Below are 110,293 nucleotides of genomic sequence, written 5' to 3'. Positions count from 1 at the left end.
CTGGGAAAACTGGCAAAAAGAGCAACAATAAATGCCCGAGGGCCAACCAAACGGCCCAACTGTGCGTTAGCTCGTATTTTTTTACCATAGTTTCACGCTAACTTTATGATCTGGCAGACAACATGGGAGAGCGATCATGTGGCAGGCTATCAGTCATCTTTTGAGTGAACAGTTGGGCGAAGGTGAAATTGAACTGCGTAATGAGCTGCCAGGAGGCGAAATCCACGCCGCGTGGCATCTGCGCTATGCAGGCCTCGATCTCTTCGTAAAATGTGACGAACGTGAACTGTTACCGATATTCACAGCAGAAGCCGATCAGCTGGAACTGCTCTCCCGCAGCAAAACCGTATCTGTTCCTACAGTCCGGGCCGTCGGTAGCGATCGTGACTACAGTTTCCTGGTGATGGACTATCTCCCTCCCCGCCCGCTCGACGCGCATAATGCCTTTATTCTGGGGCAGCAAATCGCCCGCCTGCATCAGTGGAGCGAGCAACCACAGTTTGGCCTCGATTTTGACAATGACCTCTCCACCACGCCTCAACCCAACGCCTGGCAGCGACGCTGGTCAACCTTCTTTGCCGAACAGCGCATCGGCTGGCAGCTGGAGCTGGCAGCGGAAAAAGGGCTGGCGTTCGGCAATATTGACGCCATTGTCGATCATATTCAGCAGCGCCTGGCCTCGCACCAGCCGCAGCCTTCGCTGCTGCATGGCGATTTATGGTCGGACAACTGCGCGCTGGGGCCGAACGGCCCCTACATCTTCGACCCGGCCTGTTACTGGGGAGACAGAGAGTGCGATCTCGCCATGCTGCCGCTCCATCCTGAACAGCCGCCGCAAATTTACGACGGCTACCAGTCGATATCACCCCTGCCGGCAGATTTTCTGGAAAGGCAACCGGTGTATCAGCTCTATACGCTGATGAACCGCGCCATTCTGTTTGGTGGGGAGCATATGGTGAATGCGCAGCGAGCGCTGGAGCGGGTACTGGCGGCATAACGCGCAGGCTGCCGGGCTTCAGCGCCCGGCAGCGAACGCTTAGATCAGGCCGAGCAGCGAAAACAGGAAATACCCGGCGACGATCATCAGCACGGGCAGCACGTAGAGCGTGAATATTTGCAGGAAAATAGTGTTATTCGGTACCACAATACGTGATTCGATCTGCTCACGGGTCAAGCCCTCCTCCCCTCTCGCTTTCTCCAGAATCAGCTGCGCCTCCAAACCTTCGCGGATCATGCGCGTCTGGCGGCGCATCCGCGCTCCCGAGGCCTGCAGCGCGAGGGCAATAAAGATCAGGGCAAAAATAATCCAGAACGCGATGTTCATCCCCTGCCGAAAATCAGGCGTCGGCGAGTTGTACCAGAAAAAGTTCAGGAATGGGGTATTGAACCGCATCATCTCAATCATGACATGGGCAAAATCAAGCATCACGGCATTAATCCCGGCCTGCTTCTCGCTGTGGTCATAGATAAATTTCAGAACAGAAATAATGGTCGAGATAACTGATGGGATAAAAATCACCCATCCGGCGATCTGTTTCAGTATCGCAACGCGACCAGCTTGTTGATATGTCATGGGTTCCTCATTATGAAATTACATCCTTTGTGGCTAAGTTTACCTGCTGGATCTCATTTTCGCCCGCTCTTTACTGGCGATATGCTAAATTGCCAGGGTGAGGTAGCGCTTACCGCTGCTAAAACCAACGAAAGGAGAGGTTGCATGTCGACGCCACGTCAAATTGTTGCTGCCATTTTTGATATGGATGGATTACTGATTGATTCTGAGCCGCTGTGGGATCGGGCTGAACTGGATGTAATGGCGAGCCTGGGTGTGGATATCAGCCGCCGTCACGAGCTGCCGGATACCCTCGGCCTGCGCATCGATATGGTGGTTGATCTCTGGTACGCCCACCAGCCGTGGGTAGGTCCAGGCCGGGATGAAGTGACCGATCGCATTATCAACCGCGCCATTACGCTGGTGGAAGAGACCCGTCCCTTACTCAAAGGCGCGCGTGAGGCCGTATTACTCTGTAAAGAGCAGGGACTGAAGGTCGGTCTGGCCTCCGCCTCGCCGCTGCATATGCTGGAGAAGGTGCTGATCATGTTCGATCTGCGCGACAGCTTCGACGCGCTGGCCTCGGCAGAAAAGCTCCCGTACAGCAAGCCGCATCCGCAGGTCTATATGGATTGCGCTGCGAAACTGGGCGTCGACCCGACCGCCTGCGTGGCGCTGGAAGACTCGGTAAATGGCATGATTGCCAGTAAAGCGGCCCGGATGCGCTCAATTGTTGTTCCTGCGGAAGAGAACCAGCACGATGCGCGTTACGCACTGGCCGATGTCAAACTGACCTCCCTGCAGGCACTTACCGTGGCGCATCTGCGCGGGTAATGGTCACTGGCGGGCAGCACCCTGTTGCCCGCAAACATGACCGCCTTAAAAATTTTTGAAACACCATTTCATTTTAATTTGATCTTCCTGATAACTGATTCTATGCTTACCTCAGAACAACTATATCCCCCTACACACTGAGGTCTGTATGATACTGGATGCCTTTAATCTTTCAGGAAAAGTTGCCATCGTTACCGGCTGTGATACCGGCCTCGGCCAGGGCATGGCGCTGGGTCTGGCCCAGGCTGGATGCGATATTGTCAGCGTCAATCGCCGCGTTCCGGAAGAGACAGCCGCAGGCGTGAAGGCGCTGGGGCGCCGGTTTCTGGCTATTCAGGCCGACCTCAGCAAGCAGGATGCCATTGAAAGTCTGGTTGAACAGGCGGTGACCGGCATGGGGCGGGTCGATATCCTGGTGAATAACGCCGGAACCATTCGCCGGGAAGATGCGTTGACCTTCAGTGAGAAAGACTGGGATGAGGTGATGAACCTCAACCTGAAGTCGGTCTTTTTCCTCTCTCAGGCCGTGGCCCGCCAGTTTATTGCCCAGGGGCAAGGGGGCAAAATTATCAATATCGCTTCCATGCTCTCCTTCCAGGGGGGGATCCGCGTTCCCTCTTATACCGCGTCAAAAAGCGGCGTGCTGGGGCTCACCCGGCTGCTAGCCAACGAGTGGGCACAACATGGTATTAACGTAAATGCCATCGCCCCGGGGTACATGGCGACCAACAACACCCAGCAGCTACGCGACGACGAACAGCGCAGCAAAGAGATCCTCGACCGTATTCCGGCGGGTCGCTGGGGCAAGCCGGACGATCTCCAGGGCCCGGCGGTGTTTCTGGCCTCTTCCGCCTCGGACTATGTGAACGGTTATACCCTTGCCGTCGATGGTGGCTGGCTGGCGCGTTAACAGCTTTGTGACAAAGAGTTACACCGTCACTACTTCCGTATACTGTATAAAATCCCTATACTGGATGCATCGACAGTTTAGTGGGTTTTATCATGACGGCGGAAGGTCATCTGCTTTTTTCTCTCGCCTGCGCAGTGTTTGCCAAGAACGCTGAGCTTACACCGGTGCTGGCGCAGGGTGACTGGTGGCATATTGTGCCATCGGCGGTTTTGACCTGCCTGTTACCGGATATCGATCATCCTAAGTCGCTGCTCGGGCAGCGGCTGAAGTGGATCTCCAAACCCATTGCCCGCGCCTGCGGCCATCGTGGGTTTACCCACAGCCTGCTGGCGGTGTTCGCCGCCCTGACCCTCTTCTATTTAAAAGTGCCCGACAGCTGGCTTATCCCCGCAGACGCCATTCAGGGAATGGTGCTGGGTTACCTGAGCCATATCCTGGCCGACATGCTCACCCCGGCAGGGGTTCCCCTCCTCTGGCCCTGCCGCTGGCGTTTTCGTTTGCCTATCCTCCGCCCGCAAAAAGGTAACCAGCTGGAGCGTGCGCTGTGCATGGCCCTGTTTGCCTGGGCCGTCTGGATGCCTCAGACGCTGCCTGAAAACGGTGCCGTGCGCTGGTCTTCGCACATGATCAATTCGCTGCAATTTCAGTTCAACCGCTTTATTCATCTGCAAAGTGAGCAGTAACTGGACAAACTTAACCGTTTTGGCATAACCCATTCCATTTGGATATAAGCGACTGGATCACACTTCTGCTAACCTTGCGCCAACAAGGTCGGACTGATACCGATCTGATATTAAATCAGGAGAACGGGGATGAATTTTCCATTAATCGCGAACATTGTGGTGTTCGTCGGCCTACTGCTGTTGCTGGCGCAGGCGCGTCATAAACAGTGGAGCCTGGCTAAAAAAGTGCTGGTCGGTCTGGTCATGGGCGTGGTCTTTGGCCTGGCGCTGCAGGCCATTTACGGTTCCAGCAATCCGGTACTGAAAGAGTCTATTCAGTGGTTTAACATTGTCGGCAACGGCTACGTCCAGCTGCTGCAGATGATCGTCATGCCGCTGGTCTTCGCCTCTATTCTGAGCGCGGTTGCCCGTCTGCATAACGCCTCCCAGCTGGGGAAAATCAGCTTTCTGACCATCGGTACGCTGCTGTTTACTACGCTTATCGCGGCGCTGGTCGGTGTGCTGGTCACCAACCTGTTTGGCCTGACGGCAGAAGGCCTGGTGCAGGGCACCGCGGAGACCGCGCGCCTGACCGCCATCGAGACCAACTATGCGGGTAAAGTGGCGGATCTCACCGTTCCGCAGATGCTGCTCTCCTTTATCCCGAAAAACCCGTTTGCCGATCTGACCGGGGCCAACCCGACGTCTATCATCAGCGTGGTAATTTTTGCCGCCTTCCTGGGCGTAGCTGCCCTGAAGCTGCTGAAAGATGATGCGCCGAAAGGCCAGCGCGTACTGACCGCCATCGATACCCTGCAGAGCTGGGTGATGAAGCTGGTGCGTCTGGTGATGCAGCTGACCCCGTATGGCGTTCTGGCGCTGATGACCAAAGTGGTTGCGGGCTCGAACCTCCAGGACATCATCAAGCTGGGTAGTTTCGTGGTGGCCTCGTATCTCGGTCTGGGCATTATGTTTGTGGTTCACGCCATTCTGCTCAGCGTAAACGGCGTCAGCCCGCTGAAATACTTCCGCAAAGTGTGGCCGGTACTGACCTTCGCCTTTACCAGCCGCTCCAGCGCCGCCTCCATTCCACTGAACGTGGAAGCGCAGACCCGTCGTCTGGGCGTGCCGGAATCGATTGCCAGCTTCTCTGCCTCCTTCGGTGCAACGATTGGCCAGAACGGTTGTGCGGGTCTCTACCCTGCCATGCTGGCGGTGATGGTTGCCCCAACGGTTGGGATTAACCCGCTGGATCCGGTATGGATTGCGACCCTGGTGGGGATTGTCACCGTGAGCTCTGCCGGTGTGGCCGGTGTGGGCGGCGGCGCAACCTTCGCGGCACTGATTGTTCTGCCTGCGATGGGTCTCCCGGTAACGCTGGTGGCTCTGCTGATCTCCGTTGAACCATTGATCGACATGGGGCGTACCGCACTGAACGTCAGCGGCTCCATGACCGCCGGGACGCTGACCAGCCAGTGGCTGAAGCAGACCGACAAAACTATCCTGGCAAGTGAAGATGACGCGGAGCTCGCGCACCGTTAATCGCCTTCTGAGTTAAAAAAAACCGCCTTCAGTAATGACGGCGGTTTTTTTATCTCTGTTAATCCTCAACCTCTTCATCCTGACGGACCTGTAGCGCCCAGCGCTGGGCTGATTCCGGTACGGTAAAAGCTGGAGAACGACAAAAACGCTCCCCGATCAGCACAAAGGCCACATATTTGCCGCGTAACAGCCAGACGTCACGAAAGCCATCCATTTTGGTGGCATGTTCTGGCGGCGCAGGTTCAACGCGAGGCTGGTAACTGATCACAGGGCGGTTTTGTTGGCGAAGAGGTTTCATAAGCAGCAGTTTCACTAAACAAGCATAAAAATCAGCAAATTCTTATCATAGCCGATTGCCCCTCCTGCGTCGCGCCTCACGTGTCTTATGCAACATAAGCTCTGACCTTAGATCGGCCTTTCACCCGGTTTATAACCCGTAATGTTCTATAGTTATTGAGTTTTGACGCAAAAACGGCCGCATTTCAGCAATGAAAAGGAGACGAGTGCAATGTCGCAAAATGATAAGACCCATAAACCTGAACAATCCCCGCTTCACGATGCCAGCGAAGCGAAACCCGGAATGGACTCGCTGGCCCCGGCAGACGGTTCTCACCGCGCAAGTCCAGTCCCTACTCCGCCAGGCCAGGAGCCGACGGCTCCCGGCAGCATGAAGGCACCTGATACCGGCAACCAGAAACTGAATGCGCTGGAGGGGGTTCGCAAAGGGGGGGAAAACTTCCCGTTGACCACCAACCAGGGTGTGCGTATCAGTGACGATCAGAACTCCCTTCGTGCCGGTACGCGCGGTCCCACCCTGCTGGAAGACTTTATCCTGCGGGAGAAGATCACCCACTTTGACCATGAACGTATCCCGGAGCGCATCGTACACGCCCGCGGCTCCGCCGCACATGGCTATTTCCAGCCTTACAAAAGCCTGAAAGAGATTACTAAAGCCGATTTCCTGTCGGATCCGGATAAAATCACGCCGGTTTTTGTACGCTTTTCCACGGTACAGGGCGGCGCAGGTTCCGCCGACACGGTGCGCGATATTCGCGGTTTCGCCACCAAGTTTTACACTGATGAAGGCGTTTTTGATCTGGTGGGCAACAACACACCGATCTTCTTTATTCAGGACGCACACAAGTTCCCCGATTTTGTTCACGCCGTAAAACCGGAACCTCACTGGGCTATTCCCCAGGGCCAGAGCGCACACGATACCTTCTGGGATTACGTGTCGCTGCAGCCGGAAACCCTGCACAACGTGATGTGGGCGATGTCCGACCGCGGCATTCCGCGCAGCTACCGCACCATGGAGGGCTTTGGCATTCATACCTTCCGGCTGATTAACGCCGAAGGCAAAGCCACCTTTGTGCGCTTCCACTGGAAACCGGTCGCCGGTAAAGCCTCGCTGGTATGGGATGAGGCGCAAAAGCTCACCGGGCGCGATCCAGACTTCCATCGCCGCGATCTGTGGGAATCCATTGAAGCGGGCGACTTCCCGGAATTTGAGCTCGGTTTCCAGCTGATCCCGGAAGAGGACGAGTTCAAGTTTGATTTTGATATCCTCGATCCGACCAAGCTCATTCCCGAAGAGCTGGTGCCGGTTCAGCTGGTGGGCAAAATGGTGCTCAATCGTAACCCGGACAACTTCTTTGCCGAAAACGAGCAGGCCGCGTTCCACCCAGGGCATATTGTCCCCGGGATGGACTTCACCAACGACCCATTACTGCAGGGGCGTCTGTTCTCCTATACCGATACGCAAATCAGTCGTCTGGGCGGGCCTAACTTCCACGAGATCCCAATCAACCGACCAACCTGCCCGTACCATAATTTCCAGCGGGACGGGATGCACCGCATGGAGATCGACACCAACCCGGCGAACTACGAGCCAAACTCGATCAACGACAACTGGCCGCGCGAAACGCCGCCGGGGCCAAAACGGGGCGGATTCGAGTCCTATCAGGAGCGCGTGGAGGGATCGAAGATCCGCGAGCGTAGCCCCTCTTTCGGTGAATACTATGCCCATCCGCGCCTGTTCTGGCAGAGCCAGACGCCCGTTGAGCAGGATCATATTGTGGGCGCCTTCAGCTTTGAGCTGAGCAAAGTGGTGCGGGCCTATATCCGCGAGCGGGTGGTCGATCAGCTGGCCCATATCGATATCACGCTGGCCCAGAAGGTGGCGGACAATCTGGGCATCACCCTTACCGACGAGCAGCGTAACCTGGCTCCGCCGCAGGATGTGAACGGCGTACAAAAGGATCCCTCCCTCAGCCTGTATGCAGTTCCTGGCGGCGATATCAAAGGCCGTGTGGTGGCGGTATTGCTGAACGATACTCCACGGGCCAGCGACGTGCTGGCGGTGCTCCAGGCGCTCAAGGCCAAAGGCGTCCATGCCAAACTGCTCTATTCGCGCATGGGTGAAGTCACCGCCGATGACGGCTCGGTACTGCCAGTGGCGGCCACCTTCGCCGGTTCACCGTCGTTGACCGTCGATGCGGTCGTCGTGCCGTGCGGCGATATTCAGAGCCTGCTGAATAACGGCGACGCGGCTTACTATCTGCTGGAAGCGTACAAGCATCTCAAGCCGATTGCGCTGGCTGGCGATGCCCGTCAGTTTAAGCCGCTGCTGAAGGTGGCAGATCAGGGCGAAGAGGGTATCGTCGAAGGCGATACGGCTGCGGGTGCATTTATGGATGAACTGACGTTGCTGATGGCGGCGCACCGGGTATGGTCGCGCAGCAGTAAGATTGACCAAATACCTGCGTAAAAAAAGCCGGGTGGCGCTTGCGCTTACCCGGCCTACGGTTCCGTGTAATTTGCTAACCGGATAAAACCCGGCGCAAGGTTCCATTGAATTTGTAGGCCGGGTAAGGCGAATCCGCCACCCGGCATTTCCTCACAGATCCCCGAACGTTCCCAGACGATACCCGCGCTCGGCAATCGCATACTTCAGCGACGTCGAGGTCAGCACCTCCATCTCCGTCAGTCGTGGCCAGCAGTAAGCGCTTTTACGGATCGTATTGTCGATAAAGGCCGGATGCGCCATCACCTCCAGCGACCGCTCTCCCTGCTGTACGGACCTGTCCAGTACGCTTAAAAACAGCGCTTCACTGATTTCATCGCCATAAAATGCGCTACTGAAACCGTCCGTCGTGGGCGGCAGATCGCCCCCCATTTCGCCGGGCATGTCGACCTGACGATCCACACGCAGCGCCACCCCTTTGCGGCGGGCAAACTCGGTCAACAGCGGGAAGATGGCCGGGATCATATGCACGTGATGATGGCTGTCGATATGGGTCGGTTCGCGCCCGAAGAGATCGACGAAGCGATTGAACTGACAGTCCAGTTCGCGGGCGATCTCCTCCAGGGGTAACGTCCCCTCCTCTGCCCTCTCCCAGATCCATTTGCCCAACACCCCCTCCCGGGTCAGCCCTGGCATAGCGGTTAGCGGCATACCAAGGGTCAGAACAAAGTGCATGCCCACGCCCAGATCGGGCAGATCCCGGCTGAGCGCCGCGGCGTGCTCAATGGCTTCACCGTTCACCATCGCGGTGGTGGAGGTCACCACGCCGTGCCGACAGGCTTCCACGATGCCGTAGTTCTGCCCTTTTGAGAGGCCAAAATCATCGGCATTGACGATCAGCAGATATTCCATAGCGATCCCTCTTAGTGCTGCTCGCTTTTCAGTTTATCGATCGTGGCGGCGAAATTCGGCAGCCATTTTTCATGGGCCAGGATCAGATCCCGCGCCAGCTTCTCGGCATCACGATCGGAGTGCACCAGCGGGCTCAGGTTCAGCGCCAGCAGCACGTCGTTCAGCTCGCCGCTGATGGCCGCCTGGCTTGCCGCCACTTCAAAGCCCTTGATGGTGTGGATGAGGCCCATCACTTTATCATCGAAATGGGTCAGTCGCGGATGTGGCTTCGCCCCGTAACGGCCCAGGATGCAGGTCATCTCCACCGCCCAGTCCGCCGGGATGTTATCGATGTGGCCGTGGTGCGGCACGTTGACGTAGTGTTCCGCCTGCTTGTCGTTGTAGATAGCGTTGATTACTTCGCAGGCCGCATCGGAGTAGTATGCTCCGCCGCGCTGCTCCAGCTCTTTCGGCTTCACGTCCAGATCCGGGTTCTTATAGAGCTCGAACAGCTGTTTTTCCACCTTCTGCACCACCTGCGCGCGGGCACCGCCTTTGTAGTATTCGCCCATCTCGATCGCCAGCATCTCTTTCAGCTTGAAGTAGTAGAGCAGATAGGAGCATGGCAGCAGATTCAGGGAGCGGATCAGCCCTTCGCTAAACGGCAGGTCAAAGATGTTCTTCACCGAACTTGCTTTCAGAGTGCCGCTGGCAACGCCATCCAGCAGCTCCGGGAAACGTGATTTGCCGTTGACCAGGACATCCTTGATAAAGACCATGTGGTTCAGGCCAAACAGGTCGATAGAGAGGTCGTCGTTGTCGGTCAGGGCCAGCACGTCGTGAATAAACATCTTCATGCCGATAGGGATATTGCAGACCCCAATGAAGCGTTTGAACCCGGTATGGCGATAGACCGCTTCGGTGACCATCCCGGCCGGGTTGGTGAAGTTAATCACCCATGCCTGGGGGCAGATCTCCTGTACATCTTTAATGATGTCGAACACCACCGGAATGGTGCGCAGCCCTTTGAACAGGCCGCCTGCACCGTTGGTCTCCTGGCCCAGATAGCCGTAGCTCAGCGGGATACGCTCATCCAGCTCGCGCGCTTTCAGCTGGCCGACACGCAGCTGCGTCGTCACGAAATCGGCATCTTTCAGCGCCTGACGACGGTCGAGGGTTTTATGCACGGTCATCGGCACACCCGCTTTTTTCACCATACGCTGGCACAGGTCGAAAATAATATCGAGCTTCTCCTGGCCCTCGGCCACGTCAACCAGCCACAATTCACTGACCGGCAGTTCATGATAACGCTTAAGGAAGCCTTCCAGTAATTCCGGGGTGTAGCTGCTTCCGCCGCCGATGGTCACTACTTTAAGTTTCTTTTGCATAATATTCTCCCTGGAGATCCGCTTTTTAAGTATAGCGATCCCGTCCCATTTATATTGGGCAAGCCTGTTAATCGATATTCCCGGCGGTAAACCCGCCGGACGTTAATTAATAACTGTGAGGTTTTTCCGGTAGCTGTTAGGGGTAAATGAGGTCAATTTCTTAAAGGTTTTAATAAACAGACTCGGACTGCTATAACCGGATTCGTAAGCAATATCCGTCACCGAATAATTGGTGATTTCCAGCTGTTTTCTGGCGAAATTGATCCGTATTTCATTAATAATCTGCATCGGTGTTTTCTGGTAATAACGCTGGGTGGCACGGGTCAGGTATTCCTGGGATTTTCCCGATAGCGCCACCATATTTTCCAGCGCGTTTTCACCAAAACGCAGCTTGTCATGCATCATTTCAACGGTCGTGCGCAGCCATTGCGGAATATCGTCGGTTGCCTGCTGCTCTTCGCGATAATGGCGTAGCCGATTGACGACGTAAAAGGTCACCGTTTCAATAAATTCATCGAATTCATTGTCGCGGAAGTTGAGTGAGGCAATAACAGTGTCGATCCAGTTCAGGAATTCACTTTTAACGTGATAAACCTGCGATGCAACAAAGCAGAACGGCAGCAGCGGCGAGTAGTGGGTTTCGAAGAAGCGTTTACTGATGCCGACGTTGAGAATGCGCGTGGCACCAAAATCGTAAAAGCTCTGATGGTGAGAACCCATCGGGATAAAAACAAAATCCCCACGCTCCAGCAGCACCCGCTTGCCGTTGATCTCCTGGAAATAGCGGCCGGTCAGCACGATGGTGAACTCATAGTAGTCATGCTGATGCAGACCGCTGATGCTCTCCACCTTGTTGTAGATAAAGACATGAAAATTTTTACCATTAAACAGCTGTTGTTCCCGGGCGGTAGTGATTTCCATGGCGCTGACCTCCTGCTATCAGTCTGACCTACTGCATTTTCTCATGAAGTTCGATGAGTTCCGCCACCAGCTCACGCGCCAGCATGGAGGTCATCAGATGGTCCTGAGCATGTACCAGCACCAGGCTGACCTTCATTTTACCTTCACCCTGATCGCTTTCGATCAGTTTTGTTTGCACCAGGTGCGCTTCATTGAGCGCGGTGCGCGACTGGGCCATCATCTCTTTCGCGGTGTCGAAATCGCCCTGCTTGGCTTTTTTCAGCGCAGCGTACGCCAGGCTGCGCGCCTGACCGGAGTTGATGATAAGCCCCATCACCACTTCTTCAAGATCGTTCTCTGCGACCTCTTCCGCTTCTGCAACTACATTCTCTAAATCAAACATGTTTTCTCTCCTGTAGTGACGCGGGTCGCCCCGCGTCATACGACATCAGAATTTCAGTGCGAGGGCGATATCCTCTTCGCTCTCTTCTTCATCAATGGTGGTCTGGGCTTTATTGGCGATGGCAACGAATGGCATATAGAGCAGGGTTGCCACACCCAGGTTAAATATCGCCAACAGGAAGGCCGCTACGCTGCCGTTGGTGTTGAAGAAGGCGCCCAGACCGGCTGGCATGGTCCACGGTGCAATGTTAGTGACCGGCGGGATGATGCCCAGGTAGTAAGCCGTCAGGGTAATGGCCGCCAGCAGCGGCTGCACCAGGACGAACGGAATAAACATCACCGGGTTCATGATAATCGGCAGACCGAACAGGATGGGCTCGTTAATCTGGAAGATGCCTGACGGCAGGGCCAGCTTCGCCACCTGACGATGATCCGCACGACGGGAGGTGATAAATACCGCGATGATCAGGCCCAGCGTTGCCCCGGTACCGCCCAGGAAGATGTAGGAGTCCAGCATCGGTTTCGCCCACACGTGGAAGGTTTTACCGGCCGCCAGCGCTGCGTCAACGGAGCCGTACTGCTGATAGAGCGCCACGTTTTCCAGCGCCCATGGGGTCATGATGCCGCTGTCCAGCGCAGCCAGCGCCAGAGAGCCGTGAACACCGAAGAACCAAAGCAGGGAGGTGAAAATCACGTAAGCCCAGCCTACCACGCCTCCCATGGATGCCAGCGGTGTGGAGATGGTGTCCATGATGATCTGGTGGAAGTTGGTGCCCCAGTGTGAGAGCGCCCAGGCGATAGTCCCCATGATGGAGAGAATAATGAAGCCGGGGATCAGCGCCGAGAACGAGCGCGATACCGATGCCGGAACGCTGTCCGGTAAGCGAATCACCCAGTTGCGTCGAATAATAAAGGTGAACATCTCCGCCACCACCAGACCGATCACAATGCCGGAGATGATGTTTGCCCCGCCCAGCCAGTTGGCGCCCACTGCGTAGGCTTCGCCCACGCTGTAAGGGGTGACGGTCATAAACGCAGCGACAGATAATAAACCGGCGGCCAGTGAGTCGACTTTACGCTCTTCTGCCAGCGCCATCCCGATAAAGAAAGGTGCCATCAGCGACATAATACCCAGCGTACCGTTGTACACATTGCCGCCGATGGCCTTGAAACCATTCAATGTTTCAATAGTTGAGGGATCTAAACGCACGCCTAATGAATAGAAAAATGAACCATCACCGAAGCTAAGAAAAACGTTGTTAATTAAAACGAACATGGCCCCGGCCAGTGTTAACGGCATTACTTTAATAAAACCGTTTTTAATGGCGTTGACATGCGGTTGCTTTCCTATTTTAACTGCAAAAGGAAGGAGTACCTTTTCAAGCGCAGCAATAAATCTACTCATAGAAAATACCCTTAAATGCCGCAATAATATTGCGGCGTAAATGTGTGAAATTGCTCTTTGACGGGAAAAATAAAAATTAAATTAATTAGCAGCTTTTTTAATCGCCGCTACTGCAGCTTTAAGAACACCCAAACCATCCACTTTGCCGTACAGGGCAGAGTCGATCACTTCAACCGGTTTATTCGGTAACAGACGCTGAATTTCTGGCAACATATAGGCAATTTGCGGCCCCAGCAGTACCACATCGGCACTGGTGCCTTTTTCGCCTGCCAGCGTTTCCGGGAAGGCTTCAATGATAACCGGAACTTCGTACTTCTCGGCCTGCGCGCGCATCTTTGACACCAGCAGTGACGTTGACATGCCTGCTGAGCAAAACAGATAGATATGTTTCTTTTCCATAATGACTTCCCTCTTATATAGCCACCGCGTTAGCTGCGACTTCAGCACCGTTACCGGGCGTTCTTCTCGCAGGCTGGTCTGATGGGATGAGTATACGGCAAGCGAAAAGGCTGTGGTAATCCAGGATGTTTTGGAATTGTCTCTCATTGACCTGCGGTTATGACAACCTTCACATTTCAGGCAAATAATTCGCGATAAGAAATAAGATTATAGGGGGGAAAAAGAAAAACCGGCCAGTTGGCCGGTTTGGATCTGCTCAGGCAAAAGGGTTATCAGGCTTTAGGTGCCTGCGGATCGGTGTCATATTCCGCGCAGGTCTGGTAGCCAGAGTTCATAACGTGACCTGTGTCATCTAATGCAACAAAATAGGTTTCGGTTTTACCATCCCGTTGACCCAGGATATAGGTCTGGCAGGTACCGCGAGCGTGGATCATCGTCACTTCAGAGGATGGCTTACCGGCCAGCTGCTCGACCTGAGCGCGGCTCATCCCTTTCTTAACATCTTTGACCACAGGCTCTTTAAACTGATCGGTTGTGCGGTCATAAGCGGTACAGCCCGCCAGTAAAGTCAGTACAGCCGCTGCGCCTAACATTCCTGCTACGTTCTTGTTCATATTCCGTCCTCTTGTTTATCAGCGTGTTAAGTAAGCCTGGAATAGAAAACCACATTTTTCAACCTCAAGCGTGACGGCAAAGTTTTTTCGGAAAATTCCGGCAAAACAAAAATAACCTGCTAAATCGCTCTATTTCGCTCCATTCAAATTTGTGATCCTTGTCGTTTTACCCATCACAGGTTAGCTTTAACAGTACATTCATCAGGCAAATTTGTGTAACGGAGGGGCTAGATGGCTCTGCAACAAGAGATTATCCAGGCACTGGGTGCAAAACCCACTATCAACGCGGAAGAAGAGATTCGCCGTAGCGTCGATTTTTTGAAATCCTACTTAACCCGCTTCCCGTTTCTGAAAACGCTGGTGCTGGGCATCAGCGGCGGTCAGGACTCTACGCTCGCCGGGAAGCTCGCCCAGATGGCGATCAACGAACTGCGTGCCGAAACGGGGAATAACGACCTGCAGTTTATCGCGGTGCGCCTGCCCTACGGTGTGCAGTTTGACGAGCAGGATTGTCAGGATGCCATCGCGTTCATCCAGCCCGATCGCGTGCTGACCGTCAATATTAAAGAAGCGGTGCTGGCCAGCGAAAAAGCGCTGCGCGAGGCGGGCATTGAGCTGAGCGATTTCGTCCGCGGTAACGAAAAAGCCCGCGAGCGCATGAAGGCGCAGTACAGCATCGCCGGGATGACCAGCGGCGTAGTGGTGGGGACAGACCATGCGGCAGAAGCCCTGACCGGCTTCTTCACCAAATATGGCGATGGCGGTACCGACATTAATCCGCTGTTTCGTCTCAACAAGCGCCAGGGCAAACAGCTGCTGGCCGCGCTGGGCTGTCCGGAGCATCTGTATAAAAAAGCCCCTACCGCAGATCTGGAAGACGATCGCCCTTCCCTGCCTGACGAAGCTGCGCTGGGCGTGACCTATGAAAATATTGATGATTATCTGGAAGGTAAGACGCTGGACGAAGGCACCGCCCGCATTATCGAAGGCTGGTACCTGAAGACCGAGCACAAACGTCGCCCGCCGATCACGGTGTTTGACGACTTCTGGAAAGCGTAATCTGACGGGGCGGCTTATGCCGCCTCTTTTTTAACCGCACCACTGCTGCTACACTGTATGCCTGAACAGTATCAGGAGTATGTTGTGAGCAGGCGTCAATCGGCACCGCGGCTTGAATTTGAAGCGGCAGCAATCTATGAATATCCCGAACATCTGCGCCCGTGGCTTGAGGCACTTCCCAGGCAGCCAGGCGTCTACTTCTTTCATGGCGAAAGCGATGCCATGCCGCTTTATATCGGCAAGAGCGTCAATATCCGCAGCCGGGTGCTGTCGCATCTGCGCACGCCGGACGAAGCCGCTATGCTGCGCCAGTCCCGGCGCATCACCTGGACGCAAACCGCGGGCGAGCTGGGCGCCCTGCTGCTGGAAGCGCGTTTAATCAAGGAGCAGCAGCCGCTGTTCAATAAACGATTACGTCGCAACCGCCAGCTCTGCTCGCTGCAAATCACCGAGGGTAAACCGCAGATCGTCTATGCCCGCGAGGTCGATTTTTCGCATACCCCGAACCTGTATGGCCTGTTCGCTAACCGCCGGGCGGCGCTGCAAACCTTACAGACGCTGGCCGACGAGCGACAGCTCTGTTACGGCCTGCTGGGGCTGGAGTCGTTAAGCCGCGGGCGGGCCTGTTTCCGCTCCGCCCTGAAGCGTTGTGCAGGGGCGTGCTGCGGGAAAGAGAGCGTGGAGGAGCATCAGCAGCGGCTGGTTGAAGGGTTGCAGGCGATAGGCGTCACCTGCTGGCCGTGGGACTGCGCCGTGGCGCTGAAAGAGTCGCGCCCGGAGATGACCCACTACCACATTATCCATAACTGGCTCTGGCTGGGCGCGGTCGAAAGCCTGGACGAGGCGGCGGAACTGCTGCGCACGCCCGCCGGTTTTGATCAGGATGGGTATAAAATACTCTGCAAGCCGCTGCTGGCGGGCAAGTATGAGATCATTCCGCTCAGTGGCCCGGAAGCCAGAAAATCTCGCTGAACAGCAGGGTGCCCTCGTCCTTAAGCAATCGCAGGGTATGGTCGCCCTCATGCCAGTACGCCCCCTGATCGGCGGTCAGCAGTTTATCACCCAGCTGCCAGGCGCCGCTCAGCACAAACACCACGCCGCCGCGTGACGCGAATGTCGTGAAGGTGCGATCCGCCACCCGCACCTTAGCCCGGCAGCAATCCCGGCGGGTCATAATGTTAAAGTCCATCGACATCTGCCCTTCCAGCAGCTGCGCCTTGACCGGCAGTTCTCCGGCAAAGCTGAAGGGTTGATGACGCCGCAGCGTGTGATTAAACGCCTTTCCACCATCCAGATGCACTTCTCCCCCTTCCAGCAGGGTGATCACCCGATCAACACCGGGGGAAACAGAAAAATCACCGTTGCTGGCAAGGGAGGCAATACTGGCGCGCCAGTTAAAGTCCCGGGTTGCAGGAGGGAAACAACATATTTCGCGCGTCTCTCCCGCGCCGTTGCGCCAGAGGTTAACCGGCATTTTGCGGATATCGAAGAATTCCATCACCACTCCAAATGGCGCAATACACGCCAAAGCACCCCGCCCAGGGCGGTCGCTTTTTGTTTGTTATCGTTAGGTCGCTGCAGAACAGTATCGGCAGATGTGCGAGTGGGCCTTAGTCTGACGACAAAAAAAGTAACGTCAGAAATTTCAAACACATTCTGCAAATCGATAACAGGAGAATACCGGGATGGCGGCGGCTGGCAAGAGGCTGGAAAAGAAAAAACCGCCGGACCTGCCCACAGCAAATCTGCTTGAGTGGACAAGACTCCGGCGGTCTTGAATAGCTGAACCGATTATTCGGCTGAGGTGGTCATTTTACCTTTCGCCGCGGAACGTTCTGTCAGACGCTTCTCAAAATTGGCATTAAACTGCTTTTTCTGTTCCGGGGTAAGGATGTTGTAAATCTTGTTCTGGGTTTCCATGTGCGCCAGCATGCGGGCTTTATGCTGCTCAGCCATCTTATCAACCTGCGCTTCGGCCTTCGCTTTATCGAAGGCGTCGCTGGCGATGATGTCATGCATTGCGCGGCGCTCTTCTACCGGCGGACGCTTCATCTGGTCACGCTGGCTTTTCATGATGTCGCGGATCTGCTCTTTCTGCGCATCCGTCAGGTTCAGGTCTTTAAACATCATGTCGTGATGCATGCCCGGCTTACCTTTGTGATGCATCATTTTGCCTTCGGTCGGTGCAGCCGTGGTGGTGGTGGCGGTATCAGCGGCGAACGCCGCGCTGGTAGCGCCCAGAGCCAGGGTAGAGGCAACAAACAGTGCAGTTAATTTACGCATAATTTTGTCCTTCCTTTCAGTTATTCTTCGGCGCTATGCCGTGTTGACGAGATTAACTTTACGGGGTTTATCGTCAATTAGTCAGAGCAACGGTAAAACAGTGAAAGTGTAAAAAACAAATTATCGTCAAATATGGAGAAAATAAGGATAAAGCGTGGAGAGTTGAAACAAAAATATGCATGCAGATGATTTTAAAGAGATTGTGGAGAAGTATACCGACAAACAGATTAATAATAAAGCAAACAACCAGGAATAATCCGTAATAAAACGGCAGTCGAGTGAAATGGCTGAGAAAATAAACAACCCCACCGCGTTACGCAGATGGGGTCAGGTAATTTTCAGGCAACTTTTTCCAGCATCAGCCCGGCGCGCAAACCAAAGGCCACGGCGGGGTTCGGGAAAAGAACATACTCGGTTGGCTTTTGTACTTCATAGCGTTCTTCGCCATCCTCTGCCAACAATACCCCCTGGCGGAACGGCGTAAAGTTCAGGGTATGACTCGCCATGTGCAGCACAAAGGCCTCGCTGCGGCGGGTGATCTGTTGCACCACCCGATACTGCGCCACGGGCCCGGCATGGGACGTCGATACCTCACCACACAGCAACGCGCGCAGCGCCTGATGGGTGGTGGCAAAACGCGTTAAATCGTTATGCCCGAACGGCAGCGCTTTTCCCAGCTCCAGGGTGCAGGCCAGCGCCCCAAAGCGTTCGCAGGTGAAATGGGTGAAGGTACCGCCGGGTGCCTGATGAAAGACCAGCGCCTCCAGCCCGGCATCCGCCAGCCACTGAATAAACGCCTCATCCCAGGGCTGATTGCGCTGGGGCAGCACGCCAAAGCGCTCATGATACGAGGCGCGGATGGCGGTATGCAGATCCAGATGCCAGCGATCGGAACCCGCCTGCCGGTAAAAGGCCGCTAACAGATCCTCCAGCAGCGCCGCCCGTTCGGTCTCCTCGCAGGCCGGGAACTGCGTCCCGCGCCCGCTGAACAGGCGATTGATATCGCAGGTCAGGTAGCGCTTGCCGGCTCGCAGCGCCTGAGGATTCCCGTAGATAATCAGCAGACGGCAGCGCAGCGAGAGTTCGCCGCGAAAGAGCGCCCTGACCAGCAGGTCGACAATCTCCACCGGCGCCGTTTCGTTGCCGTGTATCCCGGCAGAGAGCACCAGGGCTCGCTCGCTGTCTGCCTCCGGGATGAGCTCCAGCACGCCGCGTGCCAGCCAGCGCCAGTGAAACGAAGCCCCTTTGCCCTCCCGTCGGGCGGGCGTTTCATTCGCCATGGTCAGCGCCAGAAAATTTTCCATAACGCCTCCTTTATTGCTGGAACGGGTAGACGGAGCCCAGTTGCAGAATGCGGGTCAGGGCATCCAGCGCTTCGCGTCCTTCCCGTAAAAGCTGCGGATCGACCAGGTCGGCCTGGGTCAACCGATCGCGATAGTAGCGATCCACCCAGTCATTAAGGGTGTTGAACAGGGTATCGTTCATCATCACCGCCGGGTTAACCGCCCGCTGCTCCTCAGGGGTGAGCACCACGCGCAGGCGCAGACAGGCCGGACCGCCGCCGTTGGCCATGCTTTCGCGCAGATCGAACACCCGCAGCTCGCTGATGGGGTTATCCTCGGCCACCAGCTGATTCAGATAGCGCCAGACGCCAGGATGGTTCTGCGACTCCTGGGGTAGCACCAGCATCATGCTGCCGTCGTCACGGCTCAGCAGCTGGCTGTTAAAGAGATAGGTTGCCACCGCATCCTGCACCGAAACGGCTTCCGTCGGCACCTCAATCGGCATAAATCCGGGCACGCGATCGCCCAGGGCGTGCAGCAGCGCTGACTGGTGAACAAACGCCTGCTCGTGGCAGAACAGCACCTGGCGGTTCGAGACCGCAATCACGTCGTTATGGAACACCCCCTGGTCGATCACCAGCGGGTTTTGCTGGGCAAACATCAGTTGGCCCGGATTGACCTGATTCAGGCGGGCAACGGCCTGGCTTGCGGCCAGAGTCTGACGGGCCGGGTAACGGGCAGGCGCGGGACCTGTTCCCTCATCACGACCATAGACAAACAGTTGCAAACCCGGCTCGCCATAATCGCCGCCAAGACGGTTATGGTTGGCCGCCCCTTCGTCGCCGAACATCGCCACTTGCGGCAGCGCTGTATGGACACTGAACCGGGACTCATCGCGAAAAATAGCCCGCAGCACCTGTTCCGTGGTACCAGCTTCACTGGCGCGGTGGAACTTGTTGTTCAGGTTCGCCACCGTCAGATGCACTTTTCCGTCGAGGGTATCTGCGGAGGGGGCCACCGTCGCGGCGTTGGCAACCCACATGGAGGAGGCCGAACTGGCGGCAGAGAGCAGCTGCGGCATTTGGGTGCCCGCTTTCTCCACCACCTGCTCGTCGCTGCCGGTAAACCCGAGCTGGCGCAGGACGGCGACGTTAGGCCGCTCCTGCGGCGGGATCACCGCCTGAGGAAAACCCGCATCCGCCAGCGCCTTCATTTTTAACAACCCCTGCTTTGCCGCCAGCCGCGGGTTGGAGATCTGAAAGCGGTGTTTTGTGGAGGCCTCATTGCCGAACGACAGCCCGGCATAGTGGTGGGTTAACCCCACCAGCCCGTCGAAGTTAACTTCACGCGCTTTCATGACGCTTCTCCCGTGTAAAATCGAGGCCCGGATTCAGCTGCTCCGGCAGGACGATGGCCGGCGTCTCCAGGCTCGCCATCGGCCAGGCGCAGTAATCCGCCGCATACCAGGCGCTGGCACGATGGTTACCGGAGGCGCCCACCCCGCCAAACGGGGCGGTACTGGCCGCGCCGGTGAGCGGTTTATTCCAGTTCACAATCCCGGCGCGCGCCTCCAGCAGCAGCTGGTCAAATTTCTCACGATCCGGGGAGATCAGCCCGCACGACAGGCCGTAGCGTGTGGCATTTGCCATCGCGATGGCCTGGTCAAAATCGTCATAGCGCCAGACGCAGAGCAGCGGACCAAAGACCTCTTCGTCCGGCACACCGCTCACGCCAGTCATCTCGACGATTGCCGGGGTTAATAAAGAGGTTCCCGCCTTCACCAGCCGTGGCTCCAGCAGCGACTGGCCGCCGCGGGCGACATGTTCCCGCCAGGCGTGATAGACATTTTTTGCCGCCTGTTCGGAAATCAGCCCGCCGATAAACGGCTGCTCGCTGGCATCCCACTCGCCAGGCAGCAGCCGCCCGCTCACCTCAACCAGACGGGCCAGGAATGCATCCCCTTCAGCGCCGCGTTTCACCAGCAGACGGCGGGCGCAGGTGCAACGCTGCCCGGCGGTAATAAATGCTGACTGGATGGTCAGGTGGACCGCGGCATCGATATCTGCCGGATCGTCAACGATCAGCGCATTATTGCCGCCCATCTCAAGGGCGAGAATTTTCTCCGGTTGCCCGGCCAGCTGGCGGTGCAGCTGATAGCCAGTTCCGGCGCTGCCGGTAAAGAGCAGCCCGTCAATATCGCTCAGCGCACTCAGCGCCTGACCGGTTTCGCGCCCGCCCTGGACCAGGTTGAGCACCCCCGGCGGCAGCCCGGCCTGCTCCCACAGTTTGACCACCGCTTCGCCGCTCCAGGGCGTTAGCTCGCTCGGCTTGAAGATCACCGTGTTACCCGCCAGCAGGGCGGGCACGATGTGGCCATTCGGCAGATGGCCGGGGAAGTTATAGGGGCCAAACACCGCCAGCACGCCGTGCGGACGATGGCGCAGCGTAGCGGCCCCGTCCGCCATCTCGGTACGCTGCTCGCCGGTGCGGGTGTGGTACGCCTTAATTGAAATGGCGACCTTGTTGATCATGGCGGTAATTTCGGTCGCCGCCTCCCAGCGCGGTTTTCCGGTTTCGCTGGCAATAACGCGGGTCAGCTCCTGCTTATTTGCCTCCAGCAGGGTGGCAAATTTCTCCACGATCGCCTGACGAGCGCTGAACGGCAGCTTCGCCCAGCCGGGGAACGCGGCGCGCGCGGCGCGGCACGCCTGCTCAACCTGCCTGGGGCTGGCATCCGCCCCTTGCCATAATCTCTCCTGCCCCACCGGGTTATGTTTGCTGCGAAGTTCAGCTTCGCCGGTTACCCAGTCACCGTTAATCCATAAGTTCATACCGTTTTCTCCTCGGGGCACAGACGCACCATGCGAATACGATCGCCAGCGCAACATTTCAGGGCATCCAGTTGCGCTGCGGTCAGCACCAGACGTTCACATTCGGGGTCCACGCGGATCAGCGTGGCGCGATAGCTGTCATATTGTTCGTTCGCCACCAGGCAGGCCGGAAACTCACCCGGCGCGGGCTGCCCCTCGGCCACCTCCACCAGACGGCTTTTGCGGATCGCCCGCACCCGGTCGATATCACACTCCAGCGTCGGGCCGCCGTCGAAGATGTCGACATAGTTACGGTAGCGGAAGCCCTCTTTTTCCAGCACCGCGCGGGCCGGCGCGGTATGCGGATGGACCTCGCCAATTACCGCCTGCGCCTCGGGACTGAGGAAATGGGTATAGATAGGATGTTTTGGCATCAGCTCGGCGATAAAAGCTTTCTGCCCGGTGCCGCACAGGTAGTCCGCCTTGCTGAACTCCATGGAGAAGAAGCGCTCGCCCAGGCTTTTCCAGAACGGCGAGAAGCCTGTTTCGTCGATGACGCCGCGCATCTCGGCAACCACTTTTTCGTTAAAGCGATCGCGGAAGGCGGCCATAAACAGAAAGCGCGATTTGGAGAGCAGATAGCCGTTGCCCTCTTTGCGCCACTCCGGGTCGAGAAACAGCGAGCAGAGCTCGCTGCTGCCGGTGTGATCGTTACTGAGAAACAGCGTGGGCAGTGCGTTGTAGACGTTCAGCTCTTTCGAGGCATGCACCAGGGTGCCCACACGGTAGTTATACCAGGGATCGTTCAGGCCTACCGCCACCTCAATGGCGCAGATCCCCGCCACGGTGCCGGTAACGGTATCTTCCAGCACAAACACGTAGCCCTGTTCGCCTTTCGGCAGCGTCCCTTGCCAGGTCTCGATGGAGCGCTCAATGCGCGCCGAGAGCGTGTTTTCATCAACGGGAAGCGAGGTCAGCCCGCCTCCCGTCTTACCGGCAAGCTGCATGAGGGCGGAGAGATCCCCGCGCTCAATGGGACGGATGACCATCATGATGACACCCCGGACTTCACCTGTTCGCAGGCCAGCGCAAAGCGATCTAACCCGGTCCGCACCTCTTCTTCGCTGACAACCAGCGCAGGCGCGAAGCGCACTACGTTAGCCCCGGCGATCAACACCATCACGCCCGCTTTTGCCGCTTCCTGTGAAATGAGTTTAGCTTTTCCGGCGCATTCATCCGTGAGCACGCAGCCAATCAGCAGCCCCAGGCCGCGAATCTCTTTAAACAGGCCGGTTTTGCTGTTGATGGCCTGAAGACGCTCAACAAACCAGTCGTGACGCTGCTTCACGCCGTTCAGTACTTCCGGCGTGTTGATGATATCCAGCACCTGACCGGCCACCGCCGATGCCAGCGGGTTGCCGCCGTAGGTGGTGCCGTGAGTGCCGACGGTCATCACCCGGGCAAATTTATCGGTGGTGAGCATTGCCCCGACCGGGAAGCCGCCGCCCAGCGCTTTGGCGGTGGAGAGCACATCCGGCGTCACGCCGTAGTGCATATAGGCATAGAGCTCACCGGTGCGGCCGACGCCGGTCTGGACTTCATCGAAAATCAGCACCGCGTTGTGGCGATCGCACAGCTCGCGCAGCCCCTGCAGGAACGCTTTGTCGGCAGGCACAACGCCGCCTTCGCCCTGCATCGGCTCGACGATCACCGCGCAGGTGGACTCATCTATCAGCTCGCTGGCGGACTGCAGATCGTTATAGACCGCGTGGCGGATATCCGGTGGCAGCGGCGCGAAGTCCTGGGAGTAAGAGGGTTGCCCGCCCGCGCTGACGGTAAACAGGGTGCGGCCGTGGAAGGCATTTTTGAAGGCGACGATGCCGCTTTTGTGGCTGCCAAAATTGTCGTGGGCATATTTACGCGCCAGCTTCAGCGCGGCTTCGTTGGCCTCAGCGCCTGAGTTACAGAAGAACACTTTTTCCGCAAAGGTGGCGTCGATCAGTTTTTTCGCCAGGCGCAGCGCGGGCTCGTTGGTGTAGCCATTCCCGGTATGCCAGAACTTTGCCGCCTGGTCGTTCAGCGCCTGACGCAGCGCCGGATGGGCATGTCCCAGGGCGTTAACCGCAATGCCCCCAGCAAAGTCGATATACTCTTTGCCCTGCTGATCCCACAGGCGCGAGCCCTCTCCCCGTACCGGAATAAAAGCCGCCGGGGCGTAAACCGGCATCATCCATTCATCAAAGTTTTCACGCGTAATTGACAGAGACATAGCGACCTCATCCGGTAAATAAAAGGTTGATAAAATGTTAAATATTTATGTGTTTGCCCTGTGAATGTAGATTGCAGCGTTCGTGCCAGCCAGCGATAAAAATGCATAAACGGGAGGGGGTAACGAAATATCAACAGGTTACAACATGGAGTTATTCACTGTTATTGCATAAAAAGTGAATATTTTTACAACAAGCGCAGCTTTACCGAAGGAAAAACAGAAATATTATGCATAGGCCAAATATAATTCTGGAATTGTGATCGCTCGCGAAATTTGTGTAGCTTTTGTGCGCCATCGGAGGGCGTAAGGCGCCAGAACGGTGCAGAAATTGCACTATCGGCAGGATCTGTTGCAGTAATGGGTGGAACATACGCAGCGGCGGCAGTCAGCGGGAGGAAATTCTGCTACCATCCTTGCACTATTCACCTTGCACTGGCAGCGACTATGAAATTTGTCTCTTTTAATATCAACGGCCTGCGCGCCCGCCCTCATCAACTCCAGGCCATCGTCGAAAAACATCAGCCTGACGTCATTGGCCTGCAGGAGACAAAAGTTCACGACGATATGTTCCCTCTCGAAGAGGTGGCAAAACTGGGTTACAACGTCTTTTATCACGGCCAGAAAGGTCACTACGGCGTGGCCCTGCTGACCAAAGCGGCGCCTGTCTCGGTACGTCGCGGTTTCCCGGGGGATAACGAAGAGTCCCAGCGCCGCATCATCATGGCGGAAGTGCCCTCCCCGCTGGGTAATGTCACCGTGATCAACGGTTACTTCCCCCAGGGCGAGAGCCGCGACCATCCGCTGAAATTCCCGGCCAAAGAGAAGTTCTACCAGGATCTGCAGTCATTGCTGGAAACGGAGCTGCAAAAAGATCATCCGGTGCTGATCATGGGCGATATGAACATCAGCCCGACCGATCTGGATATCGGCATCGGCGAGGACAGCCGCAAGCGCTGGCTGCGCACCGGGAAATGCTCCTTCCTGCCGGAAGAGCGCGAGTGGATGGGGCGTCTGCTGGGCTGGGGTCTGGTGGATACCTTCCGCAACGCCAACCCGGAAACCCACGATCGCTTCTCGTGGTTTGACTACCGCTCTAAAGGTTTTGATGATAACCGCGGCCTGCGCATTGACCTGCTGCTGGCAAGCAGCCCGCTGGCGGAGCGCTGCATCGAAACCGGGATCGACTATGAGATCCGCAGCATGGAAAAACCGTCCGACCACGCCCCAGTCTGGGCGACCTTCGACGTGAAATAAATGGCTGTACGTCCCGGTAAAGTTCTGCTTATTTGCGCCCTTCTGGGCGCTTTTACCCTTCTTTTTAGGCTACTGCCGCCCGGCACGCTGACGCTGGAAAACCTTCAGGCGCAGCATCAGGCCCTGCAGCTATACTGCCAGCAGGCGCCGCTGAAAAGCGCCATACTCTTTTTCCTTCTCTATGTGCTGGTCACTACCCTGTCGCTGCCGGGCGCCGCGGTGTTAACCCTGCTCGGCGGGGCGCTGTTTGGCCTGTGGCCGGGGATCCTGCTGGTGTCGTTCGCCTCGACGCTGGGGGCCACGCTGGCGATGCTGAGCAGCCGCTACCTGCTGCGGGACTGGGTGCAGCGCCGTTTTGCCGGGCCAATGCGCACGGTTAACGAAGGTGTCTCGCGGGACGGGGCGTTCTACCTCTTTGCCCTGCGCCTGATGCCGCTGTTCCCGTTCTTTATGGTCAACCTGCTGGCCGGGATCGCCCCGATCGGATTGTGGCGCTACTGGTGGGTCAGTCAGCTCGGCATGCTGCCAGGGGCAATCGTCTATCTTAATGCCGGACACCAGCTGGGGCAGATCGCCGCGCTGCGTGATATCCTTTCATCCGGCGTGGTCATTGCCTTTACGCTACTGGGGCTGCTGCCGCTTATCACCCGCTGGCTGTTCGCCCGCTTTTCCCGCACTTCTTCATAACAGAGAGGCACTATGCGCCGTGTGCGTTTTTGCATGTTGTTAACGGGCCTGCTGATGGCAGGACACGCGCTGGCCGATGACGGCTGGCAGAAAATCAAAGAGGAGGCCCAGGGCCAGACCGTCTGGTTTAACGCCTGGGGCGGCGATGAGGCGGTGAACCGCTACCTGGACTGGGTGAGCGGGGAGATGAAAAGCCACTACGCCATAAACCTGAAGATTGTCCGTCTGGCGGATGCCGCCGACGCGGTGAAGCGCATCCAGACCGAGGCCAGCGCCGGGCGCAAAACCAACGGTTCGGTAGATCTACTGTGGGTCAACGGCGAGAACTTCCGCACCCTCAAAACCGCCGGGCTGTTGCAGACCGGCTGGGCGCAAATGCTGCCTGACTGGCGCTATGTGGATACCGCGAAACCAGTGACGGAAGATTTTGCCATCCCGACCGAGGGAGCCGAGTCTCCGTGGGGCAGCGCCCAGCTGACCTTTATCGCCAGCCGCAAGAGCCTGCCGCAGCCGCTGGCTGACCCGCAGGCGCTGCTGGCGTACGCCACGCAACATCCCGGCACCATCACCTATCCGCGCCCGCCCGACTTTACCGGCACCGCGTTTCTGGAACAGCTTCTGCTGACGCAAACCCCCCAGCCGGAGGCGCTGAAACAGCCGCCGGACAGCGCCACCTTTGCCCGGGTGACCGCGCCGCTCTGGACTTATCTCGATAAACTACATCCGTACCTGTGGCGCGAGGGTAAAGACTTCCCGCCTTCACCGGCGCGGATGGATGCCCTGCTGGCCAGCGGCAATTTAAACCTGTCGATCACCTTTAACCCGGCCCACGCCCGGCAGAAAGTGGCCAGCAAAGCGCTGCCCGCAGACAGCTACAGCTTTGGTTTTCAACAGGGGATGATCGGCAACGTACATTTTGTGGCGATCCCGGCCAACGCCTCCGCCAGCGCGGGGGCGAAAGTCGTCGCGAATTTCCTGCTCTCGCCGCAGGCACAGATCCGCAAGGCGGACCCGGCTAACTGGGGCGATCCCACTGTGCTGGATCCTCAAAAACTCCCGGCGGCAGCGGCGGATAAATTGCGCCAGTTTATGCCGGCTGAGCTTCCGCCAACGCTCGCTGAACCACATGCCGCCTGGGTGAACGCGCTGGAGCAGGAATGGCTGCGTCGTTACGGCACCCACTAAGCGGGCTTGCCTGGCTGCTGATGGCGGCGGTGTACCTGCCGCTGCTGCCCGCCTTCGGCCTGCTGCTGCCCCCGATCATCTCCCTTGAGAACTGGCGGGCGCTGGCCGCCGATCCGCAGATCCCGCAGGCGCTGGCCGCCACGCTGGTTTCCACTCTGATTGCCGCCGCCGGGGCGCTAATGCTGGCCCTGGCGGTGGTGGCCGCGCTGTGGCCCGGCAGCCGCTGGCGACGCCTGTGCAACCATCTGCCGTGGCTGCTGGCGATCCCCCACGTGGCGTTTGCCGTCAGCGTGCTGCTGATATTTGCCGAAGGGGGAGAACTCTACCGCCTCTGTTCTCTCTGTTCACCGATAGTGGATCGCTACGGGATCGGGCTGGGGCTGACCCTCGCCGTCAAGGAGAGCGCCTTTGTGGTCTGGGCGATTTACGCCTCGCTGCCGGAAAAAGAGCTGGCGCAAAAGGTGACGATCCTGCGATCGCTGGGTTACGGACGCTGGCAGGCGCTGCGCTGGCTGATCCTGCCCGCCATTGCGCCTGCGCTGGGGGCGGTGATGCTGGCGGTGATCGCCTGGTCGCTGTCGGTGGTGGATGTGGCCCTGATCCTCGGGCCGGGTAATCCCCCCACCCTGGCGGTGCTGGCGTGGCAGTGGCTGACGCAGGGGGACAACGTCCAGCAGGCGAAGGGAATGCTGGTGTGCGTGATCCTGCTTCTGCTGCTGGAGCTGATTGCCATCGCGATATTTATCAGCTGGCGGCGCTGGCGAACCACCATTCCGGCCATCTCCGGGGAGCGCCCGATGCCGCGTCCGCTGCTAACAGGGCGAGCCTGCGGCCTGCTGCTCCCCCTGGCCGGGATCGCCAGCATCGCGGTGCTGGTTCTGGTGGCGGGCAATGCCAGCGTTTCGCGGGAGACGGCCGGGGTGAGTCTGACGCTGGGGCTGCTCTCAGCGGGGATAGCGCTGGGGATGATCCTGCTCTGGCTCGAATGGGGCCCGCAGCGCGGGGGATTTTGGGTCTGGCTGCCGCTGACCCTTCCCGCCCTGCCGCTGGTGGCCGGGCAGTACCGGCTGGCGCTGCTGTTGCAGCTGGACGGGCAGTTTGTCGCCGTGCTGTGGGGACATTTACTGTGGGTGCTGCCGTGGATGCTGCTGGTGATGCAACCGGCGTGGCGCAGGCTCGATCCGCGCCTGATCCTGACAGCTCGCACCCTCGGCTGGGGATCGCTTAAAATTTTCTGGCTGATCAAATGCCCGCAGATGATCCGCCCGGCACTGACGGCGTTTGCCGTCGGCTTTTCCGTCAGCGTGGCGCAGTATCTGCCCACCCTGTGGCTGGGTAGCGGACGGTTTGCCACCCTCACCACCGACGCGGTGGCGCTTAGCAGCGGCGGCATTAGCGCGGTGCTGGCAGCCCAGGCGCTCTGGCAACTGCTGCTGCCGATGCTGATTTTCGCCGCCTGCATTTTGCTTTCCCGGCTGGTTGGCCGTTTTCGACAGGGGTTACGTTAATGCTTGTGGTCAAGGATGTTTCGCTCTCTCTGCGTCAGACGGCGCTGCTGCACAACGTCAGTTTTTCGGTGGTGCCCGGCGAAATTCTCACCCTGATGGGCCCTTCCGGCAGCGGCAAATCGTCGCTGTTTGCCTGGATGGTAGGTGCCCTGCCCGCTGATTTTCGCGCCGAAGGGGAGCTGTGGATCAACGCCCGTCGCTGCGACACGCTGCCCACCGAACAGCGCGGCCTGGGTCTGCTGTTTCAGGATGCACTGCTTTTTGATCATTTCAGCGTCGGACAGAATTTGCTGCTGGCGCTTCCGGCGTCCATCAAAGGGGAGCAGCGTAAACAGCAGGTAATCGCGGCGCTGGATGCCGCCGATTTGCCCGGTTTTTTTCAGCGCGATCCCGCCACGCTGTCCGGCGGGCAGCGCGCCCGGGTCAGCCTGCTGCGCGCCCTGCTGGCCCGGCCCCAGGCGCTGCTGCTTGATGAACCCTTTAGCCGACTGGATAAAACGCTGCGCGACCAGTTTCGCCGCTGGGTATTTGCCGAAGTGCGCGCCCGGCGCATTCCCGTCGTTCAGGTGACCCACGATGAAGAGGATATCCCTGCTGCGGGTCGGGTGCTGGCGATGGAGAAGTGGCAATGAATCCCATGGCAACCTGCGCAAACGCAACGTTTTTTGTCGGGAGGATTGCCACAATCACCGCTCTTTTTTCTTACGACGGGCATTTCGATGAAACGTGTTTCTCAACTGACCGCGCTGACCGCCGCGTTAGGTCTCGCCTCTTTCTTCTCTTTTGCCGCTGATATGGCGCCTTCCCTCACGCTCAAAGAGCTTCAGCAGCAGAAAGGCGCGGTGATCGATACCCGCATCAGCGCCTTTTACAACGGCTGGCCCCAGAGGCTGAACGGCCCATCCGGACATGAGCCTTCGGCTCTTAACCTCTCTGCCAGCTGGCTGGGTGCCATGTCTGAGGCGCAGCTGAAAGCCTGGGCCATGCGGCATCAACTGACGCTGACCACCCCCATCGCATTATATGGCAGCGAGAGCGATAACCAGGCCGTGAAGGCGCGGCTGACTGAGGCAGGCTTCAGCCACATCACCCTGCTCGGTGATGCCCTGCAAACCTCGTCTCGCCTGCAGCGTCTCGCCCATTTCGAACAGCTGGTCTATCCCCAGTGGCTGCATCAGCTCCAGCAGGGAAAAACGGTCCCTGCCGCCCCTGCCGGCGAGTGGAAAGTGATTGAGGCCGCCTGGGGTGCGCCGAAATTTTATCTGTTGAGCCACATTCCCGGCGCGGACTATATCGACACCAACGAAGTGGAAAGCGAGCCGCTGTGGAACAAGGTCTCTGATGCCGATCTGAAGGCGATGCTGGCGAAACACGGCATCCGCCATGACACCACAGTGATCCTCTACGGACGCGATGTCTACGCCGCCGCGCGCGTGGCGCAGATCATGCTGTATGCCGGCGTGAAAGATGTACGCCTGCTGGACGGCGGCTGGAAAGCGTGGGATGACGCGAAGCTGCCGGTCGAGCGCGGCACGCCCGACGATGTCAAACCCGCCGCCGACTTTGGCGCGCCGATCCCCGGTCAGCCGCAGCTGATGCTGAGCACCGAACAGGCCCGCGGCCTGCTGCATCGTCAGGACGCTTCGCTGGTGAGCGTTCGCTCGTGGCCGGAGTTTACCGGTGTCACCAGCGGCTACAGCTACATCAAACCTAAAGGGGAGATCCAGGGCGCCCGCTGGGGCCACGCCGGAAGCGACTCGACCCATATGGAGGATTTCCATAACCCGGACGGCACCATGCGCAGCGCGGATGATATCGCCAGGATGTGGAAGCAGTGGAACATTCTGCCGGATCAGCAGGTGGCCTTCTACTGCGGCACCGGCTGGCGGGCATCAGAAACCTTTATGTATGCCCGGGCGATGGGCTGGAAACATATCGGCGTCTATGACGGCGGCTGGTATGAGTGGAGCAGCAACCCGCAGAACCCGGTAGTGGCTGGGGAACGCGGGCCAGACAGCTCGCGGTGATCACGGCTGGCGCTGAACCTCCTTCAGCGTCAGATACCCGCTCCAGATGCGCGTTGTGGTGGTGAGCCAGCACAACGCGCCAAACACCCACGCCAGCCACCCGAAATGCGCCGGGAACAGGCAAAAGAGCACGAACAGCAGCAGCGTTTCCGTCCCCTCCGTCAGGCCACCCAGATAGTAAAACGACTTGTGGGCATAGCCTGGATTGTCTATCTCATGCTTCGCGGCCAGGGCAGCAAACGCCAGAAAACTGCTCCCGGTGCCGATAAAGGCAAACAGCAGCCAGGCGGCAGGCAGCGCATTGTTAACCGGATCCGCCAGGGCAAAGCCAAAGGGCACCAGGGCATAGAAGAGGAAATCAAGGGAGATATCGAGAAAGCCTCCGGCATCGCTCAGCCCGCGCCGCCGGGCCAGCGCGCCGTCCAGCCCATCGAGCAAGCGGTTCAGCGCAATGGCCACCAGCGCCGCCAGGTACCAGCCCAGCGCCAGAAACGGCAGCGCCAGTACCCCGATGGCAAAGCCCATCAGCGTAATACCGTCCGGGGTGATGCCCGGTTTATCCAGGGTTGCGACCAGCCGGTTGAGCAGCGGCTTGATGCGCGGATGAAGGTGGCGGTCAAGCATCCTGTTTTTCTCCTCTTATCGCGCACAACCCCTGGGAGGAGATATCCAGCGCCGCGTTAAAGCGGGCGGATAAATTCTGAAAACCAATCAGCGCCGTCATCTCGGTAATCGCCTCGTCATTGAAGTACTGGCGCAGCGCCGCTTTGGTGGCCTCATCCACCACCGGCGGCGTGGCGGTAACGGCTTCCGCATAGGCCAGCGCGGCGCGCTCCTTATCGCTGAACAGGCTGCTGTCGCGCCATGTCGCGACGGCCTGCACCTTATCCAGCCCGCCGCTGCGTTCCGCCAGGCGCAGCGCGTTGGCATCGATGCAAAAGGCGCAGTGGCAGATCTGCGAGACGCGGGTCATCAGCAGCGAACGCAGTACCGGCTCAAGGGGCGATTTTTTGCGTTCCAGAAAGCCTACAAACAGCGCTACCAGCCAGAACAGCCGGGGCATTCTTCCCCACCAGCGCAGCGGATTAAGCACTGCGCCATAATGTTTTTTCTGCATTGCCGCGACAGGCGTTAGAATGGTGGGAATGGATTCGATGGGTTTAACCCAGACGGGTGGTCTCTCGTTCACAGGATGCTCCTGGCGTGTTAAGTGCGCAGATCCTAACTCTTTTTCTTTTATTCATTATTGACGACCATGCTAAAAACACTCGATGTTGTCTGCGCTATTCTCGAACGGGATGGCAAAATTTTACTGGCGCAACGCCCGCTGCATGCGGATCAGCCCGGTCTGTGGGAGTTTGCCGGGGGAAAAGTGGAGGCGGGGGAAACCCAGCCCGCGGCATTAGTGCGTGAACTGCGCGAGGAGTTGGGCATTGAGGCCTGCCCCGCAGAGTATATCGCCAGCCATCAACGGGAAGTGTCCCAGCGACTGATTAACCTACACGCCTGGCACGTCGCGGAATTCACCGGCACGCCGGAAGCGCGCTATCACAGCCAGCTGGTATGGTGTTCACCGCACGAGGCGCTGGATTACGACCTCGCCCCGGCAGATATCCCTTTGTTACAGGCGTTTATTCTCTTACGCGACGCCACACCAGCGGATTCGTACTCAGGGCGTTAGGATCGCGCTGGCACTGCAACAATACCCCCTCGGCTTTTACCACCGCCCCTTCTGAATAGTTCTGATCCTGATAGATACAGCACTGGTTACACGGCGGTGGACGCTGACCGCTGGAGCTGAAGATCTCCGGCGGGATATTCACATCCACCCCGGTTCCAAACCGCTGATCGGCCTGACTGCCAGCCGCGAAAACCCCAAGCAAAACAGCCATCACAATACGCTTCATCGACGCTTCTTCCTGTTATGTCCTGATATTCACTATAACGGTAAAAACAGCGCGAAGCTTTAATCCCCCCTTCGGTCATCGTTTTTTATTATGACCCGGCGCGTTTAATGAATTTAACTTGAGGACGAAATTTAGCTTGCGTCACAAAGCCTGTCGGGTGGTATAGTCGAAAAACACAACATCACGAAGATATTTGTTACAAATTAAATAATCCCAATATATTAGAGGAACTTATAGTTATGGACCAGGCTTGCTCCCTTGACTCCTTTCTGAATCGTGTTCAGCAGCGTGACCCGCACCAGAGCGAATTTGCTCAGGCCGTCCGCGAAGTAATGACCACCCTCTGGCCATTCCTGGAACAAAATCCCCGCTATCGTCAGATGTCCCTGCTTGAGCGCCTGGTTGAACCTGAACGCGTGATCCAGTTCCGCGTGGTCTGGGTTGATGACCGCAACCAGGTACAGGTTAACCGTGCCTGGCGCGTACAGTTCAACTCGGCGATCGGCCCGTTCAAGGGGGGCATGCGTTTCCATCCGTCGGTAAACCTGTCGATTCTGAAGTTCCTCGGCTTTGAACAGACCTTTAAAAATGCCCTGACCACCCTGCCGATGGGCGGCGGCAAAGGCGGCAGCGATTTTGATCCGAAAGGCAAAAGCGAAGGTGAAGTGATGCGTTTCTGCCAGGCGCTGATGACGGAACTCTATCGTCACCTGGGCGCCGACACCGACGTACCGGCTGGCGATATCGGGGTTGGCGGACGCGAAGTGGGCTTTATGGCCGGGATGATGAAAAAACTCTCCAACAACAGCGCCTGCGTCTTTACCGGGAAAGGCCTCTCCTTCGGCGGCAGCCTGATCCGCCCGGAAGCCACCGGTTACGGTCTGGTCTATTTCACTGAAGCGATGCTGAAGCGTCATGGGATGAGCTTTGAGGGCATGCGTGTCGCCGTATCCGGCTCCGGCAACGTGGCTCAGTACGCTATCGAAAAAGCGATGCAGTTCGGCGCACGCGTCATCACCGCCTCCGACTCCAGCGGCACCGTGGTGGATGAAGCGGGCTTTACAACCGAAAAACTGGCGCGCCTGTGCGAAATCAAAGCCAGCCGCGACGGTCGCGTGGCCGACTATGCCCGTGAATTCGGTCTGACCTACCTTGAAGGCAAACAGCCGTGGTCAGTGCCGGTGGATATCGCCCTGCCGTGCGCCACCCAGAACGAACTGGATGTTGATGCCGCGCGCCAGCTTATCGCCAACGGCGTGAAAGCGGTAGCTGAAGGGGCCAACATGCCCACCACCATTGAAGCCACCGACCTGTTCCTGGAAGCGAACGTGCTGTTTGCCCCGGGTAAAGCGGCTAACGCAGGCGGCGTGGCCACCTCTGGCCTCGAGATGGCGCAAAACGCCGCTCGCATGGGCTGGAAGGCGGAGAAAGTGGATGCGCGTCTGCACCATATCATGCTGGATATTCACCACGCCTGCGTCGAGTACGGTGGGGAAGAGAAACAGACCAACTACGTTCGCGGCGCGAACATCGCCGGGTTTGTGAAGGTCGCCGATGCGATGATGGGTCAGGGTGTGATCTGATTCTGTGGCTGTGCCGGGTGGCGGCTACGCCTTACCCGGCCTACAAAAGTACGAACCGTAGGCCGGGTAAGCGCAGCGCCACCCGGCAATTTTTTACGCCGCACTCTTCTTCTTAAACTTTTTCTTCTTGTCGCCGCCCGGCGCCACCATGCCGCGAAAATCCCTCACCGACGTGTTTCGCGCCTGGTTGATCAGATCGAACAGCGTACCCACCAGCGGCTGCATAAAGTCCTGATAGCGACACTGCTTTTCGCTGATCTGAGTCAGCACCGACTCCCAGTGGGCGGTCATATCCGGCCTGGCGGCCATCTCCGGCAGGGAGTGGATCAGCGCCCTTCCGGCATCCGTCGAGTGGATATAACGCCCTTTCTTGTGCAGAAAACCGCGTTTGAACAGCAGCTCAATGATCCCGGCGCGGGTCGCTTCGGTTCCAAGGCCGTCAGTGGCGCGGAGGATCTTCTTCAGATCTTTATCCTGCACAAAACGGGCGATACCGGTCATCGCGGAGAGCAGCGTGGCGTCGGTAAAGTGCCGCGGCGGCTGGGTCTGTCGCTCCACCACTTCGCCCCTCTCGCACAATAACTCGTCATTTTTTGCCACCACCGGCAACGGCGTACCGTCGTTCTCCTCATCCCGCTCTTTATTACCCAGCAGCGTGCGCCACCCTGCTTCCGCCAGAAAACGCGCCTTGGCAATAAACTTGCCTTTGGCGATCTCCAGCTCAATGACGCACTTGCGGAACACCGCATCCGGGCAGAACTGCATCAGATACTGGCGGGCCACGAGGGTATAAATCTTCGATTCGTTATCCGTCAGGTTGACGGAACTGCTGCGCGCGGTGGGGATGATGGCGTGGTGGGCATCCACCTTTTTATCGTCCCAGCAGCGGTTGCGGGTATCCGGGTTGACCACCGGCTGTGGCACGAGATCGGGGGCGTGTACGGCAATGGCGTTCAGCACCGCGTGGCGCCCGGCGAAATGCTCTTCCGGCAGGTAGCGGCTGTCGGAACGCGGGTAGGTAATGAGTTTGTGCGTCTCGTACAGCTTCTGGCAGATATCGAGTACGTTTTGCGCGCTCAGGCCGTAGCGTTTTGCCGCCTCGATCTGCAAAGCAGAGAGGGAGAACGGCAGCGGCGCGGGTTCTGATTCCCGTTTATCGTTATAGCTGGTGACGACGGCGGGCTGGCCCTGGATGCGGGTCACCACGTGATCGGCCAGCGGACGATGCAGCAGGCGTCCCTCTTCATCCTGGTAGGGTTCACAGGCCTCACTCGGCTGCCAGACTGCGGTAAAGCGTTCGTCCTTCGGGGTGACGATATGGGCTTTCACCTCGAAGAAGTCTTTGGCGACAAAGTTCTCGATCTCTTCGTCGCGACGCACCACCAGCCCCAGCACCGGCGTTTGCACCCGGCCAACGGAGAGCACCCCCTGGTAACCCGCGTTGCGCCCGAGGATGGTATAGGCGCGGGTCATGTTGATGCCGTAGAGCCAGTCGGCGCGGGCGCGGGCCAGCGCCGACACGCACAGCGGAACAAACTCGCTGTTGGCGCGCAGACGGGTGATGGCCCGCTCTACCGCCTGCGGGTTGAGGTCGTTAATCAGACAGCGCTGCACCTGCTGGCGTTTTTCCGGCGCCAGACTCAGGTAATCCAGCACCTCGTCCACCAGCAGCTGCCCTTCCCTGTCCGGGTCACCGGCGTGGATCACCTCGGATGCCTCGTTCAGCAACCGCTTAATGACGTTGAGCTGTTTGGTGACCGACGGGCGCGGCTGCAGCTGCCACTTCTCCGGCACGATGGGCAGATCGTTAAGATTCCAGCGCGCATAGCGGCTGTCGTAGGCGTCCGGCTGGGCCTGCTCCAGCAGGTGGCCGATACACCAGGTGACCACCTGGCCGTTTCCGCACTCAATGTAGCCGTCACCCTTGCGATGCGGTTTGGGTAAAACGTCCGCAATCGCCCGGGCAAGGCTGGGTTTTTCGGCAATAAATAACCGCATTGAATTAACGGCTCTCAATCATCGGACGGCCACCGCGGGCGGTCACCAGCTCGCCAATGGCGGTCAGGGTAATACCGAACTCGGCGGCGGTCGCGCGCACTGCCTCTTCGGCGTCTGGCGTCACGGCCAGCAGCAGGCCGCCGGAGGTCTGCGGGTCGCACAGCAGATCGCGCCACTCGGCAGGCATCTCGCCCATCAGATGGCCGTAGCTGGCGAAGTTACGCTGCGTGCCGCCCGGGACCGCGCCTTGCGCAATGTAGGCTTCCACGCCCGGCAGCTTCGGTACCTCGTGATACCAGACCTGCGCCTGAACGCCTGCGCCCTGGCACACTTCGCTCAGGTGGCCCAGCAGGCCAAAACCGGTGACGTCGGTCATCGCCTTCACCCCCTCGATGTCGGCAAAGGCAGCACCGGCAAGGTTCATCTGGCACATCACCTCTGTTGCCAGCCCTTTGTGCTCAGGCAACAGCAGCGATTTTTTCTCGGCGGTGGTGAGCACGCCAATGCCCAGCGGCTTGGTGAGGAACAGCTTGCAGCCGGCTTCCGCGGTGCTGTTACGCTTGACGCGCTCCGTTGGCACCACGCCGGTCACCGCCAGGCCAAAAATCGGCTCCGGGGCATCAATGGAGTGGCCACCCGCCAGGGCGATCCCCGCCTGCTGGCAGGCGAAACGCCCACCCTCGATCACCTCGCGGGCGATCTCCGGGGCCAGGGTGTTAATCGGCCAGCCAAGGATCGCAATCGCCATGATCGGCTTGCCGCCCATTGCAAAAATGTCGCTGATGGCGTTCGTGGCCGCAATGCGCCCGAAATCGTAGGGATTGTCGACGATCGGCATAAAGAAATCGGTGGTGCTGATAATGCTGGTGCCGTTACCCAGATCGTAGACGGCAGCATCATCGCGGGTTTCATTGCCAACAAGCAGGTTCGGGTCGATAAACTTCGCCTGCTCGCTGTGCAGAATGGTTTCCAGCACTTTGGGGGAAATTTTACAACCGCAACCGGCTCCATGGCTGTATTGCGTTAAACGAATAGCTTGCTCGCTCATGACAATCTCCTTTCATTACAATTGCACTATGTTAGCGCTCATTCCATTAAGTGATAAGTATGACTGTCTGAATTCTGCTGCACTTGCTCAGGATCCAGACAGTTTTATGCCATTAATCAGAAACGGGTGATAAAAGGCGCGGTGTCAGGCACGGAAACGGTGGTGGAGGCTTTAAGCTGCGGGGTGCCCAGATAGAGGAAACCGACGATTTTATCATCTGCGCCGCAGTCGAGGCCTTCCCGCACGACCGGGCTGTCGGTCAGTGCGCCGCTACGCCAGATACCGTTATAGCCCTGGGCGACTGCCGCCATCTGCATCGCCATGACCGCGCAGCCCGCGGACATCTCCTGCTCCCACACCGGCACCTTGTGCTGCGGCTGGCATTTCGCGACCACGGCGATGATCATCGGGGCGCGGAACGGCGCGTTACGGGCTTTCTCAATCGCCTTTTCATCCTGCCCGGCGGCAACAGCGCCCTTCTCCAGCAGGGTGCTGAAGCGCTCGCGTCCTTCCCCTTCGATGATAAAGAAGTGCCACGGCTGCAAGGTACCGTGATCCGGGGCGCGCATTCCGGCGCGAAGAATATTCTCCAGCTGTTCGCCTGCTGGCGCGGGCTCCGCCAGACGCGCTGCGCTACGACGGTTAACAAGCAGTTCGAGTGCATCCATTGGGTTAACTCCTGTCTTGAAATTTACTCAAAATTAACACGACGGCAGATTTTGTTACAGCGTAGCAGGCGATTCCTGCTGACAAGTGACGGTCGGGTCATTACGATAGCCCGACAACGCCGTCCAGTAGCGACGGAATAGGTAATTATCTGGACAGGGAGAATACATGCGAACCCTCTGGCGACTGTTTGCCGGCTTTTTTAAATGGACGTGGCGACTGCTCAATTTCGTCCGCAACCTGGTGATGAACCTCTTTTTCATCCTGTTTGTGATAGTTTGCGTCGGTGTCTGGATGCACCTCAGCGCCTCCAGCCAGAGTCAGAGCGCCGGGCGTGGCGCGCTGCTGCTGGATATCGCCGGCGTGGTGGTGGATAAACCGTCCACCAGCAATCGCCTTGGCGTGCTGGGCCGCCAGCTGTTTGGTGCCAGCGGTGACCGTCTGCAGGAAAACTCACTGTTCGATATCGTCGACGCCATTCGTCAGGCGAAGGACGATCGCAACATTACCGGCATCGTGCTGGATCTGAAGAACTTTGCCGGGGCGGATCAGCCTTCGATGCAGTATATCGGTAAAGCGCTGCGGGAATTCCGCGACAGCGGCAAACCGGTGATTGCGGTGGGCGATAACTACAGCCAGGGGCAGTACTATCTGGCGAGCTTTGCCAATAAAGTGTGGCTCTCGCCGCAGGGCGCGGTCGATCTGCACGGTTTTGCCACTAACGGCCTCTATTACAAATCGCTGCTCGATAAGCTGAAGGTCACCACCCACGTCTTCCGCGTCGGGACCTATAAATCTGCCGTTGAGCCGTTTATCCGCGACGATATGTCCCCTGCCGCCCGTGAAGCGGACAGCCGCTGGATTGGCGAACTGTGGCAGAACTACCTCAGTACCGTGGCCGCTAACCGCCAGATCACCGCCGGGCAGGTCTTCCCGGGCGCCCAGGGCGTGCTGGATGGGCTGCGTAAGGTTGATGGCGATACCGCGAAATATGCGCTGGATAACAAGCTTGTGGATGCCCTGGGCTCAAGCGCCGAAATTGAAAAGTCCCTGACCAAACAGTTCGGCTGGAGCAAAGAGGAGAAGAACTACAGCGCCATCAGCTTCTATGATTATCAGGCGAAAAAACGTGCCGATACCGGGGACAGCATCGCCGTGGTCTTCGCGAACGGCGCGATCATGGATGGCGAAGAGACGCCGGGCAACGTCGGGGGTGATACCACTGCCGCACAAATCCGCGACGCGCGCCTCGACCCGAAAGTGAAAGCGATTGTGCTGCGGGTTAACAGCCCGGGCGGCAGCGTCAGCGCATCGGAAGTGATCCGCGCTGAGCTGGCAGCCGCGCGCGCCGCCGGGAAACCGGTGGTGGTCTCCATGGGCGGCATGGCGGCCTCCGGGGGCTACTGGATCTCCACCCCGGCGAACTACATCGTGGCGAACCCGAGCACCCTTACCGGCTCGATTGGCATCTTCGGGGTGATTAACACCGTTGAAAACAGCCTCGACTATCTGGGGGTGCATACCGATGGCGTCGCCACGTCGCCGCTGGCCGACATTGCCGTAACCAAAGCGTTACCGCCGGAAGTGTCGCAGATGATGCAGCTCAGCATTGAGAATGGCTACAAGCGCTTCATCACCCTGGTGGCCGACTCCCGTAAGCGAACCCCGGAACAGATCGACCAGATTGCCCAGGGTCACGTCTGGACAGGTCAGGATGCGAAGAGCAACGGTCTGGTGGATAACCTGGGCGACTTCGATGATGCCGTCGCCAAAGCCGCTGAACTGGCGAAGCTGAAGCAGTGGCACGTCGATTTCTATCAGGATGAGCCGACCTTCATGGATCTCGTGATGGACAGCGTCTCCGGCTCGGTAAAAGCCATGCTGCCAGACGCGCTGCAGGCTTACCTGCCCGCTCCGGTCGCCACGGCGGCGAAAGCGGTCAAAGCCGAGGGCGACAAGCTGGCCGCCTTCAACGATCCGCAAAACCGCTACGCGTTCTGCCTCACCTGCGCTAACGTACGTTAAATCCCATCCCCTCTTCTTCGAAGAGGGGATTTTTCTTTGAAGCAAACGAACCTTACATCATGCAAAAGAAATCAATTTATGTGGCCTATACCGGCGGTACCATCGGTATGCAGCGTTCGGAAAATGGCTACATCCCGGTATCTGGCCATCTGCAGCGCCAGCTGGCATTAATGCCTGAATTCCATCGCCCGGAGATGCCGGACTTCACCATTCACGAATATGATCCGCTGATGGACTCTTCCGACATGACCCCGGAAGACTGGCAGCACATCGCCGACGACATTAAAGCGCATTACGACGACTACGACGGCTTTGTGATCCTGCACGGCACCGACACCATGGCGTTTACCGCCTCGGCGCTCTCTTTTATGCTGGAAAACCTCAGTAAGCCGGTGATCGTCACCGGGTCGCAGATCCCGCTTGCGGAGTTGCGTTCCGACGGGCAGATCAACCTGCTTAACTCCCTCTACGTGGCGGCCAATTTCCCGATCAACGAAGTGAGCCTGTTCTTCAATAACCGGCTCTACCGCGGAAACCGCACCACCAAGGCCCACGCCGACGGCTTTGACGCCTTTGCCTCACCGAACCTCACGCCACTGCTGGAAGCGGGTATTCATATTCGCCGCCTCGGTACGCCTCCGGCGCCGCACACCTCCGGCGAGCTGGTGGTCCATCCGATCACCCCGCAGCCCATTGGCGTGGTGACGATCTACCCCGGTATCTCCGCCGAGGTGGTACGTAACTTCCTCCGTCAGCCGGTGAAAGCGCTTATCCTGCGCTCCTACGGCGTGGGTAACGCCCCGCAGAACGGCGAGTTCCTGAAAGAACTTCAGGAGGCGAGCAGCCGTGGGATTGTGGTGGTGAACCTGACCCAGTGTATGTCCGGTAAAGTAAATATGGGCGGCTACGCCACCGGTAACGCCCTGGCGCAAGCGGGGGTAGTGAGCGGATTCGATATGACGGTCGAGGCCACGCTGACTAAACTTCACTACTTACTCAGTCAGGATCTGGATGTGCAGGCGATCCGCACCGCGATGATGCAAAACCTGCGTGGCGAACTGACGCCAGACGAATAAGGAGTTCCTATGAAGCAACGAGCCCTGTTACTGGTCGATTTACAGAATGATTTTTGCGCGGGCGGCGCGCTGGCGGTGGCCGAAGGCGACAGTACGGTAGACGTCGCCAACGAACTGATTGCGTGGTGTAAGGCGCGCGGTGAAGCGGTGGTTGCCAGCCAGGACTGGCACCCGGCGGATCACGGCAGTTTTGCCAGCCAGCATGACGTTGAGCCCTTTACCGAGGGCGAACTGGACGGCCTGCCGCAGACCTTCTGGCCCGATCACTGCGTGCAGCATACCGAAGGCGCAGAGCTGCATCCCCTGCTTAACAGCAAAGCCATTGACGCGGTGTTCCAGAAGGGTGAAAACCCTGACATCGACAGCTACAGCGCCTTTTTCGACAATGGGCACCGGCAAAAAACGGGGCTGGATCAGTGGCTGCGCCATCACGAAATTGTGGAGCTGATTGTGATGGGGCTGGCGACGGACTACTGCGTGAAATTTACCGTGCTGGATGCTTTGCAGCTGGGTTACCGGGTGAACGTCATTACCGACGGTTGTCGCGGGGTGAATATTCAGCGCCAGGACAGCGCCCAGGCGTTTATGGATATGGCGGCGGAAGGTGCGACGCTGTATACGCTGGCGGACTGGCAGGAGACGCAGGCCTGATAGCCTTGTGCCGGGTGGCGGCTACGCCTTACCCGGCCTACAAAACCCCCAGGCCCGTGCAAGCGCAGCGCCGCCGGGCAAAACCCCGTCACCCGTAGGCCCGTGCAAGCGCAGCGCCACCGGGCATAATTCTCATTAAGTCTCATAAAGTGAACTGCCTCGCACTCTCAGCGAGACGGCAATGTTATTCTTTTTTGGCACTTTTTTCGCCACGCCCTTACGTGGCGTGCTTTTTTTACCGTCAAAATTGAAGAGGAATTGCTATGAAACGTTTGCCCTTGCTGGCAGCTTTACCCCTGCTCTGCGCATCCATTGCTTCCGCCAGTTCGCTGATGTCCGTCGGCTATTTTAACGGTGGCGGCGACGTCACTGCCGGGCCGGGCGGGGATATCAATAAACTGGACGTGCGCCAGATCACCCACCTGAACTACTCCTTTGGCCTGATCTATAACGACGAGAAAGACGAAACCAATCCGGCCTTAAAAGACCCGGCCAGACTGCATCAAATCTGGTTATCTCCTAAGGTTGAAGCCGATCTGGCTTTGCTCCCTGTCCTGCGTAAACAGAACCCTGCCCTTAAGGTGCTCCTCTCTGTCGGCGGCTGGGGGGCTCGTGGCTTCTCGGGCGCGGCATCCACCCCGGAGACCCGCGCGGTGTTTATCCGCTCAGCTCAGGCGATCGTAGAGAAATATGGCCTCGACGGGATCGATCTCGACTGGGAGTTCCCGGTTAACGGCGCATGGGGGCTGGTCGCCAGCAAGCCAGAAGACCGGGCTAACTTTACCGCCCTGCTGAAAGAACTGCGTACCGCGTTCGGACATAAAAAACTGGTGACCATCGCGGTGGGCGCCAACGCCGAGAGCCCAAAAAGCTGGGTGGACGTGAAGGCAGTGGCGCCCCTGCTCGATTACATCAACCTGATGACCTACGACATGGCGTATGGCACCCAGTATTTTAACGCCAATCTGTATGACTCCAGCGCCTGGCCGACCGTTGCCGCCGCGGATAAATATAGCGTCGACTTTGTGGTGAACAACTATCTGGCCGCCGGGCTGAAGCCGCAGCAGATGAACCTGGGTATCGGCTTCTATGGTCGCGTGCCGAAACGTGCCGTCGAGCCAGGTATCGACTGGAGCAAACCGGACGCGCAAAAAAATCCTGCGACCCAGCCCTACTTCAGCGCACAGCAGATCGCCCTGTTCAAATCACTGGGCTTCGATCTGACCAAAGACACCTACGTCAAATATAACGATATTGTGAAGACGTTTTTAAACGATCCGCAGAAACGGTTTACCGAGCAGTGGGACGATGAGGCGAAAGTGCCGTGGCTGTCGGTGAAGTCCGATAACGGCAATGCGCTGTTTGCCCTGTCGTATGAAAACCCGCGCTCGGTGGCGATCAAAGCCGAGTATATCAAAGAGAAAGGTCTGGCCGGGGCCATGTTCTGGGAGTACGGGGCGGATAATAACAACCAGCTGGCGAAGCAGCTGGCCGAGTCGCTGGGGATAAAACACCCGTAACGTTAAACAGGCCCGGTGAGCCATTCACCGGGCTGCAAAGGTTCTGCTTACTGGACCTTCAGCGTCGCAATCGGCTTCGGTGCAATACCAAAATCTTCCTTCAGCTGCTGTTTGCTTTTCATCACCATCTGGCCCTGGGTGTCGATGGTCATATGCTGCGCTTCGGTGTTATTGCGCGCCTGCCAGAGCATCACCAGTTGCAGGCAATTCTCTTTCTGCTCCGGGGTCAGGGCCACGCCATCGGCCCATTTGCCCAGCTCTACCGCCGTGACCAGACGCTGATACACTTCCGGCGTCATGCCATTGATCATCTCTTCAATATTCATGTTAAATCGGGCTCCGAAGGAATAATTTGCTGAATCGATTTTTCAACCTTTCGTCTGGTCGCCATTCTCGTCGTCGGTGAAGCTTAAGGAGGCGGAATTGACGCAAAAACGCTCGCCTGTCGGCTGTGGGCCATCCGGGAAGACGTGACCGAGATGGGCGTCACAGTTTCCGCAGCGGATCTCGATGCGCTCCATACCGTGGCTGAGGTCCTTCAGATAGTGAATAGCCTCTTCACTGACCGGTTCATAGAAGCTTGGCCAACCACAGCCAGAATCGTATTTACTTTGGGAGTTAAACAGCGCAGCGTCACAGACCAGGCAGTGGTAAACACCGTCCCTTTTGTTATGCAGCAGACGCCCGGTGAATGGCGGTTCCGTCCCGTGATTTTGCGTCACGTAGAACTGCATTTCGGTGAGGTTTTTTTTCAGTTCATCGGAGTTATGTTGATTCGACATAGGCTTACATCTCGCAGTTGAAACAGACAACTTTTACTGTCGATTCTAACAAAACATTAACACTGAAGTATGTACTTTTGATCTAAACTTACTCGTTGCGCAGAGGCGGTCAGACAAATGTGATCTACTCCACGTTTTTATGTGGGCAGCCCTTTAAAATTCCGTGCGCAGGCCCCATATGGGTGCAAGCTCCAAGGGAATGTGAGGTAGGTCAATCGAGCAAAGCTAATGCTAAGGATTGATTTGTCGCAATGATTGACACGATTCCGCTTGACGCTGCGTAAGGTTTTTGTAATTTTACACGCAACCTTTTATTCACTAACAAATAGCTGGTGGAATATATGACTATCAAAGTAGGTATCAACGGTTTTGGCCGTATCGGCCGTATTGTTTTCCGTGCTGCGCAGGAACGTTCTGACATCGAAATCGTTGGCATCAACGATCTGTTAGACGCTGAGTACATGGCATACATGCTGAAGTACGACTCAACTCACGGTCGTTTCAACGGCACCGTTGAAGTGAAAGACGGCCACCTGGTTGTTAATGGCAAAACCATCCGTGTTACTGCTGAAAAAGACCCAGCTAACCTGAAATGGAACGAAATCGGTGTTGACGTTGTTGCTGAAGCAACCGGTATCTTCCTGACCGACGAAACTGCGCGTAAGCACATCACCGCTGGCGCGAAAAAAGTTGTTCTGACTGGTCCTTCCAAAGACAATACCCCAATGTTCGTTCGTGGTGCTAACTTCGAAACTTACGCTGGCCAGGACATCGTTTCTAACGCATCCTGCACCACCAACTGCCTGGCACCGCTGGCAAAAGTTATCAACGACAACTTCGGCATCATCGAAGGTCTGATGACTACTGTTCACGCAACCACCGCGACTCAGAAAACCGTTGACGGCCCGTCTCACAAAGACTGGCGCGGCGGCCGCGGCGCAGCTCAGAACATCATCCCATCTTCTACCGGCGCAGCTAAAGCTGTAGGTAAAGTTCTGCCAGAACTGAACGGCAAACTGACTGGTATGGCGTTCCGCGTTCCAACTCCAAACGTATCTGTTGTTGACCTGACCGTTCGTCTGGAAAAAGCAGCAAGCTACGAAGAAATCAAGAAAGCAATCAAAGCGGCTTCTGAAGGCCCAATGAAAGGCGTTCTGGGTTACACCGAAGACGACGTTGTTTCTACCGATTTCAACGGCGAAGTGTGCACTTCCGTGTTCGATGCTAAAGCAGGTATCGCACTGAACGACAACTTCGTGAAACTGGTTTCCTGGTACGACAACGAAACCGGCTACTCTAACAAAGTTCTGGACCTGATCGCTCACATCTCCAAATAAGTGAGATGAGAAATTGATCCAAAAAGGCGACCCCTGGTCGCCTTTTTTTTGCTTTAAAGACAGAGGATTGCGTAATGATTAAAACAATTTTTGCACTTCCGGTAGTCGAACAGCTTACTCCTGTGCTTTCCCGCCGTCAGATTGACGATGTTGAAGTGATCGTAGTTGACCATCCGCAGGTTCAGGCTTCTGTTGCCCTGCACGGCGCGCACCTGCTCTCCTGGCAGCCGGAAGGTGAAATGGAAGCGCTGTGGCTAAGCGATAACACCTCTTTCAAAAAAGGGGCCGCTATTCGCGGCGGCGTACCAATCTGCTGGCCGTGGTTTGGCCCGGCGGCGCAGGAGGGTCTGCCGTCGCACGGTTTTGCCCGCAACCTGCCGTGGACGCTGAAAGCCCACAACGAAGATGAGTCCGGTGTGGTGTTAACCTTTGAACTGCAGAGCGATGACGAAACGCGCAAACTCTGGCCGCACGACTTCACTCTCTATGCCCGCTTTAAGCTGGGTAAAACCTGCGAGATCGAACTGGAAGCGCACGGTGAATTTGAAACCACTTCCGCCCTGCACACTTACTTCAACGTCGGCGATATCGCTGCCGTCACCGTGAACGGCCTTGGCGATACCTTTATCGACAAAGTGGATAATGCGAAAGAAGGCCGACTGACCGACGGCGCGCAAACCTTCCCGGATCGTACCGACCGCGTCTATCTGAACCCGGAAGCGTGCAGCGTTATCGAAGATACCTCCCTGAACCGCGCCATTGAAGTAATTCATCACCACCACAGCAACGTGGTTGGCTGGAACCCTGGCCCGGCGCTGTCAGTCAGCATGGGCGATATGCCGGATGACGGTTATAAAACCTTTGTCTGCGTAGAGACCGCCTGCGTCAGCGAACCGCAAAAAGCGACGGAAGAGAAACCGACCCGTCTGGGACAGACCATTCACATTGTGAAGCGTTAATGCCCTGCCCTTGCCCTCTCCATGCTGAGAGGGCATGACGCACACATCACACCACGTCTAATGCCGTTTTGTTTTTCGGCGCCGGGAAGGCGGCATCCAGCTTCTGTAACGCCTCTGCTGAGAGGGTAATGCACAGCGCGCCCGCGTTCTCTTCCACATGCATGATTGATGACGCCTTCGGGATCGCCATCACCCCAGGGTGACCGATCACCCACGCCAGCAGCACCTGGGCCGCCGTGGCGTTGTACTCTCTGGCAATCGCATTGACCACCGGGTGATTCATCAGCCCGGCGCGCAGTCGCCCGGCCTGCGCCAGCGGGCAATAGGCCATCACCGGCATCTGCTGTTGCTGGCACCAGGGCAACAGATCATATTCGATACCGCGTGAGGCCAGATGGTAGAGCACCTGATCGGTGGCACAGGCCTGCCCGCCCGGCACCTGTCCCAGCTCCTGCATATCCGCATAATCAAGGTTCGAGACGCCCCAGCGGCCAATTTTGCCCTGCTGTTGCAGCGTCTCCATCAGTTCGACAGTCTCTGCCAGAGAATAATTTCCCCGCCAGTGCAGCAGATAGAGGTCAATATGATCGGTGCCCAGACGGCGCAGGCTGGCTTCGCAGGCGGCAATCCCTTTTTTGCCACCGGCATTCCACGGGTAGACTTTGGAGACCAGAAAGACCTTATCGCGCAGGCCTTTAATCGCCTCGCCAACCACCTCTTCCGCGCCGCCCTCGGCATACATCTCCGCGGTATCGATCAGGGTCAGCCCCCGCTCAATGCCTGCCCGTAAGGCATCGCTCTCCTGGCGGCGCCGGCTTGCCTTTTCACCCATATACCAGGTGCCCTGACCGATGGCCGGAAGCACCCTGTTGTCGCCAAAGTTGACGGTTTTTTCGCTCATAATACGCTCCTGTTTGTCTGCACCACCCTAAAACAAACGGGGCCCGAGGGCCCCGTTATGATGCACAAATTGCGCAGTACAAATGCACAATCAGAAACTGTAGGTCACACCCACCGACATCAGACCGGTCCACGATTTATCAACCATCGGGCTGTCTTTCACCTCATCGCTGAGACGGGTATAGCGGCCGGTACCGTAGACGTTCCAGTCCGTGGCGAATTTATAGCTGGCCGTCAGCTCCAGGTACGGTTGCCAGCTGTCGTCTGCATCGTAGCTGCGCAGGCCGCTGCGTCGTGCTTCGTTACGGGAAACGCCATAATAGTAGTCGTTGTAGTTGTCGCTGTTGTATTCCAGACCGATGCCCGGGGTGAGCGTCAGCCCGCCGTTGGTGTAACGGTACAACCACGCCAGATCCCAGATATAACCGTTACTGTTGTCGAGCGTGTCGCCAGCCAGGGCGGTGCGCAGGAAACCGTACTGCGTGTTATGTACCCATGAAATCCCCGCCATCATGGTGCTTTTACGCTTGTCCAGCTGGCGCAGCTGACGGTTGTCACTGTCGCCAGGCTTGAAGTGCGTCGGGTCGTAATAAGCCATGATGGAGAGTTTGTCGGTCTGGTCGTTCCACAGATAGTAGCCACCGCCCAGCCCACGGAACCAGAAGTTATCGCCTTCATAGGTGATAACCGGAACCGGGTAGAAATCACGATCGTACTGTTTATAAGGGCTATTGATTACGCCGACACCAGCACCAATTGACCACTGATTCTCCGCGTATGCTGTACTTACTGAGGTGGCAACGATAATCCCCAGTGCCAGAAGTTTGAGTTTGGTCACAATCCATTCTTTCCTGTAGTCAAATAATCAGCGAGTGAAGTGTAACCGTCATCTCCCCCATTGCTCAAAATTTTTTGTCTGCTAATCAATTTGATTAACAGAATATTTTGTTTGCGGCAGATGACGAAACGCTGTCACGCGCATTACCGTTCAGTGAAATAAGTGTGTTTGACGTTTAAGATTTGGCTATTTTTTTGGATGAGTTATTGATATGTCATTGAAATTAGTTTTGGCATACATGCAAGTTTTGCAAATGCCATCTACGCTTAATTTTAAGAAGCTGAATACCTGATCACCCCGCAGTTTCAGCCGCCCGACCTGGCACACGGGTTGCTGCTCTGGCAGTGAGGTGCAACGGATCCCGCTTCCGGGAGCCTCTACTATTCATATGAACGGCTCTTTTCCTGTGCTAAAAAACGAAAGGACGGCATGCCATGAATATATTCGATCACTATCGCCAGCGTTATGAAGCTGCCAAGGACGAAGAGTTCACACTGCAGGAGTTTCTTACCATCTGCCGGCAAGATCGCAGTGCTTATGCCAATGCGGCGGAACGACTATTGATGGCTATCGGTGAGCCAAATATGGTTGATACCGCCCAGGAGCCACGGCTTTCCCGTCTGTTTTCGAATCGGGTCGTCGCCCGATATCCTGCGTTTGAAGAATTTTACGGCATGGAAGATGCCATCGAGCAGATTGTCTCTTATCTGAAACATGCTGCTCAGGGTCTGGAAGAGAAGAAGCAGATTTTGTATCTGTTGGGTCCCGTTGGCGGCGGTAAATCCTCGCTGGCCGAGAGGCTGAAATCGTTGATGCAGCGCGTACCTATCTACGTCCTGAGCGCCAACGGTGAACGCAGCCCGGTGAACGACCATCCGCTGTGCCTGTTTAACCCGCAGGAAGATGCGCAGATACTGGATAAAGAGTACGGCATCCCTCGCCGCTATCTCGGGACGATCATGTCGCCGTGGGCAGCGAAACGCCTGCACGAATTTGGCGGTGATATCACTAAATTCCGTGTGGTAAAAGTATGGCCATCCATTCTGGAGCAGATTGCGATTGCCAAAACTGAACCGGGTGATGAGAACAACCAGGATATCTCTGCTCTGGTCGGTAAAGTGGATATCCGTAAACTGGAAAACCACGCGCAAAACGATCCTGACGCATACGGCTATTCCGGTGCGCTGTGCCGCGCCAACCAGGGGATTATGGAGTTCGTCGAGATGTTTAAAGCGCCGATTAAGGTGCTGCATCCACTGTTGACGGCAACCCAGGAAGGTAACTACAACGGGACGGAAGGTATTTCCGCCCTGCCGTTTAACGGCATTATCCTGGCGCACTCCAACGAATCTGAATGGGTTCAGTTCAGAAACAATAAAAACAACGAGGCGTTCCTTGACCGTGTTTACATTGTCAAAGTGCCTTACTGCCTGCGGATCTCCGAAGAGATCAAGATTTACGAAAAACTGCTTAACCACAGTGAGCTGGTTCATGCCCCTTGCGCCCCGGGAACCCTGGAGACGCTGTCGCGCTTCTCGATCCTGTCGCGCCTGAAAGAGCCAGAAAACTCCAGCATTTACTCGAAAATGCGTGTTTACGACGGTGAAAGCCTGAAAGATACCGACCCGAAAGCGAAATCCTATCAGGAGTATCGTGACTACGCCGGTGTCGATGAAGGGATGAACGGTCTCTCCACGCGTTTCGCGTTTAAAATCCTCTCCCGTGTGTTCAACTTTGACCACACCGAAGTGGCCGCTAACCCGGTACACCTCTTCTACGTGCTGGAGCAGCAGATTGAACGTGAACAGTTCCCGCAGGAACAGGCTGAACGTTACCTGGAGTTCCTGAAAGGCTATCTGATCCCGAAATACGCCGAGTTTATTGGCAAAGAGATCCAGACCGCCTATCTGGAATCTTACTCCGAGTATGGACAGAACATTTTTGACCGCTACGTCACCTATGCCGATTTCTGGATCCAGGATCAGGAGTACCGCGACCCGGATACCGGCCAGCTGTTTGACCGCGAGTCACTGAATGCGGAACTGGAAAAAATCGAGAAGCCTGCCGGGATCAGTAACCCGAAAGACTTCCGTAACGAGATCGTCAACTTCGTGCTGCGCGCCAGAGCGAACTTCAGCGGACGGAATCCAAACTGGACCAGCTACGAAAAACTGCGCACCGTTATTGAGAAGAAAATGTTCTCCAATACCGAGGAGCTGTTGCCGGTCATTTCGTTCAATGCCAAAACCTCAACCGACGAGCAGAAAAAGCACGACGATTTTGTCGACCGCATGATGGAGAAAGGTTACACCCGCAAACAGGTTCGCCTGCTCTGCGAATGGTACCTGCGCGTGCGTAAGTCATCTTAACAGCCCAAAAAGCCCGGCGGCGTGTGGTTTGCCGGGCCTACAACAATGTTCCGTAGGCCGGATAAGCGTCAGCGCTGTCCGGCACTTACGGGCACTGAAAGTTGGCAAATGCAGTACGGGGGGCATATGACCTGGTTTATTGACCGGCGTCTTAACGGCAAAAACAAGAGCACGGTGAATCGCCAGCGCTTCTTGCGTCGTTATAAAGCGCAAATCAAACAGTCGATCTCCGAGGCCATTAACAAGCGTTCGGTGACCGACGTAGACAGTGGGGAGTCCGTCTCTATCCCGACGGATGATATTAGCGAACCGATGTTCCATCAGGGGCGCGGTGGTTTGCGCCATCGCGTTCATCCCGGTAATGACCATTTTGTCCAGAATGACCGTATTGAACGTCCACAGGGGGGCGGCGGTGGAGGCGGCAGTGGTCAGGGCCAGGCCAGCCAGGACGGTGAAGGTCAGGACGAATTTGTGTTTCAGATCTCCAAGGATGAGTACCTGGATCTGCTGTTTGAGGATTTGGCCCTGCCGAATCTGAAGAAGAACCAGCATCGTCAGTTGAACGAATACAAAACCCACCGGGCCGGTTTTACCGCCAACGGCGTGCCGGCAAATATCAGCGTGGTGCGTTCGCTGCAGAACTCACTGGCGCGCCGTACCGCCATGACCGCGGGCAAACGGCGTGAACTGCGCGAGCTGGAAGCAAGCCTGGATATTGTGGCGAAAAGCGAGCCAGCGCAGCTGCTGGAAGAGGAGCGTTTACGCAAAGAGATCGCCGAACTGCGCGCCAAAATCGAGCGCGTGCCTTTTATCGACACCTTTGACCTGCGTTACAAGAACTATGAAAAGCGTCCTGAGCCTTCAAGCCAGGCGGTGATGTTCTGCCTGATGGACGTTTCCGGCTCGATGGATCAGGCTACCAAAGATATGGCCAAGCGCTTTTATATTCTGCTCTATCTCTTCCTGAGCCGAACCTATAAGAACGTGGAAGTGGTCTATATTCGCCATCACACCCAGGCCAAGGAGGTGGATGAGCATGAGTTCTTCTACTCACAGGAGACGGGGGGGACTATCGTTTCCAGTGCCCTGAAGCTGATGGATGAGGTGGTGAAGGAGCGTTACGACCCGGCGCAGTGGAACATCTATGCTGCTCAGGCGTCGGACGGTGATAACTGGGCAGACGATTCGCCGCTGTGCCATGAAATTCTGGCGAAAAAACTGCTGCCGGTTGTGCGTTACTACAGCTATATCGAGATCACCCGCCGCGCTCACCAGACGCTGTGGCGTGAGTATGAACATCTGCAAAGCACGTTTGATAACTTCGCGATGCAGCACATTCGCGACCAGGACGATATCTATCCGGTATTCAGAGAGCTTTTCCATAAGCAATCTGCCACCAGCAACAGTTAACGCCACCGCCGGTCATTGACCGGCGGTTTTACGTTAGCTTTCTGTCAGAACGTAACGTTCATTTTTGCCCACACGGTCCGACCCGGTTCATTGACCGGCGTGTCGGAGGAGTAGCCAAAGCTGCTGTTCCCCGCCAGGTTAAGATGTTCGCTGTAGTTTTTGTCCAGCAGGTTATCGACCCCACTGCTCAGCTTCAGGTAGTTATTCACCTTCCATGCCGCGTTGGCGGAGAGAATGGCAAAGCCAGCGCTCTGATCGAAATCTTTGCCGACCACGTTACCTTCGTTCATCGCCACCCGATGCTGCGGGCTCACCATGCGCAGCAGGCCGGTTGAACTCCAGTCGCCCTGCTCCCACGTGAGGCCAAGACGAGCCTCCAGCGGCGGCATTTGCGGCAGCGGCTGGTGGTCGTCCGTGTTCTCCCCCCAGGAGTAGTTAAGGGTAGCGTCGGTTTTCCACTGATCGCTCAGCTGCCAGGAGGCGCCCATCTCCCCACCCATAATGGTGGCATCCACGTTGTCGGCCTGGCTGACGTGGGAATCGTCAGGATCGTAGCTAAACAGAATAAAGTCGTTGATGCGCCCGACATAGGCGGAGATCCACCCGGTGGTACGCTCGCCTTTATACTGGGCGCCGACGTCAAGCTGGGTGGTTTGCTCTGGTTTGAGATTATCAAAGACATCCGAGGTGCCGTCCGGGCCATAGGTGGGCGAAAACAGCTCCCAGTAATCGGGGAATCGTTCGGTATAACCGAGCCCGGCGTAGACCATCGCCGGTGCCGCGCCCAGATTATGCTCCACGCGCAGGAAGCCCGCCGGAAGGGTATCCTCGCGGCTGTCGCTGCCGATGCCGGTATAGTTATCCACTTCGACCTTATCCAGACGCGCGCCGCCAATCACTTTACTCAGATCGGTCGCATTCCACGTCAGCTCGCCGAACGCGCCATAATCGTGAAAACGTGCATCTTCCTGCCAGCCTTTGTCCTCATCATCTTCGTTGCTGCGATGGGTGTTGGTCTGCATATCCAGCCCGCTTTGCAGCTGGAAATCTGACCATAGCCAGGTCCCCAACATCCTGCCGCCGACGGTGCGACGATCGACCTGTTTTTCCATCGGCATCGACATATCCATCGATCCCATCGGCATGCCGTTCATGGAGCCGGAGTCCGGGGTGCCGGGGGAGCGCATGGAGTAGTTGTCCATGATGTGGTTGGCGTAGTTGTAATAGGCACTCATCTCCAGGGAATCGAAAATGTCGCCGATATTCTCTTTCTTAAAGCGCAGGCCCAGGCTTTCGCGCTTGAACTGGGATCCGTCCATGCCGCGCCCGGCATAGCTTGCGTCGCCATCCCCCTGACCGGCGGTGAGTTCCAGTAACGTATCCGCATCCGGTGTCCAGCCGATGGCCAGATCGGTGTTCCACTTGTCCCATTTCGAGGCCACGCGCTCGCCGTTACCGTCTTTGTAGTCGCCCGCTTTCGATTTATTGCCGTTGAGGCGTACATAGCCCGTGTCGTTACCGAAGCTGACATCGGCATTTTCATCGAAGCGGTCATTCGAAGCGGCGAGAAAGCTGGCGTCGCCCTTGATGCCGGCGCTGTCAAAACGGGGCGGTTCACGTTCGAAGCGTACCGTCCCGGCGGAGTTCCCCGGCCCCCAGAGTACGGTTTCCGGCCCTTTGGTGACCGTCAGCAGATCGTAGCTTTCCGGCGAGATGTACGAGCTTGGCGCATCCATTCGCGCCGGACAGGCGCCGAGCATTTCGCTGTCGTTGGTCAGCAGGCGCAGACGTGAGCCAAACATGCCGCGAAATACCGGATCGCCATTGCTGCCGCCATTACGGATCTGGCTAAAGCCGGGGATGGTTTTGAGGTAATCCGAGCCGTCGCTGGCCGGCACCGGCTGGCGCGGGGTTTTGGGCGACGTGACCACTTCAAGTGGAGAAAGAACCGGTGCTGTGCTGATAGTCCCCGCGGCAAGCGCTGCGCCGGAAAAGGCGGTGAGCAGTGCCAGAGCCAGAGGATGGGGGGGAAACGTAAATTTTTTCATTGCTGTGCCTGATTGAAGAGTGGCGTGGTGTACCGCTGCGAAACCGAATCCTTTCGATAACGAAAGCGCTTAACGAGCAGGCACATAAACTACATAAAGTTTGCCGAAGGGGGTAAACCGGAACAACGTTGCGTGAGGAGAATAAGAGCGGTAGAAAAAAGTTGAAAATTGTCATGTTGTTGGTTTTGCTGATACTCAACGCCAGCAGCGAATATTCAAAATAACGCCATTTTTTCCCGGCTGAACCGCCTGTCCGTGGCGTTAACCCGCACCGTCTCTCCACTTCAGGCAATCGCCCAAATCACACTCTTTTTTGCACAAAATCCTTTTTACCGGCACGCGAGCACGTAAAGTAAGCAGGCTTACTTTTCTATTTTGGCAAGGAATACCCTATGTTTGACCCTACCCTGCTCATTCTTCTGGGCCTGGCCGCGCTGGGCTTTATCAGCCATAACACCACGGTCGCAATATCAATTCTGGTTCTGATCATCGTTCGCGTGACGCCGCTTAGCGGTTTTTTCCCGTGGATTGAAAAACAGGGGCTGACGGTGGGGATCATCATCCTGACCATCGGGGTGATGGCCCCCATCGCCAGCGGCACTTTACCGGCTTCCACGCTTATCCATGCCTTTATGAACTGGAAATCGTTGATCGCCATTGCCGTGGGGGTATTTGTCTCCTGGCTTGGTGGTCGCGGCGTTACGCTGATGAGCTCCCAGCCCACGCTGGTCGCGGGCCTGCTGGTGGGTACGGTGTTAGGCGTGGCGCTCTTCCGCGGCGTCCCGGTCGGCCCGTTGATCGCCGCCGGGCTGGTGTCGTTGTTTATCGGGAAGTCGTAGCGAGGCTGGCGACATACCGGGCCGGGGTCTGGCCCAGCCCTTTTTTGAACATCGTGATAAATGCCGTGGTGGAGTCATAACCCAGGTTTTGCGCCACCTGCTGCACCGACTGCCCGCTAATGAGCCCTTGCAGGGCGACAATCAGCTGGAGCTGATGCCGCCAGCGGCGAAAGCTGAGCCCGGTTTCGCTGACCACCAGCCGGGCGAGATTGCGCTCACTCATCGCAAAATGGCGCGCCCACTGGTGCAGCGTCTGCCAGGCGGCAGGCGATTCGGCCATGGTGTCACTCATCAGGCGGATTTTGGGGTGCGTGGATACAGGGAGCTGCAGCTGCTCCTGGGGCTGTCGGGGCAGCTCATCAAACAGCACCTGCACCAGCCGCCGGGTGGCAGGCTCCTGCTCAGCGGGGCTGCGCTCCGCCAGGGTCAGGATCAACTCCCGCACCAGAGGTGAAATTTTCAGGGTGCAGCAGCGGTCCGGCATCGATACCGCGCCGGGTTCAATAAACAAAAAGCAGAGGCGGGCGCTGGGCGTGGCCTTATTGCTGTGCGGCAGCAGGCCGGGGATCCAGACGGCGAACTGCGGGGGCACCATCCACATGGCATTTTCCACCTCGCAGGTAATGGCTCCGTGCAGGGCGAGGATCAGCTGACCTTTGCGGTGCTGGTGGAACGGAATGCGCTGCTCGTCTTCCACCACGCGCACATGAAACGCCACCGCAGGATCGTGCTGGCTGTCGGGATCGTATCCCGCAAGGCCGAGTCCAGGCATCATTTTGTCCGATATTAGCGATAATCTGTCATTTTAGCTTGATTTCAACCACGGTGAAAATGCGTATCCTGTAGCCTCATTTCGACGTAAGAGATTCCCATGACCCTTGCCCTTTCTGCTACCGGCAAACAGCGAGCGCTGTTGATTGCCGGGATCCTGATGATTGCCACCTCACTGCGGGTGACCTTTACCGGTGCAGCGCCGCTGCTGGATGCTATTCGTACAGATTATGCCCTGACCACCGCCCAGACCGGACTGCTTACCACCCTTCCCCTGCTGGCCTTTGCGCTGATTTCGCCGCTGGCGGCCGGCCTCGCCCGGCGCATCGGGATGGAGCGCAGCCTGTTTATCGCCCTGCTGCTGATCATCGCCGGGATTGCCCTGCGTTCACTTCCCTCTTCGGCATTGCTGTTTGGCGGCACCGCCATCATTGGCTGCGGTATTGCGCTGGGCAACGTCCTGCTCCCGGGGCTGATCAAACGCGATTTCCCCGGCCAGGTGGCGAAACTTACCGGGGCGTACTCCCTGACCATGGGAGCTGCCGCCGCGCTGGGCTCGGCGCTGGTGGTGCCGGTTGCCCTGAGCGGCGCGGGCTGGCACGGCGCGCTGTTAATGCTGATGGTATTTCCTCTGCTGGCCCTGCTGCTGTGGCTCCCGCAATGGCGTCAGCGCCCTGCCGGCTCCCTGAGCGGCGCCCGCGCCCTGCACAGCCGGGGTATCTGGCGTTCCGCACTGGCCTGGCAGGTGACGCTGTTTCTGGGGATTAACTCGCTGATTTACTATGTGATTATTGGCTGGCTTCCGGCGATCCTGCAGAGTCACGGATACAGCGAAACCGAGGCGGGTTCCCTGCACGGGCTGTTACAGCTGGCGACCGCGGCACCGGGAATTGTCGTGCCGCTGATCCTGCTTCGCCTGAAAGATCAGCGCGGTATCGCCGGACTGGCGGCGATGATGTGTGCGGTAAGTGCTGCCGGGCTGTGGTTTATGCCAGCGATGGCGGTGATGTGGACGCTGATTTTTGGCTTTGGCTCCGGTGCGACGATGATCCTCGGCCTGACGTTTATTGGCCTGCGCGCCAGTTCGGCCCATCAGGCGGCAGCCCTTTCCGGGATGGCGCAATCGGTCGGCTATCTGCTTGCCGCCTGTGGCCCGCCGCTGATGGGTAAAATCCATGATACCAACGGCGACTGGCGGATCCCGCTGCTGGCCTGTGCGCTGGTGTCAGTCATCATGGCCGTGTGCGGGATCCTTGCCGGGCGTGACCGGGAGATCACACCCGGCTAAGCCCTTTATTCAGTAACTCTGTGCCGCGCGAAGCAGCGCCTGCACCAGCGGCGCAGGACGCCCTGCAAGGGCAGCGCGCTCGTGCTGGAACAGCGTCGCCACAAAGAATGGATGGGTGACCAACTCTACGGCACGGATCTCCCCCTGCGCGTCCCAGCCGGTGACGCGCATATCGCCCTTCTCCAGCTCCTGCGCAAATTCAGGCGAAACGCCATAATTGCAGCGATATTCTTCCTCGATCTCCTCCTGACCATAGGCTTTAGCGATCAGGGTGTTAGCGCGTAGTTCAATGGTATCGGCGACCTCCACCAGCGAGCAGGTCAGGGGGGCAATGACCATTCGCCCTGCGGTATCGGTTTCTGCGTGGGCGGCATCCTGCCAGCCAAGAACGTTACGCGCATATTCAATGAGCGCATGCTGGAATCCGCCGCAGGTGCCCAGAAACGGCACGCTGTTCTCCCGGGCATACCGCGCCGCAATGAACGCAGCGTCAGCATTTTTATAGGGACTTGCAGGAACCAGCCAGATCGCGTCGTAGCCGACCAGGTCTTCCGGGCTGGTTAATTCGGTGGTGGCCAGCCAGTCGTAGTCGGCGGTAATGTCCAGCACCGCGGCGGCATCATCAATGGCGAGAGGAATCGCCTGGTGAGCCGGCACGTCATGATTGTAGTCGCCGACCAGCGCAATTCGGAGGGTATCTTTTAGGGCAGAGAGTTCCATACAGTGATCCTTATGCCAGATAAATATCAGATAACATAAGGCGCGTCAGACTACCGATCTTTCGTTGATATCACAACACCTTAAAATAAGTGGGCAAAAGCGGAAAGCCAACCTGTGATAGCGTTACGATCGTGACCGCCAGCACCGCGTCACCCGGATTAAGGAGCAAGAGAATGATTCAGTGCAAACGACTGTATGACGAGGCAAGCCAGGACGATGGCTACCGTATCCTGGTGGATCGACTCTGGCCGCGGGGCATGAAAAAGGAGGCGTTAGCGTGCGATGAGTGGTGTAAAACGCTGGCGCCTTCCAATGCACTGCGCAAGGACTTTCACAGTGAGACCATCGATTTCGCCAGCTTCAGCAAACATTATCGTCAGGAGCTGGCCTTGCAGGAAGATGAGGGGCGGCGCATTGCCCGTCTGGCAGACAACCAGCCCGTGACGCTGCTCTACGGCGCGAAAGACCGGGAGCAAAATCACGCGCTGGTGTTAGCCGACTGGCTGCGTAAGCTGTAATTCAGTCCAGCATCAGCGCGTCGAGAGTTTCAGGCGCCTCTTCAGGAGTGAGCGGCATCAGGTGTTCCGGGCGAACAAAGGCAAAACCGTGCTGGTTATCCACCGACCAGACATCACCGGTCACCAGCCACAGGGGACGTTCTGCCCCTCGCGGCAGCTCGGTCACCACGCCGTTGACCGGGTTTAAAAAACGCTGCCCCGGCTGACAGAGGCTAAACAGCTCCACAGATTTACCAATATTGCGACGACCTGCTGGCGTGCGGGCGCCGATAACCATCGCCAGGCTGCCCGGATTTAACTGGAACATACTTCCTCGTGCTGGATACTGAGAGTTTAAGAATTATCTTAGCAAAGTTTATCCCAGCCGGTCTGCCCTGTCACCAGGGGAGGCGGTTAATCTTTCTCCATGATTTCTTCATTCTGCCGACATCTTTCCTCGCTATAGTGCCATCGTTCTCGCAAAGACCAGAGAACATCATTCCGTAATCAAGCTGTTATTTTCCCCGGCCCTGCGCCGGGGCTTTTTCCTGCCAGAATGTGCCCTTCCTCGCCTGAATATATGAAATGTTGTTAATTCATGTTTTACTATCCGCCGTCAATCTTTGAGCAAATCAGACAGGTACAGAGATCATCTGTAAGGGGAGTTGAGCAGCGTCATGTCGGATATTATTCTTGCCCGTGTTTCAGAAACGCTCAGCACTGAGCAATCACTTGAGGGCCTGGTGCGTCAGCTGCTCGAAATGCTTGAGATAGTGACGGACATGGAGTCCACCTACCTTACCAAAATTGATATCAACGCCCGTCTGCAGCATATTCTCTACGCCAGAAACAGCAAACAGATGCAAATCCCGGAAGGGCTCAGCGTTCCCTGGGGCGACACGCTGTGCAAACGGGCGATCGATTCCGACTGCTTCTATAGCGATAACGTCCCCGAACGCTTTGCAGACTGCGACGCGGCAAAAGCGCTGGGTATCACCACCTACGTGAGCATACCGGTTCATCTGACGGATGGTTCGCTCTATGGCACCCTCTGCGCCACCAGCACCCATAAACAACCGTTGAGCGAACGCGGCGAGCAGGTCTTAAAGCTCTTCGCCGGGCTCATCGCCCAGTACATTGAGAAAGAGTCGCTTGTCCGGCAGTTGCGTGAAGCTAACGCCGCCCTGATTACCTGGTCCTATACCGATGCCCTGACCGGGCTGCCTAACCGTCGCGCGATTTTTGAAAATCTCACCACCCTCTTCTCGCTGGCGCGTCATCTGAACCGCAACGCCATTATCGCCTATATCGATCTGGATAATTTCAAACTTATTAACGATCGCTTTGGCCATGAGGCTGGCGATCGGTTCCTGGTGGAAGTGGGTAAACGGTTGAATGAAGGACGCGACGAGGATGATATCGTCGGCAGGCTGGGTGGCGACGAGTTCCTGGTGGCCTGCCTGAGTCATGATAGCGAAAGCGGCGAGCAGACGTCGCTGACGGTGCTGAAGAGACAGCTGAGCGCACAGATCGCCGGGGAGTACTGGCTGGGGGATGTGCATCTGGTCTACCCGGGCGCCAGCCTGGGGGTGATTGAGGTGGATCCTGCCAGACTGGATGCAGATAGCGCACTGCGGGTAGCCGACGCCGCCATGTACAGCGATAAAAAAGGGAAACGGAAAACGCCCTTTCTCAATATCGATTAACCCCGTACACTCGACGGGTTTTGTATTTCAGGACAGGTGATAGCATGCGGCTTGGTATTCTGTTCCCGATCGTGATTTTTATCACGGCGGTGGTGTTTTTAACGTGGTTTTTTATCGGCGGCTACGCTGCGCCTGGGGGATAAATGAGAAAAACGACGATTATTATGCTGATTGTCGCCATTGTGGCGTGGCCGGAAGCCAGTTAGGCTGGTGGTGAATCGCGGAAAAAGACCGCCTATTGGCGGTCTTTTTTCTGAAGTGTGTCGGGTTAGCTTCTTACCTTACGGTAAATAAACAGCACCACCAGCGCACCAATTACTGCAACCATAAAGCTGCCGAAGTTAAAGCCATCGACTCTGCCGAATCCGAACAGGGTACTGATCCAGCCACCCACTACGGCACCGATGATGCCCAGAATGACCGTAACGATGAACCCACCGCCATCTTTGCCCGGCATGATCCACTTCGCCAGAATACCTGCAATAAGCCCAAAGATAATCCAGGATATGATTCCCATAACTGCTTTCCTCTCTGTATGGTTTTTGTCGTCAAATCAAGTACACAGAAAGCTTAGCACAGGATTCAGAAATGCAAGTTTGTGATAGCCATCACGTGAATATTTTAAGATTAAGTCCACAAACGGCGTCCCACACAAAAGATGGGGTTGTAATCGTTAATGAGAAACATTATCTTTCTCAATACTGAATAGTTGAGCAAATCACTCAGGTATTCAGTACGACATTGCTCACATTGCTTCCAGTATTACTTGCCCACGTTTCGTGGGCTTTTTTTTGCCTGTTATCCTGCGATTTGACGTTCTGGGATTTGCGATTACGCTTATTAGCACAATCCCAGTACAGCCATAATGGTATTGATAACATGAATGTTTCCAGCAGATTCGTGATTTGTATTAACCTTATTTGTGCCAGTTCCTTGTTGCTTATACTCTCGGACAAATTTAACTGGTTTTAACGTGAGCAGGCCCGGCATCCGTCGGGTTTCATCTTTTAATCATCCCCTTCGATTAAAAATCCTGCCCGACGTATCGCCTCTTTACAGTCGGTGACGCCTGCCGCGTATCCGGCCTCGATATCACACACCGGGCTGGCGCTGACATAAGGGAGCTTCACTTCGGTTGCGAGAAGCTGCTTCAGGCGGGCGTTCTCCTGACGGATAGTCAGAAGTTCGGCGGCAAGCTCTGCTGGTGTTGCCGCCAAGAGTTCACCTGCGGCAATGCGGCGAAGCGCTGTCTCATCAAGCATTATTCCTCCTGCGTAACCATAAAAAACGGGCACCCATCGGCTTCCTACCAGGTACTATTTCCAGAAAATCTCTCAATCATCCAGTCGATGAATATTCTCAATCGGCCATTTAACGGCTTTGTTGGCGGGAAAATAATAGAGACAGGAAATTGTCTGTGCGTAACCTCTTCAAGAACAGGAACAAGTTCACCCGATGCTATAAAGCGACGGCTTACGGAAGCATGTGTTTGCCCTATGCCCATGCCGTGGACAAGCATACTTATCAGCGCGGCACTATCATTCGCGGCGATATCAAATGCTGCCAACTGTTTTTCGCCTCCCCTGCTCATGAAACGCAGAGGCCAGGCCTCACCGGTTGCAGCACTGAAATAGCCGACGATTTTATGTCCATTTTCAAGGTCAGTCAGTTTTTTGGGCACGCCATACTGTTTCAGGTAGCCGGGGCTTGCACAGGTAATTAAGCGATCTTTATACAGCGTTCGCGCAATCAGAGAAGAATCCGTCAGCTCACCTGCGCGAATGACGCAGTCTACACCTTCCTCTATAAGATTAACCGGGCGATCGCCCACCCCAAGCGCCAGCTGTATATGGGGATAGCGTTCACGAAACTCTTCGAGTACCGGCATCAGGACAAAATTCGCCAGCGAGGAGTGAAGATCGATGCGCAGCCTTCCTTTCGCGGCGGCGCCCATATCCCGAATGGCGCCTTCGGTTTCATCGAGTTTAGTGACGAGCTTACTGATCCTTCTGTAATACTCGGCCCCCTCGGTCGTTAAGGTGACAGTACGTGTCGTGCGCTGTATCAGCTTTGTGCCTATATGTTCCTCTAATAATTTGAGATTCTTACTGACAGTGGAGCGCGGCAAATCCAGGTGTGCTGCGGCCTTTGTGAAAGAGCGCGTCTCTACGATGCGCTGGAATATACGTATAGCTAACAGATGATCCATGACTCTATTTTAAAGTATGCCATCTGATTGTGCACACATATGGAAACTGAAGTCGTAAATGGGGGGCTTATCCGTGTGGCAACTCCCGCTATCCTGCGGTCATGAAATTTGCCGAAGGAGAGTAAAACCATGACTGACGTTACTGCAAAACAACAGGCGTTGCTGGAAGCCCGATACGGTGTTGAGCAACCCAAACCAGACAACATTATCTGGACGCCGCAGGTCGAAGCCCTGCTGGGCCATAAATCTGTCAGGACATTTTTGCCTGAACCTCTCCCGGATGGGGCAATAGAGACCATGGTCGCTGCAGCGCAATCAGCCTCAAACTCCTCTGCCCTGAATCAGTGGAGCCTGGTAGCCGTTACGGACCCGGCGCTTAAACAGCGTATTTCAGATACCGTAGCACGTTCAGTGCCCGTGGATCGTATCCCGTGGATTGAGGAAGCACCCGCCCTGCTCCTCTGGGTGGCAGATCTGTCGCGAGGGGCAGGAATAACAAAAGATGCCGGTAAAGAGCCTGTTGTGCTCGACTACCTCGACTCTTTCCTGATGGCATCGATTGATGCCGCCCTTGCCGCCCAGAACGCTGCCGTTGCAGCGGAATCCATAGGCTTAGGAATAGTCTATCTCGGGGTGATGCGTAATATTGCCAAAGAGGTGGCGGAAATCATCAACCTGCCTGAGTACAGCTTTGTCACGTTTGGCATGGCAACCGGGTGGCCCGACAGAGCCAGAACCAGCAGCATTCGCCCGCGACCGGCTCAGCCAATGGTGCTCCATTACAATCGCTACCAACAGGATCGCTATCGCACCTATCTTGAAGGCTATGAAAATGCATATCAGGCATTTCGTCGTCGCCAGAATATGCGCGACAAAACCTGGACCGGCTCCGTCGTTGATTCCGCGACCAGCATGGATTATCTCGGCGGGCGAATCAATTTACGCGAAACGGTCATGCAGCGCGGTTTCAAATTAAAATAACCGGGATTTATCGGCCTCAAGCTCAATTCAGGGCTCATTTATTTGAGCCCTCTGCGGTCTGGCTTAAGATCTGCTGTACGCACAAAGTGAAACTAAACCAACGGGTATGATTTCATGCTTTAGCGAGCGGCTTCATGCGGAAACTGATGCCCATCCGATTGATGGCATTCATGGTGGCAATCACAATGGTCAGTTCAACCAGATTTTTTTCACCAAATAGAGCAAGCGCTGCGGAATAGGCTTCATCAGAAGCGTGTGTTTCACTGATAAGGGTCACTTCTTCTGCCCATGCAAGCGCAGCTTGCTCCACATCCGAGAAAAGGTAGGTCGCTTCTCGCCACACCGGCACCAGGACCAATTTTTCGACGGACATGCCGCTTTTGATAAGGTCGCGCGTATGTATATCAATGCAGTGCGCACAACCGTTAATCTGTGAAACACGTAAAAAAACCAGATGAATCAGATCGGCAGGCAAATCTGTCCCGGTAGTAGCGTAATGATGAAGTGCTCCCATAGCCTTTCCACCCTCAGCAGAAATCTGAAACCAGTTTGGACGCTTCATGCATATCTCCTTTTTTGCGATGTTCGGGTAAGCCTGTGTTTGTTATTAAAATATCAAACATAGCCGCGACGACGGATGTGCATCAGCACGTCTGTCCGGACGTTGCGATATTAGCCATTCATGGCATCAATAAAAGAGACAAAGAGGGAGTAAGAAGGTAGGGCATCCGCAGCAGCGCAAGAATGCTAATAAAAAACGGGAGCCATCAGGCTCCCGTTCACATACAACCCGAAATCCGGATTACATGTTTTCGATGATCGCGTCACCAAACTCTGAACATTTCAGCAGCTTAGCGCCTTCCATCAGACGTTCGAAATCGTAAGTTACGGTTTTGGCGTTAATCGCGCCTTCCATACCTTTAACGATCAGGTCTGCGGCTTCGAACCATTCCATATGACGGAGCAGTAGTTCCACGAAATCACTTTAAGTCATTGTTTTTTAATAGAATGATAATGCAAAATCAGTTTTAAGAGCTTATTTGAGCTGTTTTCTAACCCTATGTTTTTGCGATGATGGCTAAGAGTTTTGATAACCATTTTTTTACACTGGAATGTCATCAGCGTCTGTACTGTTGATGAAGAACGTCACCCTGCCCATGACCTCAACTTCTTCCGCCACTACCCCCTCGATCGCCTCGCCATCATCACCAATCAGCGCCTTGCCCAAGAATTTTGCAAACTGCGTCCGACCGCCGGACAAATCGATGCAAGCGAACGGATTAAACAAAGATGCCAGCAAAACTACCTTGAAAAGCTGAATCGCATTTTTGAAATGATGTTTGAAGAGCTCGATATGTGGATGATTGCGGATTAGGTCTTTAACTCTAGCGCCCACGGTAGGACGTTGTGTGCCAGAAGTGGACGCAAAATACACGTCAACAAGAAAAGGTTTGTCTCGCTCCATTTTTGTAACGAGGGCGAGCGACTATTCAAGAAATTTTCTTTGTTCAGGCGTCACGATATTTTCTGAAAAGTAGCCGTGGAGGGAGTTCTCCACGGCTGGAACCATTTTTCGCCAGAACAGTGACGACGAAAAACGTGGCACAAATATTCTCTCAGTAAGTTTTAATTATTGTTTTAGATTAACAAACCTCTACCATGGCATTTGCCATTCTGTAGCCCTATTCATTTTAAGAACAGTGGTATGCGCTACAATAGCTAATGGGTTCATCATGGTATGGAAACAGCTCTTGTTCCACCGAACAATTTAGCCAGCAGCATTACTGCCAGCCATGGGAAAACAAAAGCGAAAGCCGCCTCAGTCAGACTTGCACCTTGAGTTAAACCATATCCAGCCGTAACAACACCCGTTAAGACACCGAGCCATACATATTTCCATGCAGGCGCGTACTTAACTATCGAAGAACAGTGAGAGCAATATTTTTGTCCCCACGGGTTTTGTTTTTTGCATACGGTACAGGTGAATTTCTTGATGCTATCTTCGATTCTGTGTTTTTCTTGAACCGCTTCAATTTTCTTTAGCGTTTCGAGAGCCCTTTGGTTGCCATTCTCACCTGCCCGACGAAGATACTCCTTCCCCTTTTCATAGTCACCCTGTTCAATGTACATCTCGCCCAGTGTCATCAGAGCTATTTCATTCCCCTGTGCTGCAGACTTTGATAACCATTCGATGGCTTTTTTTTCATCTTTAGGCACACCGGTTCCATGTCGATATGAGTTTCCAAGATTGTTTTGTCCGTAGCTGTCTCCCTTGGCTGCGGCGATTGAGTAATACTCAACAGCTTTAGAGGGGTCTTTTGGAAACCCGTGGCCTCGTTCGTGAAGAATCCCAAGCCAAACCAGGGAATCAAGATCCCCCTCGTCTGCAGCCAATGTGAACCACTCAATGGCCTTCGAATAACTTAAAGGGACACCGTCGCCATCCTTGTACATATAGCCCAGATTAAATTTGGCTATAGTGCTTCCCTGGTTAGCTGCCTTGGTCAACCACTCTACGGCTTTATTACCGTCTTGCTCAACCCTGTCGCCATCACGGTACATACATCCGAGTTTATTTTGAGCCTCGATATCACCGGAAGAGGCAGATGCATAGACTTGATTATAATCGCTGTCTGAAACTGAATTTAATTTAAGTTCTTCCATTTCTGTAACAACCCCCAGAGAATTGCTGCGCTATTAATTATCATTTATATGTTAGTGTGAACCTGCACATTGGCACAATTCAATTTAGGTTAAGTCCCGTGAGTTCGCTGATAACATTGTCGAAAATATCTTATTCACAATATCATCATTCAATTTTAGCTTTGAAGATAAATGTCTCGAGCTATACAGTTAAAGTAATGTTAAAACACAAAAGAGTCGCTACTTCGTATGAAGATTTATCAGTTGCCCCTTGAGCGAACAGGTATGAGCGGCAACTTACACCGGAATATCATCAGCATCAGTGCTGTTGATGAAGTACGTAACACGCCCCATCACCTCGACCCCTTCCGCAGCCTCACCCTCTATCGCTTCCCCATCATCCGTGAATAATGCCCTCCCCCTGAGCTTCGCAAATTGAGTCCGGCCATCAACGAGTATTTAGCAGCACCTGACCTTGCACAAGCCTGGTGACTGGCTCGATAACCGCAAACCCGGATGATGTTTCCAGGATGCGAGTATCGATACCAACATTGCAGATAGTCTCAGGACTGAGCCTACGCTCTACATAGTCCGTGGCCGGAGATACGAAGCCCATTAAAGACCTCCGTTCGGGTTGAAGAGCATGAAAGTGCGCGCCTGACCCTCGTCAGGTGAAATGTCTTTAAAGGTCGAAATGTGGCTCTCGATCCAGTTGTTCGCCTCTTTGAGCGACCAGTTCCAGTTAGCGCAGGCCAGGTGCTTCACGAAGTCCTCAGTTGTCACCGTGCGGCGCCCGCTGGCCTCGTGTTTAATAGCTGTGCGAAAAGCCCCCTCAATATCAAGTCTGCGTGGCATAACCCCTCCTTATTATTTTTACTGTGTATAAATACAGTAGTTTTAAAGAGGGAGCAGATCAAGAAAGCCCTGCCTATTGATAATTACTGCTGAACCTCCAACTGTTCGTCTGACTGCAAACCGAGCTTAGCTTCCAGATACTCAACGCGCTCAATCAGTGCCAGGATCGCCTCATGGTGAAGCGCTCCAACGCCCGCGACATTCAGAGACAGGAATCCGTCATTATCCTCACCGACTACTTCCGGTAGAACCTTTTGCACTTCCTGGGCAATATACCCAGCGGAATCAACATCACCCTTTTTATAAGTGAAAGTCTTCCCATGAAATGACCGCATTTTCTCAATGGGATTTTCAATGGTTTTAATGTTGTATTTCAGTCGCTCATCTGATGGATTGTTCCATGTCCCGCCGCCTGCGTTGCCGTTAGCACCGAAGATAAAAGACGAGTTTAAATTTGATGATCCACCGTTAGCGTTAATTTGCACCCTGTCTATATTAGTGCTGGAGCCTCTTACGCCACCAATCGACCAGCCGCCGTTGTACCAGCTACCAGTTAGGTAATTTACAAAATTTCCTTCTATGGTGTCATTTTTGACGTTGTTTAGCTCAATCCAATTATTGGATTCAGGCCGCCACGCATTAACCCCGCAGCCACCTCCCGCACTGGTGTGAATGTCTGTAAATACGCTGCCTCCGGCATTTACCGTCATTTTGCCAGTTACCTGCACGTTGCCGTTTACGACACCGCCGGACTCACTACTCAGTGCCTTTACGTCTGCCGCAGCCAGGGCTGCAGTGTCTTTTCTCAATGCCATGATGTAACCCCTTACGCCCAGACACGAGCCGGTGTTTTCGGTGTAACTACAAAGTCGTTCAGCCCGGATAAATCGAGCGAGTCATTCATAACCCGCAAATTGACGTGATAGCCGGGTTCGGTGGTGTACTTAATGATTTCGTTTTCTTCACCGGGATTGATAACTTCAGCAGGGACAGTGATAACGCCGACGATATCCAGGCTGATATCAGGGTGATATAAACCACCTTGCCCCTCATCATTCACAAACCCCGCCGCGATTAATTGCGTGCGCATCTGGTCGGCGTCATTAAAGCGCAGATATAAATCTCTCATTAGCGGAGTCCATTAATTTGGTTGGGAGTTAAGACACGGTGCCAGATGCGGAAGTTGCGAAGGTAATAAACGAACCTTGCAGTAGACTGGGCTACATTACCGAATTTCGTGATCGCATTAACATCGGCATTGGTTCGGGTACCTGAAGTGGTCTTTCCAATAAATGACATAGATACAGCATTGCCCGTGATGGTATACGCGAACATACCTGACGCCCCATTTTCTAGAGCAATCTCCAGCGGGTTACTGCGGTAGGAACGCATCATTTTATTCGTATCGAGTCGACAAACGATGTCATATCTGGGGCCCTGGACAGATATAGCCTCAGTATAGCCGCCCACAGGCATAAACTTGGCAGTTAGCTCCGCTGCAACGGTCCTATTAAACAGAGTGGCAAGAGTTTTATATCCGGCATTTTCAACAGGAATGCTCCAACTGTCTGCGGTACGCGCAACGGTAGACGCCTCGGTTTTGATATATGAAGTAGGGAAAGGGCTGTCCTCTAATTGCGCGCCCCATACATATAAACCTGACTTGCCATCACCGGTGTAGTTTGATGAAACGCCGTTTGCTAATTGAAGGCGGATAACTGTGCTTTGGCTTGCGGCGGCTGTGAACGCCATCCAGACCCGGTAAATGCCGCTTCCCAAATCCTCGAACCCGCGATCAATATAATCAGCTCCGCCCGCATTACCAGACCATGCCCCTGTAACCGGGTCAAAGAAAGTTTGAGATGTGCTACCAGAAGCAACACGCAAATATAAGTTGCGTGGGCTGGAGTGAGCCTTAACAAAAACGGAAAAGCAATAAGTTGCTCCTGCTACCAAAGCAATATTGCGATCCTGCGTGTAATGTTCTGCCCCCGCTGTATCCTCTATTATCAGCGCCATCGTTTTATCGCCACGAGGTGAGTCACCACTGTTGTTCGTGGTGGTAACTCTCGATCCTGCTCCCCATTGCTCGGAATTTGTATATAAGTTTGTGGCCTGAGATTCCAGTAATAACCCAGCCTTTTCAAAGCGCGGTTCGTTAATATCTGCGGTCTGCAATACGCCGGATTTGTCGATATACGTTGCTTTGGTTGACCGGGTAAAGGTCGCTGACTTTGTTGGCAGCTCCAGTACCTGCCCGGAAATTATCAGCCGGTCATATGGCGCGGAACCCGCCAGCAGGCGCATGTCATCATTGAGCGGCAACCAGACGTCAGGAAACGAAGCCTCTTCGTAAGGCACAGACGTCAGCAGCTGCGCGGCGGTCAGCGATGATGCGGCACTGCTGGCGCTGGCGGCTGCGTTGGTCTCCGACGTTTTAGCATTCGTCTCAGACGTTTTCGCGTTCGTTTCGCTGGTTTTGGCAGCGTTCTTCGATGCGAGAGCGTTACCCTCAGACGTTGCCGCGTTCGTGGCACTGGTTGCAGCTGCGTTTTTTGACGCAAGGGCATTTGTTTCGGAAGTTTTGGCTGCAGCGGCACTGGTTCCTGCTGCGGTCGCTGCAGTGATCAGCTTCGACCAGCTCGGCCCTGTTTTTTTAGACCCGTCAGCCAGGGTTACGGTGACGTCACCTGTCCCGGATAAAATCAGATCCTGGTTGATGATACTGCTTTGCGCCAGGCGAAATCCTTCCGAGACGGCATTTGCTAAATCGTCATCAAGTGTGGCCATTCGTGATGTCCTTAAAATGAAAAACCCAGCCGGAGCTGGGTTGGATGGTCTGAGGTTGTGAGGATCAGGAGAAGGAGCCGGTGCCCCGGGTAATGGTGAGTGTCGGAGCGGCAATTCGCTTACTTGCCGTCCCGTTACCAACAACTGAAATGGTCCCTGTAATCACGCTGGACGTTAGATTGCGAACAGCATGACGCACGGTCACCCAGAGCCCTCCCGTCCCGGCAGGCACGCTTATAGAGCCCATATCACGAACATTTCCGTTAATGTTAAGGGTGATGCTTACCACCGTTGAACCTGAGGTAGAGGAGACGTACACCATCGCCTCGAGCAGGGCCGATTTATCCAGCGATGATGAAGAGGAGTCAGTAAACGTAATCGAACTCGATGCTGTGCCAGCTCCAGATACAACAGCGTCCGGCGCTATGCCCACGTTAGCCACGTCCCCTATAAAAGACGTCGCCTCAACCGTGCCTCTGAAACTTCCGCTGGTCGCCTCAATGCTCCCCTTGAAGCTCCCATTAGTGGCATAGACTGTTCCTCTAATCGTCACGCTATTGAAATATGCAGATCCGTCCTTACGGATACACCAGCCGCGCCCATTCGGGTCCCATGGGCCTAGATCGTTCCAGTCACTGGAACTTATCTGGTAACCGATCTTGGCGTTATCGATGGAGCCATCCTGGATAAACACCGACCGCAAAAACATCTGGCCGCCGATCGCCGCAAACACCAGCTCCTGCCCGTTGTTGGTCGGGTTATAAACCGCGAACGTGTCTGCGCTGATGAGGAAGTTAGAGGAGCCGGTGGCATCAATGCCCAGCTGGATACCGGCGATGCGTTTAACGCCGTTCGCCTCCACCTGCACTTTGACGCCCCACTGCGCGCTCAGCTTGCCGTTGATATCCGCAACAGCCTGGCTGGTCGTCTGGACGTTGGCATTGGTATCACCGATCGCAGCCGTCACCTGCTCAATACTGGTTGCAGTGGCGCTCTCCAGATCCGTAACGGCTTTATCAATGCGCGTAATGGCTGCAGCGTTGGTCTGGCCGTTTTGCTCCACCGTGGCCTTAAGCGTGGTGACCTGCTCCGCCACGGCGCTTGTGGCATCCGCGGCCGTCTTCCTGGCTTCGGTGATCTCAGCCATCGTTTTAGTTTCGCCAACGGCGAACGTAACGCGTTGATCCGAGAACGCCATGAAGTTGGCGAGCGCATTGGTAACATTGCCGACAATACCGGCATCCCTGCTGGCCGTGTTGCCGTCCACGTCAACCTTCAGGCTGTCGATGCGGCGGCCCAGCGCGCTATCACCATCCGTACGGGCCGTGGTTTCCGTGCTGATATCCGCCGTGTTCTGGTCGGTCGTGGCCTTGACCGCAGCCAGCGCAGTGGTCTGCGCCTTATTGTTATCAGCAACGGCTTTGGTAACCGTGGTGATATCAGCGGTGTTTTTACCGACGGTAACCTGCAGGCCGGAGAGCGTGGTAGCCTGAGCCTCCTGCTCTGTCGTCAGCGTTGCCAGTTCCTGCGTTACAGAGGCATGGTTGTCATTGACGGTCGATTCCAGTTTCTTCCGCTCTGTCACTTCCGCTTCCTGCGCCGTAATGCGCGCCTGGCGTTCGGTGTACAGCAGGCCCGATGCCAGTTTTGAGGGGTCGTCACCGGTATAGCCGCCCCGGAGCTGAGTCGCCAGCGTCTCGCGCGCCATGGCTTCCGCCTGGTCGCCAGTGACACGGGCTGTCGTCTCCTGCTGCAGCGCCGCCATCCCGGCCCCCGGTGTTGGCCGTCCGACCGCCACCCAGTCAATCAGGTAATAGTTCGTCGCGTCCTGTTTAGTGGACAGATCCAGTCTGAACTGATTCATCGTGGTTTCGGTCAGCCAGGGAATGTTGTCGAACTCCACCGTGGCGATACCGTTGGCGTCGTAGGCAGGCTCGGCGACGGTGATCATGTTGGTGTCGTTGAAACCACCCGTACCACGCCACCGCAGCTGCCCCGTCCAGCCCGGTGCACCGAATTTCCTGATTCGGAGTTTAACGAAGCGATAGGACGAGGAGTTGATAGCCAGGGAGCCCGGTGATGCCACCCACGGATCGGTGGCATGGTTCGCCGGGCGTATCCACCCGTCAACGATTGTCGGGGTCCCGTTCCCGGTCCAGCCCTCTAACGTCGAATCGAAGTACCAGATTTTGGCCGGGTCGAACTGGGAGCCGGTGCCCGCCGATATCTGCGCGATCTGCTGCGCAAGCGAATCGGTGGTGGTCTGAATCGTCTGGTTGACGTTGCTGATATCCGCGACGCGCTCGTTTTTCTCGGTCAGCAGCGCCTGCCCGCGCGCCATTGCCTCGTCGGTAATGGCTTTCTTACGGTCCGTGACCTCCTGCGCCAGGCCCGCTTTAGTCGCCGCCGACTCTGTCGTAACTGCGGTGATGTCGTCGCGCGCCGACTGGATATCTTCACCCAGATCCGCAATATCCGAAACGAGGTTTTTATAGCCGTCAGTCTGTTCAAGCGTGTCGCCGATCATGTCGAGATAATCACCGGCTTTTGAACTGGACTGGCCTGCCGCCCACACCGTCCAGTCGCCGGTGTTGCCGATACGATCCACCAGGCGCGCGCGGTACCACTGGCTGACGCCCGCGCGCATCGGGCCATGCTGGTAATGCGTGGCCGGATACGGCACCAGCGCCAGTAATTGCGGGTTAGCTTTGTCTCCAGTGGTGGCGCGCTGAATTTCGGTGTATGCCGTATCGCCAGAGCCATCCGGAAAAGCCCAGGTGATGTCGATAGCCCAGACGACATCGTCCGTGGCGGCCAGTGCCTGCGGCGTTCCCGGCCTGCCGTTTTTGCCCGTAAGATACGTGGTGTCAGCATAACCCCACGGCGAGCTTGAGTCCTGGGCGTTCAGCGCACGCACCCGCACGTCATAATTCCCGGTGTAAATCCCCTGCACCGTAAATCCCTGGGCGCTGCTCACCGGAACGTTTATCCAGTCGCCATTATCCTTGCGCCACTGCGCCTGGTACCGGATAGCGCCATCCACCCTGTCCCAGGAAGCATTCATGGTGGCAACGGTGAGTCCCTGCTCAATGTGGTCGGTTTCGGTGAGGGTGATGTTTTTCGGTGCCGGCAGAACGCTTACCGGCGTGACGGTGACCGGCGCCGGGGTAATGCGCACACCGTCATCGATATAGCGGTATTTATTCGGATCATGCTGAACCGCGGTGATCGTGAAACCACCGTTGCTGTCGTCGTTCGCCCGGATGGATGTCACGCGAAAATACTGGATAGCCAGGTTGTCGCTATCGATGGCCCACACTGCACCGGACTCAGGCGGCAGCCTGAAGGGGGTGGTGACCGTCACCGTCTGTTTGTCCGCGCTGATGGACGCGATTGTCCGCGTCTGCGCCTTGCCGTCCGGCAGGTTGACCACCAGGCGGTCGCCGGCAGTGTAGTCAGCAGGACGATCAAGCGTGACATTACGCCCGCTCACCGCCCGGATACGCCCGCCGTTCTGCTTACCGGCACGGAACGGATCCGCGATACCGATAATTTCTGCAGGCAGGGGAATATAACCGTCCAGCCCCACGCCAAATGACACCGTTCCGTCGCGCGCATTAGACAGCAGCGCCCAGCGGCCCCGGCGGTGCGCTTCACTCTGTGATGTGCACCCAATCGCCATCATCGACATCTGGTTGACCTTGTACCGTTTCACCAGGTCGGAATCGTAGACACTCTCAACAGTATCGCTGTAATGGTTCTGCGGATCAGACCAGGATACCAGGGCAGACGAGTAGCGGTTTTTGTAGCTGCCGCCGCCGTAGGTAAACAACCCGTCAATCACGTTTGATGCGTGGTAGGTAAAATCCACTTCATCCTGCGGCACATCCGCGCGCACGTAAATCTGGTCGTTGCCCCAGAAGGTGATCCCCCGGAATATCGCCGCCAAATCGCTGAGAACGGTGTAGGCGTCCTGCTGGCTCTGGATGTAGACGTTACAGGTGAAGCGCGGCTCGGTACCACCCGCCCCGTTCGACACCTTCTGATCGCAGTACTGCGCAATCGCGTACAGCTCCCACTTATCGATCATGGCAGCATCGATGCGGGTGCCCATGCCATAAATCTCATCCAGCACCAGATCGTAAAATACCCAGGCCGGGTTGTTGGTGTAGGCCATTTTGAAGCCACCGGACCAGGTGCCGCTGTAGGTGCGCGTAACCGGGTCGTAGGAGTCCGGGACACGTACCAGTTTGCCCTTCGGCCTGCAGGTCACCTTTGGGGCCCCACTGGTAAACTGGCTGGCATCCACCTCGATATACAGCAGCGCTGTATTGGGATAGCGTAACTTGCTGTCGATCACCTCAGCGAACGAGAACACCTTGAAGGCGTTTATCAGTTTTGAGTTACCCACGGAATCAGGCGTGATGCGACGCACCCGCACAGCCCAGCCGGTAGTGGCCGCTGGCAGGTCAATGCGAATGTCGCGCTGGTATTCCGTGGTTGTCTTTCCGTCGAATTTGCCGTTAACCACCGTCTGCCAGGCAGCACCATCAGTCGAGAGATCGACGGCGTACTCCGTGACCGTCCCGACCATGTCGCCGTTGTCTTTATAGGTGTACTGTACGGGCAGGCTCAGCTTAATACGCACGGCATCCAGCATCAGGTTAGAGAACTGGCGTGTCCACGGCGCGGTGGTGGTCACTGTCACGTTTGCCGACATTTCGTTGTCGACCTCAGGCAATCCCTGAATGTAGTCCTGATCCTGAGTGCCCGGGCGAAAATCCCACCTCACGCCGGTGAAGTTGTAGCTGCCGTCGGCGTTCGCCAGCGGGGTATCGTTTAGGAAGATGTTCTGTGCGGTCAGCTCACCCTGAATTTCACCTTCAGCGATCGCCAGCAACATTTTTAATTTCGCTGTCGACAGCAGGTCATCCGGATCCTCAACAGGAGTGTGCTGTTTAGCGCCACCGCCTTTACGTCCCTGAATAAGGGGTTCATCTTCGAGAAGTCGCATATTTCACCCATAAAAAAAGCCACCCGGAGGTGGCCTGTAGCTGAGAATAAATTTCACTGCTGGTCGCTGGAGAAGATCCCCGCGCTGATAACTGCCCCGCCGATCTCGCGCTCACCAAAAAACACGGGGACCGGATAACCCACAGCCACGGTATTCACCGGCGCGCCAAAGGCGTAGTTGGGTTTGTTGTCCGTGCTGGACGAGGCGCCGACGTTGTATTTCGGCTGGGGTGTCAGCAGCTGGACAACACCCCCCAGCATCATCGACAGACCGAGTCCCGTAAGGGCCGTTGTTGTCGCGGTTGCGGCAGCTGTGCTCAGACCTATCGCCGTCAGCGAGGCACCCGCGGTAAAATACGCGGCCACAAGAGCCACCGCCCCGATAACGATCTGCAGCACACCGCCGCGCTTTGAACCTTCGGTAATGGCCGAAATCCGGTACACCGTACCGCCGCGGGTCATGTCAAACTCGTCGAGGCCGATGTTGTTTTTGCCATTGAAGAAGGCAAAGCGGATCCCCTGCATATGTCCTTCTGACAGGTAGCGTTTGAAACCGGGAACCTGGCTGCACATGGCGCGCAGTATCTCGCGCAGATCCTCAACGTGAAATTTGTGTTCACGCCCGAACTTTTTCGCCATACGGCCTTCAAGAATCAGTGTTTTCAGCATTCATCAGCTCCCTGTGCCGGACCACACGAACGGTGCGGTCGCGGTAATACTTGCCGTACGGCACCCGGGCAGACAGGTTGCCGAAATTATGATGCAGCATGATATTGTCCTGGTGCTCGTGATGACCAAGGTAAACAGCCGCGTGGTTGATTACCTGCGCCTGTATGCGCATCATGATCATATCGCCGGGGCGCATATCAACGGGGTCCACCTGGATAAAGCCTTCTGCCTCCCAGTTATCGTCGTAGCGATTTTCGCCCTGCTCCCACCACTCGTACGGTACCGAGTAATTGCCCAGGGTAATGCCGTGCTCACGCTGGAACCACTCACGGATCAGCGACCAGCAGTCAGCAAAGCCCAGCACCCAGCGCCGTCCGGCGTAGTCCCGGTCCTCACGGGGTGCCAGCGTGCAAAAATCACCGTCCGGCCAGCTCATGATGCCCCATTCCACCCCGGACCAGTCGCACTGCACCCTGTCCATTTCGGACGGCACAAGCTGCACCACATCAGGATGCGAGTGGATAACCATAATGATTTCGCCCTGCTCCGATGCTGCCAGCTTATCCTCCGGCGAGATCGTGAAGGCCTCAGTGGGCGTTGCTGAAATATTCCGGCACGGAATGTACTGCTGCGCCCGTCCGGCCTGCACCACCACGCCGCAGGCCTCGTTCGGATATTCCGCGGCGACGTGGGCGCGGATCGCATCCATCAGTTTTTTTCGCATGGTTATTTACCCTGAAGGTTTGCCGCCGGGAAGCCGCCAAACGGCAGCGGGTTACCCGTCCCGAACCGCGCTTCGCAGTCCTGCATCTGGCCGCCGCACATATCCAGCGCCGGGTTATCCGTGGGGGTGCCATCCTTGAGAAAATAGCGGTTCCCGTTGTAGTCGCACCCGGTGCCGGTGCGGTACCAGCCGCGCGTGCACCAGGTGCAGACCGGCGTGATCTGCCGGGTGGGCAGCTGCAGGTTCTGGATGTCAAAGGGTGAGCAAAGTTCAAAGTCGACCTGCACCCGCGTTTCAGCGGTTTTGGCGTTGACGTAAAAAAGCTGCACACGCTCGTCCGCCGGGCTGGCGTTCGGGTTGCCGGCTGTCCAGTTGGCCGCGTCGAGATATTTCGTCAGCGTGGTGTGGATCTTCACCTTTGCCCTCGCCAGGTCGTCGTACTCGAGACACAGCGCCGTCACGTAGTTGCCGACGTTCGACACGGAAAGAGTGGGTGTGGGCTGCGCCCCGGTGCTGGACAGCTCCAGGCCTTTCAGCTCGTACGGGTAAGGATCGTATTGCTGACCCTGCCAGATGATCGCGGGCAGGTTGCCGGCGGCGAAAGCGGCCCAGCCTGCCGAAGCAATATTGTGGGCATGGAAGCGCAGTATCGTATCCATACCAAATTCGGTACCGTCTATCTCAATGAGCTGTATCAGCTCACCCGGTTCCAGTTTTTGTACGTCGTTCGTGAAGCTCATATTCTTCCCATAAAAAAAGGCCGCATAAGCGGCCCTCGAAGAGGAAATAAATCTAAGGCCCGAAGGCCTGCTCAAATACAAACGTTAGCTCTACAAAGCCACCGTGAGGAAAGGTTGGGCTTACTGAATCAGCTTTTACCCGATACAGTTTCTGCTCACCCCACGGATTAACCCACCAGAACGATTTGATGACGTGACTCAGTAGGAAATCGCGCACTTTCTTCATCGTCGCCACATCACCGTTACATGCCAGATTCCAGGTTTCGGCATCAGAGTTGATCCCGTTGCCCGCCACCTGCTTATAGCCATCCCCGAACTGCGCCTGAAGCGTGACCACAGTATTTGCTCCACTGGGTCCGATGCGGACACACCAGGTAAAAGTGTCGATTGCCATAGTGCTCCTTAGCGGCGATAGAGGATGCCGCCTGGCGATATTTCTTTCCTCAGGCGATCGGTAAGGGTTTGCTGGACAATACCTTCAAGCTGGCGGGCTGTGCTGGCGGTATTGGCGTTACTGATTTCACCTGCAGAACCATCCTGGGTGATGTTGACCGGGGCGTGAACAGTGATGGCTGTATTGCTATAACCTGTTGCATTATTCACGCCTGAAGATACAGCCCGCACACCCAGCGAACCATCAGCGGCGCGGGTCAGCGGCATGATCGCCTCAGGCCCCGCCTCGCCCATGACGCCAGCTCCTTTAGCAAAGGCGAAGAATGTCGGTGTATCGACAATGCTGTTGCTGAATGCACTGAGCGAAGGTGAGTCGTAAACTCCGCCTTTAGCGTTGAAAGTGAAGTTCGAACCGGCATTCTGAATAGCAGCGCCACTGCTGGCAGTTACCGCAGAAGAAGCGCCGAAACTGAACAGCGAACCGATAGAACTGGCCGCATTCGCCACCATCATATTGACCAGAACGTTCTGGATAATTTTCAGTACGCTGACGCCCCAGTCCTTCCAGCTGTCAACGTTGCCGTTGAGCATATCGGTGATCGTGGTGACCGCGCCCCCCATTGCCTGCCTCATACCGTCAGCGGCCATAGAGGAATAATCTGTCGCCTCATCTACCCAGTTAGCATAACCTTCGGACATGCCTGTCATCCAGTCGTCACGCTGCGCATCAGAAGCTGCGTAATATCCGTCCTGGTCGCGCAGGCGCTCCTCGAGATAGCGCTTATTAAGTGCCAGTCCCTGCTGATAGAAGGTCTCGTCGATTTCACCAGCCTGGCGCTGGCGGAGCAGATCTGTATTCTTCTGCTCGAACTCCTTGCGCAGATTGAACTGCTCCTGAAGTCTTTCACGGAACCTGGTACCCTGCCCGTAACCCAACAGTTGCGCTTCATTGGCTGCGCGGGCGCTGGCGTTGCTGTCGGCGAGGTTGGCTTCGTAATTTCGCAGTTGCTCACGTAATTTAACCTGGTCAATCAGCGCAGCATTTTGCAGCAGCGTCTTTTTCTGGGATTCTGTCAGAGAAGCAAGTTCCCCCTGACTGACCTGGTATTTAACCTTCGCCAGTTCAGTATTCTGACCTTGCAGGGCGATCTGCTCTTTCTGCTGTTTGATTAGCTTGTCATAGGTATCAGCTGTTTTTTCAGCCTCGGATTTCCCGCCCTTATGGCGGCTGGAGTCACGAATTGCTTGCAACTGCCTGGCAGACTCAACTTCCATGCTGACATACTTCTCACGCCAACCAGCCGGGAGATTAAGGTCAGATGCATCGAATTCCGCCTGCCTACGGGTTTTGTCCAATCCCTTAAGGCCGGACAACTCAAGCTGCCGCTGCGCCTTGTCTATGGCTTGCAGCTGCTTATTATCAAGCGCAGGAAGTACAGGTCCTGCATATTTTGGTGGGGACACTGCTGTAGACTGTCTGGAAACCTTGTTCAGCCGGTCATACATGTTAGTAAGAGAACTGACGGCACCAGCCATTTCTACTGTTTTATTTATAGCCTGATCAGTTATGTCGTTTATTAACTGTTGTGTTTGCTTTCTTTTATTGAGCATTTGCTCAAGTCGGCCTTCTTCAACCGCAAGTTCTGAAGCAAAGTCTGCAGCTTTCTCAACCGCATCGTTATACAGCCATGTTCCCTCTGAAGCAGAATTGGCTGCTAATTTTGCGTTATAAAGTTGATTGGATAATTCAGCAACTTTCTGCTTCTGCTGTTCAATCGCACTATTCTGAGCATCCAGTGAAATATTCGCCTGTCCAAGATTGGCGAATATCTGCGTCTGAGACATTAATTTCAGATTATCTCGTACCTGCTCGATTGTGTCCGCATATTGTATTGCAGATTCCCTGGCTTGTTCTTGGCGTTGATACATCGTGTACCACGCCCCAGCACCCAACATTAAAATTCCTGGCAAACCACCAACTAACGACAAAAGTCCCGTAGCGCCAGATTTGAACAAATTCATTACCGAAGTTGATCGGTTGAGTGCTTCTTGCGACGCTGATACTGCTTTGTTTGACTGAACGAGAGTAGCATTGGCGGCTATCATTGCGCGCCGTTTGGCAATAGAATTTTGTGTAGCTGTCGCTTCTGCATTAGTGTTTTTTGCAAGTTCCAGCTCGGATAGCGAGAGCTGATAAGCACGCTCGGCAGCAATTGCATCTGCAGCCGCCTTTCGTTGTGATTGGGTAGCAGATTCAGCCCTTGCAGATGCGAGCGCAATTTCGTTCTTTCTGGCATCTATTAATTGCGCCGTCTGGTTCCCAAGATCGCCAAACATCCCTCCAAGATAGCGAGCTCCACCTATTGCAGCCAAAGCTCCGGCAGCCGTAGCCACAGTGTCGATATTGTTAGAAACTGTATTCAATACAGCAACAAGAGTACTTGTCGCACCAGTGGCTTCATTAGCGCCACCTACCCATGCCATGAAAGCATTTTCGATTTTCGTCGTGGCAGCAGAAACGGTTTGCGGCATTGCTTCAAATTCACCACGCATGGTGCCAAGTTGACTTATCAGGGCCGGTACAACTTTATCTGCGGTTAGCATTCCCTGATCGGCCATTGCCTTCAGATCTTTACGAGCTACACCCATCCCAGCTGCCAGCGCACGGATAACTCGATCACCGTTTTCGTTAACAGAGTTGAATTCCTCGCCCCGCAGCACGCCCTGCGCTAATGCCTGACTAAACTGGGTGATAACAGAACTTGCTTCAGCCGTGCTGGCTCCGGATAACTTTAGTCCAGTAGAAATGGCCTCAGTTACATCCAGAACTTGCTGCGAACTGTATCCGTATTCACGCATTGATGCGGCGGAACGCGCAAAAAGACTCGCATTATCAGAGAAGGCGGTTCCGGTTCGTTGGCTAATATCCATCAGCGCCCGCTGAGATTCCGTGAAATCATCAGACGACCGGGAAGCCTGCTTTAGCCTGGCATTAACAGAGCTCCATTCATCGGCCAGCGATATAAGATGACCAGTCGCAAATGCTCCAGCAAATGCACCTGCCATTCCCAGTGCTGAGGCCTTCGCAGTGTTTATTTGACTAGTTACCTCAGCCAAGGCACGCTGAGTCTCACGCGAAGCTGCGGCCGCTTGGCGCCCTCCAGTCTGCATTACCCGGTAATAGTCATTACCCATTCTTGAAGCACGAGAAATTTCAGACTGGAATGACTGAGAGTTTGCAGATATTTTGATGATCAGTTCGCGCAACGTAGCCATATTTTCACCCATAAAAAAACCCGCTTGATAGCGGGTCTTGAGTTATAAACTGTCTTTCCTTTGGTGAGCGACTTGTATTAATAAATCTATTTGCGCATCTTGCTTTTTATTTATCTCTTTAAGGGCTTCAACTTGTTCATTTGCCCTCGTACTAAACCGTAATAAATAAAAAATCACAATTAAATTTATTAGCCAGCCGAATATTCCAAACACTACTACCAGTGGTTCCATAACGCCTCCTTTTCTTAAGGAAAGAGCGTATCGCCACATTGAAGACATGTGAAGCAATTATTGTGTCGCAGCTGTAAGTGCAGCCTCAAGCCCGGCGAACGGGTCCTTCGGTGCTGATTGCTCATCACCACCCCAGCGCAGGATCGCATCGTCCAGCGGTACTTTTGCCCCCTGCGAGCCGTAGATGGCAGAGGCAATCTGGGCGGCCTGAATGTCACCGCGAATATCGCCAACCGGACTTTGCCGGTCGAACTCAATCCACATCAGAAGCTCGCTTGCCGTCATATTCTGCCTAAGCTCTGAGAGCGTGCGCCCCATCCGGAGCGCAAGCGACATCAGAAACTTTACGCCAGGGGTTGCGACTTTTCCCGCGCTTCGTCCGTGTTGTTGATCAGGTCAAGAGCCTGTTTGAGTAGGCGCGAGTGAATCGGACCGTAAATTTCGCGCACCTGCTCTTCTTCATCGGCGCTGAATACCGGTTGCTTATCGGTGTCGCACAGGACGTCAATGAAGAGAACCACGTCAGCGCAAAGGTTACGGTGTGCCTTTTCAGATACAGACACATTTTCATCGTCAGCACCGACTTTCACTACTTCCTGCCAGCGCAGCCACGCTTCGCCAGACGGCTCACGAAGAACCACTTTGACGCCTTCCCACTCGGGAACGGCTACCGTCTTATGACGAAAGCCCGACATTTTTGCCATGGCTAATTTTTTCAGATTTTGCGACATCTGCTATGCATGCCGGGCTAACCCGGCATCTCCATTAATTGACGGTAAGGGTACTGGTTGCCGATGTAATTGTCTTAACCGGGACGGATGAATCAGTAACAACGCAGGCGTAATCTCCCGCATCACCCGAAACGGCGCTGGGTTTACTGAATGTGTCAGATTTTTGTCCACTGATCGTGGCACCTCCTTTCTTCCAGGCATAGCTGTAGGGAGGTTTACCGCCAGCGGCAGCAACCGCCATACTGATAGCGGCCCCAACCGCTACAGATTGTGCGGCGGGCAAATCAGTGGTCAGTTTAAGGGCCGGGTCTATAGGTACTGGTTTACCCTTCAGGCGCAGGGAGAATGTTGCCGCTACCACGCCGTTAGTACCGGAAGACCATGTGTGCTGACGAACCTCTGCCAGGAACTTAAAGCCGTTGCCAGACGGGAAGATGATCTGGAAACCATAAGCCGTGTCGCTGTCATAAGCATCACGCAACGCATCCTGCGCAGCGTTACGGTAAAAATTACCTGACAGTGAAATTTCAGAAGGGGAAGAGAGACCATTAACGTTCTCCTGCTCAGTGGAGCAGAGCGTGGTGACGTCAATATCCTGTTTTTGACCGCCGGTGAACTGCACTTCTTTAAGAGTGCAACTCAGATCGAGATAGACAGCGGCTTCCATTGCGTCTCTGGTCGTTGGCAGTGACGAAATAAGGATTTTCGTCAGCTGAGATTTTTCGTAATTCGAGGACATATTGATCTCCGGATATAAAAAAGCCGCCCGGAGGCGGCAGGGTTAATGTGACGAAAATTTATTGCCAGATCTGAACTTCAAGCGTGGCCCGGTAAAGTCCGGTGTCAGGCTCGTAGCCGTTAATCTCGTTCAGCCCGACAGGATGCAGATCGGCCAGAGCAGCTTTAGCCTGATCACGCAGCTCCCGGGCGTCATCAATGGACGAAGCCCATGCATCAACCTGAACCGTGCTTGCTGTTTCTGCCGGGCCGCAGAAAACATCCTCGCTGACTGAACCCGGGAGCAGATAAATCACCCACGGCGCCGTAGTACCCTGCGGCGCAACGTACGGAAAAACGTTTCCGCCTGCCAGCGCACTGAGCCGCTGATAGATGTCAGCCTCTGTCATTTCGCCAGCACCTCGTCAATGGCCTGATTCATGCGGGCCAGCGCTGCCTGCGTAGCCTCTTCCTGGCGGGTATCGAATGCCGGGCGAACGAAGGGGTGCGCAGGCATATTCGATGTACCGAGCTCAACGAAGCGCCAGTAAAAAGCGTTGCGCGGATTGCTGGCCTTCATTTTGTTGTCGCTGTTGCCGGTGTCCGGGTTAATGCCCCGGATATGCACGCCAGAAGCGATTTCGCCGCGGCGACGTCCTTTCTGGGTCAGCACCACCACGTTTTTTTTCATTTTGCCGGTTTTGACTGGCGCGAGATTCTCTACTTCTTCTTTCAGAACCTGAGCGCCCGCCCGGGTGGCATCACGCAAAACCTTGTTATTTTCTGCCCGGCTGAGCGTTTCCAGATCCTTAGCGATGTCGGCCAGGCCGGAGAAATCAAGACTTGTTGAGATCACTGCTTCACCCCCTTCTCACAAAGCAACTCCAGGCGGGTCCCGTTTTCGGCAGAAATAGCCGACTGAATGTCGTATATCTCGCCGTTACCGGTTGGTGGCAGATGAACGGCGCGCCAGCCTGTGGATATCGGAATGCCGGGATAGCGACGCATCCAGATCCGGGTTGTGGTGCTGCTTACCTCAGCCCCACCCTCTATCCTCTCTCGGCCGGACACGTCCGCGACCTCAGCACGCACTGAAGCCACATCCACCCAGCCAGTGGCTGGCTGCCCGGAAGGCAGGCGCCCAGACGCTGGCTTTTGTAACGTAACCCGGTGTCGCAGTCGCCCCGCTCTCATACGCCATATATCCGGTAGGGTTGAAGAAGCGCTTCTGTTGAGAACGCAAGCGCAGAAGTTACGTTACCTACGTTTACAGCTTCACGGTTTGCGTACCAGTGACCGATAAGCAGAAGCATAGCCATTTCGATGTCTTCGCCATAAAGCAACCGATCAGGGTCAACGAGATAGTCAGGATCATCGGCAGTGTCATAAAGCCGACGGCGGGTCCATGTTTCGACGTACCGCGCCGCAGCTTTAATACTGGTGTCGATCCAGATATCGTCTTCCGTGAAATCCTGCTCAATGTTGCAGTGGCGCTTAACCTGCTCTTTGGTCAGCATGCCCACTCCTTATTTGGTCTTGCCATTCCCTTTCGGCTTTTGGTCTTTATCAGGATCCGGCTTTTTCTCGCCAGGCTCCTGAGCGTAACCGCTTGCCAGAAGGTCGCGGCCGTGTTGCTCCAGCGTTTCGAACTCGGTGCCTTCGGTAAGCACACTGCCTTCAAAGTAGATGGGCTTGATAGCGATCAGCTTCATGGCTGTCTCCTTTAAGGAAAAAGAAAAGCGGCCCTCAGGCCGCCGTTAAGGTTTACGCGCCGCCACCAGCAGCAGGTGCGGTAAAGGAGCCGTAGATAAACGCTTCCGGACGTTTCACCGCCAGCGCCAGACGCTCTTCGCAACGAATCGAGATCATGTTCTTCTCGAAGTCGTCGGCGTTCTCGGTGGAGATAACCACGTTGGCATCTTCACGATCGAACAGTTGCGCCGCGGCGTTAAACGCACCAGTCAGGAACTTGCCCTGGAATGCTGCGGCCTCAGTGGCCACAACCGGCAGGCCCCAGAGAGTAGGGCCGGTCAGCGCCGCCGGGTTCGCCAGAATGTAGCGACCCAGCGTGTCTTTGGTGAGCTCAATCTTCGCCCAGTCGATGAAGTGCAGGACGTGGCCGGAAGCCGGGAAGCGCGCCAGCTGCGCCTGCAGCATTGCGAGGCGAAGATCATCGATGCCGTTCTGCTGCTCAACGGTAAAGGCAGCGTCATAAGCAGATGCCTGAGGGACGATGCCTTTCAGGTGCGCGCCGGTACCATCGCCGAAGAGAATTTCCTGCTCTTCGACATATTTCAGGCCGTAACGCATCTCGGCGTCGATAGTGGACTGCAGTTGCGCGAAGTCATCCAGGATCTGTTTGGACGCTTTGAACATATGCGCGATGGTGGTCACCGGCGTAATCTGCGTGGCGAACTGGATATCGCTGTACGGTTTGGCGGTGCCTTCAGGAACAACCTTCGCCGCATTGGTAAAGCCAGTCTGCTGCACCCAGAAGATGGCTGGCGCAGAGGTGCGGCCCGGGGCAATCAGATCCCGGATGAAGAGACGCTGCTTCGGCGCGGTATCAATACCCGGCAGGCGCTGCGGCTCAACCACACCAGTTGCCACGTCAGTGGAGATCAGCGCAGCATTCACCGGAACGCTGACGCGCTTCCCGCCTTCAACGCTTGCCGCGAACGCTTTCAGCGCTTCACTGCTGATAACGGTCTGGCCAACGGTCTCGATCACCTTTGCAGCATTCGCCAGCGGCATCTGAGCAACCTGCTGCTCAAGTTCGCCGAGCGCCGCCTTAAGCGTTTTCTCAGCATCTTTCAGGGCATTAAATTCCACTGCCATTTTGTCGACAGTATCTTTGGTTGCCGCTGACAGCTCGCCATTTTTCTTAGCTTCTTTCAGAGCTTCTTCTGCCTTGGCATTGAATTTGCCGGTCGCCTCTTCAATGCTGGCGCTGACTTTTTTCAGAATCTCATTTACATCAGACATAACATCTCCGTTTTACTGGGCAGCCGCTTTCAGGCCGCTGAGCGCGGCTTCCAGTCGGTCAATAGTTTCGTTTTCGATGGTGGCAGCGCTCGGCGTACCTTCAGGGGTGGCAGCAGCGCCTGGCTTGCTGCCGGATAAGGCTTTAAGGAGTTTTCGCCGCTCCGATCGCGGCGTACTGGTTTTGGCCAGCAGGGCATCAATTTTGCGCAGCGCCGCTGCCGGGCTGTCGTCGTCGTCAGCAATTTCATCAGCTGAGAGGAGGCTGTCAGCAAAGCCCTTTTCCACCGCTTCGCTGCCGCCGATATAGGTTTCGCTGTCCATCATTGCATCGACGGTGTCGGCATCAAGACCGCTGCGCGCCTGGTAGATATCGCTCATTGCTTTATCAAACGGCTCCATATCCGCGGCGATCTGCGCCAGGTCGTGACGGTTACCCATGGCATAGACCCAGCAGTTATGGATCATCAGGAAAGCGCCTCGTCCGATCTGCACGTCATCACCGGCCATCGCGATAATCGATGCTGCCGATGCCGCCAGGCCAAGCACCTTCACAGTGACTTTGCCGTCGTACTCACGCAGCAGGTTGTATATGGCCAGGCCTTCGAACATGTCGCCGCCCGGGCTGTTGATGTTAACCGTCACGTCAGCACCGCCGAGCGAGCGCAGCGCACCCGCAATGCGGCTGGCCGTCACTCCCTCTCCCCAGTAGTCCGCGCCGATCACGTCGAAGATAGAAATGCTGTTGTCACCGTCCCGGGCGGCGCGGATACCACCGTTCCAGCGCTCCATTGCCGCAGCCGGCAGATCAGGTTTTTCGCGCGCAAAAGGTCGCCCCTCCGGCGCAGCCGGAAGGCTTTTAATCGTCATGGATGCTCCTAAGCCGCTTTTTTCAGCGGTGACTGTTCGAAGGGAATATCGGGGAATACGTGGTTATGGACCTGTCGCAGCGCAAAAGCCTGTGCTGCCGGGCTGTTTTTCTTCAGGTCTTCAAGCGGCGTCAGGTTGAGCTGTACCGTATAAAGATCGCCGCCCTCAATCGGTGGCATGTTCTCCAGGCGGCGCACGTCGTTGCGGGACATCCAGCCGTTCTGCAGCGCACTGGTGTAGTACGCCGCCCGGCCAGCACTGTCGGCGCGCAGCAGGCCTTCTACCGAGAACTCGGCAAAGAGGTCCTCTTCACCATTCAGCAGGCAGCGGGAAATCTCCTGCTCAATATTCACCAGCAGCGGGCGCAGCGTGTGGGTCAGGAACTGGAGATTCATCCCCTCCAGGCTCGATGCCCAGCTGCTTTGCTTTGATGTATGCCCGACCATAAACGGCGGCACGCGGAACCATCTGCAGATTTCCTCGATGCTGAACGACCGCGACTCAAGCATCTGCGCGGCTTCCGGGTTCATGGTGACGTTCTGATATTTCAGCCCGCCCTCAAGAACCATAATTTTTCCGGCGTTCTTAGAGCCGGTAAAGGCCTGCATATAGCCCCGAAGTCGCTCTCTTTGATCCTTATCAAGCGCCGCGTCAGCTGAAAGAAACCCCGAGCTTTGCAGGCCATTTTCGAAAATCTTTGCAGCGGACTCTTCGACGGCCATCGCCGCGCCGATCACGTCACGACCCGTCATCATTGGCATCATGCCGCAGACACCATCAAGGCCAAATCCCCGGATGTGCATCAGGTTCTTTTCGGAGATAACGCGTTTCTTGCCGTCCTCGGTGTAGGTGTATTCCAGCCTTCCGGTATCCAGCCGCTTCACCACCATGTTCTGGGGCAGCAGTGGCACCAGCGACACCAGCTTATTGCCGATAAACAGCTTCTCGACAAAGGCATTACCGCGCAGGCAGATGCTGGCCACCACCATCAGCATAAAGCGCGACGGCGTCATTTCCAGATTTGGGCGGCGACAAAGCACCTGGTAAACCGGATGGTTCTGCGCCAGCTTGCGCGATCCATCAGCCTGTCGGGTGTAAATCTTAACCGGTAGCGTGGATACAGATTCGCTCAGAAGCCGGACACAAGCCCAAACAGCAGAAAGCTGGATAGCCCGATCTGCAGTCACCACCTTGCCGCTACTGCTCGTGCCATACCACTCCTGCCAGAACGTTCCGGTAGTCAGGCTGATGGGCACGCCCAGCCAGTTGAGCAAGGCGCTTTTTACCTTGCCCGGCTGCTTACTTTTCTTCATCAGAAACCTACCATGATTGGATTTTCAAAGAAGCCGCTCAGATCCTGAGCATCATTACCACCATTGACCAGCATCCGGCTTTTAGCCGTAAACAGTGCAACCGGTCCGTCAATTTTGTTTTCAGGGGTGGACTTGTTCGGGAAGATGTTGTCGTTTTTGTCAGGCTTAACCGTGACGTTTGACATCATCCACCGCATAACGGGGTTGTCGTCATGGTGGAACTTGTTGCCGTAAATCTCCGCCTGCACTGATTTCATGGACTCAGAAAGATTTTTGACCGTCTGTGCGACTTCCACCAGCGGCAAGCCTTCCTCCGCAAGTGACAGGCTGAATTGAACGGCGCTCCAGGGATCGAAAGCAATTTCCTTGATGTTCTCGCCCTTCACCCACTCCACAATATCGGCTTTAATCATGCCGTGATCGATAACGTCCCCGTCAGTCAGCTCAAGATATCCGGCATCGGCCCACTTCCTGTAAAGTTCTGCAATATGGGCTGGCGCTGTTTCCAGTCGCCCTTCCGGGATCCAGAAGCGTGGCTGCATGTGAGTTTCACCTGCCGGATCGCGCCAGGCTTTCACCGCCGCACAAATATCGATTTTGTTGGCGAGGTCGACCCCCACCCATAGTGGCCACGCCTTACGCTCAGCTTCCGAAGCAATACCCGGCATTTTTGCCCAGCGGTCCATGTCCATCCAGGCGCTCTCAGCTGTTACCCAGATGTTCAGGTGCTTGGTAAAGAAGTTCGGCCGCGCCGCGACCTGCTCCTTTGCCTTTTTGGCAAGGCGGCGCATATCGTCCCAGCGCTTACAGATACCGAGGCCTGGGTTAGCTTTCGGCCAGTTGGCCTCGTCAAAGGGATCGTCGCCTTCGTCGAGGGTATAAATCAGGGCAAAGTAGGTGTCATCCTCCACCACGCCGCGCAGCACCTTGATGGCGTAATCCCGCTGCTCGTAACAGATGCCCTCTTTATTGGTACCCGCCGTCGTTATTGCGAAAAGCAGGGACTGAAGGCGCGCACCGGTAGCTGTTTCCAGGACGTCCCAGACGTCACGGGTACGGTGAGCGTGCAGCTCGTCGACAATGCCGCAATGTATATTCAGGCCGTCGAGGTTATTCGCATCGCTGGAGAGCGGTTCAAACTTAGAGGCCGAACGCTCTTGGTGAATGTTGAGCTTAACGTGACCAAAAAGACGCCCCAGCGTGCGGGGGGCTTTCTTGATCATGTTCTTGGCATCATCAAAAACAATCCGCGCCTGGTCGCGGGTCGTGGCGGCTGAATAAACTTCAGCGCCTCCCTCGCCGTCGGCACCGGTCATGTACAACCCAATGCCAGACGAAAGTCTAGATTTGGCGTTTTTACGCGCCACCTCGTCATAAGCCGTGCGGAAGCGGCGCACCATAACAGCTGCACCATCCTCCATAACCACTTCACCCGTCATCTCATCAACTAAATGTATGACGAAGCCAAACAGGTTTATAAGTATGAAAACGTGCCAGGGCATCAGCTTAATGGGCTTTCCAGCCAGCGCACCTTTGACGTGAGGTACAAAATCATAAAAATCGAGAATGTGCTGGGCGCGACCTTCGTTGAAGTACACGCCCCGCTTCGGTCCGTGCTCTAAATCATTGAAGAATCGCTGGCACGCCAGGCGTACCAGTTCGCCAGCAACAATCTCGCCAGACAGTACGCGCTCGGCGTACTGAATACCTTCCGAAACCGTTGCCATTCATCATTTGCGCTTTTTAAGAAATTCATCCAGTGGATCGGCCTCGGCCGGGCCTTTAACGCCAACCTTGGATCGGCTGGCGGGGGTCATGCCAAATTCACCGAGCATCGCCCGAATACGCTTCCAGGCATCGGACTTCATGACGGCTGCCGGGTGAGCCTTAACAATATCTTCGCCAGTAGCAGATACTGTTTTATAGGTGTAACCCTCTTCAGCCAGAACATCGCAATGCTGTCGGTATTCGGTGTAGGCCTCGATCAGCAGCTCAAGTGCTTTACCGTCCAAGGTGGTCATCACCCCGACAGCATTAAGCTCCTCGCCAATTCGCTTAAACCAATACTTCCCCATCTTGTCGAAATGCTTCGGAACTGGGGGTACCCCAGAAGCGGGTTTTGGCTCTTCTTTGTTGACAGCTCTTTTGGATGGGTTCCCCTTCACCAAAGCCAGATGTGTCGGGGTTTTCGGTGGTCCTGGCATAATCGAAAACTCCTATTAATCGATGGTGGGGATCCCCATAAAAAAGTTTTCTAACCTGCGGCGGTGTGAAAAAAGGTTAGGCGGCGGTCCTTAGCAGGCAGGGGCCTGAACTTTTGACCCGCCCTCCCCCGGTAGTGATAATCAATATCATTCACATCAAAATGATTAAGTTTGAAATCATTTCGCATTACATCAGTCAAGATGGAAGTCATCACTGAGGTTGCGGCGCCGCGCGCTACTGGCATTGTGCGGGCAGGCGCTGGAGTTATGGCCCGACTGACCGCAGTAGCCGCAGCGCAGGTTCGCACGGCGGGCTGAGCCACCCCATGTCTTTGGGCAATTCGCTACGGTGTGCAGCGTCGATCCGCAGTAGGTGCAACGCGTATAGCTCATCGGGTTCTCTCCGTCGCGGTCTTGCGTTTATGGCATGGCCAGCACAGCGATTCGAGATTGCTGTCTTCGTCTGTGCCGCCGTGAGCTTTCGGGATGATATGGTCGACGGTTTCAGCCGGACGAGGTCTGTCGTTGCGCAGGCACTGCTGGCAGATGTGTCGATCACGCTTAAGGATGCGGGCACGGATGATGTCCCACTTACTGCCGTAGCCACGCTGGTGGCGGCTCAGGCCGCGCTGATGCTGCTGCCACCCTTCGTTACGGTGGGTTTCGCAGTAGCCGGAACGGTCAGTGGTGGTGCCGGAGCACCCGCGCTTACGACAGGCGCGAGGGATAGCTGCAGGCATATTGTTGGCTCCAATAAAAAAGCCCCGCGTGAGCGAGGCTGTGGTTTATTCCCTATAGGGTATATTTTCGATTTATCCCCTGTAGCCATTACGATGGGTCTGCCCATGGTGATAGCAATAGAGAACCACCAGCCCAGTGGCTCACTGTTTTTTTGATGTGGCTGAACACTCCAACCTGGCAGCTTCGCTTATGGGAAACTTCCCATACCCACTTAATGTCACGCTGCTAAATTCAAGGTGTAACGAATATGCATTTGCATGCCCTCAAAAGAATTTGGATTCCCTTCCTTTGAGGGCTTCTTTTCCCATTATCAAGCACATCCGCAGATGAGCTTTGGAATGGCTAACAGTCAGCGTCAGGCCGGGCAACAGCACGACAAGCCCACATACAGGCTTCCTGCATTTTAGTGCGGGCAATAGACAGGCTGCGTATAGCGTCATCAATCTCACGTGCCTGCTCAGTGTTCAGCATTGCTGGCCCATGACGGACAGCCAGCAGCTCTCCGCGTTCGGTATCGAGCAGGCTGCAGAAATGGCGGCTTACTCCTTTCAGGCGGTTCATACGCTCAATGTCGCCAGGTGTTAACGTGCGGTACCCCTTTACGGTGCTTCCATCCTGCGGTTTTGCTTCGCTCATATCTTCCTCGTTAGTTAAGGCACTGCTCGCGCACATACGCCTGCAGACCGCTCAGTTGCTTGTTGACGGTTTCGATTCGCTCCCTGAGGGTGAAATAATCCCGTTCAGCGGAGTCAGTAAGTCGGGGGCCGGTGCCATCATCCATGCCGGAGGATGTGGTCGTTCCGTTCGTGGTGCATCTGGCGTTGAGCTGCAGCCGACGCTTGCCAGAAGCAACATCGCGCTCAAGCTGATCGATAGTGGCTTTTGCATCCCGCAGTTCTCCAGTGTATTTGGCATCGAGCGCAGCAACATCACTCTGGCGCACCTGCATATCGGTGATGGTGGAGTTCGCCAGTTTCAGGTTTTGTTCGGCGTTGTCAGCACGCTTCTTCTCATTGCCTACCTGGCCAATCAGAAAATAAATAACAAAGAAGGATAAAAGCAGTTCCACGCCGATTATCAGCCAGGCTTTAGAGGTCATGTTTACTCTCCGCCAGGCACATCGATCGCTCCATCTCTCTTCGGTTCTGGAGGCCTTTCCACTTCATGCCACCAGCGTAAACCCAGCGCCGCATCTCTTCGCACGCTCCGTCGTGATCGCCTTTGTTCAGCTTGCGCAGCAGCGTGGACTTAGAGAACGCATCAGACCCAACGTTAAAAACAAAGCTGTAAAGTGCAGCACGCTGATATTCGCCCAGCGGTACTTTGACCAGGTTATCTACCGTTCGCTTGGCTGGCTGGAGGTCTTCCCACAGCAGCTGGTCACATTCGCGATCGGTATACTTCTTCCCTCTTACGATATCCCGGCCCGTATGGCCATCGCAGACAGTCCACACCCCGGCGACGTCTTTATAGGCTTCATACTTCCGCCCTTCGACACCATCCTGCCCACCGAGAAACAGCGAGGCGATCAGCATTGCACCGCCACCAGCAGCGGCGATGAGTTTGTTACGCAGGCTACTGGTCATTGGCATTTAATCATCTCCGACTTTGACTGCTGGGCCATACTTCTCAAGCGCCTTTACCTGTGCATTGGCGACCTTGCGTTTGAAGTACCAGTTAATGAGCCCTGTAACGATGATCCCGGCAATACCAGCCAGTACGCCGATGGCGCTCCATTCGTCAGGGCTCAGTTTTGTGAGGACGCCGTTCAGGATGGTTCCTCCTGAGGTGCCGAGGGCGACTCCGGTGACAAGTTTGCTCATACGGGACATTTCTCTCACCTCGCTGGTTCGCGGGTGTAGTGTGGATAGGGATCAGGCTCTCCGGACGAATTAACGACAAGACGATTGATGGGGGGTTCCGGGAACCTGAAATAAAAAAAGGCCCGCTTTTACGCAGGCCTAAATGAGTTGGAAATTTAAGTAGGTAGGCGTGATACGTCGCCATCATCCAAATAGTAGCTGTGTCGAGCAGCGATACTGGCCGGTCAGGATGTCCGGTTAATGGTTATGGCTTGGTTCACGATTAAATAATAGCACTACTAACGAAGCGCATATAAAAAAGCCTGCTTTACTAGCAGGCGATATTTAACTCAGAAATGGAGAATAAGACAGGTGCCGGGTGCCTCCCGGTGACTCGTTACCAGTTATACGAGCCGCAAGCATATCTGCACTTAGCAGTTAACTGGATTGCCCCGCCGCATAGGGGGATTCACCTGACTCATAACCATAGCAAAAATTTGTCAGAATTCTAAGTGTCGATGCTCAAACAGAAAACTGGGAGAAAGCTCCATTAAGCCATCGAGCGGCACGCTTCTGCACAACGAAGGCAGGCTTCAGAGCATTTCTGACAATGTTCTGCTTCGTGCTTCCCACATTCTTCACCGCATTTCTGACAGACTTCTGCGCAGACCCGGCATAGCGATCTGGCAAATTCACTATCAAAGGTCATAAATTGCGCTGCGAGCCGACAAATATTCGCGCATTGCATATCGAGTCTTATGCACTCACGCATCATATCCACTTGTTCTTCTTTCAGACATGAAGCAGCACAATAATCACAGGCAGCCGCGCATTTGTAGCAGGCTTCGATGCATTCAGCATGGTTAACTGGCATAGTTCGCTCCTTTCAGTCGTAAGCAGAAAACTAAGTATGGTTACAGGAGTGCGATGATGCCAGTTAATAGGAGCGTTATTCCAAATTCGCCTAAATTGTAATTACAGGGAACGCATTCGAATAACGACCACCTTCATCAAACCCGGAACGACCGACGAGATCATGATGGTGTAAGAGGACCTTCCAGAACTTCTGCTTCGCCGTCATCACAAATGGGATCACCCTGCGTCAGGTGCCAAATACCGATTACGGTCTTACCCGTTTCAAGATCTTCCGTTTCTCCATGGGTATAGTAGGCAACCTGAACTCTGCCATTGTGCTGTATCCAGTAAAATCCCTCTATCATGCCATTCCCTCCCTCACTGTGAGGAGAGTCTAGCCATTGTGGTTACGGGCTGGTGTGAGAAATACTTAATTAAGAATGAAGCGATGCAATGGTCCGCCATCGAGGATTCGAACCCCGAACCACAGAGGTAGAAGCTCCGTGCTCTCTCCGGTTGAGCTAATGGCGGAAAAAAAAGACCAGCAGTGAATGCTGGTCGTAAATGCCGTTGTATACACATTGGGCGTTTGCCCGCGTCACTCTAATTATGTTTCAAGATCATTATAGCACTCTCCCAAGCGACGGGATGGGGAATGCAGGCAATAAAAAACCCCGCCAAAGCGAGGTTTCAGAATTTGTTTGATAAAGGCTTTTCGTCGCTGCCATCGTGGCGCAGCTCTGCCAAGCATGAATGGATTATTCATTTTTCTGGCCCGTTTTCAACTCCTTCTTAAAAATATTTAACATACATCTCACTTTTGCTCGGCTTCTATCTGTCGGCGAACAGCCAGAAATACCTTCGCCTGGAAGATTTCAAGGCACCAGCGCACCCGCTTACGCGCTTCTCCGTCAGTAAGCCAGGGGGCCACGTGCTGCAATTCCCGGGTGATGTCGGATATCTTCTTGCGGGTGGTGTAAAACTGCAGGCCGACCACATAAACCGGATCGCGCTGGTCAAAGGTTTTCAGCATGATCTGTTCGATAAAGTCGGCATCATCATGGCGCTCGCTCTCTTCTATCAATTCAGACAGGGTTACCGGCCACAGAATGGACCGGGCGCGCAATGCTGCCTGTACGCCACGGAACCCCTCTTCCCTTGCCTGCCCCAGCGCCTCAGTAATGCGCGTAAGCTGAGTGTCTGACCACTCTGATTGCTTTACCTCAGACCAGAACTGGCTGCAGTTCTCCAGGCGGTATTGCGCGCGGGTTTTACCGCCTACGCATTCCCCCCAGACCGTCAGCAAGGATTTGATCCAGGCAGACTGAACACTTTTAAGAGGCGTGAACTTCCCGAGGTAACTTTTCCTCGGTGCTGCAGCTGCTTTACCCAGACCTTCGATATGAATGCGGCGTTGACGTGGTGTCATCCTGTACTGCTCCTTAAGCCAGAACGCCGAGCGCAAAGGCCCGGTCCAGCACTCTGATTATCATTTCCGGCTGAGTACCGTGCTTACGCTCGAATTTCACCGGATCGTTATGTAGTTCGGTATGGTGCTGGCGGCACAGGGGGATCACGAGACTGTCGTGCGCCTTCGTTCCCATGCCTCCCTGGCCCCAGCCGATGAGATGGTGTGGATCATCTGACGGTCTGCCGCAGCACTCACAGGGCTGTGTCTTAACCCATGCAAGGTATTTGGGTTTATCCCAACGGGTCCGCTTTGGCCGCTTCATCAGGGTCTGCGGTGATTCTGGATCCACAAGCACGCCCACAACTGGCTTAATGGCTGGTGGAGCGCCTGCAGGTGTTGCAGGTGCTGCAGGTAGCGCGCGGGCCTTGTCGGCGATGATGCTGGTGGCCGGTACCGACGGTACGATCTCGCTCTCGCGGTACGTTTGTTTCTCCGCCGGCAGGCGCAATGCATCTCGGGCAACGGATTCAGGCAGCGCGTCGGTGACACCGGCACGAACAGCCCACCAGCACAATTCAGCCAGTGATAGTTCACGGGCTTTGTCGAGCGCCAGCGCTACTCGGGCGATGTCCAGCACCCAGTCGATGACGTTCTGACGCGCCAGTTCCGCCAGACGTTCGGTGTACTGCTCGCGCAGCCGGTTGTCGCAGTGGCCACAGAGAAGGATCGCGCCGGGCTCGTGCCGCATGGTGGTCAGTTCGTGATAGTGGTAATTGCTGTGCTGGTACTGGCAGGTGCCGCCGCCGTGGCGCAGCAACCAGTATTCCAGGCCAGCCAGCCCACCAGCAGCGGTGATCACCTTTTCGTGGAGGAAGAACGGACGCAGCGCCGGGTTGGCCGCCAGCGGCTGGCGAAGGTCTGGCACTCGCCCGGTCTCAAAGCTGGCCATGCTGGCAGGCTGGCTCTCCACCAGCACGCGCCCTGAGATGAACATGGGCATCAGCTCGCTGCCCGGCTTCAGCAGCACAACGCCCAGCTCCCGGGCAATAACCGGTTTCAGCAAGGCGCGCATCAGTCGATCACCCCGATGATGATCTGCCCTAACTCACCCCAGCGCTTCGTCACGCGGGAATCCCAGATATGGGCGTCATCCGCATAGATGGCATCCATCAGGGCCTTCTCCAGGTTATCTTTGTCGGGTTTCTGCTGGTGCGGTTTCCCTGCCATCTCCTGGCGCTTCTTCTTGCTCCAGCTCGGGGGCATCGGGAGGATGAACGTAATGTGCGCGCCTGCTTCCGGCAGTTCGACGCCCAGCAGCCGAACGTGATCGCAGAATGCACGGTACCGGAGAACCTCCGGGCGCTTTTTCCACTTATCCGCCCTGGTCATTCTGGGTTTGCCCATCGGGGTGATGTTGTAGGTCTTCACGATTCCCTCCAGAGCTTTTGCTGGAAGGTCTTATCCTGACGCGGGGCTCTGTTTGCCTCGGGCAGATAAGCGGTGAGCGTCCAGTGGATGAGATCGAAATCAAGGCTGCGCACAGTCCGCACGTCATTAGCGCGATAGCGGGCCTCGAGCTCGTCCACTTCTTTCGTCGTGAGCTGGGTGTGAATGAAGCTAGTTTTCTTCATGCCGTCACCAGTAAGTGCGCAGGCAAAAAGAAATCGCTGATTCCGAAAGGAACCAGTTTAAGTGCTTGTTTGGAAGGTTTTTGCGCCATGGTATCTCTCCAGTGGCGCAGCAGGTATAGGTTGTTCAGGCCTATGACGGGAGTTTAACAGAATTAAGCGAAACACGGTAACCTGCCCGCTCCAGCATCTGCGTAAAGAGAGTTGGCGACCCTACAATCTCATCATCCAGAAGCGGCGTAAACGACACCACATCACCTCGCCTGTACATCAGCGCACGGTCACATTCAGGAAATGAGTGCAGTCGTGCAACGATAACCCCATCGTGACATCTGATGACTGCATAACCCTTTTTTGGAAATTCTTCTTTTTGTTTCACCAAACCTCCCCTTCCACCCAGGAAACTAATTACATGCTGAATTAATAAAACCAGTCGTCAGCGCTTTCCCAGGTCTGCTGGAGGATCTCTTCTACCTTCTTCTTCGCGTCCTTTTCACCGCCCAGAACACTTAACCGGTCTGAGCCTGCTCGTCGTATAACCAGGATGCAATCGCCTACCTGATCCTGCAGTCGTGTTAACAGTTCTTTTTCCAGAGCCGGGACAGCGCCCTTAGGAAGTTCTTTAGTTCTATCAATGCTTAACTCAACTCTCATAATAGCCTCCGTTGCATTTACTGTATGGATATACAGTAAACCTATACACCGTTTTGATCAATGCTTTAGGCACACAAAATGCCTATAAGAACTATGAAAAATGAGAGCATAACCCCCGCCTGCCGCACGGTGTGCAAAGCGCTAGTTTCAGTATGTAAAGTTCAATACGCGCCAACAGAGTCCCGCTTACAGGGGAAGTTAATGATTAACTTCCGTTTTGTGCCAGGAGCGGACGTTGCTTCACCATGTACCAATCAACGTGACGTAAGCCAGCTAGTTGGTTATGGGAGTGAATTGTCCAAAGTTGTAGCCCCCTACCAGTGCCATCGGAGATTTATGAGTGTAACCTCCCCAAGTTACAGTTGCCTCACACAGTAAATTATTGTTTTTCATTAGATTAAATTTGTAATCTCAGTTTTTACAAGAGAATGTTGACAGAGCAAGCGCATATAACTGATATTGTGACTAGGCATACTATTTGGTGAGTACTGATATGGGTAGTGTAGGCTAATAATTGACGATACAAGATCTATGATTAATTATTTTACATTTTTTATAATGTGGCCTTACAAATATTTAATTTTAAATTTAAAGTAAATCATAAATCGTATGGTAATTAACCATTTTAATTAAGGAGTATTACAATGGACCCAATTGCTGCCGAAATTTTAAAAATAGGTGTAAGTGAAACTGCCAAGGTTATATTTAATAAAGTTTTATCTAAGAATTGGCTTGGTGAATTTAAAAAAGGTAGAGGTATCGTTGAACAACTAACTTCTATAGATGTACATAGCGACTACGTCGTGAAGCATATTTCTAGAGCTATGAAAATGCGAACCATTCATAGCTCCGAGAATGATGTTATGCTAAATGATATATATCACCCTTTAATTATTTCTCATGATGGGAAGGAATATAGGGTGGGGGATAATTTTTTATTGTCAGATAATAATATCACTAATATTATTGGGTTTGCAGGGCAAGGGAAAAGCACAATCCTTAGAAAAATTCTATTAGAATCTATTAAAGTAGGAGATAAAATCCCATTCTTTATGGAGTTGAGGAAAATAGAAAAAAATGGCATTACTGGTTCACTTTTAAAAATTCTAGACGAACTAGGTATAAACACCAATGAAGAAAGTTTGGTAGAATTACTGAAAAGCAATAGTGTTGTATTGCTATTGGATGGATTTGATGAAATCTCTTCAAGCATGAGAGAGAAAATGCTTGAGGAAATAATTTTTCTCAACAGAAATTATAATCTGCAAATTATCACAACAAGTAGGGATGGAACGGAAGTATGCACGGAGTCAGGCATAATTAATTTTAAAGTAAAGAGAATAAAAAGATCGGATATTATATCAATACTAAAGAAGTTGAGCTCTTCTAGAGAGGTTGAGCAAGAGACACTTACACAAATATTTTCAATGCTAAAGGGAAATATTAATTTAGTAGAAACGATGAATTCACCATTGTTGGTGACATTGTTTTATATCTGCTACCCGCATTTAGATTCAATCCCAAACAGTGCTATCGAGTTCTACTCTAAACTTTTTACAACTCTATATTTTAGGCATGACAAAATAAAAAATTATAAACGTGAAAGAAAAAGTAATATAACCCCTTCAGAGGCGTTTGATTCTTTTTGTGCTCTCTGTTTTAAATCCTTATATGACAATCGTCAAGATTTTACACACCACTCGATATTGGATTATACAAAACAATCTCTTAGTCTTTGTGGCATAGAGGATTGCGAGCCTGAGGATATGGCTTATGACTTCATCGATATCACATGTTTGATTCAAAAAGATGGTTATGACCGTTATGTTTTTTTACATAAATCAATCCAAGAGTATCATGCAGCAGAATACGTTAAGTCATTATCTCTTGATAAAAAACAAATTTTCATGGAAGCAATATTAAAAAGTATAAAACATGAGTCAAAATTATCTGCCACCGCCAGGTATCTCTACGAAATTGACAAGGAAAATACTTTCAAGCTTCTTTGCAAACCATTATGTGAAGAGGCTGGTTTAGATGAATACCCTAGTAATAAAGAGGCGCTAATTGAGTATATCTATAATGAATTGACTGGTGAAGTAAAAATTTCACTGAATGAAAGGCAAATCAGCGATGTAAAAATCTCAGAAGAGGATAGTGACTCAGATTTATTCGATATCTTTATATCTTCAATAGGTCCTTTTAAGCCAGTAATGAAACCGCTTTCAATATTTACAAGGTATTATGAAGGTGAGCGAACCAACCCATTTAATGATCTGATCATTAATGAAGTATTGGATTCCAGATATACCAAGGCGATATTAAATGGGGACTATAAAATTTATGAAGAACTAAAGCCCTACATTGATGAGAATGGAGTGAAGCATGAGCCATATTATATTCTCATTACTGAAATGATTGAAAAATTAAACCGAAGAGAGTATTTAATTAATCAAATTGCTGAGGTTACAGAGAATATTTACATGGATGCTTATAAAGGTAATGTTTCTTTGATTGAAAGAAAAGAAGATGCTTTAAAAGACATTCTTGGTTTTTTATAAAACACTAAGACTTTGATTTGGCAGGGGAAGAATTTATGATTTTCAACGCTAGGTTTAGTTCTCCTAATTCGAGGTAAGAAAACATAACCTTTCCTTAATGGGGTGTGAGTGATGAATAACGAAAAAATAAGTGAGAAATAATCTTCGATACCTCTCTCTTTATGAGGGAGGTATTCAAGTGCAAGTCTAAATCTAATCCTTGGGTCTTGGTGGGGATATGCAACTCTGTGATAACAAATTTTTCTTGCGGAGAAAACATTAACCACCTTACACTTGGAGTTAAGAATCATTCAATTAAACTCATTAATTAAATTTCATTTGTTTAGCAAGAGTTGGTTTTTAGTCATCAATTTTCAGTGCTTCCTATAGAACTATAAGGTAATAAATTATATATATTTCATCGGCCTTGATGACTATATGTGATAACTATTATCGCCCGCCTTTCGCTCATAGCCGCCCTAAAATCCTTTCCGGGCGGCTTGTTGATAGTTAACTCTCAAGCTTTAGTTTCATTTCGCCGTCATACGATGGGTGTAACGCTCCATGTCAAAGTCAATAGCTGCCCGCTGGTTGCGGAAGACGCCGCAGCGTCCGTGGCGGATAAGATGACCCTGCTCTATGGCAGCCCGGATGTACTTCTCGGCGGTGGTGCGATGTAGGCCGAACATGGCGACGACATCATTGGTCGTAGCGCGGCCTTGCTTTTTCACCAGCTCGATAATCCAGGCGATGAACAGGGTGCGCTCCCTGTGAGTTTTTGGTCTTGGCATCAGTCAGGCCCTCCCCGCCTGGCGCAGGCACTCTTTGCGGCGTTTGGCGATGCGGGCAACCTCCAAAGAGTTGCAGGCAATGCCGAACATGTCCGAATACACCGCTGCAGCGCGGCGCCACAGCCCCTTTTCTTCCAGCGCCTTCGCCTTCTGCTCGGCAGCCTGCATCATGATCGAGTCGCTTTTCTCCTCCATGCACGGAAGGATTACATCCGGAATATCGGCATGCGGTACCGCCGCATAGGTGTACTGGACGCTGTTGCGGGATCGGGTTATTACCCCATCGTCACTCAGCTCGCGCAGTAGCTTTCCTGCTGTTGCACCTGACATATCCAGCGCTTCGGAAACGTCGCCGACGGCGCAGTTCGGCTGATAGCGCACAAAAATCGCCACCTGTTCTTTCTGGGTTAATGGTTTGGTCATTGGTCAAAACTCGTTTGGTTATTTCACAAGCCGCAAATGGCTCACGTTTTTGCGGTAGCTGCCCCAGGCAAAATTCACCCAGATCCCGTTATCCATGGTCAGCCGGTCCATTACCCGCTCACCCAGGGTTTTCAATAACTCGTCAAAATTCAGGTTTGTCAGTACCCCCACTGGTTTCATTGCCGCCAAGCGGCGATCGATAATCTGATTAAGCAATACCCACTCGTTACGTGTTTCGCGCTGTACCCCGACCTCATCCAGTACCAGCAGACTCACTTTGCAAAGATCGTCCAGCAACGCAGATTCTGACTGGCCTTCGTCATAGCATTTCCGCGCGCGCAGCATCAGGTCCGGAACGGTCACCACCAGAACAGAGTGATCACGCTGCAGCAGGAAATTGCCTATTGCCGCAGCCAGATGATTCTTCCCGGTACCGCAGCCACCACTGAACACAAAGCTGGCAAACCCGCTGCCGAAGTTCTGGGCATAACTCTTTGCCAGGGTCAGCGCGTTCTTTTGCCCCTCGTTGCTCACTTGGTAATTCGCGAAGGTGCAATTGCGGTGCAGATCGCAAATACCGGACCGCCCAAAAATCTTCTCTGAGCGTGCGCGCTGATTTTCTTTTTCCAGCTCCGCAGCTCTCTTTCGCCCCTCCTCCTGCTGCCAGGCCATCAACTCCTTGGCGTTGGTGAACTTTGGCTGAATGCCTTCAGGGATCAATCGCTGAAGGCGGCCCAGAACGTCATTCGTCGTTTTCATCGCTACCCCCTAAATCCCGGTGGTATTTCAGTATCGGGTGTCGATACTGTCAGGGCTGGCTGGCGGCGCTGGCCTTTCGCCTGTGCGGCCGCTTTAGCACGAGATGTTTGCAGACTGGACGCAAAGGTCTGCTCCCACTGGATGTGGTGTTTTACTTTCCCCTCGCATTGCCAGTAATCACGGAACTGCTGCAGCTCTACAGCGGTATAACCCGGACGCTCACCAAGGTTGATGCCCCAGAGCGCAGCCTGTCCTACGAAATCAGCGCCGGGGATCCACTCGTTGGTGATCGGGAATTTTCCAAACGGCGGGAAATATTCGTTTTGCTCGCGCTCCTCTATATCTGGGTTTTCTTTTAGATCTGTATCTGTATCTGTATCTGTATCTGTATCTGTATCTTTATTAGTTGGGTTTCCGTTGGCCTCCTGTTGCAACGGTGATTCAACGCCCGTTGAACACCCGTTATCATTCCGTTGGTTTTTAGTCTCTTTTTTGGCCTTTCTCGCCTGCGCTGATGCTTTTCCTGCTGCGGACTTCTGACTGAGCGAAGTTTTTACAGCCTCCAGATCCCTCTCAATTCGCTCTTGCGACCATTCGCTACCATTGTCGTTAAAAAACTCTTTTAACGAAGGCTCAACAGCGTTCCAACGGTCGTTGCTCAGCCGTGCTATTTTTGCCAGCCGGTTTTTTGGAATGGGTCTACCTGTCTGCCAGTAATTGAACATCAGCAGCAGGTAAGCGCCGTGCTCTTCCGTAGACAGATGCATGGTGTCCGCCAGGTAATCAGCAATGTAGAGTTGCATATAGGGCAGCGCTGCCATGTTTACTCCTGTTGCCCGGGGTGCCGGGTCGTATGGTCATTGGTCAAAACTCGATTACGTAAATAGCGGAGCAAGAGCCTGCAGGTGAGCAATCACCACACCAGCCAGTTCTCCCGGCAGCAGCGCTGCGTTGGCAAGAAGGTTTTCAAAACCCTCCTTCGCTTGCTTCTTGCTTGGCAGGCCCAGCAACTTTGCCTGATGGTGCTCTCCGGTCTCTTTTATTGCCTCGGCCACCAGCTCGATGTCGGTTTTACCCTGACGGAGGCCGTGTTTTCTGGCGATCTCAATCGGCATTGCCATGCTGATCGCGTTCGCGAGTTGCATGACATAAGCCGTGTACTTGCTGGAATTAGTTTCGTTTTTCAGGTAACGATAAAGGTTCTGTTTGTTCACAGTGATCCCACGCCCACCCTCTTTTGCCCACTGCTCGGCCACCAGCTGCGTAACAATGTCCTGCGCCTGGCCGGGCAGAGTAAGCTCCCACTCACGAACGGCTGTCAGGATCTCCTGGCGCCGTAGGTTGTCTCTGCGGCGAGGTTCATACTGATTTTCCGTTTTCAGCGAAGCGGGTTTCAGTCGGTTAAGATGTTCAAACGCTACTGATTGCATGATTTTCCTTCCTGTTTGGTGACGGGATCGCTTGGAAACACGCTGTCCAGAGTGCACTCCGCACCTAAAGCGTTAAGTGTCTCAATGATGGTTCTGCATTCAGACAGCCCGGGCTCTCTAAGATCGGCTTCGTAGTTAGATAATCGCGAGCGCCCCCAGCCAAGAGCTTCGGCTAGCTGCGATTGCGACAATCCTAATTTCTGACGCTCAAAGGCAATGTTGTTCACGGTTAACTCCTACACAGATTTTATGCGCCATATTAGACACGATTTGTGTCTAAGGTCAACCTCAGAATGTGTCACCTCGCTAGCCACAGAGCGTGGTAATATTTCGGAATGAAATCGATGGCTGAAATTATTGGTGAGAGACTCAAGTCTCTTCGGGAACGAAAGAAGTTAAGCCAGGCGCAGCTGTCTAAGCTGTGCGGCTGGTCTACTGCCTCAAGAGTAGGGAACTACGAGGGAGGGCTCAGAAATATTGGTGTGGATGACGCCATTACACTTGCCAGATACCTTGATACTACGCCTAGTTTTATTCTTTTTGGAGATGAGCAGAACAAAGGCCAGGAATTGCCAGAAAAACAACGGCGCCTGCTTTTGCTGTTTGATCAACTTCCTTCTACCGAACAAGATAAAATGATTGACCTCTTCGAAGTGCGCCTCAGGGAAATTGACGAATACGTCGCTAAGTACCTCCAAGGCAGATACAAACCTGCAGAAGAATAATCCTCTCTGAACCGGCTTCGAGCCGGTTTTTTTATAGCTCACTTAGCGTCCTTGCTAAGTCTCCTTTTCGCACGCCTATTGGTGTCACTTTTTGTGTTGACACATAGACACGATGCGTGTCTATAATGATTTCACAAATTCAGTCATCAAGGCAGGACGCCCACGAAGTAGCTGCCGGCGGCATATGAAACACCGGATGAGATGACAAAAACTAACGCGCAGCAGGATTTACCGTTCCGTCGGCCAGACGCAAAAGGCAATAAGGAGATCACAATGAAAGACTACGCACGTAACCCCGTTAAACAGCAGGCTATTCGCCTCAATATTGTTGAAGTCCTGCTCCGCAAGTTCTGTTACTTCATGGCGCAGAAAGGCAATCCAGAGCTCAACGCATGAGCTCGCTCTTCGCTTTAATCGTTACCGTCTGCGCCCTCACCGGGGAATGCTCAGACATCATGCTCGGCGTTTATAACACCGAGGCGGTTTGTGAAGCAGCTGCCGCAGAGCAGCACGTGAAAGGACAGTGTTACCCATACAAATCGGCTGACGACCAACAGCCAGCGTTACATTTTTAATCGAGTTTCGACCAATGGCTGTTACCAGCCTGATGCCAGGTGCACATGGCATCGTGATGGTAATCCCGCCATCTCAACCAAACAGGAGTCGATGACCTGTTCTGGTTAAATTGGAAAAGTTGTCTTTGCCCGTCACCCGTGGCGGGCCTTTTTTCCGGAGGATTTATGTCAGCAAACGAACTGGCATTGCGATACAGCAGCGTGCCAGCCGAGCAGTTAATTGGCGTTCTGCCTGTTCTTGAAGTTAAAGAGGCACTGCGGGTTGAAGTCGAAGAAGAAGTGATGGATGACGTCTGGCAGGAGCACCAGTTTGAAATGGAGGCTGTTGAGGAGCAGACCGAGGAAGCGAACCGCCTGGCTCAGAAGTTTGAACTGGTAGCGGAGACGTTCGGGACGGCGATTAAGCTGGCACTGACCCTTCCATACGGCGAAGCGATTCAGGTTCTGCAGGATGCTATTGAAGATAACCCTGGCTACGGCCGGGATCCGGTGAAGGGATAGACCATGGAATTTGGAATGAAACGAGTGATGGCATCTGTCCAGGCTGTTGCGGTTCTGGAAAGAATCTACTGCGGCAAGCCAGTGCCCCTCGCAACACTGAGTAAAGAACCGAAGCTCTCGGTTTCCTACCTGGAGCAAATTTTTAAGCGACTGCGCAGCGGCAAGCTGGTCACTTCGCACAGAGGACCGGGCGGCGGATATAGCCTTCGTGAAGGTGATATCTCAGTTTCAGCTGTCATCCGCGCAGTCAGCAAGATCCCGTCGAATACCACGTTCGACCCGGTGCTTGATGCACTTGATGGAGTGCTTATCTCTCAGCTGGCAAACAAGCCCAGCGCCCAATAAGCACAAAACCCGCGCAAGGCGGGTTAAGTACCCGGTCAGCCGACCAAAGCTTTCCGGAATCGAGTTTTGACCAATGACCACTACCTAAGCAGCGCTCATTAGCTGTTGGGTATCTTACACCCAAACGAGGCTCCAAGATGGAATTTTTTTATCATATTAAGGCGACCCAGAAATCGGGCAAACCTGACGGCGTAATCTGGTTTACAGCCAAAACCGAATCGCGCGCAGCGCTGCAACTTGATGTTGAACTGGAAGATGCAGGTATCGAAACAGGTCGTGGAAAAGACTACCTCAAACCGATCCGCACAGATTTTCCAGTGTTCAATGACCTGCCGGAAGAAAGCACCATCGATTACACTTGGTGCGAACGCTACGAACTGGCCGAGGACCAGCGCACCTGGAACGTGATCCCCGCCGCCGCATCTCAGGGTGAAACCACCCTCGCCCCGGTGACAACCAGCGATGCCTCCTCCCCTGATACGACGAAAACATCTGTTGATATCTTAGATAACAATAGCGCTGCTACAGAATTGCCTAATTCCCTGTATGAGTACGGCCTGAAGATCAGCGAACACGATGATGGTGGTGCTCACTACCCCGTTTGCAAAATGCCATTCCGTAAACAGCTGCTTGCCCAGTTGACGGTGGACGAACTGCGCCATCACATCACCCGCAGCGAGAATGCAGAGCTCTACACACTGGAAATGGATACCGACAATGGCTATGTCCAGGATCTGCTGCTCGCCGCTGAAAACTTCCCGGAAGTTAAGGCTTTCGACACCAAAGACCTTTGGCGCTACACGACCGCAATTCGCAAAGTGTTCAGCATGGATAAGCGTCATGAACTGGGCCTGCTTTTGCAGTTCACAAAGGCCTGGGTAGCCACTCCATATATTGACCGCGGGATCCTGACGCGTGAATGGGCCGCCGGTAACCGCATCAACCTCGTGCAGCGCACCGACGCTGGCACCAATGCCGACGGCGGGTATGTAACTGATCGCGGTGAAGGCGCGCATCACACTCTGGAAACCCTCGATCTGGAGATCGCCAGCGCCCTGCTGCCGATGGACTTCAACTATCGGGAAATCCCGGGCAGCATCGCCCGCCGCGCCAAAGAAATCATCGAGAAAAAAGAAGAACCATGGAAATCGTGGAGCAAAATTCTGCGCAACCAGCCCGGCGTTCTGGCAGTGAACCGCGCGGCCATCTTCAACCTGGTGCGCATCGCGCCGGATAACATCCATCTGACGCCTGCTGCTCACCTTGAGTTCGTCAACCAGACAATGACGGCTGAGTTTAACGCTGCAACCGAACTGCTGCCGATCCCAGCAGCCTCCGCCGGTCCGGTTGTGAATGAAATAACCATCAATCCTGCAGATGACAAATATTCTCGAGCCCCCCTCTGCACTCACGAGGAAAACCTGAAACGCGTACGTGAAGAGGGAGCACGCCGTCGTGCGGATGAGGCCAACAGTCAGCCGCAGGTCGCGAACCTCGGCGGAGGCGTATTCGCCATCGATGACCTGATGAACGAAAAACAACCAGAAAATGATGACCGTTCATCGGTTAATGAGGAGACCACCAGCGATGTGCAGATGGAAGAGACTAACCCGGAGGAAGGAGAAAATATTGGCGCGGTTCCACCAGGCGAAAGCGCTGATGCAGCTGATCCGCAAACAGATGCCGTAGCTGAGACTGTTTGCACCGGCTGTGGTGGCTGCCCGGACTGTGGCGCCGTGGCTGGAGACGTAACCTATGCAGCGATGGAATCGGGTCTGAAAGAGGAGCTGGAAGAGCTGGGTCCTGATACTTCAAACACGGATACCGTGTTCACACACCTGATGGTGGATCTCGAGACGATGGGCAAAAAGCCGGGCGCGCCGATCGTTTCAATCGGGGCCGTATTCTTTGACCCGTCCAGCGGTAAAACCGGCGCTGAATTTTACCAGGTGATTAACCTCGAATCATCAATGTCCTTCGGAGCGAGGCCGGACGCGAGCACCATCCTCTGGTGGCTGAAGCAATCGCCGGAAGCACGATCTGCAATCGTGGTGGATGATGCGATCGGTCTGCTGGAGGCGCTGGAGCAGTTCCTCGTCTTCATCGCTGAAAACGCGGCAAACGGTTCGAAGACTGTCCAGCTCTGGGGGAATGGTAGTTCGTTCGATTGTTCGCTTCTGGAGGCGGCATTCGAGCTGGCCGACACGCCATTCCCGATCCCGCACTGGAACTACCGGGACGTGCGTACCGTTGTCGAACTGGGCAAAGCTGTTGGGCTGAACTCGCGCTACGACATCCCTTTTGAAGGCGATCAACACAATGCCCTGGCTGACGCTCGCCACCAGGTCAAATACGTTTCGGCTATCTGGCAGCGCCTGACAGCAATCTGATTTCAGTTTTTCAGCCAATGGCCCGTTTCTGGGCCATTATGAGGTAAAGCATATGATCCAGATGTTAACTCTCGAAGAGTGGGCCGCTGAAAAATACAGAAGCAACCCTCCAAGCTTGTCGACACTTCGACGTTATGCGAAACAGAACCAGTTCTCTCCACCAGCAATGAAGCAGGGCCGCTTATGGCGCGTTCGTGAAGACGCTGAGTTGGTGGGAGAACTGGCAGCGCCGATAGTTAAGAAGAACGACTCCATATTGCTGCAAAGGATTTTGAACGATGGCTGCCAGACCACGTAAAAACAATGTTTCTGTACCGAACCTTTACCCTCTCTACAGCAGGAAGGTGAACAAGATTTACTGGCGCTATAAACATCCAATCACCGGCAAGTTCCACGCGCTGGGCACTGACGAAGTTGAGGCCATTGCGATTGCTACAGAGGCAAACGCACGCTTGGCGGACCAAAGAACCAGGCAAATTCTTTCGATTAGCGACAGAATCGCCACCAGCAAGGGTAAAGCGATCACTGTATCCACATGGCTGGATCGATACTGGAAGATTCAGGAAGAACGTCTGGCGGCGGGCGACATCAAGCTGAACACATTCAAACAGAAAACCAAACCAGTTTCGTTGTTGCGAGAGCGGGTCGGTATGAAGCTGTTACCATCGGTGGATGTTCGCGATATTGCTCAGTTGCTTGATGAATACGTCACGGCCGGCCAGCCGAGAATGGCCCAGGTCGTAAGAACTGTGCTGGTTGATATTTTCAAAGAAGCTCAGCATGCGGGTGAAGTTCCTCCGGGTTATGATCCAGCATCAGCAACTAAAAAACCCCGACGAAAAATTACCCGCCAGCGCCTGAGCCTTGAGGAATGGCAGAAGATATTCGAGATTGCAGACAGCAATCATCAATATATGGGAAATGCAATGCTTCTGGCCCTGGTAACGGGCCAGCGCCTCGGGGATATTTCGAATATGAAATTTAGCGATGTCTGGGATGATCACCTGCATGTGCTTCAGGAAAAAACAGGGAGCAAAATTGCCATCCCACTTTCGCTTCGCCTGAACGCTATAAACTGGAGCTTGCGCGACATAATATCACGCTGCCGCGATTACGCCGTCAGCCCCTATCTGGTTCATTTTTTCAGAGCTACCTCTCAAGCAGAGCGTGGTGCCCAGGTCAAATCCAATACGTTGACAACGAATTTCAGTAAGGCACGCGATAAAGCTGAGATCCCGTTACAAGAAGGCAAGACCCCTTCTACTTTTCACGAGCAGCGATCCTTAGCGGAAAGATTATATAAAGCGCAGGGGGTGAACACGAAAGAACTCTTGGGGCACAGGTCCCAGCAGCAGACCGACGGCTATCATGATGACCGTGGGAAGGACTGGACGACGATTGCGATATAGGTTTTTGGGGTGGGGTTTTGATAATTTGTTTTGATAAAATTTTGATAACCGTTCGAATGCTAATAATAAAAAACGGGAACCAACAGGCTCCCGTTCATTTATAACCCTGATAATGGATTACATGTTTTCGATGATCGCTTCACCAAACTCTGAACATTTCAGCAGCTTAGCGCCTTCCATCAGACGTTCGAAGTCATAGGTCACGGTCTTGTTGTTGATCGCGCCTTCCATACCTTTAACGATCAGGTCTGCGGCTTCGAACCATTCCATATGACGCAACATCATTTCTGCGGAGAGGATGATAGAACCTGGGTTCACTTTATCCTGACCCGCATACTTCGGTGCGGTACCGTGGGTCGCTTCGAACAGGGCGCACTCGTCACCGATGTTCGCGCCTGGTGCGATACCGATACCGCCAACCTGCGCCGCCAGGGCGTCGGAGATGTAGTCACCGTTCAGGTTCATACAGGCGATAACGTCATATTCAGCCGGACGCAGCAGGATCTGCTGCAGGAACGCATCGGCGATGACATCTTTAATGATGATCTCTTTGCCGGTGTTCGGGTTCTTGATCTTCTGCCATGGGCCGCCGTCGATCAGCTCGCCACCGAACTCTTCCGCCGCCAGCTGGTAACCCCAGTCTTTGAACGAACCTTCGGTGAACTTCATGATGTTGCCTTTGTGAACGATGGTCACAGAGTCACGGTCGTTGGTGATTGCATACTCAATCGCTGCACGAACCAGGCGCTTGGTGCCTTCTTCGGAACACGGCTTGATGCCGATACCGCAATGTTCAGGGAAGCGAATTTTCTTCACGCCCATCTCTTCGCGCAGGAACTTGATTACTTTTTCGGCTTCTGCGGAGTCCGCTTTCCACTCGATGCCCGCATAGATATCTTCGGAGTTCTCACGGAAGATAACCATGTCGGTCAGTTCTGGGTGTTTAACCGGGCTTGGGGTACCCTGGTAGTAACGTACCGGGCGCAGGCAGACGTACAGGTCGAGTTCCTGACGCAGAGCAACGTTCAGGGAGCGAATACCGCCACCAACTGGGGTAGTCAGCGGGCCTTTGATGGCAACGCGGTAGTCACGAATCAGGTCCAGCGTTTCAGCTGGCAGCCAGACGTCCTGGCCGTAAACATGGGTAGATTTTTCACCGGTGTAAATTTCCATCCAGGAAATTTTACGCTCGCCTTTATAGGCTTTCTCAACAGCGGCATCCACCACTTTCAGCATCGCTGGGGTTACATCAACACCGATACCGTCACCTTCGATGAACGGGATAATCGGATTGTTTGGAACGTTCAGCTTACCGTCTTGCAGGGTGATCTTTTTACCTTCCGCCGGAACAACTACTTTGCTTTCCATTAACCTCTCCTTCGAGCGCTTCTGGTTGTTACTGATCTTATGTTAATAATTTGTAATGAGCCCACCGATAGTACCTGAATGTCTGGCGCCATGAAAGGCATTCGTTATTAGGCTATAATGCGGCAATTGATAACGTCTGAAAATACCATGCAGAAAACTTCTTTTAGAAATCACCGGGTTGAACGATTCAGCACCCGACAAGCGTCCAGACCGCGCAAGCAACGCGCGCCAACACGCGTCGTTTTGTTCAATAAACCTTACGATGTCCTGCCGCAGTTTACCGACGAAGCCGGACGCAGCACGTTGAAGGATTACATCCCCGTTCAGGGGGTCTATGCCGCAGGCCGACTCGATCGCGACAGCGAAGGGCTGATGGTGCTCACCAACGACGGCGAGCTCCAGGCCAGGCTCACCCAGCCCGGCAAACGCACCGGCAAAATCTACTATGTGCAGGTTGAAGGCGTCCCGGACGACACGGCGTTAACGGCGTTGCGTAACGGCGTTACGCTGAACGACGGCCCTACCTTGCCCGCAGGCATTGAGCTGGTGAATGAGCCAGAGTGGCTCTGGCCGCGCAATCCGCCGATCCGCGAGCGCAAATCGATTCCCGTTTCGTGGATCAAAGTCACCCTTTATGAAGGCCGTAACCGCCAGGTACGGCGCATGACGGCGCATGTCGGCCATCCGACGCTGCGCCTGATCCGCTACGCCATGGGCAGTTACACGCTGGATAACCTCGCCAACGGTGAGTGGCGGGACGTTACCGAACAAGGAGAGCCTCATGTTTAAACCACATGTCACAGTGGCCACAATTGTCCACGCCCAGGGCAAATTTTTGGTGGTGGAAGAGACCATCAACGGCAAAGCGCTCTGGAACCAGCCTGCGGGCCACCTGGAAGCCGACGAGACGCTGGTCCAGGCGGCGCAGCGTGAGCTGTGGGAAGAGACCGGCATTCATGCCAGGCCGCAGCATTTCATCCGCCTCCATCAATGGATCGCGCCGGACAAAACGCCGTTTATCCGTTTTTTGTTCGCCATTGAGCTTAACGAAACGTGCGCC

Annotated in this window: 124 protein-coding genes, 1 tRNA gene and 3 pseudogenes (2 of these 128 only partly in view); 43 read left to right on the top strand and 85 right to left on the bottom strand. The window is 54.9% G+C overall.

Annotated elements, in window-relative coordinates:
- Positions 1-31, top strand: partial view of a type V toxin-antitoxin system endoribonuclease antitoxin GhoS gene (gene ghoS, locus GNG29_RS09525; protein ID WP_103179299.1) — the 3' end only. The gene continues 260 nt to the left of window position 1, outside the view; the window shows 31 of its 291 coding nt (coding positions 261-291); the start codon falls outside the window, past its left edge; its stop codon occupies positions 29-31.
- A 105-nt stretch (positions 32-136) separates the two neighbouring features.
- The gene (locus tag GNG29_RS09520) at positions 137-997 is read left to right on the top strand and encodes a fructosamine kinase family protein (RefSeq protein ID WP_103179298.1); all 861 of its coding nucleotides are present in this window, start codon (positions 137-139) and stop codon (positions 995-997) included.
- Positions 998-1,036: 39 nt separating this feature from the next.
- Here the strand turns inward: GNG29_RS09520 and GNG29_RS09515 are convergent, their stop codons facing one another.
- Positions 1,037-1,573, bottom strand: coding sequence for a YniB family protein (locus GNG29_RS09515; protein ID WP_103179297.1), 537 nt, complete (start codon positions 1,571-1,573; stop codon positions 1,037-1,039).
- Positions 1,574-1,717: 144 nt separating this feature from the next.
- Here GNG29_RS09515 and hxpB point away from each other — a divergent pair, with 144 nt between their 5' ends.
- The 4 genes from hxpB to GNG29_RS09495 all read left to right on the top strand — a co-directional run bounded on the left by hxpB (position 1,718) and on the right by GNG29_RS09495 (position 5,500).
- A complete protein-coding gene (hxpB, locus tag GNG29_RS09510) occupies positions 1,718-2,386 on the top strand; it encodes a hexitol phosphatase HxpB (RefSeq protein WP_103179296.1) in 669 nt (222 codons plus the stop codon).
- 148 nt (positions 2,387-2,534) lie between these two features.
- The gene (gene kduD / locus GNG29_RS09505; RefSeq protein WP_103823845.1) at positions 2,535-3,296 is read left to right on the top strand and encodes a 2-dehydro-3-deoxy-D-gluconate 5-dehydrogenase KduD; all 762 of its coding nucleotides are present in this window, start codon (positions 2,535-2,537) and stop codon (positions 3,294-3,296) included.
- Between the two features lie 92 nt (positions 3,297-3,388).
- Positions 3,389-3,979, top strand: coding sequence for a metal-dependent hydrolase (locus tag GNG29_RS09500; RefSeq protein ID WP_103179294.1), 591 nt, complete (start codon positions 3,389-3,391; stop codon positions 3,977-3,979).
- A 129-nt stretch (positions 3,980-4,108) separates the two neighbouring features.
- A complete protein-coding gene (locus tag GNG29_RS09495) occupies positions 4,109-5,500 on the top strand; it encodes an L-cystine transporter (RefSeq protein ID WP_156654354.1) in 1,392 nt (463 codons plus the stop codon).
- A gap of 58 nt (positions 5,501-5,558) precedes the next feature.
- Here the strand turns inward: GNG29_RS09495 and cedA are convergent, their stop codons facing one another.
- On the bottom strand, positions 5,559-5,813 hold the full coding sequence (cedA, locus tag GNG29_RS09490) for a cell division activator CedA (RefSeq protein ID WP_156654353.1): 255 nt from the start codon (positions 5,811-5,813) through the stop codon (positions 5,559-5,561).
- Positions 5,814-6,008: 195 nt separating this feature from the next.
- Between cedA and katE the strand changes: the two genes are divergently transcribed.
- Positions 6,009-8,267 (top strand): catalase HPII, encoded by a 2,259-nt coding sequence (gene katE, locus GNG29_RS09485; RefSeq protein ID WP_156654352.1) that lies wholly within the window; start codon positions 6,009-6,011, stop codon positions 8,265-8,267.
- A gap of 129 nt (positions 8,268-8,396) precedes the next feature.
- Here the strand turns inward: katE and chbG are convergent, their stop codons facing one another.
- The 7 genes from chbG to osmE all read right to left on the bottom strand — a co-directional run bounded on the left by chbG (position 8,397) and on the right by osmE (position 14,242).
- Positions 8,397-9,155: a chitin disaccharide deacetylase gene (chbG, locus tag GNG29_RS09480; RefSeq protein WP_156654351.1), complete on the bottom strand. Its 759-nt coding sequence runs from the start codon at positions 9,153-9,155 to the stop codon at positions 8,397-8,399.
- Positions 9,156-9,166: 11 nt separating this feature from the next.
- Positions 9,167-10,522: a 6-phospho-beta-glucosidase gene (locus GNG29_RS09475; RefSeq protein ID WP_156654350.1), complete on the bottom strand. Its 1,356-nt coding sequence runs from the start codon at positions 10,520-10,522 to the stop codon at positions 9,167-9,169.
- A gap of 102 nt (positions 10,523-10,624) precedes the next feature.
- On the bottom strand, positions 10,625-11,443 hold the full coding sequence (gene chbR / locus GNG29_RS09470; protein ID WP_103179288.1) for a transcriptional regulator ChbR: 819 nt from the start codon (positions 11,441-11,443) through the stop codon (positions 10,625-10,627).
- Positions 11,444-11,471: 28 nt separating this feature from the next.
- Positions 11,472-11,825: a PTS N,N'-diacetylchitobiose transporter subunit IIA gene (gene chbA / locus GNG29_RS09465; protein ID WP_103179287.1), complete on the bottom strand. Its 354-nt coding sequence runs from the start codon at positions 11,823-11,825 to the stop codon at positions 11,472-11,474.
- Positions 11,826-11,870: 45 nt separating this feature from the next.
- A complete protein-coding gene (gene chbC, locus GNG29_RS09460; protein ID WP_103179286.1) occupies positions 11,871-13,229 on the bottom strand; it encodes a PTS N,N'-diacetylchitobiose transporter subunit IIC in 1,359 nt (452 codons plus the stop codon).
- Between the two features lie 81 nt (positions 13,230-13,310).
- On the bottom strand, positions 13,311-13,628 hold the full coding sequence (chbB, locus tag GNG29_RS09455) for a PTS N,N'-diacetylchitobiose transporter subunit IIB (RefSeq protein ID WP_103823836.1): 318 nt from the start codon (positions 13,626-13,628) through the stop codon (positions 13,311-13,313).
- A 272-nt stretch (positions 13,629-13,900) separates the two neighbouring features.
- Entirely contained in the window at positions 13,901-14,242 is a 342-nt protein-coding gene (osmE, locus tag GNG29_RS09450) for an osmotically-inducible lipoprotein OsmE (protein WP_103179284.1), read from the bottom strand.
- Between the two features lie 231 nt (positions 14,243-14,473).
- Between osmE and nadE the strand changes: the two genes are divergently transcribed.
- Complete coding sequence (gene nadE, locus GNG29_RS09445) at positions 14,474-15,301, top strand: ammonia-dependent NAD(+) synthetase (RefSeq protein ID WP_103179283.1); 828 nt, start codon at positions 14,474-14,476, stop codon at positions 15,299-15,301.
- Between the two features lie 84 nt (positions 15,302-15,385).
- Positions 15,386-16,273 (top strand): excinuclease Cho, encoded by an 888-nt coding sequence (gene cho / locus GNG29_RS09440; protein ID WP_168192013.1) that lies wholly within the window; start codon positions 15,386-15,388, stop codon positions 16,271-16,273.
- Here the strand turns inward: cho and ves are convergent.
- The 7 genes from ves to GNG29_RS09405 form a co-directional block, all read right to left on the bottom strand.
- A complete protein-coding gene (gene ves, locus GNG29_RS09435) occupies positions 16,242-16,799 on the bottom strand; it encodes an environmental stress-induced protein Ves (RefSeq protein WP_156654349.1) in 558 nt (185 codons plus the stop codon). The two genes, cho and ves, sit on opposite strands and share 32 nt — an antisense overlap.
- A gap of 293 nt (positions 16,800-17,092) precedes the next feature.
- Positions 17,093-17,584 carry an ATP-independent periplasmic protein-refolding chaperone Spy gene (gene spy, locus GNG29_RS09430; protein ID WP_103179280.1) on the bottom strand — a complete coding sequence of 164 codons (492 nt, stop codon included), beginning with the start codon at positions 17,582-17,584 and terminating at the stop codon, positions 17,093-17,095.
- 338 nt (positions 17,585-17,922) lie between these two features.
- Complete coding sequence (gene astE, locus GNG29_RS09425; RefSeq protein ID WP_156654348.1) at positions 17,923-18,888, bottom strand: succinylglutamate desuccinylase; 966 nt, start codon at positions 18,886-18,888, stop codon at positions 17,923-17,925.
- Positions 18,889-18,898: 10 nt separating this feature from the next.
- Positions 18,899-20,224 (bottom strand): N-succinylarginine dihydrolase, encoded by a 1,326-nt coding sequence (astB, locus tag GNG29_RS09420; RefSeq protein WP_103179278.1) that lies wholly within the window; start codon positions 20,222-20,224, stop codon positions 18,899-18,901.
- Positions 20,211-21,698: a succinylglutamate-semialdehyde dehydrogenase gene (gene astD / locus GNG29_RS09415; RefSeq protein WP_156654347.1), complete on the bottom strand. Its 1,488-nt coding sequence runs from the start codon at positions 21,696-21,698 to the stop codon at positions 20,211-20,213. The genes astB and astD overlap by 14 nt, the downstream gene beginning before the upstream one ends.
- The gene (gene astA, locus GNG29_RS09410) at positions 21,695-22,729 is read right to left on the bottom strand and encodes an arginine N-succinyltransferase (protein WP_103179276.1); all 1,035 of its coding nucleotides are present in this window, start codon (positions 22,727-22,729) and stop codon (positions 21,695-21,697) included. The genes astD and astA overlap by 4 nt, the downstream gene beginning before the upstream one ends.
- Positions 22,726-23,946, bottom strand: coding sequence for an aspartate aminotransferase family protein (locus tag GNG29_RS09405; protein WP_156654346.1), 1,221 nt, complete (start codon positions 23,944-23,946; stop codon positions 22,726-22,728). The genes astA and GNG29_RS09405 overlap by 4 nt, the downstream gene beginning before the upstream one ends.
- Before the next feature lie 444 nt (positions 23,947-24,390).
- On the opposite strand from GNG29_RS09405, the gene xthA reads away from it, so the two are divergent.
- From xthA to GNG29_RS09375, 6 genes are all read left to right on the top strand, one after another.
- Positions 24,391-25,200, top strand: coding sequence for an exodeoxyribonuclease III (xthA, locus tag GNG29_RS09400; protein ID WP_156654345.1), 810 nt, complete (start codon positions 24,391-24,393; stop codon positions 25,198-25,200).
- Positions 25,201-25,887, top strand: coding sequence for a TVP38/TMEM64 family protein (locus tag GNG29_RS09395; RefSeq protein ID WP_103179273.1), 687 nt, complete (start codon positions 25,201-25,203; stop codon positions 25,885-25,887).
- Positions 25,888-25,908: 21 nt separating this feature from the next.
- Positions 25,909-27,072, top strand: a complete 1,164-nt coding sequence (locus GNG29_RS09390) for an ABC transporter substrate-binding protein (protein WP_371816552.1) — start codon at positions 25,909-25,911, stop codon at positions 27,070-27,072.
- Positions 27,045-28,580, top strand: coding sequence for a thiamine ABC transporter permease (locus GNG29_RS09385; protein ID WP_156654344.1), 1,536 nt, complete (start codon positions 27,045-27,047; stop codon positions 28,578-28,580). Before GNG29_RS09390 ends, GNG29_RS09385 begins: the two co-directional genes overlap by 28 nt.
- Positions 28,580-29,212 carry an ATP-binding cassette domain-containing protein gene (locus tag GNG29_RS09380; RefSeq protein WP_103179270.1) on the top strand — a complete coding sequence of 211 codons (633 nt, stop codon included), beginning with the start codon at positions 28,580-28,582 and terminating at the stop codon, positions 29,210-29,212. Before GNG29_RS09385 ends, GNG29_RS09380 begins: the two co-directional genes overlap by 1 nt.
- Before the next feature lie 87 nt (positions 29,213-29,299).
- Positions 29,300-30,607, top strand: coding sequence for a sulfurtransferase (locus GNG29_RS09375; RefSeq protein ID WP_103179269.1), 1,308 nt, complete (start codon positions 29,300-29,302; stop codon positions 30,605-30,607).
- On the opposite strand, the gene GNG29_RS09370 is transcribed toward GNG29_RS09375, so the two are convergent.
- Positions 30,608-31,231, bottom strand: coding sequence for a CDP-alcohol phosphatidyltransferase family protein (locus tag GNG29_RS09370; protein ID WP_103179268.1), 624 nt, complete (start codon positions 31,229-31,231; stop codon positions 30,608-30,610).
- The gene (locus GNG29_RS09365; RefSeq protein WP_156655463.1) at positions 31,224-31,724 is read right to left on the bottom strand and encodes a carboxymuconolactone decarboxylase family protein; all 501 of its coding nucleotides are present in this window, start codon (positions 31,722-31,724) and stop codon (positions 31,224-31,226) included. The genes GNG29_RS09370 and GNG29_RS09365 overlap by 8 nt, the downstream gene beginning before the upstream one ends.
- 138 nt (positions 31,725-31,862) lie before the next feature.
- Between GNG29_RS09365 and GNG29_RS09360 the strand changes: the two genes are divergently transcribed.
- The gene (locus tag GNG29_RS09360; RefSeq protein WP_103179267.1) at positions 31,863-32,288 is read left to right on the top strand and encodes a pyrimidine (deoxy)nucleoside triphosphate diphosphatase; all 426 of its coding nucleotides are present in this window, start codon (positions 31,863-31,865) and stop codon (positions 32,286-32,288) included.
- Here the strand turns inward: GNG29_RS09360 and GNG29_RS09355 are convergent.
- Complete coding sequence (locus GNG29_RS09355) at positions 32,239-32,514, bottom strand: YnjH family protein (protein WP_114387331.1); 276 nt, start codon at positions 32,512-32,514, stop codon at positions 32,239-32,241. The two genes, GNG29_RS09360 and GNG29_RS09355, sit on opposite strands and share 50 nt — an antisense overlap.
- 239 nt (positions 32,515-32,753) lie before the next feature.
- Between GNG29_RS09355 and gdhA the strand changes: the two genes are divergently transcribed.
- On the top strand, positions 32,754-34,097 hold the full coding sequence (gdhA, locus tag GNG29_RS09350; protein ID WP_103179265.1) for an NADP-specific glutamate dehydrogenase: 1,344 nt from the start codon (positions 32,754-32,756) through the stop codon (positions 34,095-34,097).
- A 93-nt stretch (positions 34,098-34,190) separates the two neighbouring features.
- On the opposite strand, the gene GNG29_RS09345 is transcribed toward gdhA, so the two are convergent.
- From GNG29_RS09345 to GNG29_RS09335, 3 genes are all read right to left on the bottom strand, one after another.
- Entirely contained in the window at positions 34,191-36,095 is a 1,905-nt protein-coding gene (locus tag GNG29_RS09345) for a DNA topoisomerase III (RefSeq protein WP_156654343.1), read from the bottom strand.
- 4 nt (positions 36,096-36,099) lie between these two features.
- Positions 36,100-37,143, bottom strand: a complete 1,044-nt coding sequence (gene selD, locus GNG29_RS09340) for a selenide, water dikinase SelD (RefSeq protein ID WP_156654342.1) — start codon at positions 37,141-37,143, stop codon at positions 36,100-36,102.
- A 116-nt stretch (positions 37,144-37,259) separates the two neighbouring features.
- Positions 37,260-37,811: an NAD(P)H nitroreductase gene (locus tag GNG29_RS09335; RefSeq protein ID WP_156654341.1), complete on the bottom strand. Its 552-nt coding sequence runs from the start codon at positions 37,809-37,811 to the stop codon at positions 37,260-37,262.
- Between the two features lie 166 nt (positions 37,812-37,977).
- On the opposite strand from GNG29_RS09335, the gene sppA reads away from it, so the two are divergent.
- From sppA to GNG29_RS09315, 4 genes are all read left to right on the top strand, one after another.
- Positions 37,978-39,834 carry a signal peptide peptidase SppA gene (gene sppA / locus GNG29_RS09330; protein WP_103179261.1) on the top strand — a complete coding sequence of 619 codons (1,857 nt, stop codon included), beginning with the start codon at positions 37,978-37,980 and terminating at the stop codon, positions 39,832-39,834.
- A 59-nt stretch (positions 39,835-39,893) separates the two neighbouring features.
- A complete protein-coding gene (gene ansA / locus GNG29_RS09325) occupies positions 39,894-40,910 on the top strand; it encodes an asparaginase (protein WP_103179260.1) in 1,017 nt (338 codons plus the stop codon).
- A 9-nt stretch (positions 40,911-40,919) separates the two neighbouring features.
- Entirely contained in the window at positions 40,920-41,561 is a 642-nt protein-coding gene (pncA, locus tag GNG29_RS09320) for a bifunctional nicotinamidase/pyrazinamidase (protein WP_103179259.1), read from the top strand.
- Positions 41,562-41,824: 263 nt separating this feature from the next.
- The gene (locus GNG29_RS09315; protein ID WP_156654340.1) at positions 41,825-43,081 is read left to right on the top strand and encodes a glycoside hydrolase family 18 protein; all 1,257 of its coding nucleotides are present in this window, start codon (positions 41,825-41,827) and stop codon (positions 43,079-43,081) included.
- Between the two features lie 47 nt (positions 43,082-43,128).
- Here the strand turns inward: GNG29_RS09315 and GNG29_RS09310 are convergent, their stop codons facing one another.
- Together GNG29_RS09310 and msrB are read right to left on the bottom strand one after the other, a co-directional pair.
- Complete coding sequence (locus GNG29_RS09310; RefSeq protein WP_103179257.1) at positions 43,129-43,407, bottom strand: YeaC family protein; 279 nt, start codon at positions 43,405-43,407, stop codon at positions 43,129-43,131.
- A gap of 42 nt (positions 43,408-43,449) precedes the next feature.
- Complete coding sequence (msrB, locus tag GNG29_RS09305) at positions 43,450-43,863, bottom strand: peptide-methionine (R)-S-oxide reductase MsrB (protein WP_103179256.1); 414 nt, start codon at positions 43,861-43,863, stop codon at positions 43,450-43,452.
- 341 nt (positions 43,864-44,204) lie between these two features.
- Between msrB and gapA the strand changes: the two genes are divergently transcribed.
- Both gapA and GNG29_RS09295 read left to right on the top strand, forming a co-directional pair.
- The gene (gene gapA, locus GNG29_RS09300) at positions 44,205-45,200 is read left to right on the top strand and encodes a glyceraldehyde-3-phosphate dehydrogenase (protein ID WP_061495017.1); all 996 of its coding nucleotides are present in this window, start codon (positions 44,205-44,207) and stop codon (positions 45,198-45,200) included.
- A gap of 74 nt (positions 45,201-45,274) precedes the next feature.
- Positions 45,275-46,159, top strand: coding sequence for a D-hexose-6-phosphate mutarotase (locus GNG29_RS09295; protein ID WP_103179254.1), 885 nt, complete (start codon positions 45,275-45,277; stop codon positions 46,157-46,159).
- A gap of 46 nt (positions 46,160-46,205) precedes the next feature.
- Here the strand turns inward: GNG29_RS09295 and GNG29_RS09290 are convergent, their stop codons facing one another.
- Positions 46,206-47,060 carry an aldo/keto reductase gene (locus GNG29_RS09290; protein ID WP_156654339.1) on the bottom strand — a complete coding sequence of 285 codons (855 nt, stop codon included), beginning with the start codon at positions 47,058-47,060 and terminating at the stop codon, positions 46,206-46,208.
- A 90-nt stretch (positions 47,061-47,150) separates the two neighbouring features.
- On the bottom strand, positions 47,151-47,897 hold the full coding sequence (locus GNG29_RS09285) for a MipA/OmpV family protein (protein WP_156654338.1): 747 nt from the start codon (positions 47,895-47,897) through the stop codon (positions 47,151-47,153).
- Between the two features lie 434 nt (positions 47,898-48,331).
- Here GNG29_RS09285 and yeaG point away from each other — a divergent pair, with 434 nt between their 5' ends.
- On the top strand, positions 48,332-50,266 hold the full coding sequence (yeaG, locus tag GNG29_RS09280) for a protein kinase YeaG (protein WP_103179251.1): 1,935 nt from the start codon (positions 48,332-48,334) through the stop codon (positions 50,264-50,266).
- 126 nt (positions 50,267-50,392) lie between these two features.
- The gene (locus GNG29_RS09275; RefSeq protein WP_103823926.1) at positions 50,393-51,676 is read left to right on the top strand and encodes a YeaH/YhbH family protein; all 1,284 of its coding nucleotides are present in this window, start codon (positions 50,393-50,395) and stop codon (positions 51,674-51,676) included.
- Positions 51,677-51,720: 44 nt separating this feature from the next.
- On the opposite strand, the gene GNG29_RS09270 is transcribed toward GNG29_RS09275, so the two are convergent.
- Positions 51,721-53,724, bottom strand: coding sequence for a TonB-dependent copper receptor (locus tag GNG29_RS09270; protein ID WP_156654337.1), 2,004 nt, complete (start codon positions 53,722-53,724; stop codon positions 51,721-51,723).
- Positions 53,725-54,116: 392 nt separating this feature from the next.
- On the opposite strand from GNG29_RS09270, the gene GNG29_RS09265 reads away from it, so the two are divergent.
- On the top strand, positions 54,117-54,563 hold the full coding sequence (locus GNG29_RS09265) for a DUF441 domain-containing protein (protein ID WP_103179249.1): 447 nt from the start codon (positions 54,117-54,119) through the stop codon (positions 54,561-54,563).
- On the opposite strand, the gene GNG29_RS09260 is transcribed toward GNG29_RS09265, so the two are convergent.
- The gene (locus tag GNG29_RS09260; RefSeq protein WP_103179248.1) at positions 54,547-55,338 is read right to left on the bottom strand and encodes a helix-turn-helix transcriptional regulator; all 792 of its coding nucleotides are present in this window, start codon (positions 55,336-55,338) and stop codon (positions 54,547-54,549) included. The genes GNG29_RS09265 and GNG29_RS09260 overlap by 17 nt on opposite strands.
- A 96-nt stretch (positions 55,339-55,434) precedes the next feature.
- Here GNG29_RS09260 and GNG29_RS09255 point away from each other — a divergent pair, with 96 nt between their 5' ends.
- Positions 55,435-56,622 (top strand): CynX/NimT family MFS transporter, encoded by a 1,188-nt coding sequence (locus GNG29_RS09255; protein WP_103179247.1) that lies wholly within the window; start codon positions 55,435-55,437, stop codon positions 56,620-56,622.
- Positions 56,623-56,631: 9 nt separating this feature from the next.
- On the opposite strand, the gene GNG29_RS09250 is transcribed toward GNG29_RS09255, so the two are convergent.
- Positions 56,632-57,342: a CTP synthase gene (locus tag GNG29_RS09250; RefSeq protein WP_103179246.1), complete on the bottom strand. Its 711-nt coding sequence runs from the start codon at positions 57,340-57,342 to the stop codon at positions 56,632-56,634.
- A gap of 173 nt (positions 57,343-57,515) precedes the next feature.
- Between GNG29_RS09250 and GNG29_RS09245 the strand changes: the two genes are divergently transcribed.
- Complete coding sequence (locus tag GNG29_RS09245) at positions 57,516-57,860, top strand: DUF488 domain-containing protein (RefSeq protein ID WP_103179245.1); 345 nt, start codon at positions 57,516-57,518, stop codon at positions 57,858-57,860.
- 1 nt (position 57,861) lies between these two features.
- Here the strand turns inward: GNG29_RS09245 and GNG29_RS09240 are convergent, their stop codons facing one another.
- On the bottom strand, positions 57,862-58,167 hold the full coding sequence (locus GNG29_RS09240) for a hypothetical protein (protein WP_103179244.1): 306 nt from the start codon (positions 58,165-58,167) through the stop codon (positions 57,862-57,864).
- A gap of 349 nt (positions 58,168-58,516) precedes the next feature.
- Here GNG29_RS09240 and GNG29_RS09235 point away from each other — a divergent pair, with 349 nt between their 5' ends.
- Together GNG29_RS09235 and GNG29_RS09230 are read left to right on the top strand one after the other, a co-directional pair.
- Complete coding sequence (locus tag GNG29_RS09235) at positions 58,517-59,545, top strand: sensor domain-containing diguanylate cyclase (RefSeq protein ID WP_103179243.1); 1,029 nt, start codon at positions 58,517-58,519, stop codon at positions 59,543-59,545.
- Positions 59,546-59,589: 44 nt separating this feature from the next.
- On the top strand, positions 59,590-59,688 hold the full coding sequence (locus tag GNG29_RS09230) for a YoaK family small membrane protein (RefSeq protein WP_103179242.1): 99 nt from the start codon (positions 59,590-59,592) through the stop codon (positions 59,686-59,688).
- Between the two features lie 125 nt (positions 59,689-59,813).
- On the opposite strand, the gene GNG29_RS09225 is transcribed toward GNG29_RS09230, so the two are convergent.
- Entirely contained in the window at positions 59,814-60,062 is a 249-nt protein-coding gene (locus GNG29_RS09225; protein WP_032617669.1) for a GlsB/YeaQ/YmgE family stress response membrane protein, read from the bottom strand.
- A 362-nt stretch (positions 60,063-60,424) separates the two neighbouring features.
- Between GNG29_RS09225 and yncL the strand changes: the two genes are divergently transcribed.
- Positions 60,425-60,517 carry a stress response membrane protein YncL gene (gene yncL / locus GNG29_RS23515; RefSeq protein ID WP_156654336.1) on the top strand — a complete coding sequence of 31 codons (93 nt, stop codon included), beginning with the start codon at positions 60,425-60,427 and terminating at the stop codon, positions 60,515-60,517.
- Between the two features lie 35 nt (positions 60,518-60,552).
- On the opposite strand, the gene GNG29_RS09215 is transcribed toward yncL, so the two are convergent.
- Positions 60,553-60,807: a hypothetical protein gene (locus GNG29_RS09215; RefSeq protein ID WP_103179241.1), complete on the bottom strand. Its 255-nt coding sequence runs from the start codon at positions 60,805-60,807 to the stop codon at positions 60,553-60,555.
- Between the two features lie 44 nt (positions 60,808-60,851).
- Positions 60,852-61,754, bottom strand: a complete 903-nt coding sequence (locus GNG29_RS09210; RefSeq protein WP_156654335.1) for a LysR family transcriptional regulator — start codon at positions 61,752-61,754, stop codon at positions 60,852-60,854.
- 129 nt (positions 61,755-61,883) lie between these two features.
- Between GNG29_RS09210 and GNG29_RS09205 the strand changes: the two genes are divergently transcribed.
- A complete protein-coding gene (locus GNG29_RS09205) occupies positions 61,884-62,735 on the top strand; it encodes a nitroreductase family protein (RefSeq protein WP_103179239.1) in 852 nt (283 codons plus the stop codon).
- A 112-nt stretch (positions 62,736-62,847) separates the two neighbouring features.
- On the opposite strand, the gene GNG29_RS09200 is transcribed toward GNG29_RS09205, so the two are convergent.
- The 45 genes and pseudogenes from GNG29_RS09200 to GNG29_RS08995 form a co-directional block, all read right to left on the bottom strand.
- Positions 62,848-63,297 carry a carboxymuconolactone decarboxylase family protein gene (locus GNG29_RS09200; RefSeq protein WP_103179238.1) on the bottom strand — a complete coding sequence of 150 codons (450 nt, stop codon included), beginning with the start codon at positions 63,295-63,297 and terminating at the stop codon, positions 62,848-62,850.
- A 240-nt stretch (positions 63,298-63,537) separates the two neighbouring features.
- Positions 63,538-63,708: pseudogene (locus GNG29_RS09195) on the bottom strand (isocitrate/isopropylmalate family dehydrogenase); the annotation flags it as partial.
- A gap of 129 nt (positions 63,709-63,837) precedes the next feature.
- Complete coding sequence (locus GNG29_RS09190; RefSeq protein ID WP_156654334.1) at positions 63,838-64,200, bottom strand: hypothetical protein; 363 nt, start codon at positions 64,198-64,200, stop codon at positions 63,838-63,840.
- 266 nt (positions 64,201-64,466) lie between these two features.
- Positions 64,467-65,399 carry a tetratricopeptide repeat protein gene (locus GNG29_RS09185; RefSeq protein WP_156654333.1) on the bottom strand — a complete coding sequence of 311 codons (933 nt, stop codon included), beginning with the start codon at positions 65,397-65,399 and terminating at the stop codon, positions 64,467-64,469.
- Positions 65,400-65,675: 276 nt separating this feature from the next.
- A pseudogene (locus tag GNG29_RS23310) lies at positions 65,676-65,994 on the bottom strand (hypothetical protein).
- Positions 65,994-66,233 carry a DNA polymerase V gene (locus GNG29_RS09180; protein ID WP_156654332.1) on the bottom strand — a complete coding sequence of 80 codons (240 nt, stop codon included), beginning with the start codon at positions 66,231-66,233 and terminating at the stop codon, positions 65,994-65,996. The pseudogene GNG29_RS23310 and the gene GNG29_RS09180 overlap by 1 nt, the downstream one beginning before the upstream one ends.
- An 83-nt stretch (positions 66,234-66,316) precedes the next feature.
- Entirely contained in the window at positions 66,317-67,048 is a 732-nt protein-coding gene (locus tag GNG29_RS09175) for a tail fiber domain-containing protein (RefSeq protein ID WP_156654331.1), read from the bottom strand.
- 11 nt (positions 67,049-67,059) lie between these two features.
- A complete protein-coding gene (locus GNG29_RS09170) occupies positions 67,060-67,362 on the bottom strand; it encodes a hypothetical protein (RefSeq protein ID WP_156654330.1) in 303 nt (100 codons plus the stop codon).
- Complete coding sequence (locus GNG29_RS09165; protein ID WP_156654329.1) at positions 67,362-69,023, bottom strand: hypothetical protein; 1,662 nt, start codon at positions 69,021-69,023, stop codon at positions 67,362-67,364. Before GNG29_RS09165 ends, GNG29_RS09170 begins: the two co-directional genes overlap by 1 nt.
- Before the next feature lie 64 nt (positions 69,024-69,087).
- Positions 69,088-70,170, bottom strand: coding sequence for a DUF1983 domain-containing protein (locus GNG29_RS23305; protein WP_231736647.1), 1,083 nt, complete (start codon positions 70,168-70,170; stop codon positions 69,088-69,090).
- 1,403 nt (positions 70,171-71,573) lie between these two features.
- Positions 71,574-74,037, bottom strand: a pseudogene (locus GNG29_RS23300) (host specificity protein J); the annotation flags it as partial.
- Between the two features lie 53 nt (positions 74,038-74,090).
- Positions 74,091-74,705 (bottom strand): tail assembly protein, encoded by a 615-nt coding sequence (locus tag GNG29_RS09155; RefSeq protein WP_156654327.1) that lies wholly within the window; start codon positions 74,703-74,705, stop codon positions 74,091-74,093.
- The gene (locus GNG29_RS09150) at positions 74,683-75,429 is read right to left on the bottom strand and encodes a C40 family peptidase (RefSeq protein WP_156654326.1); all 747 of its coding nucleotides are present in this window, start codon (positions 75,427-75,429) and stop codon (positions 74,683-74,685) included. The genes GNG29_RS09155 and GNG29_RS09150 overlap by 23 nt, the downstream gene beginning before the upstream one ends.
- 2 nt (positions 75,430-75,431) lie before the next feature.
- Entirely contained in the window at positions 75,432-76,169 is a 738-nt protein-coding gene (locus GNG29_RS09145; RefSeq protein WP_156654325.1) for a phage minor tail protein L, read from the bottom strand.
- A 52-nt stretch (positions 76,170-76,221) separates the two neighbouring features.
- Positions 76,222-76,563, bottom strand: coding sequence for a phage tail protein (locus tag GNG29_RS09140; protein WP_156654324.1), 342 nt, complete (start codon positions 76,561-76,563; stop codon positions 76,222-76,224).
- Positions 76,564-76,571: 8 nt separating this feature from the next.
- Entirely contained in the window at positions 76,572-79,838 is a 3,267-nt protein-coding gene (locus tag GNG29_RS09135) for a phage tail tape measure protein (protein ID WP_197431849.1), read from the bottom strand.
- A gap of 42 nt (positions 79,839-79,880) precedes the next feature.
- Complete coding sequence (locus tag GNG29_RS09130) at positions 79,881-80,069, bottom strand: YebO family protein (RefSeq protein ID WP_016042208.1); 189 nt, start codon at positions 80,067-80,069, stop codon at positions 79,881-79,883.
- Between the two features lie 57 nt (positions 80,070-80,126).
- On the bottom strand, positions 80,127-80,405 hold the full coding sequence (locus GNG29_RS09125) for a DUF4035 domain-containing protein (protein WP_156654323.1): 279 nt from the start codon (positions 80,403-80,405) through the stop codon (positions 80,127-80,129).
- A gap of 8 nt (positions 80,406-80,413) precedes the next feature.
- Positions 80,414-80,800 carry a phage tail assembly chaperone gene (locus GNG29_RS09120; protein ID WP_156654322.1) on the bottom strand — a complete coding sequence of 129 codons (387 nt, stop codon included), beginning with the start codon at positions 80,798-80,800 and terminating at the stop codon, positions 80,414-80,416.
- A gap of 34 nt (positions 80,801-80,834) precedes the next feature.
- Positions 80,835-81,539, bottom strand: coding sequence for an immunoglobulin domain-containing protein (locus GNG29_RS09115; RefSeq protein ID WP_156654321.1), 705 nt, complete (start codon positions 81,537-81,539; stop codon positions 80,835-80,837).
- Between the two features lie 58 nt (positions 81,540-81,597).
- Entirely contained in the window at positions 81,598-81,927 is a 330-nt protein-coding gene (locus GNG29_RS09110) for a DUF3168 domain-containing protein (protein WP_156654320.1), read from the bottom strand.
- Positions 81,924-82,373: an HK97-gp10 family putative phage morphogenesis protein gene (locus GNG29_RS09105; RefSeq protein WP_156654319.1), complete on the bottom strand. Its 450-nt coding sequence runs from the start codon at positions 82,371-82,373 to the stop codon at positions 81,924-81,926. The genes GNG29_RS09110 and GNG29_RS09105 overlap by 4 nt, the downstream gene beginning before the upstream one ends.
- On the bottom strand, positions 82,370-82,711 hold the full coding sequence (locus GNG29_RS09100; protein ID WP_156654318.1) for a phage head closure protein: 342 nt from the start codon (positions 82,709-82,711) through the stop codon (positions 82,370-82,372). Before GNG29_RS09100 ends, GNG29_RS09105 begins: the two co-directional genes overlap by 4 nt.
- Positions 82,708-83,034: a head-tail connector protein gene (locus tag GNG29_RS09095; RefSeq protein ID WP_156264399.1), complete on the bottom strand. Its 327-nt coding sequence runs from the start codon at positions 83,032-83,034 to the stop codon at positions 82,708-82,710. Before GNG29_RS09095 ends, GNG29_RS09100 begins: the two co-directional genes overlap by 4 nt.
- 9 nt (positions 83,035-83,043) lie before the next feature.
- Positions 83,044-83,229, bottom strand: coding sequence for a hypothetical protein (locus GNG29_RS09090; RefSeq protein WP_156654317.1), 186 nt, complete (start codon positions 83,227-83,229; stop codon positions 83,044-83,046).
- Positions 83,230-83,281: 52 nt separating this feature from the next.
- Entirely contained in the window at positions 83,282-84,502 is a 1,221-nt protein-coding gene (locus GNG29_RS09085; protein ID WP_114317019.1) for a phage major capsid protein, read from the bottom strand.
- A gap of 12 nt (positions 84,503-84,514) precedes the next feature.
- The gene (locus GNG29_RS09080; RefSeq protein ID WP_156654316.1) at positions 84,515-85,369 is read right to left on the bottom strand and encodes a head maturation protease, ClpP-related; all 855 of its coding nucleotides are present in this window, start codon (positions 85,367-85,369) and stop codon (positions 84,515-84,517) included.
- Positions 85,370-85,377: 8 nt separating this feature from the next.
- The gene (locus GNG29_RS09075; protein WP_156654315.1) at positions 85,378-86,682 is read right to left on the bottom strand and encodes a phage portal protein; all 1,305 of its coding nucleotides are present in this window, start codon (positions 86,680-86,682) and stop codon (positions 85,378-85,380) included.
- The gene (locus tag GNG29_RS09070; protein WP_156654314.1) at positions 86,682-88,409 is read right to left on the bottom strand and encodes a terminase large subunit; all 1,728 of its coding nucleotides are present in this window, start codon (positions 88,407-88,409) and stop codon (positions 86,682-86,684) included. Before GNG29_RS09070 ends, GNG29_RS09075 begins: the two co-directional genes overlap by 1 nt.
- 3 nt (positions 88,410-88,412) lie before the next feature.
- Positions 88,413-88,886, bottom strand: a complete 474-nt coding sequence (locus tag GNG29_RS09065; RefSeq protein ID WP_156654313.1) for a phage terminase small subunit P27 family — start codon at positions 88,884-88,886, stop codon at positions 88,413-88,415.
- 192 nt (positions 88,887-89,078) lie between these two features.
- A complete protein-coding gene (locus GNG29_RS09060; protein WP_032617619.1) occupies positions 89,079-89,279 on the bottom strand; it encodes a hypothetical protein in 201 nt (66 codons plus the stop codon).
- On the bottom strand, positions 89,276-89,626 hold the full coding sequence (locus GNG29_RS09055) for an HNH endonuclease (RefSeq protein WP_156654312.1): 351 nt from the start codon (positions 89,624-89,626) through the stop codon (positions 89,276-89,278). The genes GNG29_RS09060 and GNG29_RS09055 overlap by 4 nt, the downstream gene beginning before the upstream one ends.
- Positions 89,627-89,969: 343 nt before the next feature.
- The gene (locus GNG29_RS09050; protein WP_156654311.1) at positions 89,970-90,263 is read right to left on the bottom strand and encodes a hypothetical protein; all 294 of its coding nucleotides are present in this window, start codon (positions 90,261-90,263) and stop codon (positions 89,970-89,972) included.
- Positions 90,264-90,273: 10 nt separating this feature from the next.
- Entirely contained in the window at positions 90,274-90,726 is a 453-nt protein-coding gene (locus tag GNG29_RS09045) for a lysis protein (RefSeq protein ID WP_156654310.1), read from the bottom strand.
- The gene (locus GNG29_RS09040; RefSeq protein WP_197431848.1) at positions 90,716-91,213 is read right to left on the bottom strand and encodes a lysozyme; all 498 of its coding nucleotides are present in this window, start codon (positions 91,211-91,213) and stop codon (positions 90,716-90,718) included. The genes GNG29_RS09045 and GNG29_RS09040 overlap by 11 nt, the downstream gene beginning before the upstream one ends.
- A gap of 6 nt (positions 91,214-91,219) precedes the next feature.
- The gene (locus tag GNG29_RS09035) at positions 91,220-91,450 is read right to left on the bottom strand and encodes a class II holin family protein (RefSeq protein WP_168192050.1); all 231 of its coding nucleotides are present in this window, start codon (positions 91,448-91,450) and stop codon (positions 91,220-91,222) included.
- Positions 91,451-91,979: 529 nt separating this feature from the next.
- Positions 91,980-92,303, bottom strand: a complete 324-nt coding sequence (locus GNG29_RS09030) for a four-helix bundle copper-binding protein (RefSeq protein ID WP_072010776.1) — start codon at positions 92,301-92,303, stop codon at positions 91,980-91,982.
- A gap of 160 nt (positions 92,304-92,463) precedes the next feature.
- Positions 92,464-92,649 carry a hypothetical protein gene (locus tag GNG29_RS23290; RefSeq protein WP_032617612.1) on the bottom strand — a complete coding sequence of 62 codons (186 nt, stop codon included), beginning with the start codon at positions 92,647-92,649 and terminating at the stop codon, positions 92,464-92,466.
- An 89-nt stretch (positions 92,650-92,738) separates the two neighbouring features.
- Positions 92,739-92,815, bottom strand: a tRNA-Arg gene (locus GNG29_RS09025).
- Between the two features lie 283 nt (positions 92,816-93,098).
- Entirely contained in the window at positions 93,099-93,713 is a 615-nt protein-coding gene (locus GNG29_RS09020; RefSeq protein WP_032617611.1) for a hypothetical protein, read from the bottom strand.
- Positions 93,714-93,726: 13 nt separating this feature from the next.
- Positions 93,727-94,767: a DUF968 domain-containing protein gene (locus GNG29_RS09015; RefSeq protein ID WP_032617610.1), complete on the bottom strand. Its 1,041-nt coding sequence runs from the start codon at positions 94,765-94,767 to the stop codon at positions 93,727-93,729.
- Entirely contained in the window at positions 94,767-95,123 is a 357-nt protein-coding gene (locus tag GNG29_RS09010; RefSeq protein WP_032617609.1) for a RusA family crossover junction endodeoxyribonuclease, read from the bottom strand. The genes GNG29_RS09015 and GNG29_RS09010 overlap by 1 nt, the downstream gene beginning before the upstream one ends.
- A complete protein-coding gene (locus GNG29_RS09005) occupies positions 95,120-95,326 on the bottom strand; it encodes a hypothetical protein (protein ID WP_032617608.1) in 207 nt (68 codons plus the stop codon). Before GNG29_RS09005 ends, GNG29_RS09010 begins: the two co-directional genes overlap by 4 nt.
- Before the next feature lie 130 nt (positions 95,327-95,456).
- On the bottom strand, positions 95,457-95,702 hold the full coding sequence (locus GNG29_RS09000; protein WP_072010775.1) for a hypothetical protein: 246 nt from the start codon (positions 95,700-95,702) through the stop codon (positions 95,457-95,459).
- Between the two features lie 41 nt (positions 95,703-95,743).
- Complete coding sequence (locus tag GNG29_RS08995) at positions 95,744-95,977, bottom strand: DinI-like family protein (RefSeq protein ID WP_156654308.1); 234 nt, start codon at positions 95,975-95,977, stop codon at positions 95,744-95,746.
- A 644-nt stretch (positions 95,978-96,621) separates the two neighbouring features.
- On the opposite strand from GNG29_RS08995, the gene GNG29_RS08990 reads away from it, so the two are divergent.
- Positions 96,622-98,538 carry an NACHT domain-containing NTPase gene (locus tag GNG29_RS08990; RefSeq protein ID WP_156654307.1) on the top strand — a complete coding sequence of 639 codons (1,917 nt, stop codon included), beginning with the start codon at positions 96,622-96,624 and terminating at the stop codon, positions 98,536-98,538.
- Positions 98,539-99,047: 509 nt separating this feature from the next.
- On the opposite strand, the gene GNG29_RS08985 is transcribed toward GNG29_RS08990, so the two are convergent.
- The 6 genes from GNG29_RS08985 to GNG29_RS08960 are packed head-to-tail and all read right to left on the bottom strand — an operon-like array spanning position 99,048 to position 102,147.
- Positions 99,048-99,308, bottom strand: coding sequence for a DUF977 family protein (locus GNG29_RS08985; RefSeq protein WP_156654306.1), 261 nt, complete (start codon positions 99,306-99,308; stop codon positions 99,048-99,050).
- A 3-nt stretch (positions 99,309-99,311) separates the two neighbouring features.
- Positions 99,312-99,731, bottom strand: a complete 420-nt coding sequence (locus GNG29_RS08980; RefSeq protein WP_156654305.1) for a PerC family transcriptional regulator — start codon at positions 99,729-99,731, stop codon at positions 99,312-99,314.
- A gap of 18 nt (positions 99,732-99,749) precedes the next feature.
- Entirely contained in the window at positions 99,750-100,490 is a 741-nt protein-coding gene (locus GNG29_RS08975; protein WP_156654304.1) for an ATP-binding protein, read from the bottom strand.
- Positions 100,491-100,492: 2 nt separating this feature from the next.
- A complete protein-coding gene (locus GNG29_RS08970; protein ID WP_156654303.1) occupies positions 100,493-101,311 on the bottom strand; it encodes a DUF1376 domain-containing protein in 819 nt (272 codons plus the stop codon).
- Positions 101,312-101,365: 54 nt separating this feature from the next.
- Positions 101,366-101,920 carry a toxin YdaT family protein gene (locus GNG29_RS08965; protein ID WP_156654302.1) on the bottom strand — a complete coding sequence of 185 codons (555 nt, stop codon included), beginning with the start codon at positions 101,918-101,920 and terminating at the stop codon, positions 101,366-101,368.
- Positions 101,908-102,147, bottom strand: coding sequence for a helix-turn-helix transcriptional regulator (locus GNG29_RS08960; RefSeq protein WP_156654301.1), 240 nt, complete (start codon positions 102,145-102,147; stop codon positions 101,908-101,910). Before GNG29_RS08960 ends, GNG29_RS08965 begins: the two co-directional genes overlap by 13 nt.
- Positions 102,148-102,255: 108 nt before the next feature.
- Between GNG29_RS08960 and GNG29_RS08955 the strand changes: the two genes are divergently transcribed.
- From GNG29_RS08955 to GNG29_RS08925, 8 genes are all read left to right on the top strand, one after another.
- Positions 102,256-102,645, top strand: coding sequence for a helix-turn-helix domain-containing protein (locus GNG29_RS08955; protein ID WP_156654300.1), 390 nt, complete (start codon positions 102,256-102,258; stop codon positions 102,643-102,645).
- A 273-nt stretch (positions 102,646-102,918) separates the two neighbouring features.
- Complete coding sequence (locus tag GNG29_RS23445) at positions 102,919-103,041, top strand: hypothetical protein (RefSeq protein ID WP_259935567.1); 123 nt, start codon at positions 102,919-102,921, stop codon at positions 103,039-103,041.
- Positions 103,038-103,220, top strand: a complete 183-nt coding sequence (locus GNG29_RS08950) for a DUF1482 family protein (RefSeq protein ID WP_156654299.1) — start codon at positions 103,038-103,040, stop codon at positions 103,218-103,220. Before GNG29_RS23445 ends, GNG29_RS08950 begins: the two co-directional genes overlap by 4 nt.
- Before the next feature lie 165 nt (positions 103,221-103,385).
- Positions 103,386-103,721, top strand: a complete 336-nt coding sequence (locus GNG29_RS08945; protein WP_156654298.1) for a hypothetical protein — start codon at positions 103,386-103,388, stop codon at positions 103,719-103,721.
- 3 nt (positions 103,722-103,724) lie between these two features.
- Positions 103,725-104,066: an Rrf2 family transcriptional regulator gene (locus GNG29_RS08940; RefSeq protein ID WP_197431838.1), complete on the top strand. Its 342-nt coding sequence runs from the start codon at positions 103,725-103,727 to the stop codon at positions 104,064-104,066.
- 137 nt (positions 104,067-104,203) lie between these two features.
- Positions 104,204-106,456 (top strand): exonuclease, encoded by a 2,253-nt coding sequence (locus tag GNG29_RS08935; RefSeq protein ID WP_156654297.1) that lies wholly within the window; start codon positions 104,204-104,206, stop codon positions 106,454-106,456.
- 52 nt (positions 106,457-106,508) lie between these two features.
- A complete protein-coding gene (locus GNG29_RS08930) occupies positions 106,509-106,754 on the top strand; it encodes an excisionase (RefSeq protein ID WP_114387395.1) in 246 nt (81 codons plus the stop codon).
- The gene (locus GNG29_RS08925) at positions 106,735-107,865 is read left to right on the top strand and encodes a phage integrase Arm DNA-binding domain-containing protein (protein WP_156654296.1); all 1,131 of its coding nucleotides are present in this window, start codon (positions 106,735-106,737) and stop codon (positions 107,863-107,865) included. The genes GNG29_RS08930 and GNG29_RS08925 overlap by 20 nt, the downstream gene beginning before the upstream one ends.
- Before the next feature lie 117 nt (positions 107,866-107,982).
- On the opposite strand, the gene icd is transcribed toward GNG29_RS08925, so the two are convergent.
- On the bottom strand, positions 107,983-109,233 hold the full coding sequence (gene icd / locus GNG29_RS08920; RefSeq protein ID WP_156238412.1) for an NADP-dependent isocitrate dehydrogenase: 1,251 nt from the start codon (positions 109,231-109,233) through the stop codon (positions 107,983-107,985).
- A gap of 117 nt (positions 109,234-109,350) precedes the next feature.
- Between icd and rluE the strand changes: the two genes are divergently transcribed.
- On the top strand, positions 109,351-110,022 hold the full coding sequence (gene rluE, locus GNG29_RS08915; RefSeq protein ID WP_156654295.1) for a 23S rRNA pseudouridine(2457) synthase RluE: 672 nt from the start codon (positions 109,351-109,353) through the stop codon (positions 110,020-110,022).
- Positions 110,015-110,293: the 5' portion of an NUDIX domain-containing protein gene (locus GNG29_RS08910; protein WP_103179178.1), read on the top strand. 195 nt of this gene lie beyond the right edge of the window; 279 of the gene's 474 nt are visible here — the first part of the coding sequence; it begins with the start codon at positions 110,015-110,017; its stop codon lies off the right edge, out of view. Before rluE ends, GNG29_RS08910 begins: the two co-directional genes overlap by 8 nt.

The sequence above is a fragment of the Leclercia sp. Colony189 genome, assembly GCF_009740165.1.
In the GTDB taxonomy this organism is placed as follows: domain Bacteria; phylum Pseudomonadota; class Gammaproteobacteria; order Enterobacterales; family Enterobacteriaceae; genus Enterobacter.
The sequence above is the reverse complement of the archived record's forward strand: the minus strand, read 5'-3'. Positions and strand labels throughout refer to the sequence as shown.

Bases quoted from the DNA above. Each gene is read 5' to 3' on its own strand.
- GNG29_RS09520 (WP_103179298.1), top strand. From the start codon at position 137: ATGTGGCAGGCTATCAGTCATCTTTTGAGTGAACAGTTGGGCGAAGGT.
- GNG29_RS09515 (WP_103179297.1), bottom strand. From the start codon at position 1,573: ATGACATATCAACAAGCTGGTCGCGTTGCGATACTGAAACAGATCGCC.
- hxpB (WP_103179296.1), top strand. From the start codon at position 1,718: ATGTCGACGCCACGTCAAATTGTTGCTGCCATTTTTGATATGGATGGA.
- kduD (WP_103823845.1), top strand. From the start codon at position 2,535: ATGATACTGGATGCCTTTAATCTTTCAGGAAAAGTTGCCATCGTTACC.
- GNG29_RS09500 (WP_103179294.1), top strand. From the start codon at position 3,389: ATGACGGCGGAAGGTCATCTGCTTTTTTCTCTCGCCTGCGCAGTGTTT.
- GNG29_RS09495 (WP_156654354.1), top strand. From the start codon at position 4,109: ATGAATTTTCCATTAATCGCGAACATTGTGGTGTTCGTCGGCCTACTG.
- katE (WP_156654352.1), top strand. From the start codon at position 6,009: ATGTCGCAAAATGATAAGACCCATAAACCTGAACAATCCCCGCTTCAC.
- chbG (WP_156654351.1), bottom strand. From the start codon at position 9,155: ATGGAATATCTGCTGATCGTCAATGCCGATGATTTTGGCCTCTCAAAA.
- GNG29_RS09475 (WP_156654350.1), bottom strand. From the start codon at position 10,522: ATGCAAAAGAAACTTAAAGTAGTGACCATCGGCGGCGGAAGCAGCTAC.
- chbR (WP_103179288.1), bottom strand. From the start codon at position 11,443: ATGGAAATCACTACCGCCCGGGAACAACAGCTGTTTAATGGTAAAAAT.
- chbA (WP_103179287.1), bottom strand. From the start codon at position 11,825: ATGTTTGATTTAGAGAATGTAGTTGCAGAAGCGGAAGAGGTCGCAGAG.
- chbC (WP_103179286.1), bottom strand. From the start codon at position 13,229: ATGAGTAGATTTATTGCTGCGCTTGAAAAGGTACTCCTTCCTTTTGCA.
- chbB (WP_103823836.1), bottom strand. From the start codon at position 13,628: ATGGAAAAGAAACATATCTATCTGTTTTGCTCAGCAGGCATGTCAACG.
- osmE (WP_103179284.1), bottom strand. From the start codon at position 14,242: ATGAACAAGAACGTAGCAGGAATGTTAGGCGCAGCGGCTGTACTGACT.
- nadE (WP_103179283.1), top strand. From the start codon at position 14,474: ATGGCTCTGCAACAAGAGATTATCCAGGCACTGGGTGCAAAACCCACT.
- ves (WP_156654349.1), bottom strand. From the start codon at position 16,799: ATGGAATTCTTCGATATCCGCAAAATGCCGGTTAACCTCTGGCGCAAC.
- spy (WP_103179280.1), bottom strand. From the start codon at position 17,584: ATGCGTAAATTAACTGCACTGTTTGTTGCCTCTACCCTGGCTCTGGGC.
- astE (WP_156654348.1), bottom strand. From the start codon at position 18,888: ATGGAAAATTTTCTGGCGCTGACCATGGCGAATGAAACGCCCGCCCGA.
- astB (WP_103179278.1), bottom strand. From the start codon at position 20,224: ATGAAAGCGCGTGAAGTTAACTTCGACGGGCTGGTGGGGTTAACCCAC.
- astD (WP_156654347.1), bottom strand. From the start codon at position 21,698: ATGAACTTATGGATTAACGGTGACTGGGTAACCGGCGAAGCTGAACTT.
- astA (WP_103179276.1), bottom strand. From the start codon at position 22,729: ATGATGGTCATCCGTCCCATTGAGCGCGGGGATCTCTCCGCCCTCATG.
- GNG29_RS09405 (WP_156654346.1), bottom strand. From the start codon at position 23,946: ATGTCTCTGTCAATTACGCGTGAAAACTTTGATGAATGGATGATGCCG.
- xthA (WP_156654345.1), top strand. From the start codon at position 24,391: ATGAAATTTGTCTCTTTTAATATCAACGGCCTGCGCGCCCGCCCTCAT.
- GNG29_RS09395 (WP_103179273.1), top strand. From the start codon at position 25,201: ATGGCTGTACGTCCCGGTAAAGTTCTGCTTATTTGCGCCCTTCTGGGC.
- GNG29_RS09385 (WP_156654344.1), top strand. From the start codon at position 27,045: ATGGCTGCGTCGTTACGGCACCCACTAAGCGGGCTTGCCTGGCTGCTG.
- GNG29_RS09380 (WP_103179270.1), top strand. From the start codon at position 28,580: ATGCTTGTGGTCAAGGATGTTTCGCTCTCTCTGCGTCAGACGGCGCTG.
- GNG29_RS09375 (WP_103179269.1), top strand. From the start codon at position 29,300: ATGAAACGTGTTTCTCAACTGACCGCGCTGACCGCCGCGTTAGGTCTC.
- GNG29_RS09370 (WP_103179268.1), bottom strand. From the start codon at position 31,231: ATGCTTGACCGCCACCTTCATCCGCGCATCAAGCCGCTGCTCAACCGG.
- GNG29_RS09365 (WP_156655463.1), bottom strand. From the start codon at position 31,724: ATGCAGAAAAAACATTATGGCGCAGTGCTTAATCCGCTGCGCTGGTGG.
- GNG29_RS09360 (WP_103179267.1), top strand. From the start codon at position 31,863: ATGCTAAAAACACTCGATGTTGTCTGCGCTATTCTCGAACGGGATGGC.
- GNG29_RS09355 (WP_114387331.1), bottom strand. From the start codon at position 32,514: ATGAAGCGTATTGTGATGGCTGTTTTGCTTGGGGTTTTCGCGGCTGGC.
- gdhA (WP_103179265.1), top strand. From the start codon at position 32,754: ATGGACCAGGCTTGCTCCCTTGACTCCTTTCTGAATCGTGTTCAGCAG.
- GNG29_RS09345 (WP_156654343.1), bottom strand. From the start codon at position 36,095: ATGCGGTTATTTATTGCCGAAAAACCCAGCCTTGCCCGGGCGATTGCG.
- selD (WP_156654342.1), bottom strand. From the start codon at position 37,143: ATGAGCGAGCAAGCTATTCGTTTAACGCAATACAGCCATGGAGCCGGT.
- GNG29_RS09335 (WP_156654341.1), bottom strand. From the start codon at position 37,811: ATGGATGCACTCGAACTGCTTGTTAACCGTCGTAGCGCAGCGCGTCTG.
- sppA (WP_103179261.1), top strand. From the start codon at position 37,978: ATGCGAACCCTCTGGCGACTGTTTGCCGGCTTTTTTAAATGGACGTGG.
- ansA (WP_103179260.1), top strand. From the start codon at position 39,894: ATGCAAAAGAAATCAATTTATGTGGCCTATACCGGCGGTACCATCGGT.
- pncA (WP_103179259.1), top strand. From the start codon at position 40,920: ATGAAGCAACGAGCCCTGTTACTGGTCGATTTACAGAATGATTTTTGC.
- GNG29_RS09315 (WP_156654340.1), top strand. From the start codon at position 41,825: ATGAAACGTTTGCCCTTGCTGGCAGCTTTACCCCTGCTCTGCGCATCC.
- GNG29_RS09310 (WP_103179257.1), bottom strand. From the start codon at position 43,407: ATGAATATTGAAGAGATGATCAATGGCATGACGCCGGAAGTGTATCAG.
- msrB (WP_103179256.1), bottom strand. From the start codon at position 43,863: ATGTCGAATCAACATAACTCCGATGAACTGAAAAAAAACCTCACCGAA.
- gapA (WP_061495017.1), top strand. From the start codon at position 44,205: ATGACTATCAAAGTAGGTATCAACGGTTTTGGCCGTATCGGCCGTATT.
- GNG29_RS09295 (WP_103179254.1), top strand. From the start codon at position 45,275: ATGATTAAAACAATTTTTGCACTTCCGGTAGTCGAACAGCTTACTCCT.
- GNG29_RS09290 (WP_156654339.1), bottom strand. From the start codon at position 47,060: ATGAGCGAAAAAACCGTCAACTTTGGCGACAACAGGGTGCTTCCGGCC.
- yeaG (WP_103179251.1), top strand. From the start codon at position 48,332: ATGAATATATTCGATCACTATCGCCAGCGTTATGAAGCTGCCAAGGAC.
- GNG29_RS09275 (WP_103823926.1), top strand. From the start codon at position 50,393: ATGACCTGGTTTATTGACCGGCGTCTTAACGGCAAAAACAAGAGCACG.
- GNG29_RS09270 (WP_156654337.1), bottom strand. From the start codon at position 53,724: ATGAAAAAATTTACGTTTCCCCCCCATCCTCTGGCTCTGGCACTGCTC.
- GNG29_RS09265 (WP_103179249.1), top strand. From the start codon at position 54,117: ATGTTTGACCCTACCCTGCTCATTCTTCTGGGCCTGGCCGCGCTGGGC.
- GNG29_RS09260 (WP_103179248.1), bottom strand. From the start codon at position 55,338: ATGATGCCTGGACTCGGCCTTGCGGGATACGATCCCGACAGCCAGCAC.
- GNG29_RS09255 (WP_103179247.1), top strand. From the start codon at position 55,435: ATGACCCTTGCCCTTTCTGCTACCGGCAAACAGCGAGCGCTGTTGATT.
- GNG29_RS09250 (WP_103179246.1), bottom strand. From the start codon at position 57,342: ATGGAACTCTCTGCCCTAAAAGATACCCTCCGAATTGCGCTGGTCGGC.
- GNG29_RS09245 (WP_103179245.1), top strand. From the start codon at position 57,516: ATGATTCAGTGCAAACGACTGTATGACGAGGCAAGCCAGGACGATGGC.
- GNG29_RS09240 (WP_103179244.1), bottom strand. From the start codon at position 58,167: ATGTTCCAGTTAAATCCGGGCAGCCTGGCGATGGTTATCGGCGCCCGC.
- GNG29_RS09235 (WP_103179243.1), top strand. From the start codon at position 58,517: ATGTCGGATATTATTCTTGCCCGTGTTTCAGAAACGCTCAGCACTGAG.
- GNG29_RS09230 (WP_103179242.1), top strand. From the start codon at position 59,590: ATGCGGCTTGGTATTCTGTTCCCGATCGTGATTTTTATCACGGCGGTG.
- GNG29_RS09225 (WP_032617669.1), bottom strand. From the start codon at position 60,062: ATGGGAATCATATCCTGGATTATCTTTGGGCTTATTGCAGGTATTCTG.
- yncL (WP_156654336.1), top strand. From the start codon at position 60,425: ATGAATGTTTCCAGCAGATTCGTGATTTGTATTAACCTTATTTGTGCC.
- GNG29_RS09215 (WP_103179241.1), bottom strand. From the start codon at position 60,807: ATGCTTGATGAGACAGCGCTTCGCCGCATTGCCGCAGGTGAACTCTTG.
- GNG29_RS09210 (WP_156654335.1), bottom strand. From the start codon at position 61,754: ATGGATCATCTGTTAGCTATACGTATATTCCAGCGCATCGTAGAGACG.
- GNG29_RS09205 (WP_103179239.1), top strand. From the start codon at position 61,884: ATGACTGACGTTACTGCAAAACAACAGGCGTTGCTGGAAGCCCGATAC.
- GNG29_RS09200 (WP_103179238.1), bottom strand. From the start codon at position 63,297: ATGAAGCGTCCAAACTGGTTTCAGATTTCTGCTGAGGGTGGAAAGGCT.
- GNG29_RS09190 (WP_156654334.1), bottom strand. From the start codon at position 64,200: ATGGAGCGAGACAAACCTTTTCTTGTTGACGTGTATTTTGCGTCCACT.
- GNG29_RS09185 (WP_156654333.1), bottom strand. From the start codon at position 65,399: ATGGAAGAACTTAAATTAAATTCAGTTTCAGACAGCGATTATAATCAA.
- GNG29_RS09180 (WP_156654332.1), bottom strand. From the start codon at position 66,233: ATGCCACGCAGACTTGATATTGAGGGGGCTTTTCGCACAGCTATTAAA.
- GNG29_RS09175 (WP_156654331.1), bottom strand. From the start codon at position 67,048: ATGGCATTGAGAAAAGACACTGCAGCCCTGGCTGCGGCAGACGTAAAG.
- GNG29_RS09170 (WP_156654330.1), bottom strand. From the start codon at position 67,362: ATGAGAGATTTATATCTGCGCTTTAATGACGCCGACCAGATGCGCACG.
- GNG29_RS09165 (WP_156654329.1), bottom strand. From the start codon at position 69,023: ATGGCCACACTTGATGACGATTTAGCAAATGCCGTCTCGGAAGGATTT.
- GNG29_RS23305 (WP_231736647.1), bottom strand. From the start codon at position 70,170: ATGGCTGAGATCACCGAAGCCAGGAAGACGGCCGCGGATGCCACAAGC.
- GNG29_RS09155 (WP_156654327.1), bottom strand. From the start codon at position 74,705: ATGCTGAAAACACTGATTCTTGAAGGCCGTATGGCGAAAAAGTTCGGG.
- GNG29_RS09150 (WP_156654326.1), bottom strand. From the start codon at position 75,429: ATGCGAAAAAAACTGATGGATGCGATCCGCGCCCACGTCGCCGCGGAA.
- GNG29_RS09145 (WP_156654325.1), bottom strand. From the start codon at position 76,169: ATGAGCTTCACGAACGACGTACAAAAACTGGAACCGGGTGAGCTGATA.
- GNG29_RS09140 (WP_156654324.1), bottom strand. From the start codon at position 76,563: ATGGCAATCGACACTTTTACCTGGTGTGTCCGCATCGGACCCAGTGGA.
- GNG29_RS09135 (WP_197431849.1), bottom strand. From the start codon at position 79,838: ATGGCTACGTTGCGCGAACTGATCATCAAAATATCTGCAAACTCTCAG.
- GNG29_RS09130 (WP_016042208.1), bottom strand. From the start codon at position 80,069: ATGGAACCACTGGTAGTAGTGTTTGGAATATTCGGCTGGCTAATAAAT.
- GNG29_RS09125 (WP_156654323.1), bottom strand. From the start codon at position 80,405: ATGTCGCTTGCGCTCCGGATGGGGCGCACGCTCTCAGAGCTTAGGCAG.
- GNG29_RS09120 (WP_156654322.1), bottom strand. From the start codon at position 80,800: ATGTCGCAAAATCTGAAAAAATTAGCCATGGCAAAAATGTCGGGCTTT.
- GNG29_RS09115 (WP_156654321.1), bottom strand. From the start codon at position 81,539: ATGTCCTCGAATTACGAAAAATCTCAGCTGACGAAAATCCTTATTTCG.
- GNG29_RS09110 (WP_156654320.1), bottom strand. From the start codon at position 81,927: ATGACAGAGGCTGACATCTATCAGCGGCTCAGTGCGCTGGCAGGCGGA.
- GNG29_RS09100 (WP_156654318.1), bottom strand. From the start codon at position 82,711: ATGAGAGCGGGGCGACTGCGACACCGGGTTACGTTACAAAAGCCAGCG.
- GNG29_RS09095 (WP_156264399.1), bottom strand. From the start codon at position 83,034: ATGCTGACCAAAGAGCAGGTTAAGCGCCACTGCAACATTGAGCAGGAT.
- GNG29_RS09090 (WP_156654317.1), bottom strand. From the start codon at position 83,229: ATGAAGCTGATCGCTATCAAGCCCATCTACTTTGAAGGCAGTGTGCTT.
- GNG29_RS09085 (WP_114317019.1), bottom strand. From the start codon at position 84,502: ATGTCTGATGTAAATGAGATTCTGAAAAAAGTCAGCGCCAGCATTGAA.
- GNG29_RS09080 (WP_156654316.1), bottom strand. From the start codon at position 85,369: ATGACGATTAAAAGCCTTCCGGCTGCGCCGGAGGGGCGACCTTTTGCG.
- GNG29_RS09075 (WP_156654315.1), bottom strand. From the start codon at position 86,682: ATGAAGAAAAGTAAGCAGCCGGGCAAGGTAAAAAGCGCCTTGCTCAAC.
- GNG29_RS09070 (WP_156654314.1), bottom strand. From the start codon at position 88,409: ATGGCAACGGTTTCGGAAGGTATTCAGTACGCCGAGCGCGTACTGTCT.
- GNG29_RS09065 (WP_156654313.1), bottom strand. From the start codon at position 88,886: ATGCCAGGACCACCGAAAACCCCGACACATCTGGCTTTGGTGAAGGGG.
- GNG29_RS09060 (WP_032617619.1), bottom strand. From the start codon at position 89,279: ATGAGCTATACGCGTTGCACCTACTGCGGATCGACGCTGCACACCGTA.
- GNG29_RS09055 (WP_156654312.1), bottom strand. From the start codon at position 89,626: ATGCCTGCAGCTATCCCTCGCGCCTGTCGTAAGCGCGGGTGCTCCGGC.
- GNG29_RS09050 (WP_156654311.1), bottom strand. From the start codon at position 90,263: ATGAGCGAAGCAAAACCGCAGGATGGAAGCACCGTAAAGGGGTACCGC.
- GNG29_RS09045 (WP_156654310.1), bottom strand. From the start codon at position 90,726: ATGACCTCTAAAGCCTGGCTGATAATCGGCGTGGAACTGCTTTTATCC.
- GNG29_RS09040 (WP_197431848.1), bottom strand. From the start codon at position 91,213: ATGACCAGTAGCCTGCGTAACAAACTCATCGCCGCTGCTGGTGGCGGT.
- GNG29_RS09035 (WP_168192050.1), bottom strand. From the start codon at position 91,450: ATGAGCAAACTTGTCACCGGAGTCGCCCTCGGCACCTCAGGAGGAACC.
- GNG29_RS09030 (WP_072010776.1), bottom strand. From the start codon at position 92,303: ATGCCAGTTAACCATGCTGAATGCATCGAAGCCTGCTACAAATGCGCG.
- GNG29_RS23290 (WP_032617612.1), bottom strand. From the start codon at position 92,649: ATGATAGAGGGATTTTACTGGATACAGCACAATGGCAGAGTTCAGGTT.
- GNG29_RS09020 (WP_032617611.1), bottom strand. From the start codon at position 93,713: ATGACACCACGTCAACGCCGCATTCATATCGAAGGTCTGGGTAAAGCA.
- GNG29_RS09015 (WP_032617610.1), bottom strand. From the start codon at position 94,767: ATGCGCGCCTTGCTGAAACCGGTTATTGCCCGGGAGCTGGGCGTTGTG.
- GNG29_RS09005 (WP_032617608.1), bottom strand. From the start codon at position 95,326: ATGAAGAAAACTAGCTTCATTCACACCCAGCTCACGACGAAAGAAGTG.
- GNG29_RS08995 (WP_156654308.1), bottom strand. From the start codon at position 95,977: ATGAGAGTTGAGTTAAGCATTGATAGAACTAAAGAACTTCCTAAGGGC.
- GNG29_RS08990 (WP_156654307.1), top strand. From the start codon at position 96,622: ATGGACCCAATTGCTGCCGAAATTTTAAAAATAGGTGTAAGTGAAACT.
- GNG29_RS08985 (WP_156654306.1), bottom strand. From the start codon at position 99,308: ATGCCAAGACCAAAAACTCACAGGGAGCGCACCCTGTTCATCGCCTGG.
- GNG29_RS08980 (WP_156654305.1), bottom strand. From the start codon at position 99,731: ATGACCAAACCATTAACCCAGAAAGAACAGGTGGCGATTTTTGTGCGC.
- GNG29_RS08975 (WP_156654304.1), bottom strand. From the start codon at position 100,490: ATGAAAACGACGAATGACGTTCTGGGCCGCCTTCAGCGATTGATCCCT.
- GNG29_RS08970 (WP_156654303.1), bottom strand. From the start codon at position 101,311: ATGGCAGCGCTGCCCTATATGCAACTCTACATTGCTGATTACCTGGCG.
- GNG29_RS08965 (WP_156654302.1), bottom strand. From the start codon at position 101,920: ATGCAATCAGTAGCGTTTGAACATCTTAACCGACTGAAACCCGCTTCG.
- GNG29_RS08955 (WP_156654300.1), top strand. From the start codon at position 102,256: ATGAAATCGATGGCTGAAATTATTGGTGAGAGACTCAAGTCTCTTCGG.
- GNG29_RS23445 (WP_259935567.1), top strand. From the start codon at position 102,919: ATGAAAGACTACGCACGTAACCCCGTTAAACAGCAGGCTATTCGCCTC.
- GNG29_RS08950 (WP_156654299.1), top strand. From the start codon at position 103,038: ATGAGCTCGCTCTTCGCTTTAATCGTTACCGTCTGCGCCCTCACCGGG.
- GNG29_RS08945 (WP_156654298.1), top strand. From the start codon at position 103,386: ATGTCAGCAAACGAACTGGCATTGCGATACAGCAGCGTGCCAGCCGAG.
- GNG29_RS08940 (WP_197431838.1), top strand. From the start codon at position 103,725: ATGGAATTTGGAATGAAACGAGTGATGGCATCTGTCCAGGCTGTTGCG.
- GNG29_RS08935 (WP_156654297.1), top strand. From the start codon at position 104,204: ATGGAATTTTTTTATCATATTAAGGCGACCCAGAAATCGGGCAAACCT.
- GNG29_RS08930 (WP_114387395.1), top strand. From the start codon at position 106,509: ATGATCCAGATGTTAACTCTCGAAGAGTGGGCCGCTGAAAAATACAGA.
- GNG29_RS08925 (WP_156654296.1), top strand. From the start codon at position 106,735: ATGGCTGCCAGACCACGTAAAAACAATGTTTCTGTACCGAACCTTTAC.
- icd (WP_156238412.1), bottom strand. From the start codon at position 109,233: ATGGAAAGCAAAGTAGTTGTTCCGGCGGAAGGTAAAAAGATCACCCTG.
- rluE (WP_156654295.1), top strand. From the start codon at position 109,351: ATGCGGCAATTGATAACGTCTGAAAATACCATGCAGAAAACTTCTTTT.